This is a genomic window from Stutzerimonas balearica DSM 6083 (genome assembly GCF_000818015.1).
In the GTDB taxonomy this organism is placed as follows: domain Bacteria; phylum Pseudomonadota; class Gammaproteobacteria; order Pseudomonadales; family Pseudomonadaceae; genus Stutzerimonas; species Stutzerimonas balearica.
The window spans coordinates 3,814,728-3,928,665 of sequence record NZ_CP007511.1 but is presented as its reverse complement, the minus strand read 5'-3'; the positions used below and the strand labels follow the sequence as shown (position 1 = coordinate 3,928,665).

Here is a 113,938-nt window from a genome sequence, read left to right as displayed (position 1 = left end):
TGTTCAAGCGCCTGGGCATCCAGCCCGAGGAGCGCCATGAGCATGACGACGAGGTGCACCAGGCGGCGATCGAGCAGGCGCTGATCGAGCAGCGCGATTCCAAACTGTTCTACGACGCCACTGCCTGACCGGCCCTCTATGTAGGAGCGAGTTCGCGCGCGAAGCAGGTGCCAGACCTCGTCTGCGAGCAGACTCGCTCCTACGGTAACCGTACATGCCCTTCGATCTTCAAGCCCGCCTCGCCGCCCGCCGCGCGGAGCATCTGTATCGCCAGCGCCCGCTGCTTGCCAGCCCCCAGGGTCCCGAGGTGGTGGTCGATGGCCAGCGCCTGCTGAATTTCTGTTCCAACGACTACCTCGGGCTGGCCAACCATCCCGAGGTGATCCGAGCCATGCAGGACGGCGTGGCGAAGTGGGGCGTGGGTGGCGGCGCCTCGCATCTGGTGATCGGCCACAGTGGGCCGCATCACGAACTGGAGGAGGCGCTGGCCGAGTTCACCGGCCGGCCGCGCGCGCTGCTGTTCTCCACCGGCTACATGGCCAACCTGGCCGCGGTTACCGCGCTGGTGGGGCAGGGCGATACGGTGCTCGAGGACCGACTCAACCATGCCTCGCTGCTCGATGCCGGCCTGCTCTCCGGGGCACGCTTCTCGCGCTACCTGCACAACGACGCCGAGAGCCTCGGCAAGCGCCTGGGCAAGGCCGAAGGCAGCACGCTGGTGGTGACCGATGGCGTGTTCAGCATGGATGGCGACCTGGCCGAGCTCCCGGCGCTGTGCGCCCAGGCCAGGCGGCACGGTGCCTGGATGATGGTCGATGATGCCCATGGTTTCGGGGCTCTGGGGGCCAGCGGCGCTGGGGTCGTCGAGCATTTCGGCCTCGAGCTGGACGATGTGCCGGTACTGGTCGGCACGCTCGGCAAGGCGTTCGGAACCGCCGGCGCTTTCGTTGCCGGCAGCGACGAGCTGATCGAGACGCTGATCCAGTTCGCCCGGCCGTACATCTATACCACCAGCCAGCCGCCTGCCGTTGCCTGTGCCACACTCAAGAGCATGGAACTTCTGCGTAGCGAGGGCTGGCGGCGCGAGCATCTGCAGCGGCTGGTGGCGCGTCTGCGCGAAGGCGCAGCGCAGATCGGGCTGACCCTGATGGACAGCCCGACGCCCATCCAGCCTGTGTTGATCGGCGACAGCGCGCGCGCGCTGCGGCTGTCCGCCCTGCTGCGCGAGCGCGGCATCCTCGTAGGGGCGATTCGCCCGCCAACGGTTCCGGCCGGCAGTGCGCGCCTGCGCATCACGCTCAGCGCGGCGCACAGCGAAGCGCAGCTTGAGCGCCTGCTGCAGGCGCTGGCCGAGAGCTGGCGCCAACTCGTCAAGGAGGCTGAAGATGCGTGACCGACTGATGCTGTTGTCTGGCTGGGCGTTCGGCCCGGCCGCGCTGGAACCCCTGGCCGAGCTGCTGCTCGAACGGGGGCCGCATCTGCAGGTGGACATCGTCTCCTTGCCGACGCTGGGTGATCCCGATGCCTGGCTGGATGAGCTCGATGCCCGGCTGCCAGCCGACAGCTGGCTGGCCGGCTGGTCGCTGGGCGGCATGCTGGCCACACAGTTGGCGGCACGTCGAGGCGATGCCTGCAACGGGCTGATCACGCTGTGCAGCAACCCCTGCTTTCGCAGTCGGGACGATTGGCCCGCGGCGATGCCGGCGGAAGTGTTCGAGGCCTTTCATGCCGCATTTCGCCTGGGGCCTGAGGAGACACGAAAGCGCTTCAGCCTGCTGGCCAGTCGTGGCGGCTTCGATGCGCGCACCCTGGCCCGGCAGCTCGAGGTCAGTCGCCTGGAGTGTCCGGTCGCCGCGCTCGATGCCGGGCTGCAGCTGCTGGCTGCGCTCGACGGGCGCGAGGCGCTGCGCCGCTTCGTCGGCCCGCAGCTGCATCTGTTCGCCGGCAATGATGCGCTGGTGCCAGCCGCCGCTGCGCAGGCGCTGCTCGACTGGCTACCGGATGTGGAGGTCGATGTGATCGAAAACGCCAGCCACGCGCTGCCACTCGAGCGTGCCGAGGACATCGCAACGGCGATGCTGGCTTTCATGCAGCGCGGCGAGGAGGACTGACTTGGCCGAGCTGTCGTCCCACGCGTTGCCCGACAAGCGCCAGGTCGCTGCATCCTTTTCCCGCGCCGCCAGCAGCTACGATGCCGTCGCCGAGCTGCAGCGACGGGTTGGCGAGACGCTGCTGGCCGACCTACCGCGTGACTGGCAACCGTCCAGTTGGCTCGACCTGGGCTGTGGCACCGGGCACTTCTCCCGCGCGCTGCACTCGCGCTTTGCCGAGGCCCGGGGCGTCGCCCTGGACATCGCCGAGGGCATGCTGCGCTATGCACGACCGCGTGGCGGCGCGACGCATTTCGTGGCCGGCGATGCCGAAGCGCTGCCGATGCGCGCGGATAGCACCGATCTGATCTTCAGCAGCCTGGCGCTGCAGTGGTGCGAGGATTTTTCCTCGGTGCTCGGCGAGGCACACCGGGTGCTGCGCAGCAACGGAGTGTTTGCCTTCAGCAGCCTGTGCAGCGGGACACTGGCTGAGCTGCGTGACAGCTGGCAGCGCGTCGATGGCTTTACCCACGTCAACCGTTTCCGTAGCGAGGCGGTGTACCGCGCACTCTGCGAGGCCAGCGGTCTGCAACTGGTCAGTCTGCAGGTTCGCCCCGAGGTCCTCTATTTCGATGACCTGCGTCAGCTGACCCAGGAACTCAAGGCGCTCGGTGCGCACAATCTGAACCCAGGCCGCCCGGGTGGCCTCACCGGGCGCGCCCGCGTTCGCGCGCTGGTTGCCGCCTATGAGTCGTTCCGGTGTGCCAGCGGGCTGCCGGCGACCTATCAGGCGATCTATGGCGTGCTGCGCAAGCGCCAGTGAGCGGCATCTTTTTCGTACGGGATAAGTGCATGAAAGCCTTTTTCGTCGCCGGCACGGATACCGATGTCGGCAAGACCACCATCGCCGCAGGCCTGCTCTGCGCCGCGCGTCTGGCCGGGCTGTCCACGGCGGCGGTCAAGCCTGTCGCTTCGGGTTCCTGGTACACCGTCGCGGGCCTGCGCAACGACGATGCGCTGGCGCTGCAGGCGCAATGCAATCCGCCGCTGGACTATTCGGCGGTGAACCCACTGGCTTTCGAGCCCGCCATCGCTCCCCACATCGCCGCCCGAGAGGCAGGAGTCGAACTGAGCGTTGCGACCCTGCGACCGGGCATCGAGCGCGTGCTGGCGCGCGGGGCCGATTTCACCCTCGTCGAAGGTGCCGGTGGCTGGCGCGTACCGCTGAGCGGTCGGGAAACCCTGGCCGACCTTGCGGTCGCGTCGCAGTTGCCTGTGCTGCTGGTCGTCGGGGTGCGGCTGGGGTGCATCAACCACGCCTTGCTCACGGCCGAGGCGATCCACCGCGACGGCCTTGCCCTTGCTGGGTGGATCGCCAATGTGGTCGATCCGCATACCTCACGATTGGCGGAGAATCTCGCCACGCTCGGCGAGCTGATGCCCGCACCCTGCCTGGGTACGGTGCCGTGGCTGGAAGACCCGGATGCCTCGACGGTGGCGAAACACGTGACGCTGGCGCCGTTGGGCATCGCGATATCGGCGGAATCGTGAGCCGCATCCGGCACGCCGGGTTGCGGGGCGTGCCAATGCCTGCTTGAATGCTGGCAGAACGACTTCACGAGCATGGCCATGCAGATCAACAGCTTTCTTGGTTCGGCGCTGGCGGCCTATCAGGCCGGGCAGCGGCGTATCGACGACGCCGGTGCAGCCATCGCCACTTCCGCTGTGCCAGCTGTGAGCAATTCCCTGGCACTGACCGACCTCGGCGAGCAGATGCTCGAGTTGCGCGGCGGTCAATACGATGCCATGGCTGCGGTGCGCATGATCCGCAGCGCCGATGAAGTGCTCGGTACGCTGATCGACACTCAGGCCTGAGCCGCCTCGCCTCCCGAGGCGTTTTTCCCTCCCATTTCTCTCTGAAAGGCGATGAACGGCGTCATGGCCCCTGCTTGACATTCGCTCTGCCATAAACGTATGTTTCAAACACCTGTTTGATGATGGTCGCTCCGTTGGAGCACCTCCATACGCCATGACCGCTTGCCGGTCAGCAGACTAGAACCAACCGCTGAGGTTTACGCTATGCCCGACTACAAGGCCCCCTTGCGCGATATTCGTTTCGTACGCGACGAGCTGCTCGGTTACGAGGCGCACTATCAGAGCCTGCCGGGTTGTGAAGACGCCACCCCGGACATGGTCAACGCCATCCTCGAAGAAGGCGCCAAGTTCTGCGAGCAGGTCCTGGCACCGCTGAATCGCGTCGGCGACACCGAAGGCTGCACCTGGACCGAGACCGGGGTGAAGACGCCGACCGGCTTCAAGGAGGCTTACCAGCAGTTCGTCGAAGGCGGCTGGCCGAGCCTGGCGCATGATGTCGAGCATGGTGGCCAGGGGCTGCCGGAGTCGCTCGGCATGGCCATGAGCGAAATGATCGGCGAAGCCAACTGGTCCTGGGGCATGTACCCGGGGCTGTCGCACGGCGCGATGAACACCCTGCACGAGCATGGCACCCCCGAGCAGCAGCAGACCTACCTGACCAAGCTGGTCTCCGGCCAGTGGACCGGCACCATGTGCCTGACCGAGCCGCATTGCGGCACCGACCTGGGCATGCTGCGCACCAAGGCTGAGCCTCAGGCTGATGGCAGCTACAAGGTCACCGGCACCAAGATCTTCATTTCCGCTGGTGAGCATGACATGGCCGAGAACATCGTCCACATCGTGCTGGCTCGCCTGCCCGATGCGCCGGAAGGTACCAAGGGCATCTCGCTGTTCATCGTGCCGAAGTTCCTGCCCAACGCGGCAGGCGAGGTTGGCGAGCGCAACGGCGTGAGCTGCGGTTCGATCGAACACAAGATGGGCATCCACGGCAACGCTACCTGCGTCATGAACTTCGACGGCGCTACCGGCTTCCTGATCGGCCCGCCGAACAAGGGCCTGAACTGCATGTTCACCTTCATGAACACCGCCCGCCTGGGTACTGCCCTGCAGGGCCTGGCGCACGCTGAAGTCGCCTTCCAGGGCGGAATTACCTATGCCCGTGAGCGTCTGCAGATGCGCTCGCTGACCGGGCCGAAGGCGCCGGAGAAGGCAGCCGACCCGATCATCGTGCATCCTGATGTGCGCCGCATGTTGCTGACCATGAAGGCTTTCGCCGAAGGTAACCGCGCGATGCTGTACTTCGCGGCCAAGCAGGTCGACGTCATGCAGCGCAGCGCCGACGAAGAGCAGCGCAAGGCGGCCGACGCGATGCTGGCGTTCCTGACTCCGATTGCCAAGGCATTCATGACCGAAGTCGGCTTCGAGGCAGCCAACCACGGCGTGCAGATTTACGGCGGCCACGGCTTCATTGCCGAGTGGGGCATGGAGCAGAACGTGCGCGACAGCCGCATCTCCTGTCTGTACGAAGGCACCACCGGGATCCAGGCGCTCGATCTGCTGGGCCGCAAGGTGCTGATGACCCAGGGCGAGGCGCTCAAGGGCTTCACCAAGATCGTTCACAAGTTCTGCCAGGCCAATGAAGGCAACGAAGCCGTCCAGGAATTCGTCGGCCCGCTGGCGCAGCTGAACAAGGAGTGGGGCGAGCTGACCATGAAGATCGGCATGGCGGCGATGAAGAACCGTGAGGAAGTAGGCGCTGCCTCGGTGGATTACCTGATGTTCTCCGGCTACGCCTGCCTGGCCTACTTCTGGGCCGACATGGCGCGTGTCGCGGCCGAGAAACTCGCCGCCGGCACCGAGGAGGAGGGCTTCTACAAGGCCAAGCTGCAGACCGCGCGCTTCTATTACGGGCGCATCCTGCCGCGCACCCGTGCGCATGTGGCGGCGATCCTTTCCGGCGCGGACAACCTGATGGATATGGCTGAAGAGGACTTCGCCCTCGGTTTCTGAGGACGAAGGCGTCGAGCAAAGGCCGCTGCATTGCAGCGGCCTTTTTCATTTCATCTGGTTTTTTGCCAAGGCGTCACGTGCCTTGCCAGTCGGGTGAGGGCAAAATGCCAGCCTCCACAACCTGACGGTCAGCTTGTGTCACGCCCGCACGCGTTTCGCCCATCCCATTTCGCGGCTCCCGCGGCCCTGCTCGTCACCGGGCTGGTGATGGCGCGCCAGCCCGCCCTGAGCGAATTCTTCGCGTCGCTGTACAACGTGCTGCCGACTCTGCTCCTGCTGCTCGGTACCGCCCTTTGCCTGAGCTACGGGCGGATCCGCGAAGGCTTCATGCTGGCGGTGATCTACCTCGCCTATTTCCTGCTCGACAACCAGGTCGACCATTACCGGGCCAGTGGACAGTTACGGCCCGATGCGGCGCTGACCTTTCATCTCTGCAGCCTGCTGCTGCCATTGCTATATGGTCTGTTCGGCGCCTGGCGCGAGCGCACTCATTTGTTGCAGGAGGCACTTGCCCGAACTGCGGTGCTGTTCATCGTAACGGTGATGGCGGCTGCGCTGGCGCAGCGCTTCCCGCTCGCCATGCACGATTGGCTGGTGGAGATCCGCTGGCCGATGCTGCAGCTCCCCTGGCTGACGCTGATCCAGCTGGCGTATCCGGCGTTTCTGCTGGCCTGGGTCGTGCTGCTGGTTCAGTACCTGCGTCAACCACGCCCGACGCATGCGGCCGGCCTGGTCGCGCTGGGTACGCTGTTGTTCATGCTGCCGCAGACTTTTGCCTGGCCCTTCGCGCTGAATGTACTGGCGAGCCACGCGATGCTGATGCTCGTGGAAGCTATAGCGCACGAAGCCTACCTGATGGCATTTCGCGACGAACTGACCGGCCTGCCCGGGCGTCGGGCACTGAACGAGCGACTGCAGCGGCTGGGGCGCAGCTATGTGGTCGCGATGGCCGATGTCGATCATTTCAAGGCCTTCAACGATACGCACGGACATGATGTCGGTGACCAGGTGCTGCGCCTGGTTGCCAGCCGGCTGAGCAAGGTCGGGGGCGGTGGCCGAGCCTATCGCTATGGCGGTGAGGAGTTCACCCTGCTGTTTCCCGGGCGCTGTATAGAGCAATGCCTGCCTTACCTGGAGAGCGTACGCCAGGCCATCGAGGAGTATCCGTTGCAGTTGCGCGATCGTGGCAAGCGCCCAAGCGACGATCGGCTGGGCCGGCAAGCCCGTGGCCGAGCGGCGGCAGCGAGCGTGTCGGTGACCATCAGTATCGGAGTGGCGGCGGGCCTCGGCGAGCAGCGCAGCGCCGAGGGCGTGATCAAGGCGGCCGATCAGGCGCTGTACGCCGCCAAGAAGGCCGGTCGCAACTGCGTTCGCGTCCACGGCGCCGGCCGTGGCGCAGTGCGTACGGGCGAGCGGCCGCTGTTCGACCGCTAGGGCTATTCGGTGACCATACAAAACCATGCGGTCACAAAAAGACGCTTAATTCGGTATTGGTTGTTCAGTTAGACTCCGGAGACCGGCCTGTTCAAGGCTGTCGATAAGCGTCTTGCGAGGATTTCCCATGGCTGATTACAAAGCGCCGCTGCGCGACATGCGTTTCGTGCTCAACGAGGTTTTCGACCTTCCCCGCCTCTGGCAGAGCCTGCCAGCACTCGCCGACGTGGTGGATGCCGAAACCGCCGACGCCATCCTCGAGGAGGCCGGCAAGATCACTGCCGGTACCATTGCCCCGCTCAACCGCAGCGGTGACGAGGAGGGTTGTCGGTGGCAGGACGGCAAGGTCAGTACACCGACCGGGTATCCCGAGGCCTACCGACTCTATGCCGAGGGTGGCTGGGTCGGTGTGGGCGGTGACCCAGCCTACGGTGGCATGGGCATGCCGAAAGCGATCTCGGCGCAGGTCGAGGAAATGATGAACTCGGCGAGCCTGGCCTTCGGCCTGTATCCGATGCTCACCTCGGGCGCCTGCCTGTCGATCTACGCCCACGCCAGCGAAGCGCTCAAGCAGAAATATCTGCCGAACATGTACGCCGGCGTCTGGGCCGGCTCGATGTGCCTGACCGAGCCGCACGCCGGCACCGACCTGGGGATGATCCGGACCCGCGCCGAGCCGCAAGCCGATGGCAGCTACAAGGTCAGTGGCACCAAGATCTTCATTACCGGGGGCGAGCACGACCTGACCGAGAACATCATCCATCTGGTGCTGGCCAAGCTGCCGGATGCGCCGGCCGGCTCGCGCGGTATTTCGCTGTTCCTCGTGCCGAAGGTGCTGGTCAACGAAGATGGCTCGCTGGGTGAGCGCAATGCGCTGTCGTGTGGCTCGATCGAGCACAAGATGGGTATCCAGGCCTCGGCTACCTGCGTGATGAACTTCGACGGCGCCACCGGCTGGATGGTTGGCGAGCCGAACAAGGGGCTGGCGGCGATGTTCACCATGATGAACTACGAGCGCCTGGGCGTAGGCATCCAGGGTCTGGCGACCGGCGAGCGCTCCTACCAGAGCGCCATCGAGTACGCCCGCGAACGTATCCAGAGCCGTGCGCCGACCGGCCCGGTGGCGCAGGACAAGGCGGCCGATCCGATCATCGTGCATCCGGATGTGCGTCGCATGCTGCTGACCATGAAGGCGCTGAACGAAGGCGGTCGCGCATTCTCCACCTACGTGGCGATGCAGCTGGATATCGCCAAGTTCAGCGAAGACACCGAGGCCCGCCAGCGTGCCGATGCGCTGGTCGCTCTGCTTACGCCAGTGGCCAAGGCCTTCCTGACCGATCTGGGGCTGGAAACGACCGTGCATGGCCAGCAGGTGTTTGGCGGTCACGGTTTCATTCGCGAATGGGGGCAGGAGCAGCTGGTGCGCGACTGCCGCATCACGCAGATCTACGAGGGCACCAACGGCATCCAGGCGCTCGATCTGCTGGGGCGCAAGGTGGTGGGTAGCGGCGGCGAGCTCTACCGGCCGTTCGTTGAGGACATTCGGGCGTTCATCGGTTCGGCGGGTGCCGAGATGGCCGAATTCACCGCGCCACTCGAGGCCGCGTTGAACAACCTCGATGAGCTGACCGGCTGGCTGCTCGAGGAAGCCAAGCGTTCGCCAAACGAGATCGGCGCCGCGTCTGTCGAGTACTTGCACGTGTTCGGCTACACCGCCTATGCCTTCATGTGGGCGCTGATGGCCAAGGCCGCAATGGGGCGAGACGGCGACGACTTCTATCAGGGCAAGCTGGCCACCGCGCGCTTCTACTTTGCCCGTCTGCTGCCAAGGATTCACTCGCTCACGGCGAGCGTGCGCGCCGGCAGCGAGTCGCTCTATCTCCTGGAGGCAGGGCAGTTCTGAGACTTAATCTGAAGGCATCCTGAAATTATTTCGCCAGCCTGTGGAACGATATCGCCATCAGTCGAGTCTTAACCCGAGTGCATGTAAGCCATCGCCTATAGCCTTCGCTACGGACGGCGAGCTTGTAGGTGATGGCTTACATCGCGCGATGCAAGATGGCGACTGTTGGCTCACAAGGCCGCCGGGTTAGGCTACTTGCACATGGACGTTGCGCAGGGAAACGCGCCTAGCACAACAAGGAAACCAGAAGGAAAGCGCCATGGAGGCGCAGATCACGGATGTCGGAATTCAGTCTGCAAAGGCCCCGCTAACGCGGGGTTTTCTTTTTCCGCCGCGTTAATCCCGGCCTTCTCAGGGCAGGCAGACGCCCGTGCCCCCTAGTCCACAATAGCCACCGGGATTCTTTGCCAGGTATTGCTGGTGGTAGGCCTCGGCGTAGTAGAACGTCGGGGCGTCGGCGATTTCCGTGGTGATGGGCCCGAAGCCGGCGCGGTCCAGCTGCTGCTGGAAGCGTTGGCGGCTATCGAGCGCCTGGGCAAGTTGCGCGGCGTCGGTACAGTAGATCGCCGAACGATACTGGCTTCCCATGTCGTTGCCCTGGCGCATGCCCTGGGTGGGGTCGTGCGATTCCCAGAACAGCTTGAGCAGCTGGCCGTACTCGATGACGCCGGGATCGAACACCACCAGCACCGCCTCGGTATGGCCGGTCAGACCGGAACAGACTTCTTCATAGGTGGGGTTGGGCGTAATTCCTCCCGCGTAGCCGACCGCAGTGACCCACACGCCCGGCTGTTCCCAGAAGCGCCGTTCGGCACCCCAGAAGCAACCCATGGCGAATAGCGCCCGACCATAGCCGTCCGGAAACGGGCCGGTGAGCGGATGGCCGTTGACCTGATGGCTGCCAGGCACCGGCATGGGCGTCGAACGTCCGGGCAGGGCCTGCTCCGCGGTTGGCAACGCCTGACGGTGAACGAGAATCTGCGAGCGCAGTGTCATGTCGGTGGCCTCGGTATCGGTCGATCGCTCAAGGCTACCCAAGCTGGCGCGACGGTGAAAGCCGAATGCGGACCGGCGGATGTCGCGCGGTGTTACAACCAGTTCGGATAGCGGCGCAGATGTTCGGCGAGCAGCTTGCCGGCGATCGGGGGGTCGAACAGATAGCCCTGACCAATGTCGCAGCGCTGGCTGCGCAGGTAGCGCAGCTGCGCGGCCGTTTCCACGCCCTCGGCCACGACTTTCAGACGCAGATTGTGGGCCATGGCGATCACCGCCGAAGTGATCTCCATGTCGTCTTGGCTGTCCGGAATGTCCTTGATGAAGCTGCGGTCGATCTTGATGACATCGATCGGGAATTTCTTCAGGTAGCTCAGCGACGAGTAGCCGGTCCCGAAATCATCCATGGCAAGCGTCAGGCCCAGTGCCTTCAGGCCGATGAGCTGTTGCCGTGTTTCCTGGGTGGCGGCCAGCAGCAGCCCTTCGGTGAGTTCGAGCTCGAGCTGGCTGGGCGGCAGCTTTTCCTCGCGCAGGATGGTCGCGATGGAAGCGACCAGATCGGGGTCGGAGAACTGCTTGGGCGAGAGGTTGATCGCGATCTGCGGCGCCCCATGGCCGCTGGAAGCCAGCCATACACCCATGCGACAGGCCTCGCGCACGACCCATTTGCCGATCGGGATGATCAAGCCGGTTTCTTCGGCGACGCTGATGAACTGATCCGGACGGATCATGCCCTTCTCCGGATGATTCCAGCGCAGCAGGGCTTCCAGTCCTTGCAGGCGGCCGCTGCGCAGGCACAGCTTCGGCTGGTAGAACACTTCCAGCTCGTTCTGGTTCAACGCGCGGCGAAGGTTGTTTTCCACGAACAGCTTGTAGTTGGCCTCGGCATGCAGCGCCTCGGTGAAGATCTGGACCTGGTTCTTGCCGTTGGCTTTCGCCTTGTGCAGCGCCTGCCCGGCATGCTTCATCAGGGTTTCCGGATCGCGTCCGTGCAACGGGGCGCAGGCCAGGCCCAGCGAGGCACTGACGCTGATCAGCTGCTTGTCGACGAACAGCGGCCGGTCGAGGGTATGCAGAACCTGATCAGCCAAGCGAAGGGCGTCGTCGACCTCCTGGTCGTCCAGCAGGATGGCGAACTCGTTGCTGGCGAAGCGTGCCAGCACCGTGCCGCTCGCCAGGCTGTTGCGCAGCCGGCGGGCGAGATTCGACAGCAACTTGTCGCCCGTCTGATGGCCGAGGCTGTCGTTGATCCGCTTGAAGTTATCGATGTCGACCAAGAGCAGGCAGAGCCTGGGCTCGCGGTTACCGGCAAAGCGCTCCTCCAGGCTGCGGATGAAAAACGGCCGGTTGCTGAGGCTGGTGAGGTTATCGGTATAGGCCAGTCGCTCGATATGCTGTTGCGCCAGTTTGCTGTGGGTGACGTCTTCGTAGATGCCGATGTAGTGCGTCAGCTCGCCATCCTCACCTAATACTTTGGAGATCGACAGCTGGCCCCAGTAGGGCTCCAGGTTCTTGCGCCGGCTGCGGAATTCGCCTTGCCAGCTGTTGCCATGGCTGAGTGTCGAAGAGGTGTCGAACAGCAGTTCGCTGAGGTTCTCCATGGCCGACAGCTCGGTCAGGCGTCGGCCGCACACCTCGTCCGCAGAGAACTGCGTGATGCCGGTGAAGCTAGGGTTGACGTACTCGACCCTGCCGTCGCGATCGACAAGGATGAAGGCGCTGGCGCTCTGTTCGATGGCGCGGCGAAACAGCTGCAAGCGGTGGGTCGCGCTGACCCGCTGTTGGTTGGCCAGCACCTGGGCGTATTGATCGGCCAGCTCGCCGGCGAAGGTGATCTCGTCGGGTTGCCAGTTGCGCGGTGCGCCGTTGTGCTGAAGACACAGGATGCCGGCGACCTCGCCGCCGACCCGGATGGCTGCGTGAAGGATCGAACGAATGCCGCGCGGGGCGAAAAAAGTTCGATTCAGTTCTTCGAGGCGGGGGTCGTCGGCGACATCGCTGGCTTCGAGCGTGCGGCTGTTATGCAGTGCGTCGAGATAACCGGGGCTGGGCGACAGATCGACATGGGCGGGGTATTCGAAACTGTCATCCTCGCGCAGGAAGGACGCAACGGCTTCGGCCCGGCTGCCGTCGAGATGCCAGATCGCCGCTCGCCCCACGTCGAAGGCTTCGACGGCGGCCTGGGTGATCAGTTGCGCGGCCTCGAGCTGTGGGTTCGACGAGCAGTAACGGTGCCGCGCCAGCCGCACGATCAGCGCCTGTTGAGCGCGCGAACGCAACAGTTGGTCCAGCTCGGGTGTGGCCAGCGACTCGTCGAGCGAGGCGGGCTGGCCCGCCGATTCCGCTTCGATCGCCAGCTGCAAATCTGCCTGGCGACCGGCGATGAGATAACCGACCAGCAGTTCTCGGCCATATCGGTGGCTCTGCTCGCCGACTTCGATGACCTCCAGGGTGCCCGTGGGGCAATGCAGGCAGTAGCTGACCCGGTAGTGGTTTTCATGAACCAGCTGCTGTTGGATCTGCTCGTGCAGTCGATGACGGACCGAGGGCTCCATCAGGCTGGCATACGGCGATTCGGTCAGCGAGCAGAGCTCGCTGGCGGCGACACCCATCTGCTGTTCGCATGCCGGATCGAGATAGAGCAGTGCCCAGCTGGCCTCGTTCAGCCGCTCGAAACGCAGCAAGCCAAGGCGCGAGGGCACTGGCAACTGCGTCACAACCTCGGTCGCCAGGCGGCTGGCGGCATCGGTATGTATTTTCATCGAGCGGTTCGCTTCCAGTATGCTGACCGAGTTGGCCAAATGGCCTCTAGCATCTGACGATAGCCAATTGATACTAACCAGAGGCAAGGGTGCATTATGCGACAGGGACTGACAAGTCGGCTGGCAAGGATATTCACGGCAGCGATTGCGGGTTCTGTGATGCTCTGCGCTTCGGCTGCCGAACCGCTTCAGTTGAGCTCCGAAGAGTCGGCACGTTACCTGGCCGAGCTACGCAGGCTGTACCTCACCACCAGTGATCGCCAGGCCCTGCTGGCGCACGGCAACGGCCTGTTGGAAACCTATGCGCTGCGTGCCGGTTACCAGGTTGGCCAGGCTGATGCCCAGGATGTGCTCTATCGGCTCGATCTCGGCTCGCCCGGCCAGTTGCGCGTGCGCGAAGAGCGCCGCGGCCCGGGTAGCGAGGTCGCCGTGCGCAATCGCAGCCTGTCGGTGTTCGGCCTCGATCCTTATCTGGAATATCGCTGCCTGGAGCAGGAACCCTCCTGCACCGTGAGCAGCCCCGCCGACGGCGAGCCGCTGGTACGCATCATGCGCGACCAACAGGGCGCTGCGGAGTTGGCCAAGGCGCTGTCGTTCCTGATTCGCAACCTGCAAAAGGGCTGACAGCGGTTCGGCGCTGACCCGCGAGCAAAAAAAGACCCGCCAGTTGGCGGGTCTTCTTTTTGCGCGAGCCTGCCTCAGAGCAGCATCGTACGGATGTCCGCGAGCAGCTCCGACAGACGCTTGGTGAAGCGCGCTGCAGCGGCGCCGTTGATCACGCGGTGATCGTAGGACAGCGACAGCGGCAACATCAGGCGCGGCTGGAACGCCGAGCCATCCCATACCGGCTGCATGGTGGCCTTGCTGACACCGAGGATCGCCACCTCCGGCGCATTGACGATCGGCGTGAAACCGGTCCCGCCAATGTGTCCGAGGCTGGAGATGGTGAAGCAGGCGCCCTGCATGGCATCCGGCGAGAGCTTCTTGCTGCGCGCCTTTTCTGCCAGCTCAGCGGCTTCGCCAGCCAGTTGCAGCAGGCTCTTCTGGTCGACGTTGCGAATCACCGGGACCATCAGGCCATCGGGAGTATCCACCGCGAAGCCCAGGTGCACGTACTTCTTGCGGATCAGCGCCTTTCCGCTCGGAGCCAGCGAGCTGTTGAAGTCCGGCAACTCCTTGAGCAGGTGCGCGCAGGCCTTGAGCAAGAGCGGCAGTACGGTGAGCTTGACGCCGGCCTTTTCGGCGACCGCCTTCTGCGCCACACGGAAGGCTTCCAGTTCGGTGATGTCGGCGGACTCGAACTGAGTCACGTGCGGCACGTTGAGCCAGCTGCGGTGCAGGTTCGCCGCACCGATCTGCATCAGGCGGCTCATCTCGACTTCTTCGATCTCGCCGAACTTGCTGAAATCCACTGCCGGAATCGGCGGAATGGCGGCGCCGCTGGCGGCAGCCGTGCTCGGCGCGCCCTGCTGCAGCATGCTCTTGACGTACTGCTGCACGTCTTCCTTGAGAATGCGGCCCTTCGGACCGCTACCGTTCACGGCTGCCAGCTCGACACCGAACTCGCGCGCCAGTTGGCGCACTGCCGGGCCCGCATGGACCTTCGCGCCGTCGCGGCTGGGTGCGGCAGCCGGCTGCGCCGGTGCCGCGGCACTAGCTGCCTGTGCCGGCGGCTCGGCTGGCTTCTGCTGCGGCGCCGCAGGCGCCTGGGCCGGTGCGGCGGCCGGTTGCTCGGCCGCAGCCGGCGCGCTGCCTTTGACCTTCAGCGTGAGGATGGCGTCGCCGGTGCCGACCTCGTCGTTGAGCTTGACCGTCAGGCTTTCCACCACGCCGGGAGCCGGCGAGGGGATCTCCATGCTGGCCTTGTCCGACTCGAGGGTGATCAGCGACTGGTCGGCTTCGACCTGGTCGCCGACCTGCACCAGAACCTCGATGACCTTGGCCTTGCCGGACGAACCGATGTCCGGCACCTTGATCTCCTGGCTCTGCTCGGTGCCTGCCGCAGCGGCGGCCGGAGCCTGCGCCTCGGCGGCGGGGGCCGGCGCTTCCTCTTCGGCCGGCTTGGCCGGCTCGCTGGCTGCAGCTGCTGGTGGCTCGGCGGCGCTGCCGTCCTCGCTGTCCAGTTCCAGCAGCTCGTCACCTTCCTTGAGCTTGTCGCCAAGCTTGACCTTCAGGCTCTTGATCACCCCGGCCTTCGGCGCGGGGATCTCCATGCTGGCCTTGTCCGACTCCAGGGTCAGGATGCTCTGATCGGCCTCGATGCGGTCGCCGACCTTGACGAACAGCTCGATGACTTCACCCTCACCGCTGCCGATGTCGGGTACGCGAATCAACTCACTCATTTGTTCGCTCCTCAGCAGTCCAGGGGATTGGTCTTTTCAGGGTCGATGCCGAACTTGGCGATGGCATCGGCCAGTACCTTGGCTTCCATATCGCCGCGGGCGACCAGTTGTTCCAGGGCTGCCAGCACGACCCAGTTGCGGTCGACCTCGAAGAAGTGACGCAGCTTCTTGCGGCTGTCGCTGCGACCGAAGCCGTCGGTACCCAGGACACGGTATTCCTTTGTCGGCACCCACTGGCGAATCTGGTCGGCGAACAGCTTCATGTAGTCGGTTGAGGCCACTACCGGGCCCTTGCGGCCTTCCAGGCACTGCTCGACGTAGGACTTGCGGCGCGTCTCGGTCGGGTGCAGCAGGTTCCAGCGGTCCACCGCCAGGCCGTCGCGGCGCAGCTCGTTGAAGCTTGGAACGCTCCAGACGTCGGCGGCGACGCCGAAGTCGTCGCGCAGGATCTTCGCCGCTTCGCGCACCTCGCGCAGGATCGTGCCCGAGCCCATCAGCTGCACACGCAGCGGCTTGTCGTTGCCATCTTCCTCGAGCAGGTACATGCCGCGGATGATGCCTTCTTCGACGCCTTCGGGCATGGCTGGCTGCTGGTAGGCCTCGTTCATCACCGTCAGGTAGTAGAAGACGCTTTCCTGCTGCTCGACCATCCGACGGATACCTTCGCGGATGATCACCGCCAGCTCGTAGCCGTAGGTCGGGTCATAGCTGTGGCAGTTCGGAATGGTCGAGGCGAGGATGTGGCTGTGGCCATCCTCGTGCTGCAGGCCTTCGCCATTGAGCGTGGTACGCCCCGAGGTGCCGCCGACGAGGAAGCCGCGCGCCCGGCTGTCGCCAGCCGCCCAGGCCAGGTCGCCGATGCGCTGGAAGCCGAACATCGAATAGAACACGTAGAACGGCAGCATCGGCTGGTTGTGGTTGCTGTAGGCGGTCGCCGCGGCAATCCAGCTGGACATGGCGCCGGCCTCGTTGATGCCTTCCTCGAGGATCTGGCCCTTCTTGTCCTCGCGGTAGAACATCACCTGGTCCTTGTCCACCGGCTGGTACAGCTGGCCGACCGAGGAGTAGATGCCGAGCTGGCGGAACATGCCCTCCATGCCGAAGGTACGTGCCTCGTCCGGAATGATCGGCACGATGCGCGAGCCCAGGTCCTTGTCCTTGACCAGCTGCGCCAGGATGCGCACGAAGGCCATGGTGGTGGAGATTTCGCGGTCGCCGGAGCCATCGAGGATGGCCTTGAGCGTCTCCAGCGGCGGCGTCGGGATGCTGAAGCTCTTGGCGCGGCGCTGTGGCATGAAGCCACCGAGCTTCTCGCGGCTCTTGAGCAGATACTTCATCTCCGGGCTGTCGGCTTCGGGCTTGTAGAAAGGCAGCGCCTCGAGCTGGTCGTCCGGGATCGGGATGCCGAAGCTGTCGCGGAAGGCCTTCAGGCTTTCCAGGTCGACCTTCTTCACGTTGTGGGTGATGTTCTGCGCCTGGCCGGAGCCGGTGCCATAGCCCTTGATGGTCTTGGCCAGGATGACGGTCGGCTGGCCCTGGTGGTTGACCGCGTTGTGGTAGGCCGCATAGACCTTGAACGGGTCATGACCGCCACGGTTGAGCTTCCAGATTTCCTCGTCGGAAAGGTCCTTGACCATTTCCTTGAGCTCCGGGGTGGCGAAGAAGTGCTCGCGCACGAAGGCGCCATTGTTCGCCTTGTAGTTCTGGTAGTCGCCGTCGACCACCTCGTCCATCCGGCGCTGCAGGGCGCCGTTGTCGTCCTTGGCGAACAGCGGGTCCCACAGGCGGCCCCAGATCACCTTGATCACGTTCCAGTTGGCGCCACGGAAGTTGCCTTCCAGTTCCTGGATGATCTTGCCGTTGCCGCGCACCGGGCCGTCGAGGCGCTGCAGGTTGCAGTTGACCACGAAGATCAGGTTGTCGAGCTTCTCGCGACCGGCCAGGGCGATGGCGCCGAGCGATTCCGGCTCGTCGGTCTCGCCGTCGCCGAGGAAGCACCAGACCTTCTGCTTGCCCGCCGGGATGAAGCCGCGGTGCTCCAGGTACTTCATGAAGCGCGCCTGGTAGATCGCCTGGATCGGGCCCAGGCCCATGGATACGGTCGGGAATTGCCAGAACTCCGGCATCAGCCAGGGGTGCGGGTAGGAGGACAGGCCATTGCCGTCCACTTCCTGGCGGAAGTTGTTCAGCTGATCTTCGCTGATGCGGCCTTCGAGAAAGGCGCGGGCGTAGACGCCGGGCGAAGCGTGGCCCTGGAAATACACCAGGTCGCCGCCATGTTCTTCGGTCGGCGCCTTGAAGAAATAGTTGAAGCCGATGTCATAGAGCGTCGCGCTGGAGGCGAAGGTGGAGATGTGGCCACCCAGGTCCGGGTCCTGCTTGTTCGCGCGCATGACCATGGCCAGGGCGTTCCAGCGGACCAGCGAACGGATGCGTCGCTCCATGAACAGGTCGCCGGGCATGCGGGCCTCATGGGCGACTGGAATGGTGTTGCGATATGGCGTGGTGATCGCATAGGGCAGCTGCGTGCCGCTGCGACTGGCCAGTTCACCCATCCGGGTCATCAGATAATGAGCGCGTTCCTCACCCTCGCGGTCGAGGACGGACTCAAGGGCGTCCAGCCATTCCTGGGTTTCGATGGGATCGAGATCTTGCATGGCTTGCTCCATGGCGGAAAGGCTTCCAGAATCGGTTGCCTGCTTCGCATCCCGCTTTGTGGGCGGGTGCGTTATATGTTCTTGGATGCTGCCCGGGGGTAGGACCAGGCGTATGTAGTTTTACTACAAAACGCCGCCCGTGTTCAGCCCCCTCAGGGATTCTTTAGTAGCAAAACTACAACCGCAGCGACGCCGCCGGCCCTGGCTCAGGCGCTTGCGAGGCTCTGGCCCGCGCTGTTGGCTTTTCCCGCCCGGAGAAAGGAAGTACCCCATGAGCCTGCCTTCGCTGATCGCCGTTCCTGCTGCGCTCCAGTCCTTTGTCCGTCGTGCCGAGGAGTCGTTCCTCGCGGCGGCCGGCGCCCTCGATGACCTGCAGGCGCCGCCCTTCGAGAGCTGGCCGCAGGCCCGTCGCGAGGCCTTCGCCCGGGCATGCGCTGCCAGCGATTTCGTCAGCCAACAGGTTAGCCGAGAACCGCGGCAGCTGCTGCAGCTGGTCGCCGACGGTCTGCTCGAGCGCCCACTCGGCAAGGACGAAATGCGCACGCTGCTCGAAACGGAGCTCGCCGGGTGCGAGAGCGAGGAGTCGCTGGCGGTCGCGCTGCGCCGTTTCCGCAACCGCCATCAGGTGCGCATCATCTGGCGCGACCTCAACCGCCTGGCCGATCTGGCGGAAACCTGCCGCGACCTCTCGGCCATGGCCGATGCCTGCATCGACCTGGCCTATCGCTGGCTCTACGAGCGCCACTGCCAGCAGTTCGGCGTGCCCACTGGCGCACGCTCCGGCGAGCCGCAGCACATGGTGATTCTCGGCATGGGCAAGCTCGGTGCCTGCGAGCTGAACCTCTCTTCGGACATCGACCTGATCTTCGGCTACCCGGAAGGGGGCGAGACGGTTGGTGCCAAGCGCTCGCTGGACAACCAGGAATTCTTCGTGCGCCTGGGGCAGAAGCTGATCAAGGCGCTGGATGCCATCACCGTCGACGGCTTCGTCTTTCGCGTCGACATGCGGTTGCGCCCCTACGGTTCCTCCGGCGCGTTGGTGCTGAGCTTCAATGCACTGGAGCAGTACTACCAGGATCAGGGGCGCGACTGGGAGCGCTACGCGATGATCAAGGCGCGCGTGGTCGGCGGTGACCAGCAGGCCGGTCGCGAACTGCTGGAGATGTTGCGGCCCTTCGTCTATCGCCGGTACCTGGACTTTTCCGCGATCGAAGCGCTGCGCAGCATGAAGCAACTGATCCAGCAGGAAGTGCGGCGCAAGGGCATGGCGGCGAACATCAAGCTTGGCGCTGGCGGCATCCGCGAAGTCGAATTCATCGCTCAGGCGTTCCAGCTGATCCATGGCGGGCGCGATCTCAGCCTGCAGGAACGTTCGCTGCTCAAGGTGCTGGCCACCCTGGCCGGGCAGGGCTACCTGCCCGCCGCGGCCGTGGACGAGCTGCGCGAGGGTTACTGCTTCCTGCGTTACGTCGAACATGCGTTGCAGGCGATCGCCGACCGGCAGACGCAGATGCTGCCCGACAACCAGACCGACTGCGATCGTCTGGCCTTCATGCTCGGCTTCGAGCACTGGGATGCCTTCCACGAACGTTTGCTGCACTGGCGCGGACGCATCGACTGGCATTTCCGCCAGGTCATCGCCGATCCGAACGAGGACGAGGAGAGCGAAGGCGACGTACTGGCCGTCGACGAATGGATGCCGCTCTGGCAGCAGGAGTGGGACGAGGAGTACGCCTGCCGGCAGCTCGGCGAGGCGGGCTTTCGCGATGGCGCCCTGGCCTGCCAGCGCCTGGTCGCGCTGCGCCATGGCAGCCAGGTGCGCACCATGCAGCGGCTGGGACGTGAGCGTCTGGATGCCTTCATTCCACGGCTGCTGGCTCAGGCAGTCGAACAGGATGACCCGGATCTGGTACTCGAACGCGTCCTGCCGCTGGTCGAGGCGGTGGCCCGCCGCTCGGCCTATCTGGTGCTGTTGACGGAAAATCCCGGCGCGCTGCAGCGCCTGCTCGAGCTTTGCGCCGCGAGCCCCTGGGTTGCCGAACAGATTACCCGTTTCCCGCTGCTGCTCGACGAGCTGCTCAATGCCGGACGCCTCTACAACCCGCCGCAGGCGCCGGAGCTGGTGGCCGAGCTGCGCGAACGGCTGATGCGCATCCCCGAAGAAGATCTCGAGCAGCAGATGGAGGCGCTGCGGCATTTCAAGCTGGCGCACCGCCTGCGCGTCGCTGCCTCGGAAATTGCCGGCACGCTGCCGTTGATGAAGGTCAGCGATTATCTGACCTGGCTGGCCGAGGCGATCCTCAACGAGGTGCTGACCCTGGCCTGGCGCCACATGGTGGCGCGCCATGGGCAGCCGCGGCGCAGCGACGGCTCGCCCTGCGATCCGGCATTCGTCATCGTGGGTTATGGCAAGGTCGGCGGTATCGAACTCGGCCACGGCTCGGATCTTGACCTGGTGTTCATCCATGACGGCGATCCCACCGCCGAAACCGATGGCACCAAGCCCATCGACGGCGCGCAGTTCTACACCCGCCTAGGCCAGCGCATCATCCACCTGCTCACCACTCAGACCACCTCCGGCCAGCTCTACGAGGTGGACATGCGCCTGCGACCGTCCGGTGCCTCGGGGTTGCTGGTCAGCTCGCTCGGCGCTTTCGAGCGCTACCAGCAGCAGGAGGCCTGGACCTGGGAACATCAGGCGCTGGTCCGCGCCCGCGTGCTGGTCGGCTGCGAGCGCCTGCGCAACGACTTCGAGCGCGTGCGGGCGGCGGTGCTCGGGCGGCCTCGCGATCTGGACATGCTGCGCCAGGAGGTCAGCGAGATGCGCGCGAAGATGCGCGACAGCCTCGGTACCTCGGCTACGCTCGGGGGCACCAGCGAGTCTGCCTTCGAGGCGGCCTCGCCGTTCAATCTCAAGCAGGACGCCGGTGGTATCGTCGATATCGAATTTATGGTGCAATACGCGGCTTTGGCGTGGTCGCATGAGCATCCTGAGCTGCTGCGCTACACCGATAACATCCGCATTCTCGATGGGTTGGAGCAGGCCGGGTTGATGACCGGCGATGAGGTCCGGCTGCTGCAGGACGCCTACAAGGCCTACCGCGCGGCGGCGCACCGACAGTCACTGCAGAAGCTGCCCGGAGTGGTGAGTGGGGATCAATTCCACGACGAGCGCCGCGCCGTCACGCGCATCTGGCGCGAACTGGGGCTCGGCTGAGCCCTCGTCGGGCAACCTGCAAGTATCGAATTCTGAAGGAGTTGGCAACCATGTCCATGGCCGATCGTGATGGCGTGATCTGGTACGACGGCGAGCTGGTGCAGTGGCGCGATGCGACCACCCACGTGCTCACCCACACCCTGCACTACGGCATGGGCGTGTTCGAGGGCGTGCGGGCCTACAACACGCCGGCCGGCACGGCGATCTTCCGCCTGCAGGCGCACACCGACCGCCTGTTCGACTCCGCTCACATCATGAACATGAAGATCCCGTACAGCCGTGACGAGATCAACGAAGCGACCCGCGCTGCGGTGCGCGAGAACAACCTGGAAAGCGCCTACATCCGCCCGATGGTGTTCTACGGAAGCGAAGGCATGGGCCTGCGCGCCAGCGGCCTGAAAGTGCACGTGATCGTCGCCGCCTGGCACTGGGGTGCGTACATGGGCGACGAGGCGCTGGAGCTGGGCATCAAGGTGCGCACCAGCTCCTTCACCCGTCACCACGTCAACATCACCATGACGCGCGCCAAATCCAACGGTGCCTACATCAACTCGATGCTGGCCCTGCAGGAAGCGATTTCCGGCGGCGCCGACGAGGCGCTGATGCTGGACCCCGAAGGCTACGTGGCCGAGGGTTCTGGCGAGAACATCTTCATCATCAAGGATGGCGTGATCTACACCCCGGAAGTCACCGCCTGCCTGAACGGCATCACCCGCGGTACCGTGCTGACCCTGGCCGCCGAACACGGCCTGAAGGTGGTCGAAAAGCGCATCACCCGCGACGAGGTGTACATCGCCGACGAAGCCTTCTTCACCGGTACCGCTGCCGAAGTCACGCCGATTCGCGAAGTCGATGGCCGCCAGATCGGTGCCGGCCGCCGTGGCCCGATCACCGAGACCCTGCAGAAGGCCTACTTCGACCTGGTCACCGGCAAGACCGCCACGCATGCCGAATGGCGGACGCTGGTCAAGTAAGCGGCGAGCGCCAGGCGGCAGGCCGAGCAGCCAGTGGCTGCGTTTCGGCTTGCGGCCCGACGCCAGAGGCCTGAAGCTGCCCCTATGAACATCCTGATCATCGGCCCCAGTTGGGTGGGCGACATGGTGATGGCGCAGACGCTGTTCATCTGCCTCAAGCACCAGCACCCGTCCTGCAACATCGATGTCCTGGCCCCGGAGTGGAGTCGGCCGATTCTTGAGCGCATGCCCGAGGTCCGCCAGGCGCTGAGCTTTCCGGTCGGCCACGGCGTGCTCGATCTGGCGACCCGTCGCCGGGTCGCCCAGGGTCTGCGCGGTCAGTACCAGCAGGCCATCCTGCTGCCCAACTCGCTGAAGTCGGCCCTGGTGCCGTTCCTGGCGGGCATTCCCAAGCGCACCGGCTGGAAAGGCGAGATGCGCTACGGCCTGCTGAATGACCTGCGCAAGCTGGACAAGGCGCGTTATCCGCTGATGATCGAGCGCTTCATGGCGCTGGCCTTCGAGCCGGATGCGGCCTTGCCGCAACCCTATCCGCACCCGCAGTTGCGAATCGAGACGCACAGCCGCGATCAGGCATTGGCCCGGTTCGGCCTGAGCCTCGATCGGCCGGTGCTGGCGTTGTGCCCGGGGGCCGAGTTCGGCGAGTCCAAGCGTTGGCCGGCGGCGCACTTCGCCGAGGTGGCCGAACGCAAGATTCGCGAGGGCTGGCAGGTCTGGCTGTTCGGCTCGAAAAATGATCATCTGGTAGGCCAGGACATCGTTCAGCGACTGATTCCGGGGCTGCGCGAAGAAGTGGTCAACCTGGCCGGCGAGACTTCGCTGGCCGAGGCGATCGATCTCCTGTCGTGCGCTGACGCGGTGGTATCGAACGACTCCGGGCTGATGCATGTCTCCGCTGCTCTGGGGCGGCCGCTCGTCGCGGTGTACGGTTCGACTTCGCCGGCCTTCACGCCGCCGCTGTCCGATCGCGTCGAAACGGTACGGCTGGGGCTCGAATGCAGCCCGTGCTTCGATCGCACCTGTCGTTTCGGTCACAACAATTGCATGCGCGAACTGCTGCCCGAGCAGGTGGTCGAGGCGCTCGAGCGCCTCGTGCCGCAGCCGGTCGAGGTGCGCTAGGTGCGGGTGTTGCTGATCAAGACTTCGTCGCTCGGCGATGTCATCCATACCTTGCCGGCGTTGACCGATGCGCAGCGGGCGCTGCCCGGCATCCGCTTCGATTGGGTGGTGGAGGAGGGCTTCGCCGAGATTCCGGCCTGGCATCCGGCGGTGGCGCAGGTGATCCCGGTGGCCATCCGCCGCTGGCGCAAGCACCCGCTGCAGACCTGGCGCTCCGGCGAATTCCGACGCTTCAAGGCGCGCCTGCGCGAGACGCACTACGACCTGGTAATCGATGCCCAGGGCCTGTTGAAGAGCGCCTGGTTGACCCGTTACGTGAAGGCGCCGGTGGCCGGGCTGGATCGTGATTCGGCGCGTGAGCCGTTGGCCACGCGGTTCTACGACCGCGCTTATGCGGTGCCGCGCGAGCAACATGCACTGGAGCGCGTGCGCCAGCTGTTTGCCCAGGCGCTTGGATATCCGCTGCCGGTCGGTACCGGCGACTATGGGCTGGAGCGCTCGCGCCTGGCCAGCGGCAGCGAAGAGCCCTATCTGCTGTTCCTGCACGGCACTACCTGGCCAAGCAAGCACTGGCCGGAGGCCAACTGGCGCGAACTGGCCGAGCGCATGTGCGCGTTTGGCTGGGCGATCCGTCTGCCGTGGGGCAATGCGGAGGAGAAAGCTCGTGCCGAACGCATCGCCAGCGGCCTGCCGCAGGTGGCGGTGCTGCCGAAGCTGAACCTGGCCGGCGTGGCTGGCGTGATTGCCGGCGCGCGCGCCTGCGTGGCGGTGGACACCGGCCTCGGTCACCTGGCTGCGGCGCTGGATGTGCCCTGCATTTCGCTCTATGGCCCGACACGGCCTGGCCGCGTCGGTGCCTACGGCCGCTCGCAGGTCCACCTCTGTGCCGGTGGGCCGAATGCCGGTAGCGGCGATCGCCACAAGCCCTGTTTCGATGATCTGCCCGCCGAGCGCGTGGCCGCCGAACTCAAAGCCCTGCTGCGGGCGGAGCCCGTCTGATGCAACTGGCCTTCATCCTGTACAAATACTTTCCCTTCGGTGGGCTGCAGCGCGACTTCATGCGCATCGCGCTGGAGTGCCAGCGGCGCGGCCATGCCATTCGCGTCTACACGATGATCTGGGAGGGCGAGGTGCCGGCCGGCTTCGAGGTGCTGGTGGCGCCGGTCAAGGCGCTGTTCAACCACACGCGTAACGAGCGCTTCACCGCCTGGCTCGAGCGCGACCTGGCGGCGCGCCCGGTCGACCGCGTGGTGGGCTTCAACAAGATGCCCGGGCTGGACGTGTACTACGCGGCAGACCCCTGCTTCGAGGACAAGGCGCAAACGCTGCGCAACCCGCTCTATCGGCGCTGGGGCCGCTACAAGCACTTTGCCGAGTACGAGCGAGCGGTGTTCGCTCCGGAGGCGAAGACCGAGATCCTGATGATCTCCGAGGTGCAGCAGCCACTGTTCGTCAAGCATTACGGCACGCCGGCCAGGCGTTTTCACCTGTTGCCGCCCGGCATTGCGCAGGACCGTCGGGCGCCGGCGAACGCCGATGAAGTGCGCCGCGAGTTCCGCGAAGAGTTCGACCTGAACGAAGACGATCTGCTGCTCGTGCAGATCGGTTCAGGCTTCAAGACCAAGGGCGTCGACCGCAGCCTGAAGGCCGTCGCGGCGCTACCCCGCGAGCTGAAGAAGCGCACCCGGTTGTTTGTCATCGGCCAGGATGATCCCAAGCCGTTCCAGCTGCAGGCCAAGGCGCTGGGCATTTCCGACCAGGTCGCCTTTCTCAAGGGGCGCAGCGACGTGCCGCGTTTTCTGCTCGGCGCCGACCTGCTGATCCACCCGGCCTACAACGAGAACACCGGCACGGTGCTGCTCGAGGCGCTGGTCGCCGGGTTGCCGGTGCTGGTTACCGATGTCTGCGGCTACGCGCACTACATTGCCGAGGCCGATTGCGGGCGCGTCGTACCGAGCCCCTTCACCCAGGGTGCGTTGGACCGCGCGCTGGCCGAGATGCTTGCTGACCCGGCGCAGCGGGCGACCTGGAGCCGCAACGGGCTGGCCTTCGCCGACACCGCCGATCTGTACTCCATGCCGCAGAGAGCGGCCGACGTGATTCTCGGGGAAGCGGCATGAGCCGGGTTCGAGCTCTACTGTGCCGGGTGGGAAGCGGCGTGGTCATGTCCAGCCGCACGCGTGGCCGCCATCACCGCTGCAAAGGCACGGCGGATGTCCGCCGTCCGCAGGCGCCGTCTCGGGGCAGGTCATGCAACTGATCCTCTCTGAACCCTTCAAGTCGCTCTGGCAGGGACGTGATGCCTTTGCCGAGGTGGAGACGCTTCAGGGCCAGGTCTATCGCGAGCTGGAAGGGCGGCGCACGCTGCGTACCGAGGTCGACGGGCGTGGCTACTTCGTCAAGATCCACCGTGGCATTGGCTGGGGTGAAATCGCCAAGAACCTGTTCAGTGCCAAGGCACCGGTACTCGGTGCCGGGCAGGAATGGCGCGCCATCGAGCGGCTGAAACAGGCAGGCATCCCGACGATGACGGCCGTTGCCTATGGTGAGCGTGGCGCCAACCCGGCGACCCAGCACTCGTTCATCATTACCGAGGAATTGGCGCCGACCATCAGTCTCGAGGACTACAGCCTCGGCTGGGGCGAGACGCCGCCAGCGCCGCCGCTCAAGCGCGCGTTGATCCACCGTGTCGCCGAGATGGTCGGTGGCATGCATCGCGCCGGGGTCAATCACCGCGACTGCTACATCTGCCACTTCCTGCTGCACACCGATCGTGCGGTGACGCCCGAGGATTTCCGCCTCTCGGTGATCGATCTGCACCGCGCCCAGACCCGTCGTCGCACGCCGCGCCGCTGGCGCGACAAGGACCTGGCTGCCCTGTATTTTTCCGCGCTCGATGTCGGCCTGACCCGTCGCGACAAGCTGCGCTTCCTGCGCGTCTACTTCCGGCAACCGCTGCGCCAGGTGCTTAGCGACGAAGCTGTGCTGCTTGGCTGGCTGGAGCGCAAGGCGGAGAAGCTCTATCGGCGCAAGCTGCGCTATGGAGACGCGCTCTGATGGCCGGCTGGACCCTGGCGCCGGCTTACGCCGAGCGCTCGGTGGAGTTCGGCAGCCTGGAGGCGGTCTTCGCCTTGCAAGGCGAGCGCCTGACCCGAGACCCGCTGTCGGAAGTGATCCGGATCGAGCGCGACGGCGTGCGCTACTACGTCAAGCGCTACGTCGGGGCGGGCAAGGGCGCGAGGCAATACCTGGGCCGGCCGCGGGTCAAGGCCGAGTGGCAGAACCTGCGGCTGTTCGAGCGCTGGGGCATTCCCACGGCCCCTCTCGTGGCCTATGGCCTGGAGCGTCGCGCGGGGCAGTTCGTGCGCGGCGCGCTGATCACCCGCGAGATCCTGCACTCCGAAGATCTTGCGCAGCTGGCGAGCGGCCGTGACCCGCGCCTGGCGGATCGGCACTGGGTACAGCGGGTGAGCCTGCAGCTGGCACAGGCGACCCGTACGATGCACAAGCACTGCTTTGCCCACAACGATCTGAAATGGCGCAATCTGCTGGTCAACCGGGACGCCGAGCTGTACTTCATCGACTGCCCGACCGGCGCGTTCTGGTGGGGGCCGTTCCTGCAGCGGCGCATCATCAAGGACCTCGCCTGCCTGGACAAGGTCGCCAAGTATCAGCTGAGCCGGACCCAGCGCCTGCGTTTCTACCTGCAATATCGCCGACGCGCGCGCCTGGGCGCGGCGGACAAGCGGCGCATCCGGCAGATTCTCCAGTACTTCCAAGGGCGCGAATGACGTGAAGGACTACATCGCAGCGGGTGACGCCGCCCTGCTCGAACGCAACGGACTGGCCGGTTTCGATGCATTGTGGAGCCTGCAGCTGCAGGCCGTGGACGAGCCGAACGTAGAGCGTGGCGGCTGGAGCAGCGTGTTTCGCCTGGAGCTCGAGGGGACGGGGTTCTTCCTCAAGCGGCAGAGCAACCATTTGACGCGCACCCTGAGCCATCCCTTGGGGGAGCCCACCTTTGCCCGCGAATTTCGCAACATTCTGCGCTATCAGCGGCGCGGAATTCCGGCGCTGCAGGCCAGTTTCTACGGTGCTCGGCGGGTCGGCGCGGAACGCCGTGCGGTGCTGCTGACCCGCGCGCTGGACGGCTGGAACGACCTGGACAGCTGGCTGGCTCGCTGGCAGAGCCTGGCCGAGGCGGAGCGCCTGGCGATCACCGAGGCCGTAGGCGGTCTGGCGCGCCAACTGCACGAGGCCGGGCAGATGCACGGCTGCTTCTACCCCAAACACATCTTCCTGCGCCCGGCTGCCGATCGGTGGCAGGCTTGCCTCATCGATCTGGAAAAAACCCGTCCGCTCCTGTTCGGTCGTCGCGATCGCATCAAGGATCTCGAACCGCTGTTCCGGCGTGCCAACCCCTGGCACGAGGCTGAGGTGCGGCAGGTATTGAGCGCCTATCTGGGCTCTGAGTCACTCGTCGCCAGCTGGCTGGCGCAGCTGATTGAACGGCGGCGCGACAAGGAGCGGCGATGAACCTGTCGCAGCTCGCCGATGCCGGGCGCTGCCCGACGCTGCCCTGCCGTATCGAACTGGCGGACGGCGACGCGCTGACCATCGAGGCCTGGCTGCGCACCTTGCCCGGTCAACGCTATGTCGGGCGCGCACGCTGGAACGACCGGCAGGTGCTTGCCAAGCTCATGGTTGGCGACAAGGCGCGGCGGCACTTCGAGCGGGAGCGTGACGGTGCGCGGCTGCTTGTCGGGCAGGGCCTGCCGACGCCGCGCGTACTCGCCGAGGGTTGGCAGGAGGAAGAGGGCGGCTGGCTGCTGTTCGAATACCTGGAAAATGCTTGCAGCCTCTGGGACGCCTGGCGTGAAGTCGAGCGCGAGGTGCCGCTTTGCCCGGCACAGCAAGCGATACTCGCCGAAGCGCTGACCCTGATCGGCCGAATGCATGCCTGCGGGCTCTGGCAGAGTGATCTGCACCTGGACAACCTGTTGCGCCAGCATGATCGCCTATTCATCGTCGACGGCGGCGGCGTGCGGGCCGAGACGCCTGGCCGGCCGCTGTCCGCGGGCCAGGCCCTGCAGAACCTGGGCGTATTCTTCGCCCAGCTGCCGGCCGAGCTGGAACCCTTCATCGAGAGCCTGCTGGCCCATTACCTGCTCGCCAATGCCGAGCATGCGCTGTCGCTCGATGCGTTGCTCGACCAGGTGCATGAGGTACGCCGCTGGCGGGTGCGCGATTACATGAAAAAGCTCGCGCGCGATTGCTCGCTGTTCAAGGCGGAGATCGGTCCCTTTGGCGCTCAGGTGGTGCGCCGCGACGAGGCCTCTGGTCTGGCGGAACTCCTGGCCGACCCGGACCGCTTCATTGCGCAGGGGCAGATCTTCAAGACCGGCGGTGCGGCCACGGTGGCGCGAGTGGCGCTGGCCGGCCGGCCGCTGCTGATCAAGCGCTACAACATCAAGAACCCGCTGCACTGGCTCAAGCGCTTCTGGCGCCCCAGTCGCGCCTGGCACAGCTGGCTGCAGGGCAATCGGCTGGACCTGCTCGGCATTGCCACGCCCCGCCTGCTGGCTGTCAAGGAGCAGCGCTGGCTGTGGGCGCGCGGGCCGGCCTGGCTCGTGACCGAGCTGCTCGAGGGCGAGGATCTCATCGCGCGCTGGCGGCCCTATGTCGAGGATCACCCGCCGGAAGCAGAGCTGCGTGCCCTGGAACGCCTGCTGCTGGCGCTGATCCGGGAACAGGTCAGCCATGGTGATCTGAAGGGGCACAACCTGTTCTGGGAAGACGGGCGCTGGGCGCTGATCGACCTCGATGCGGTACAGCAACACCACAGCCGCGCCGGCTTCGCCCGCGCTTTCGCCCGGGATCGGGCGCGGCTGCTGCGCAACTGGCCCGTCGAGTCGAAGCTGTATCGCCTGCTCGATCAGCGCTTGCCGCGGCTTTGACGATCCTCTGCCCATCGGGGTGGATCGCTTTGGCGCAGTTACGTTCGTCGTGATGTCTCGCGGCTGCCGGTGCCGTTATAATTCGCCACTTTCTTTGCGGTCGCTGAGTCGGCTGCGTCCGATCTGTTTCGCGACAGCCTTTGGCTGTCGCACGTAAAAGAGGCTATACCGTGGCACTGACGATTCTCGGTTTGTCCGGCGCTCTCAGTCATGACCCTTCCGCTGCGCTCTATATCGACGGCAAGCTCATAGCCGCGGTCGAAGAGGAGCGCTTCGTGCGTGACAAGCATGCCAAGAACCGCATGCCCTACGAGTCGGCCAAGTTCTGCCTGGAGCAGGCGGGCATCAAACCGGGCGACGTCGATGTCGTCGCGATTCCGTTTGCGCCCATCAGCATCTTCGAGAAGGCCCGCTGGCACTACGCCAAGCGTTATTGGTACGCGCCGGACCGCGCGCTAGACGCGATTCTCATGGGCAACCGCCGCTACCATCGCTACAAGAAGCGCATCCAGTGGTGCCTGCAGCAGCTCGGTTTCGATCTGAAGAAGGTCCGTATCGAGCCCGTCGAGCACCATCTGGCCCATGCCTCCAGCGCCTACCACTGCTCCGGCTTCAGCGAGAAGACCGCGATCATGGGTATCGACGGCAAGGGCGAGTACGCCACCACCTTCTTCGGCTGGGGCGAGAACGGCAGAATCCACAAGATCAAGGAATTCTACGACCCGGATTCGCTGGGCGGGCTGTACGGCGCGATCACCGAATACCTCGGCTTCGAGATGCTCGACGGCGAGTTCAAGGTGATGGGCATGGCGCCCTACGGCGATGCCGCCAAGTACGATTTCTCGCGCCTGGCCAAGTTCGAGAATGGCGAGCTGGTGATCAACACCGACTACGCCAACGTCATTGGCTTCCGCCGCTATAAAGAGAAGGGCAAGGGCTACTACTTCTCGCCCAAGCTGATCGAGTGGCTCGGCCCGAAGCGCGAGGGCGACATCGCCGACGACCCCTACATTCACTACGCCGCCAGCATGCAGGCGCTGTTCGAGAAGCTGGCGCTGGAGATGATGGACTACTACCTGGGTGACATCATCCGTGAAACCGGCAAGATCGCCTTCGCCGGTGGCTGCGCGCTGAACGTCAAGCTGAACCAGAAGATCATCGCGCGCGATGAGGTCAAGGAGCTGTTCGTTCAGCCGGCTTCCGGCGACGCCGGCACCGCAGTAGGCGCTGCGGCCTATGTCTCCGTCGCGCGCGGCGTGCCGGTGGAAAAGATGGAGCACGTCTACCTCGGGCCGTCCTACTCCAACGAGGACGTCATTGCAGCCTGCGCGCGCCACCCCAACAAGCCGGTGTGGAAGAAGATCGACGACACCCCTGCGCGCATCGCCAGGATCATGGTCGATGGCAATCCGGTTGCCTGGTTCCAGGGCCGTATGGAGTTCGGCCCTCGCGCGCTTGGCGGCCGTTCGATCATCGGCTGCCCGAGCGTGCCGGGCGTGGCCGACCGCATCAACGAGCAGATCAAGTTCCGCGAGCGCTGGAGACCCTTCTGCCCGTCGATGCTCGACACCGTGGCGCCGCAGATGCTCAAGGTCGACCACCCGAGCCCCTTCATGACCTTCACTTTCGAGGTCAATGAAGAGTGGAAAAATCGTGTTGGCGAGGTGGTCCACGAGGACGGCACCTCCCGCGCCCAGGTGCTGGAGCGCCGCCACAACCCGCGCTGGTACGACCTGATGCTGGAACTGGAAAAGCTCACCGGCAATGGAGTCTCGCTCAACACGTCGCTCAACCGCCGCGGCGAGCCGATGATCTGCTCGCCGACCGATGCGCTGAACATGTTCTATGGCTCCGACCTGCAGTACCTGATCATGGAGGATGTGCTGGTCGTGAAGGATGGGATGGATTGGTATGAGCACGCCTGACTTGTTGATCAGCGTGGTCATACCGGCCTACAACTACGCGAAGACCCTGCCGCGCGCAGTCGAGTCGGTAATAAGTCAGCTAAGCGAAGACAGCGAGCTGTTGGTGATTGATGACGGCTCTACCGATGAAACACCTGCTGTGCTTGCCGAGCTACAGGGCCGATACCCAGGACGCTTTCGCGCGATCCGCAAGCCTAACGGAGGTCTTTCCTCCGTGCGTAATCGCGGCATTTCAGAGGCCGCCGGGACCTATCTGGTATTTCTGGACGCTGACGACGAGTTGGCGCCGGACGCCATGAGGCTGCTGAGCGAGCATCTCAAGCAATATCCGAATACACGCATGGTGATCGGCGGCCATTGGGCGGTATGGCCCGACGGAAAGCGCCGCAAGCATTTGCCAGCGTCGCTACCGGAAAATCGTCTGGAGCGGTTGCGAGGGTATTTGTTGGACAAGACCATCGGGCTCGCCAATGGCGCGTCCGCTATCCATCGCGAAGTATTCCGGCTCGGGACCTATCCCGAGAGTTTTCGTAACGCCGAGGACATTCCGGTCTTCAGCCAAGCGCTGGCAAACTTCGACTGCACGATTCTTGCCGCACCGATGGCATTGATCTACAAGCACGACGACAGCATGCGGCACGACATCAAGCAGGACTGTGCAGTTGGGCTTGCCGTCGTCGAGGAGGTATTCGACAAAGGGCGAGTGCCTGCGTCCATGGCATCGTTGCGTAGACCCTTCAAGGCTCAGCGCTGCCTCTCGCTGTTCCGCGGTCTGTTGAGCGCCGGGCGGTTTTCCGAAGCGCGCGACATGTATCGCCAGGCGATCGGCACTGACTGGCGGGTGATATTCAAGACGTCCTATACACGCAAAGCGCTACGGCTTTGGCTGAGCGGAAAGCGCTGAGCGTGAAAAGCTCCGTGGAGCTGACGTTGCGCCAACTGCGTGACTTCGTGCTGAACGAGCCGGTGCGTCGCGGAAAGGGGCGAGTGGCGGCCTGGCGGCTACGCTTCCGATTGGCAGGCAAGAGCCTGCTGGTTCTCTTGTTGTCACTTGGCCGCCGGGTCCCGGTAGCGTCATGCGATGTCCTGCTGATTCATCCTTCACGTAAGTCCTATGAGCAAGGTCGGAAAGCCGCCCTTCTGCAGGCGTTGAGGTCCAGCGGACTCCACGTCGAGGAGTTTATCGAAGAGTCAGATGATGTTCTGATTCGTGCCCGGCAATTCGCCAGGCCCGCCAAGTCAGTCCCGTTCCTGTTGTATTGGCACGCTGCGCACGCTGCGTTTCTGTTGCGACGTTATCGGGCCAAGGTGGTGCTGACCGAGCGAAACGGGTGGATAGTACCAAGCTTCATCAAGGCCTTACGCACCGAGGGTATGCGAGTGATGCATATGGCACATTCGGTGCCCTCCGGGCAGTCTAGTCGTTATGCCTATTTTGACTACGACTACTACCTGATGTTTGGCAGAAGTTCCTACGACTATCTTTCTTCGCTTGGCGAGGCTTTTGGTGAATGCTGCGCTGTCTTTGCGGGGCCGTACTATCTGACCGATCAAAAAAAAACCGTGTTAGTCGATAGAGGCAGTCAACGGACGCCACGTTTGCTGTTCCTCGGCTCGGGGCCCGATTACGAACCTACTGAGTCCTATCAGCAATATTGCAACTGGGTGTTGAGGTGGCTCGAGCAGCATCGAGATGCAGCGCTTTCGGTAAAGCTTCACCCTCGCGGACATGGCAAACCCTGGTTGGATTATGCAGCTCGTTCCGAGCGAATCACGATTCTGGGTACAGACGAGACGCTTGAGCAGTGCGCTGGGCGCTTCGATCTTGTGCTGTGCGGCTATACCAACGCCGTCCTGGATGTGGCTCGGGCCGGAGTGCCTTTTGTGCTGCTTGGGCAGGGCGAGGATTATTTTTCGGTTGCGCGATACGGGCTTCCCGTAAGCGTTGACGAGGCCCATTTGGCACCATGCGTCGAAAGCGTTCTTTCTCAGCCGGAAAAGGCGAGAGGGCGATTGTTCGAGTTCTTGAACTATCACATAGGCCATGCCGACAAGCCGCTTGATTCGCTAGTGCATAGCGTGCGACTGGCGGCAAATGGCTCGGAGCTGCCTGGTTTGCGTTTGTCTGCTCCGCCCCCGGATATCAATACTTAAATTTATGAAAGTTGTTTTTCTCGGCTTGGCTAAGCACCAGATTAAGTACTTTAGCGCCGTTCTTGAAAACTCCGATTTGTCTGGAAGGGTTGTCACGCCTTCGACATTGCCCTTCCCATCGATCTTCGATCTGCGTCGGGCGTTCTATCAGGTGGAGTGGAGTCGGCTAGTTCTCGAGAAGTGTGCCGAGCGGGCGAAGAAAGGGCGTTATCGCGGTGCTGTATATCGGCTTCTGCTTAGGTTGGAGTTGCTGGTAATGGCGCTCCGTTTCGGACGTCTATTGCGCAAGGAACGGCCTGACGCGGTGGCGGTGTGGAACGGCAGCCACCGCTATTGTGCGCTCTTCACGAGCATGTGCGAGGCGGGCGTGCTGAAACTGTATTTCGAGAATGGTCTACTTCCGGGCACCACAACCCTCGATCCACGTGGTGTGAATTATCGCAATTCTGTACCTAGAGATCCTGAGTTCTATCGAAGCTATGCAAGGCGACACCCCGATCGACTTCGCGGTGTCCAAGCGGTAACCCTGGTACCGCGGCAAGCAAAGCGTCAAAGCCAGTCTGTCGAGCTGCCGGGCAGTTATATCTTCATCCCGTTTCAAGACGACTGGGATACGCAGATCAGGCTGTTCTCGCCTTGGATAAGCGACATGCGCGAGCTGTTCTCCTTTGCCCAGTTGGTGGCGCAGCGCAGCGGAAGAGTGGTGGTTCTAAAGGAACATCCGTCGAGCCGTGTGAAATACCCTGACCTTGTCATGCGGGCTTCAGAAAAGGTCATCTTCGCCAACGGCAACTCGACGCAGGAGCTGATCGAAAATGCCGATTGCGTCGTTACGATCAATTCGACGGTAGGCCTTGAAAGCATTCTCTTGGCGAAACCCGTGCTGGTATTGGGGGAGGCTTTCTATGCGATCGACGGTATTGCGGCCAGTGCGCGAAGTGCCGAGGAAGGCCTCGCGTTGCTGGAAACGCTGCCGTCTTGGGGGGTAAGCGAGGAGCTGCGGCAGGCATTCATCAGCTATCTGCGTGATGAGTATTGCGTGCCGGGCCGTTGGCAAGACGGCGGGGCGGAGCACTTCGCGGCAGTAGCGAGGAGAATTGAGGCTCTAAAAGCATGACTCTATCTGCGTCGCTCCCTGCCCCCCTGCGGATGTTGATCGCGGTCGGGTTGTATTTGCAGCTCGCGGGAGTTTGCTTCATTCCCGACGGCAGTCGTTACGCCACTATCACGAACATAGCCTTATTTGCACCCGCGCTCATGGCAGTCGCGTTCTTCCGGCGATCATGGCCGCCTTTTAGTAGAAAGGCGTTTGTCCTGCTGGTCGCCCTGAGCGTTTGGGTGGCCTTCGTTGCCGTATTCAACGAGGGGAGCGTAGGCACGCCCTGGCGATGGCTGCGGTTGCTCTTTTACGTGGGGCTCTATGTACTTGCTATCGGCCTGGTCATGCAAAGCAGAAATCTCTGGCGGTTTCTGCTTATGGCAGTAGTCGTTACGGCGGGCATTTTTGCATGGCTCAGTCTGAACCAGGCGCTGCTCATCGACGATCGCGGGTTCGGCTTCAGGGCCTTCAGGCTGGATTCCTGGTCTGGTCATGAAATGGCAGATTTCGAAAATCCTATCGTGTCCGCCCTGTACTTCGGAGTGGTTGCGACTGTGGCTCTTTTTTTGTCACTGCGCGAGAAGGGTGGAACCAGGCTATTGTCCGTGGTTGCATTTATCGGTGCAGCGGCATATTGCTATTTCACCTATTCGCGGGGAGTCTGGCTTGGTCTCTTGGCTGCGGTTATGACTTTACTTGCAGTGTCGCTTTCCGCGCGACAGTTTCGCGTGTTGCTGTGTGTCGTTATTCCTCTGGCCGTTCTCGGGCTGTTTTTTCTTGCGAAAGCGGGTGGGATAGACGCAAGTTATAGAGACCAAATATTCTGGCAGTGGTGGTCGAAGATCGATAGCTTCTGGTTGTGGGGAGCTGGCGCCGGAGCCGATCCGAATATCTGCATCGAAGGAATTAAGCGCTGTTTCAACCAAGCCCACAGCCTTTATCTTCAGATATTCTACGAGTACGGATTTCCCGGCCTGGTATTGCTTCTTGGTTTGATGGCTGCTCTTCTGCTAGGCGGGTGGCGCTATCGTTCCGAGAAAAATTTCGCCTCGCTCGGCCTGGCGCTGATGGCGTTCGTTATCGTTGTTTCCGTTGCAAACTTTTATGTGATTTTTCTGCGCCCTGGAGTGTACTGGATTGTGTTTTGGCTGCCGGTGGCAATCCTCATGTGCGCAGGAGCGGGGCGCACGAGGTCCGAGGTTCAATGATGTCGATGTTGAATAGCATGAAGCGATACTGGTGCCTGGAAATCTTGGGCGGCGAACAAGAACAGTTTTCGTGGCGTCGTATCAGGCAAAAATGCAAAAGAAGCAATCGCTATGCTTATTTGTTCTGGTTTCGCGTCGCCTATGTGCTTCACGCAGAGGGTGGCCGTTTCTTGAAACGGCGCGCCAAGATGCTGAACGAGCGAATTAGCCGGAAGTACAACGTAGAGATCATGCTGGGTGCAGCGGTTGGTGAAGGCTTATGGATTGCCCATACCTCAGGTATCGTAATTAGCGCCTATTCTAAAATTGGTAGGAATTTCAAGGTTTGGCAAGGGTGTACAGTTGGAATAAAAGGTGGCGCGGGGGAGAAGTCGATAGTTATTGGGGATAATGTCAGTCTTTGCGTTAATTCATGTGTCATTGGCGATGTTATTTCCATTGCCGATAATGTGGTAATCGGCGCGATGACCTTGGTGAACAAGGATATTTCCTGCCCCGGCACCTACGTAAACAAGAGGGTTCTAGAGCGTTTCGGTTGTGATGCTGTGGTTGACCTGCCCGGCGCATGATCGGCTTCTTGTCTTTTCGCTAAGCGCTCCTATAAAGCTTGAGAAGCTGTTCAAAGGGGAACTGCTCAAGCTTTTTTCTTTTTAGATGATTGCGTAAGTGACAAAAGTTTCGTCTTGTGAGGCTTTCGTTTAGAGGTCTACGCTTCTTGTGCAAGTCAAGGACGTCGATCAGGCCAAATGAACCGTTCGGGAGCAGGATGATATTGCCGATGTGCAATGACCGGAAATAGATGCCTTTGCTATGCAGTCTTCTGATGAACGCGGCTAAATCAGGCAAGTGCTGATCGATTCGTTCCGGTTCGGCGCGAAAGAGGGTTTCTATCGAGACACCAGGCAGAGGTTGATATAGGCAGCCGCTTAGGCCTGCATGCTTGTCAAGCCAGAACGTTTCCAGAATTTCAGGAGCACTGAAGCCAGCGTCGTGAAGCACGGCAAGATTTCTGGCGAACCGCTGTGCCGAGGGGAAAAGGCGAGCCAGAAAAGGGTGTCGGCGAGTATGGAAGATCTTTAGAAAGCTTCCGTCTTCCAACGCCAGAACTTTGGGACCCCGCGCGTCCCTTTCGAGTACCTTGCCTTCCGCCAGCCAGTTTTCCAACTCCTGCGCTGTTACAATCCGCATCTTGTTCCTCTAGCCAGTCGTATGGGGCTGCCGAATGGCCAATTCTACCCAGCAATCGAGCGTGAAGGTCTATTTGCGGTTGCTGCGCTATGTGGTCCCTTACTGGGGGCTGTTCGCGATGAGCCTGCTTGGCTTCCTGCTTTTCGCCTCCACCCAGCCGATGCTCGGCTACATGCTGAAGTTTTTTGTCGACGGGCTGAACAATCCGGACGCCAGTCTGTTCGCCCGCGTTCCGCATCTGCAGGAGGTGCAGTGGCTGGCTGAGCTGAAGCTACTGCAGGCGGTGCCACTGCTGATCATCCTGATCGCGCTGTTGCAGGGGGTCGGATCGTTCCTCGGCAATTTCTTTCTGGCGAAGGTATCGCTGGGATTGGTGCATGATCTGCGCGTCGCGCTGTTCAACAACCTGCTGACATTGCCCAATCGTTACTTCGACAGCCACAACTCCGGTCACCTGATTTCGCGCATTACCTACAACGTGACGATGGTCACGGGGGCGGCGACCGATGCGATCAAGGTCGTGGTGCGCGAGGGCATGACGGTGATCTTCCTGTTCGCCACGCTGCTGTGGATGAACTGGAAGCTGACTCTGGTGATGGTCGCGATCCTGCCGGTGATCGGGGTGATGGTCTCCAGCGCGAGCCGCAAGTTTCGCAAGCAGAGCAAGAAGATCCAGACGGCCATGGGCGACGTCACGCATGTCGCTTCCGAGACGATCCAGGGTTATCGGGTGGTGCGCAGCTTCGGTGGGGAAACCTACGAGCAGAGCCGTTTTCTTGCCGCCAGCAGTGAGAACACGGCCAAGCAATTGCGCATGGTCAAGACCAACGCGGTCTACACGCCGTCGCTGCAATTGGTGATCTACAGCGCCATGGCCATGCTGATGTTCCTGGTGCTGCTGCTGCGCGGCGATGCCTCGGCGGGCGATCTGGTGGCCTACATCACGCTGGCGGGCCTCTTGCCCAAGCCGATTCGCCAGCTATCGGAGGTCAGCTCCACCATTCAGAAGGGGGTCGCCGGAGCCGAGAGCATCTTCGAGCAGCTCGACGAAGTCCCCGAGGTCGATACGGGCACGCTCGAGCGCGAGCGGGTCAGCGGCCGTCTGGAGGTGCGGGATTTGAGCTTCGTCTACCCGCAGACCGACAAGCAGGTGCTCAAGGGCATCAGCTTTACCGCCGAACCGGGGCAAATGGTGGCGCTGGTCGGGCGTTCGGGCAGTGGCAAGTCGACGCTGGCGAACCTGATCCCTCGCTTCTACCACCACGAGGCCGGGCAAATCCTGCTCGATGGCGAGGACGTCGAGACCTACACGCTGCGCAACCTGCGCCGGCACATTGCGCTGGTGACGCAGCAGGTGACCCTGTTCAACGATACGGTGGCCAACAACATCGCCTATGGCGACCTCGCTGGCGCGCCGCTCGAGGACATTCGCGAGGCCGCGCGTGCGGCCTATGCCGACGAGTTCATCGAACAGATGCCGCAGGGCTACGACACGCTCGTCGGCGAGAACGGCGTGTTGCTCTCGGGCGGCCAGCGCCAGCGCCTGGCGATTGCGCGCGCGCTGCTGAAGAACGCACCGGTGCTGATCCTCGACGAGGCGACCTCGGCGCTCGATACCGAGTCCGAGCGGCATATCCAGGCGGCGCTCGATGAGGTCATGAAAGGCCGGACCACGTTGGTGATCGCGCACCGGCTGTCGACCATCGAGAAGGCCGATCTGATCCTGGTGATGGAGCAGGGCCGCATCGTCGAGCGTGGTAGTCATGCCGAGTTGCTGGCGGCCAACGGCGCCTATGCGCGCTTGCATGCCACCCAGTTCAAGGACGAGCCACCCGTGGTGGAGACTGGCGTGTGATGCTTGGGTTTCTGCGGAGCTGGCGCGAGCGCGGCTGGCAGGTGATCGATGCGCCGACCTACCGTTCCATCTGGCAGCGCTTTGGCGGCAGCGTGGCCACCCATCCGGACGTCATCGAACGATTGGCCGCTCTGGCCGGTATTCCGGTGCGTTATCTGGGCTGGGAGCAGGGCGGCGAGCTGGTGGCTGCCGTACCCTGCTGGGGCCGGCACTTGGCGCTGGCCAAGGATGTGCTGAAAAAGAGCGGCAAGCGCGGGCTGTTCGACCTGGGCAACGCCGAAGTCATTCTGCCGATCGCGGACACGGCCTGCGTGCCGGTGCGCCAGCGCCTGCGCTATGTGTCTTCGCTCAACGTCGGGCGCATCGCCGCACTGCACGAGCAGCCCGAAGGCCTCGCCCTGGCCCGGGAGCCAGAGGAATACTCCAAGAAGTTCCGCTACAACCAGCGCCGCGAGCAGCGCCTGCTGGAGGAGGCCGGCGGCGTGCTGCGGCCGATGCAGGCGTTCAGCCCTGCCGAGCAGGCGAGCATCTATGCCGATCTGTTTCAGCGCCGCTGGAACTTCGAGGCGCCCGGCAAGGGGCATCTGGAAATGGTTTTCGAGCTGCTGCGTGAATTCATGGTGGGCTCGGTGGTGTTGCTCGAGGATCAGCCGATCGCCATTCAGATCCTTTACCGCGTCGAGTCGCCGAACTGGGTGTCGATCGAGTACATCAACGGTGGCGTCGATCCGGGGCAGCGCGATTTCAGCCCCGGCAGCGTGCTCAGCTTCGTCAATACGCAAGAGGCCTGGGCTGAGGCGCGGGCCTTGGGCAAGCCCTTGCGCTATTCCTTCGGCCGTGCCGATCGCGAATACAAGGACCGCTGGTGCAACCGCGTGCCGGTTTATCAGGTGTAAGCATGGTGTCACGCAAACAGCAACTGCTCAGGCAGCATCGGCGCAACAAGCGCATCACCTTGCTGGCCGCACTCGCGGGGCTGCTGATGGTCGGGGTGGCGGTCAGCGTCTGGTTGGTGCCCGTGCTGCTGGTGCTGCTCTGGGTCGCGCACGAAGCCTGGTTTGCCGACCACCTGTTCTATCGGCCCTGCGATGATTATCGCTATGCGTTTCCCGCGGGCACCCCGCAGCTCTCCGGCCGGATCGAGCAGGGCCGCCTGCGGCTGGGCGAGGCGCTGCCCGAGGCCGATACCCTGGTGCTGGAGGTGCGGTTGCGCTCGAGCTGGCTTGGGCGTCTGCGCGACCCTTACGTGCTGGTCGGCGACGATCGCCAGGACTTCGAGCGCGGCGTGCGCGGCCGGCGTTACCTGAACCTGTCCGGCCAGCAGCAGGCCCTGCGCGACGGCAGCCTGCCCATCGGCACTCGTCATTGCCGCATCGAGCCCGAGGTGATCCTGCATGCGATGACCAACCCGGACTATGCCGCACGTCGGCTGCTGATCGTCGCGCCGCACGCCGATGATGCCGAACTGGCGGCGTTCGGGCTCTACAGCAGGGCCAGCGAGGTGGCGATCGTTACCCTGACCCAAGGGGAGATCGAGGCCGGTCGGTACCGTCGTCTCGGGCTCGATGCGGCGGCTGCGGCACGCCTCAAGGGCCGCCTGCGCAGCTGGGACAGCCTGGCCGTACCGCTTTGGGGCGGCGTGGCGCAGCAGCGCTGCGTGCAGCTTGGCTACTACTGCCTGCAGTTGCCGGCCATGGCGGCCGAGCCGGAGCGCGCCATCGGTTCGCGAGAATCGGGCGAGACCGACATCCGCAGCGTGCGCCAAGCCAATCCGTTGCGCCTGCCCGGCGACGAGGACGGCCAGCCGACCTGGCGGAACCTGCAGGCTGACCTGCGAACGCTGCTGGCCCACTTCCGCCCGGAAGTGGTCATCACACCGCACCCCGAACTCGACCCGCACGCCGATCATGTCGCGGCAACCCAGGCCGTCTGCCAGGCGATCGAGGAGGGCGAGTGGATGCCCGAGACCTTGCTGCTCTACGCCAATCATCTGCATGACAACGACCGCTGGCCGATGGGGCCGGCCGAAGGCGGGGTCGCCCTGCCTCCGGCCATCGAGGCGCTGCCGGCCGACCGCCTGTGGAGCCCGACGCTGGACTCCGCGGCGCGGCTGGACAAGGCCATGGCCCTGGCGATGCAGCATGATCTGCAGGGGCCGCTACCCTTCAAGAAGCGGCTGCGTCGCCTGATCCAGCATGTGCTGGCTGGCCGTCGCTGGCCCGCGACCGGCGATGACGAATTCTTCCGCAAGGGCGTGCGCCGGCATGAGCTGTTCTGGGTGCGCGACCTGTAGCCGGGTCGCCGCTCGGTCGCGTGCTATGATCCCGCCGTTTTTTCCTGCCCGCCGGAGCCCTTCATGAAGTTGTCCATGCCCCGTTTCGACCAAGCCCCCGTTCTGGTGGTGGGGGACGTCATGCTCGATCGTTACTGGCATGGCGCGACCTCGCGGATTTCACCGGAGGCACCGGTGCCGGTGGTCAAGGTCGAGCAGATCGAGGATCGCCCAGGCGGCGCGGCCAACGTGGCGTTGAACATCGCGGCCCTCGGTGCCCCGGTGGCGCTGGTCGGCGTGACGGGCGAGGACGAGGCGCGGCAGAGCCTGGCCGACAGCCTGGCGGCGGCCGGCGTGCAGGCGCATTTCCAGCGCATCGAACATCAGCCGACCATCGTCAAGCTCCGGGTCATGAGCCGTCACCAGCAACTGCTGCGCATGGACTTCGAGGAGCCCTTCGAGACCGACGCGGCGGCGATCCTGGCTGAAGTCGAGACACTGCTCGACGGCGTGAAGGTGCTGGTGCTCTCCGACTACGGCAAGGGTGCGCTGAAGAATCACCAGGCGCTGATCCAGGCCGCGCGCAAGCGCAACATCCCGGTGCTGGCCGACCCCAAAGGCAAGGACTTCGAGATCTATCGGGGGGCCTCGCTGATCACCCCCAACCTTGGCGAGTTCGAGGCGATCGTCGGCCCCTGTGCCGACGAGGCCGAGTTGGTGGCCAGGGGTGGCGCGCTGATGCGCGAACTCGACCTCGGCGCGCTGCTGGTGACCCGTGGCGAACATGGCATGACCCTGCTGCGCCCCGAGCATTCGCCGCTGCACCTGCCGGCGCGTGCCCGCGAGGTATTCGATGTCACCGGCGCCGGCGACACCGTCATCTCCACCCTGGCGGCCGCGCTGGCCGCCGGTGAGGCGTTGCCGCGCGCCGTCGCGCTGTCGAACCTGGCCGCAGGCATCGTCGTCGGCAAGCTGGGGACCGCCTGCATCAGCGCGCCGGAGCTGCGCCGCGCCGTGCAGCGCGAGGAAGGCTCCGAGCGCGGCGTGATGAGCGTCGAACAGCTGCTGACGGCGGTCGAGGACGCGCGCGCGCAAGGCGAGAAGATCGTGTTCACCAACGGTTGCTTCGACATTCTGCATGCCGGCCATGTGACCTACCTCGAGCAGGCGCGCGCGCAGGGCGACCGGCTGGTCGTGGCGGTCAACGACGACGCCTCGGTGAGCCGGCTCAAGGGCCCCGGTCGGCCGATCAACTCGGTGGATCGGCGCATGGCGGTGCTGGCCGGTCTCGGCGCGGTGGACTGGGTGGTCTGTTTCGCCGAAGACACCCCGGAGCGGCTGCTCGGCCAGGTCCGCCCCGATGTGCTGGTCAAAGGTGGTGACTATGGCGTCGACCAGGTAGTCGGTGCCGAGCTCGTCAAGGCCTATGGCGGCGAAGTGCGCGTGCTCGGCCTGGTCGAGAACAGCTCGACCACCGCCATCGTCGACAAGATCCGCAAGGCTTGAGGCCGCACCGGGTCGTCAGGCCGTCGCGTCGACGGGCTTGGCGGCCCACCAGTCTTCCCAGCGAATCCGCTCTTCGCGCACCAGCCAGCCATCCGGCCTGGCGAAACTTTCCGAAAGCCAGAGTTCGCGCGTGTCGACCGGCAGCAGCTGGCCGCCTTGCAGCTGCAGCAAGCGCCGCTGCGGCTGCCCCTGCTGCAGCGGCAGCAGATAGAGGTCCGGTTGCTGGCGATCCAGGCGGGCGACCAGCTGTCCCTCCTCGAGGCGTTCGTCGACGTGGTAGAGACTCAGCTGCGCGGCACTGTCGGGGATGTCCAGGCACATGTCGTAGACCAGCTGCAGCGAAGCGGTCGGCAGGTGCACATAGGCGCGCGGCCTCTCCACCAGCGGCTGGTTGCCGCAGCGCACCGGGCGCGCGGCGCCCGTAAGCGGGGCGAGCCGAAAGTGCTCGCTGTCGAGGTAGTCCAGCGCCGTATCGTAGGGGGTCGGCAGCCAGGTATCGGCGAAGCGCCCGGCGAGCCAGCCGGACGGCGTCTCCAGCAGGCATTCCTCGGCGATCTCCTGCACGGCGGTCAGCAGCGGCAGATTCACCTCGTGTGCCGGTACGTAGCCGGAAATCAGCTTGAGGACCACGTCGCCGCGGTCCTCGCGCCGTTGCCGCACCAGCACCCAGAACGCCTGGCCCTGCCAGCGCAGCGTCAGGCGCACCGACACGCCGAGGTTGGCCAGTTCGCCGGCAAAATGCAGCGGATCGGCAATTTCGATCGGGCGCCTGCGCTGCAGCACTTCGCTGAAATTGAGCGCCCGGCCGATGCTCTGGTAGCTCAGCCCTTCGGGGCCGGCTTCGACGAACAGTGGCAGCGTCTTGAAGGTGGTGGGGTTCTTGCGGACCAGGGTCTGCGGCATCGGCGATTACCTCGTCGCGGGCGGCCGCAAGGCGGCGTCAGTTCTTGCTTTGAGCCAGCACCGCGGCGGCGGTGCGGACGTTATGTGCCAGGTGCACGGGATTGATCGTGCCGATGATGGCGCTGGTCGTGCCAGGGTGGCCGAAAATCAGCTCGAAACTCTTGCGCACCGGGTCTTCGCCCGGTGCCAGGCAGGCATGCCCGCTGGCCAGCGCCTTCTTGATCAGAATGCCCTTGCCGTGCGCCGCAGCATAGTCCAGTACCGGACGCTCGCTTTGCTCGTTGAGGTTGTAGGTGACCATGGCGCAGTCGCCGGCGGCCAAGGCGAGCAGGCCACCCTCGACCGTTTTGCCGGACAGGCCGAAGGCGAGAATCTTGCCCTCGCGCTTGAGTTCGGCAAGGGTCTCGTAGACGCCGCTGTCGCGCAGGACCTCGACGTCGTGGCCATCGGAATGCACCAGTACCAGTTCCAGGCGATCGGTCTGCAGGCGTTGCAGGCTGCGCTCTACCGAGCGTCGCGTATGGGCGGGGGAAAAATCGAAGCGGGACTGACCATCCTCGAATTCTTCACCGACCTTGCTGACGATGACCCAGGCGTCACGCTGCCCGGCGAGCAGCGGGCCGAGACGCTCCTCGCTGCGACCGTAGGCCGGTGCGGTGTCGATCAGGTTGATGCCGAGCGCCCGGGCCTGGTCGAGCAGCGCGGCCGCCTCGGTATCGTCCGGAATGCGGAAGCCGCTGGGGTACTTCACGCCCTGATCGCGGCCGAGCTTGACGGTGCCGAGGCCGAGTGGCGATACCAGCAGGCCGGTGCTGCCCAGCGGCCGGAGCAGCCCATGCAGGCTTGGCATCGTCACAGCAAACCCTCCCAGAACGGCCCGGTGATCGGCGGACGGGGCAGGGCCGGCAGTGCGGCATGCGCGGTGGGGCGGATGCCGTCACGGGCCAGCGCCGCCTCGACGCGATCGGCGAAGTCCGGCGAGAGGGCGAGCTTGGTCGGCCAGCCCACCAGCAGGCGACCCTGTTCGGCGAGAAAGGCGTTGTCCGGTCGCGCCTGGCTGGATTGTGCCGGTTCCGCGCGGTCGATGCGCAGGGTCGCCCACTGCGCCTCGGAGAGGTCGAGCCAGGGCACCAGCTCGGCGAGTTCCTTCTTCGCCACGGCGATCTGGCTCGCCTCGTCGCGTGCAACGCCCGCCGCTTCGGCAAGTTCGCCGCCCAGGTACCACAGCCACTGACCGTCCTCGGTGGGATGGCTGGTGACGGTAATGCGCGGCTTCGGCCCACCGCCCAGGCAGTGGGCATAGAGCGGCTTGAGGGTCGGCGCCTTGACCAGCACCATGTGCAGCGGCCGGCGCTGCATCGCCGGTTGCTGCAGGCCGAGCGCACCGAGCAGCTCGGCCGTGCCGCCGCCGGCGCTGAAGACGATGCGCTGCGCGCGGATGTCACGGCCATCGACTCGCAGACCGACCAGTTCGTCGCCCTCGCGCAGCGGTTCGATCCGCTCGGCAGCCAGCAGGCTGGGCCCGGCGAGTTCGGCCAGGCGGGCGATCAGGCTGGGAACGTCGAGAACCAGCTCGGCAAGGCGGTAGACCTTGCCCTTGAAGCGCGGATGCTGCAGCGCAGGCGGCAGCTCGTCCCCCTTGACCTGGCCGACCCGCGAGCGCACGGCCTTGCTGGCGAAGAAGCTGGTGAGGTTGCCGGCCAGGGTGCCTGGCGACCACAGGTAATGCGCGTCGGACAGCAGGCGCACGCCGGAGAGGTCCAGCTCGCCGGTGCCGTCGAGCGCTTCGCGCCAGCGCCGCGGCATATCGGCAATGGCTTCCGAGGCGCCGGTCAGCGCTCCGTGCAGTGCGTATTTGGTGCCGCCGTGAATGATGCCCTGGGATTTCACGCTCTGCCCGCCGCCCAGCGTTCCCTTGTCGACCAGCAGCGTCGCGAAGCCCTGCCGGCGCAGGCGTGCGTTGAGCCAGAGGCCGGCGACGCCGCCGCCAACGATCAGGACGTCGGTGCTGAGGGATTCGGGCATGTGCAGACCTCATCTGGAGGAAACGGTCGCGCAGTATAACTGCAGTCCGCCAGCAGCTTAGTGGCCGGTGCTGCCGGAGAACAACTGGATGACCACCACGCCGGCGATGATCAGCGCCATGCCCAGCACGGCCGGCAGGTCCAGGTGCTGGCGATAGAGGATCGCCGCCGCGATGCTGACCAGTACGATGCCGAGCCCGGCCCAGATGGCATAGGCGATGCCCACCGGGATGGTGCGAACCACCAGGGCAAGCATCCAGAACGACAGGCCGTAGCCGGTGACCACCAGCAGCAAGGGCAGAGGGCGGCTGAAGCCAGCCAGAGCTTTCATCGAGGTGGTGGCGACAACTTCGGCGCAGATGGCGATAGCCAGGTAGAGGTAGCCGGACATGACGCAATCCTGTTGGTGACGAGGGCATATCGTTCGGTCGTGCTCCCGCTGACAAGTTCGCCCGGCAGCGGCTGTGGCTCGCGGCCAGGCAGCTTGTTAAGCTCCGCGCCCATGAATCGCACCCTCTATACGCTGTTGTTCCACCTCGGCTTGCCCCTGATCCTGCTGCGTCTGTTCTGGCGCGGACGCCGTGCGCCGGCCTATCGGCAGCGCATCGGTGAACGCTTTGCGCTCGGGCTGCCGGCGTTGCGTCCCGGCGGCATCTGGGTGCATGCCGTGTCGGTGGGCGAGAGCATTGCCGCGGCACCGATGATTCGCCAGCTGATGGCGCGCCATCCGCAACTGCCGATCACCGTCACCTGCATGACGCCGACCGGTTCCGAGCGCATCCGTGCGCTGTTTGGCGACAGCGTGCAGCATTGCTATCTGCCCTACGACTTGCCCTGGGCCGCGGCGCGGTTCATCGAGCGGGCCCGTCCGCGGCTCGCGGTGGTGATGGAAACCGAACTTTGGCCGAACCACATTCATCAGTGTGCGCAGCGCGGTATTCCAGTGGCGCTGGCCAACGCCCGCTTGTCCGAACGTTCTGCGCGCGGTTATGCACGCTTTTCCGGGCTGACCGCGCCAATGCTCGGTGAACTGGCGCTGATCGCGGTGCAGACCGAAGCCGAGGCCGAGCGCTTTCGCCGGCTTGGCGCCCGCAGCGCATGTGTGCAGGTCACCGGCTCGATCAAATTCGACCTGAGCATCGACCCGGCGCTGCCGCAGCGGGCCGAGCAACTGCGTGGGCAATGGCAGGCGCAGCATCGCCCGGTCTGGATAGCGGCGAGCACTCACCAGGGCGAGGACGAAATCGTGCTCGCCGCGCATCGCACCCTGCTCGCTGCGCACCCTGACGCCTTGCTGATCCTGGTGCCGCGGCATCCGGAGCGCTTCGCCTCGGTGTTCGAACTCTGCCGCCGCGAAGGCCTGAGCGCGGTTCGGCGCTCGACCGGCGAAGCGGTTCAGAGCGAAACGCAGGTACTGGTCGGTGACACCATGGGCGAGCTGCTGTTTCTGTTTGCGCTTGCCGACGTGGCGTTCGTCGGTGGCAGCCTGGTGCCCAACGGGGGGCACAACCTGCTGGAACCGGCGGCGCTGGGCAAGCCAGTGCTCAGCGGGCCGCACCTGTTCAACTTCCTCGAGATCGCAGCGCAACTGCGCGAGGCCGGTGCGCTGCGCGAAGTGGCGGATGCCGAGCAGCTGGCGAGGGCGGTTGGCGAGCTCTGGTGCGATACGGCCGTCGCGCAAGGCATGCGTGACGCCGGGTTGCGCGTGCTCAAGGCCAACCAGGGCGCGCTGCAACGGCTGTTGGCGGGACTCGAGCGCTTGCTTGGCCGGTAGCGGCCTGGCGGGTGAACGCGCCTGTGAGCGGCGGGGTGCTCGGAGAGGTCGGGTGAGCTGAAGCCCACCCGATCATGGCTCAAGCGAGCCTTCGCAGACCCTGTCTCAATAATCGACCCGCACCGGCTGGCCGACGCTCTGCGACAGATCCGGGGGCAGGAAGTCCTGATCCGGGTCGTAGTCCGCCTTGAGGTAGCCCGACAGCTCGGCGAGGTCGTCCGGGCTGAGGGTGCCGGCGGCCTGCTTCAGGCGAAGCGTATCGAGAATGTAGTCGTAACGCGCGTCGTTGTAGTTGCGTACCGCCGCATACAGGCGGCGCTGGGTGTCGAGCACATCGACGATGTTACGGGTGCCGACCTGGTAGCCGATCTCCGTTGCCTCCAGCGCGCTCTGGTTGGAGATGATCGACTGCCGCCGTGCCTGGACCTGCTCGATATCGGTGTTCACCGCCCGGTGCAGGTTGCGCGTGGCCTCGACCACCTGGCGGCGCAGGCTTTCGCGCTGTTGTTCGGTCTGGTCGAGCCGGTAGTAGGCCTCGCGGGTCTGGGAGCTGGTCAGGCCGCCAGTATAGAGCGGTATGTTCAGCTGCAGGCCGATGCTGCGCTGTTCGACGTCGCCGTTGTAGCGGGGGAAATCGGGCAGTGCGTCGGCCATCCCGCTGTTGGCGAACCCGAGGGCGTCGTTGTCACCCTTGCGATAGGAGGCCACGGCATCCAGCGTGGGCGCATGACCGGCGCGACGCTGGCGGAGCGTCTGCTCGGAGGCGTCGACGGCATGGTTGGCGGCCAGCAGGTTGAGGTTCTGCCGGGTGGCGGTATCGACCCAGGCGCGGGCGTCGTTCGGCACCGGCGGCAGCACGGGCAGGCCATGCTCGATGCCTTCGAGTGCCAGGTATTCGCGGTTGGTCAGGGTGAACAGCGCCTGGAAGGCATCGTCGACCTGGCGCTGGGCGATCATCCGGTTGGCGCGCGCGGTGTCGTAGCCGGCCTGGGCTTCGAGGACATCCGTGCGGTCCGACAGGCCGACGTCGAAACGCTCATTGGCCTGGTCCAGCTGGCGCTTGAAGGCGGCCTCCTCGGCCTTGATCGCCGCCAGGTTGTCCTGCGCGCGCAGCACCGAAAAATAGGCCTGGGCGCTCTGCAGCACCAAATCCTGCTCGGCCACCGAGTACTGCAGGGCGGCCTGCTCGCTCAGCGCCTGCGCCGCTTGCAGCTGGAACCAGCGGTCGGCGCGGAACAGCGGCTGGCTGAGCACAGCCTGGTAGGTCGTGCCACTGCGCGAGAGGTTGCGGTTGCCCAGGCTGGTGTCCACGTCCGTTTCGGTATCGCTCAGCTCGGCGCCGGCGCTCAGGTTCGGCAGGAGGCCGGCGCGCGCCTGCGGAACGACTTCCTGAGTGGCGCGGAACTGCGCGCGGGCCGCGGCGAGATCGGCATTGTTGTTGACCGCCTGCTGGTAGACGCTGATCAGGTCCGTCCGGCTGGCCAGGGGCGCCTCGGGCGCGGCCAGAGCCGCTCCGCTGGTCAATGCGGCCAGGGCGAGGGCCAGGGGAAGTTTGCGGAACATGGGTCCATCCTCGGGTGGGCGTAGCGCTGAAGGCTAAGCGGCAGGTGTTGGAGGGTCAAGGCGCGTGCAACAGGCGTCGTTGCGGGGCTGGCAAGCGGTCATCGCGGAGGTTCGTCGGACTGATTGTGACCCGCTGGTCGGACGCCTGGCCGGTTGCCGATGGCATTCGCCAACGCTCTCCTCTAGACTCGGGTTCGTTCTTGTCGGGGTGCCTAGAGCCATGGGCTGAGATCGGACAGTTCCGGATCCCGTTGAACCTGATCAGGTTAAGGCCTGCGTAGGGAACAAGATGTCCTCGCCCGCGGTACCGGCGAGCCTCTCGCCGCCACTGCGGCCCCCTGTGCCCTTGATCCGCCGTGTTGCTCAGGTTCGCTCCGACATTTCCCAGGAGAAGCCGATGAGCGTGCAAAGCAACAAGAATCTGAGCGAAAGCGCCCAGGTCGACCAGCAATCCATTCAACCCTTCCCGCGTTCGCAGAAGGTCTACGTGCAGGGTTCGCGGCCCGATATCCGCGTGCCGATGCGCGAGATCAGCCTGGACGTGACCCCCACCGCCTTTGGTGGCGAGATCAACGCGCCGGTCACTGTCTACGACACCTCCGGCCCCTACACCGACCCGAACGTCACGATCGATGTGCGCAAGGGCCTGGCCGACGTGCGCAGCGCCTGGATCGAAGAGCGCGGCGACACCGAGAAGCTGCCGGGCCTGTCCTCCGAATTCGGCAACCGCCGGCTGAACGACGCCGAACTGGCCGCCATGCGCTTCGCCCACGTCCGCAATCCGCGCCGCGCCAAGGCCGGGCACAACGTCAGCCAGATGCACTACGCGAAGAAGGGCATCATCACGCCGGAGATGGAGTACGTCGCCATCCGCGAGAACATGAAGCTCGCCGAAGCCCGCGAGGCCGGCCTGCTGAGTGTCCAGCATCAGGGCCAAAGCTTTGGTGCGTCGATTCCCAAGGAAATCACCCCGGAGTTCGTCCGCAGCGAAGTCGCCCGCGGCCGCGCCATCATCCCGGCCAACATCAACCACGTGGAGCTGGAGCCGATGATCATCGGCCGCAACTTCCTGGTGAAGATCAACGGCAACATCGGCAACTCGGCGCTGGGCTCCTCCATCGAGGAAGAAGTGGCCAAGCTGACCTGGGGCATCCGCTGGGGTTCGGACACCGTGATGGACCTGTCCACCGGCAAACACATCCACGAAACCCGCGAGTGGATCATCCGCAACTCGCCGGTACCGATCGGCACCGTGCCGATCTACCAGGCACTGGAAAAGGTCGGCGGCATCGCCGAGGACCTGACCTGGGAGCTGTTCCGCGACACCCTGATCGAGCAGGCCGAACAGGGCGTGGACTACTTCACCATCCATGCCGGCGTCTTGCTGCGCTATGTGCCGCTGACCGCCAAGCGCGTCACCGGGATCGTCTCGCGCGGCGGCTCGATCATGGCCAAATGGTGCCTGGCGCACCACCAGGAGAATTTCCTCTACACCCACTTCGAGGAAATCTGCGAAATCATGAAGGCCTACGACGTCAGCTTCTCGCTGGGTGATGGCCTGCGTCCGGGATCGATCGCCGACGCCAACGACGCCGCGCAGTTCGGCGAATTGGAAACCCTGGGCGAGCTGACCAAGATCGCCTGGAAGCACGACGTCCAGTGCATGATCGAGGGCCCCGGCCACGTCCCGATGCAGATGATCAAGGAGAACATGGACAAGCAGCTGGAATGCTGCGACGAGGCACCGTTCTACACCCTCGGCCCGCTGACCACCGATATCGCGCCCGGTTACGACCACATCACCAGTGGCATCGGCGCCGCCATGATCGGCTGGTTCGGCTGCGCCATGCTCTGCTACGTCACGCCGAAGGAGCACCTCGGTCTGCCGAACAAGGATGACGTCAAGACCGGCATCATCACCTACAAGATCGCCGCGCACGCTGCTGATCTGGCCAAGGGCCATCCGGGCGCGCAGATCCGCGACAACGCCCTGTCCAAGGCGCGCTTCGAGTTCCGCTGGGAAGACCAGTTCAACCTGGGCCTTGACCCGGACACCGCGCGGGCCTTCCACGACGAGACCCTGCCCAAGGAGTCGGCGAAGGTCGCACACTTCTGCTCCATGTGCGGGCCGAAGTTCTGCTCGATGAAGATCACCCAGGAAGTGCGCGACTACGCCGCCGAGAACGGGCTGACCGAGGAGCAGAAGGCCATCGAGGCGGGCTTCAAGGAGCAGGCCGAGCGCTTCCGCGAGGAAGGCTCGGTGATCTACAAGCAGGTGTGATCGCCTGGAGGTGGCGGGCGGTTGCGGCCGCCGGCGCGCCGGGCGCCTTGCTGCGCATGGCGGCTCCGCCACCGCCATGCGCAGTGGGGGTCAGGGCAGAAACCGCTCGCGCAGGATGCCCTTGAGCTGGTCGTAGTCGATCAGCAGCTCGGGATGTCCGAAGGAGTAGGGCGCAAGGCTGTAGACGTCGTACTTGAGCAGCACGCCGTCTTTCAGCAGCGCGATGTGGCTTGTTTCGCGGAACGGCCAGTTCTGCTGGAACTGCGTGTCGCCGGCCAGGTCGTTTTCCGCCAGCCAGCGCTGATGGGCCTGCTCGGCGAGCCGCCAGAAGGCCCCTTCCGTGCCCGGTACGAGCATGTCCTGCAGGCCGACGGCGCGATTCGTCTCGCGGTCGAAATTGATGAAGCCCCGCCCCGGCATGCCGTGGGCGCCGCCGGTGTAGAGATAGCTGGACAGCTCGACCACCAGCAACCCATCGTGCTGCTCGCGCAGCTTGGCCTGCAGGTAGCTTGCCCAGCCGGGTTCGGCGCGGGCCAGGAAGTCCGCCTGGTAGGCTTCGAGCGTGGCCGGCAGCCGGTCGTCCGGCGCGTTGAGGGTCATCTGCCGCAGGCGCTGGTCGACCAGACGGTCCAGCTCGGGCAGATCGAAACGCTGCAGGTCGATGTTCACCAGTGGGCAGTCTTCATTGTTGCAGCCGGTGGGCTTGACCTCGGTGACCTTGCGGGTCGGTTCGATCGCTGGAGCCAGCAGGCCATGCTGGCAGCCGGTAAGCAGCAGGGGTACCAGCAGCAGGGAGGCGAGAGTCAGGGAACGCTTCATCGGATTGCCTATCGATACGAGTGCCGTTTCGAGTGTCGTCGGCGGGTGAAGTTCGTCAGGCGTCATGCGGCCATCGGGCGACCGCCTGGTCGGCCCGAGGCTGCGCCGTTGCCGCTGTCGCGCTAGCATGGCAGCGGAGCTTCTCATTCGCCCCAGGTGCCGGCGCTGCTGCGCTGGTGCAACCGAAGTCAAAAGTGAGCAGTAATGACCGAAACCTTCGAACCGGGTCCGGATGATGTCCAGATCCTCCGACGTGAGCAATGCTTCAGCGGCTTCTACCGGCTGGAAAGGTTGCATTTGCGCCATCGCCTGTTCGCCGGCGGCATGGGCGCCGAATTGAGCCGTGAGCTCTTCGTGCGCCACGATGCCGTCTGCGTGCTCCCCTACGATCCTCGGACCGATCAGGTGGTACTGATCGAACAGTTCCGTGTCGGCGCCTATGGCAAGGTCAGCAACCCCTGGCTCATCGAGCTGGTGGCTGGGTTGATCGACAAGGAGGAGCAACCGGAGGAGGTGGCTCGCCGCGAGGCCATGGAAGAGGCGGGCGTGACGCTGGGCGAACTCTGGCCGGTGACGCGCTACTTCCCGTCGCCCGGCGGCAGCGATGAGCAGGTGCACCTGTACGTGGCACGCTGCGACAGCACCACTGCCGGCGGCGTCTTCGGGTTGGCCGAAGAGGGCGAGGACATTCGCGTGCATGTCTGGCCGCTCGCGCAGGCACTGCAGGCGGTTCGTGACGGGCGCATCGACAACGCGGCCAGCATCATCGCCCTGCAATGGTTGGCGCTCAATCGTGACGATGTGAGGGGAGCATGGCGATGAGGCTGGCGCGTGAGCGCTACCGCGTCGACCTGCGCGAATTGCAGGCCGCCTGCGAGGCCAATTATCTGCGGCTGACGCGCCTGCTGCCCGAGATGCGCGAAGTCGGTGCGACCCGCCGCATCGCCCTCAGCCAGGGCGATCTGGCCCTCGGCGTGCTGACGCTCGAGGTGCTCGAGAGCTGCCCCTATACCAGTACCGTGCAGGTCAGTCAGGCGCAATGCCTGAGCTGGCTGCCGGTGCCGAAGATGGAGGTGCGCGTGTACCACGACGCGCGCATGGCCGAGGTGGTGCGGGCGGAAAACGCCCGGCGCCTGCGCAGCATCTATGCCTATCCCAACGCGCAGATGCACCAGCCCGACGAGAAGAGCCAGCTCAATCTCTTCCTTGGTGAGTGGCTGAGCCATTGCCTGGCCTGCGGGCATGAACTGGCTCCGGTGCTCTGACGGCTGCGGCGGTCAGGTGAGCGGGCCGGCGTACAGGGTGAACGGCCGGTTATGTGACCGAGGCACCAAACCCGTGGTTTACCCCTCACGGGGCTGGCCACCATAATTTCAGGCGATTCCGTTCGAGGAGAAGGGTCTTGCCGGGCGCCCCCCTTACCACCGCTGAAGATTCCGTACTGCTGGTGCAGATCACCGACAGTCATCTGTTCGCCGAGGCGGACGGGCGACTGCTTGGGCTCGATACCCATGACAGCCTGGGCAAGGTCGTCGATCTGGTGCTGGCCGAACAGCCGGTGATCGATCTGGCGCTGGCGACCGGCGATCTTTCGCAGGATGGTTCGGTTGCCTCCTATCAGCGCTTTCGCGAGCAGTCGTCGCGTCTTCGTGCGCCGATTCGCTGGTGCCCGGGCAACCACGACGAACTGACCGCCATGCGCGCGGTGGCCGATCCGGAACGCCTGCTGGAGCCGGTCGCCGAAGTTGGCGCCTGGCGGGTCGTGTTGCTCGATACCCTGGTGCCGGGCGCAGTGTTCGGCCGCCTGGCCGAGGAGCAGCTGACCTTTCTCGAGCGTACGCTGCGCCAGGCGCCGGATCGCCATCATCTGATCTGCCTGCACCACCATCCGGTTGCGATCGGCAGCCGCTGGATGGACCGCATCGGGCTGCACGATGCCGAGGCGCTGTTCGAGGTGCTCGACCGGCACAGCAACGTGCGTGCTTTGCTGTGGGGGCACATTCACCAGGAGTTCGACGGCTGGCGTGACGGCGTGCGCCTGCTGGCGTCGCCGTCGACCGGCGTGCAGTTCGCACCCGGCAGCGAGGACTTCCAGGTTGACACCCGCGCACCCGGCTACCGCTGGCTGAGGCTGCATGCCGACGGCCGGATCGAAACCGGCGTTTCCCGCGTCAGCGGCATCGCCTTCGAGGTCGACTACAGCGTCCGGGGATATTGAGCGGGCCCAGTCGTGAGGGCCGTCGGGGCGCTCGGCTTGCGGTGGGTCGCTCGGGCCTTGTAGCCTTTCCTGTCCTTTTCGGCCTGCATTCCAATGACCCTCGCTCAACCCGCCATTCTCTACATTCACGGTTTCAACAGTTCGCCGCTGTCACAGAAAGCGAGCCAGCTCAGCGCAGCGATGCAGCGGGTCGGCCTGGCCGAGCGACTACGCGTCCCCGAGCTGCATCATCATCCGCGTCGGGCGATCGCTCAGCTCGAGCAATGCATCGACGAGCTCGGGCGCCCGCTGCTGGTCGGCAGCTCCCTGGGCGGCTACTATGCGACGCACCTGGCCGAGCGCCATGGCCTCAAGGCCCTGCTGATCAATCCGGCAGTGCTGCCGCATCGCCTGTTCGATGGCTACCTGGGCGCGCAGACCAACCTCTACACCGGCGAAGTCTGGGAGCTGACCCACGACCACGTCGCGGCGCTGGCCGAGCTGGAAACACCGCCGCCAGTGGATCCGGCGCGCTATCAGGTCTGGCTGCAAACCGGCGATGAAACCCTCGACTATCGTCGCGCTGCCGATTTCTACAAGGGCTGTGCCTTGCGTATCCAGGCCGGTGGCGACCATGGTTTCCAGGGCTTCGCCGAACGCCTGCCCGCGCTGCTGGCGTTCGCCGGCGTGGCCCCGGCGCGCTGGCTAGACATCGACTTTTCCGTTCTCTAAGGGAGCTCCATGTCCTATACCGCAGAAGCCATCGAGGTTCTTTCCGGGCTCGATCCGGTGCGCAAGCGCCCCGGCATGTATACCGACACTGCGCGCCCCAACCACCTGGCGCAGGAGGTCATCGACAACAGCGTCGACGAGGCGCTGGCCGGCCATGCGCGCGCGGTGCAGGTGATCCTGCACGCCGACAACTCGCTGGAGGTCATCGACGACGGCCGTGGCATGCCGGTGGACATCCACCCGGAGGAGGGCGTCTCCGGGGTCGAGCTGATCCTCACCAAGCTGCATGCCGGCGGCAAGTTCTCGAACAAGAACTACCAGTTTTCCGGCGGCCTTCACGGCGTGGGTATCTCGGTGGTCAATGCGCTCTCGACGCGGGTGCTGGTGACGGTCAAGCGTGACGGCAACGAGTACCGCATGAGCTTCGCCGACGGCTTCAAGGCCAGCGAGCTGGAAATCGTCGGCAGCGTGGGCCGGCGCAACACCGGGACCAGTGTGCATTTCTGGCCCGACCCGAAGTATTTCGACTCGCCGAAGTTTTCCATCAGCCGCCTCAAGCACGTGCTCAAGGCCAAGGCCGTGCTCTGTCCGGGCCTGGCGGTGTCGTTCGAGGATCGCGCCAGCGGCGAGAAGGCCGAGTGGCATTACGAAGACGGACTGCGCTCCTACCTCACCGATGCGGTAAGCGAGTTCCAGCGCCTGCCCGACGAGCCCTTCACCGGCAGCCTGGCGGGCAATACCGAGGCGGTCGACTGGGCACTGTTGTGGCTGCCCGAAGGCGGCGACGCGGTGCAGGAAAGCTATGTCAACCTGATCCCCACCGCGCAGGGCGGCACGCACGTCAACGGCCTGCGCCAGGGCCTGCTCGACGCGATGCGTGAGTTCTGCGAGTTCCGCAGCCTGCTGCCGCGCGGGGTCAAGCTGGCGCCCGAGGACATCTGGGAGCGCATCGCCTTCGTCCTCTCGATGAAGATGCAAGAGCCGCAGTTCTCCGGGCAGACCAAGGAGCGCCTGTCCTCGCGCGAGGCGGCTGCGTTCGTCTCTGGTGTGGTCAAGGACGCGTTCAGCCTCTGGCTCAATGCCAACCCCGACCTCGGCCTGCAGCTCGCCGAGTTGGCCATCAGCAACGCGGGTCGACGGTTGAAGGCCGGCAAGAAGGTCGAGCGCAAGAAAATCACCCAGGGGCCGGCGCTGCCCGGCAAGCTCGCCGACTGTGCCGGGCAGGACCCGATGCGCGCCGAGCTGTTCCTGGTCGAAGGCGACTCGGCCGGCGGTTCGGCCAAACAGGCGCGGGACAAGGAGTTCCAGGCGATCATGCCGTTGCGAGGCAAGATCCTGAACACCTGGGAGGTCGATGGCGGCGAGGTGCTGGCCAGTCAGGAAGTCCACGATATCGCCGTGGCCATCGGTGTCGATCCCGGCGCCCATGACCTCGGCCAGCTGCGCTACGGCAAGATCTGCATTCTCGCCGACGCCGACTCCGACGGCCTGCACATCGCCACGCTGCTCTGCGCGCTGTTCGTACGGCATTTCCGCCCGCTGGTCGAGGCGGGGCATGTGTACGTCGCCATGCCGCCGCTGTACCGCATCGATCTGGCCAAGGAGATCTACTACGCGCTCGACGAAGCCGAGCGCGACGGCATCCTCGAGCGTCTCGCCGCGGAAAAGAAACGCGGCAAGCCACAGGTCACCCGCTTCAAGGGCCTTGGTGAGATGAACCCGCTGCAGCTGCGTGAGACCACCATGGACCCGAATACCCGGCGCCTGGTACAGCTGACGCTCGAAGATTTCGAGGGCACGCGCGAGATCATGGACATGTTGCTGGCCAAGAAACGCGCCGGTGACCGCAAATCCTGGCTCGAATCCAAGGGCAATCTGGCCGAGGTGCTGGTCTGATGCGGCGCTGGATGGCGGCGCTGGGCCTGGTCTGTGCGCCGTGGCTGGCGCTGGCTCAGGTGGCAGAGCTGCAGCTGATCGAGGAGCAGGTCGTCGATGGCATGCCTGCCGGCAACCTGTCGGGGCTGGCCTGGTGTGGCGACGCCCTGTGGGCGGTGTCCGACCGTGAGGACGACCGGCTCTATCGGCTCGATGCAAGCGCCTCGCCATGGCGTGCCGACGCCGAGCCGTTCGAGCTGCCGCCGGTGCCGGACAGCGGGCTGCCTTGGGGCATGCGCATGCGTGTCCTGGCGAGCGCGGCGGTGCGCGGCGGCGAGATGGATTTCGAGGGGCTGACCTGCGATGCGCTCGGCAATCGCTACCTGGTCAGCGAAGCCCATGCCGGCGTGCTGCAGGTAAGCCCGGCCGGTTCGGCGCAATGGTTGACGCTACCCGACTCGCTGGTACGCCAGGCGCGTGTCAGCGGCATGCTGCTGAACTTCAACGCCATGCTCGAAGGCATCGCCGTCGACCCGCAAGCCGCCCGCCTGTGGCTGGCGGCCGAGCGTGAGCGCCGTGGCGTACTGGTGCTGCATCGCCAGCAGAGCAGTTTTCAGTGCACGGGCGGTTGCGTGCTGTTTGCCGAAGGCGGCAGCGAGCCACCGCCGCAAGCCCTGGGCGCTGATCCGCTGCCGCTCGGCTTCACCGATCTGGCCTACCACGAAGGCGCGCTGTACAGCCTCGAGCCTAACGCCCACCGCGTATGCCGGCGTGCCGCCACGACCGGCGATGTCGAGCGCTGCTGGTCCTATGCCGACACGGCGCTGGCCGAGTCGCGTCGCTATCCCAGTGCATTCGGTAATGCCGAAGCGCTCTGGGTGGATGCCGAAGGCGCCTGGATCGGCGTGGACAACAACGGCCAGGCGCGCGCCGATGGCGAACGCCGGCCGGTGATCTGGCGCTTCGCCGCTCCGGCCGGCGGCTGGGGCGCGCGGCCGTGACCCAGACTGCGGGGCGACGGGCCGGGCGGGTCATGCTGGTGCTCGCCTGGGGCGCGGGCCTGCTGCTGGCCACGCGCTTTTTCGCCGACTGGGAAGACAACCGCTTCAACCCCAACCGCGAGCCGGTTTCGCGCATCGAAGGCGGCCAGGTCGAGGTCCAGCTGGCCGGCAATGCCAGCGGCCACTTCGTCGCGGATGGACGCATCAACGGCGAGCGCGTGACCTTTCTGCTCGACACAGGCGCGACCGATGTCGCGGTGCCGATCGAACTGGCCAAGCGCCTGGGCCTCGAGCGCGGCGCACCGGTCATGCTGCAGACGGCCAATGGCCCGAGCACCGGTTACCGTACGCGCCTGGCCCGGCTGGAACTCGGCGACATCGTGCTGCATGACGTGCGCGCCATCGTCGCCCCCGGCTTTCTCAGCGAGCAGGTCCTGCTCGGCATGAGCGCCCTGAAACAACTCGAATTCACCCAGCGCGCCGGCACCCTGGTGCTGCGCCAATCTGCCACGGATCGACCATGAGCGAATCCCTCTTGAGCCTGGAAGGCGTGGAGCGCCGCTCCCTCGCCGAGTTCACCGAACAGGCCTATCTCAACTATTCCATGTACGTGATCATGGATCGCGCGTTGCCGCACATCGGCGACGGTCTGAAGCCCGTCCAGCGGCGAATCGTCTACGCCATGAGCGAGCTCGGGCTCTCGGCCGATGCCAAGCACAAGAAGTCGGCGCGCACCGTCGGCGACGTGCTCGGCAAGTTCCACCCGCATGGCGACTCGGCCTGCTACGAAGCCATGGTGCTGATGGCCCAGCCGTTCTCCTACCGCTACACGCTGGTCGATGGCCAGGGCAACTGGGGCGCGCCCGACGATCCCAAGTCGTTTGCCGCGATGCGCTACACCGAGGCGCGCCTGTCGCGCTATTCCGAGGTGCTGCTGTCGGAACTCGGGCAGGGCACGGTCGACTGGGTGCCGAACTTCGATGGCACGCTGGAGGAGCCCGCCACGTTGCCGGCGCGGCTGCCCAACCTGTTGCTGAATGGCACCACCGGCATCGCCGTGGGCATGGCCACCGACGTGCCGCCGCACAACCTGCGCGAAGTGGCCGCCGCCTGCGTGCGCCTGCTCGACGAGCCGAACGCCACCGTCGAGCAGCTTTGCGAGCATATCCTCGGCCCGGATTTCCCCACCGAGGCGGAAGTCGTCACGCCGCGCGCCGACCTGCTGAAGATGTACGAGAGCGGCCGTGGCTCGGTGCGCATGCGCGCGGTCTATCGCGTCGAGGATGGCGACGTGGTGGTTACCGCGCTGCCGCACCAGGTTTCGGGCGCCAAGGTGCTCGAACAGATCGCCGCGCAGATGCAGGCCAAGAAATTGCCGATGGTCGCCGACCTGCGTGATGAGTCGGACCACGAGAACCCCTGCCGCATCGTGATTATTCCGCGCTCGAACCGGGTCAACGCCGACGAGCTGATGCAGCACCTGTTCGCCACCACCGACCTGGAGTCCAGCTACCGCGTCAATACCAACGTCATCGGCCTCGATGGTCGGCCGCAGGTGAAGAATCTCAAGGTCCTGCTCGGCGAATGGCTGACCTACCGCATCGGCACCGTGCGTCGTCGCCTGCAGTATCGACTGGACAAGGTGGAGAGGCGCCTGCACCTGTTGGAAGGCCTGCTGGTGGCCTTCCTCAACCTCGACGAGGTGATTCACATCATCCGTACCGAGGACCAGCCCAAGCCGGTGCTGATGGCGCGCTTCGAGCTCTCCGAGCTGCAGGCCGACTACATTCTCGACACCCGCCTGCGCCAGCTGGCGCGGCTGGAGGAAATGAAAATCCGTGGTGAGCAGGACGAGCTGGCCAAGGAGCGCGAGCGCCTGCTGGCCCTGCTCTCCAGCGACGCCAAGCTGAAAAGGCTGGTGCGCAAGGAACTGCTCGAGGATGCCGAGACCTATGGCGATGCACGGCGTTCGCCGATCGTCGAGCGCGCCGAGGCGCGTGCCCTGTCGGAGAACGAGCTGCTGCCGTCCGAACCGGTCACCGTGGTGATCTCCGAGAAGGGTTGGGCGCGCTGCGCCAAGGGTCACGATATCGATGCCGCGGGGCTTTCCTACAAGGCCGGGGACGGCTTCAAGGCGGCCGCCGCCGGGCGCTCGAATCAGTTCGCCGTGTTCATCGACTCGACCGGGCGCAGCTACTCGCTGGCGGCGCACTCGCTGCCTTCGGCGCGGGGCCAGGGCGAGCCGCTCACCGGCCGGCTGACCCCGCCGCCGGGGGCGAGCTTCGAGTGCGTGCTGCTGCCCGAGGATGAGGCGCTCTACGTGATTGCTTCCGACGCGGGCTATGGCTTCGTGGTCAAGGGCGACGATCTGCAGGCCAAGAACAAGGCCGGCAAGGCGCTGCTGTCCTTGCCGAACGGCGCTCGGGTCGTCGCGCCGCGCCCATTGGGTAGCCTCGACCAGGACTGGCTGGCGGCGGTCACCACCGAAGGGCGTCTGCTGGTGTTCCCGGTGCGGGATCTGCCGCAGCTGGCCAAGGGCAAGGGCAACAAGATCATCGGCATCCCCGGCGATCGCGTGGCCAGTCGCGAGGAATATCTGGTCGATCTGGCAGTGCTGCCTGACGGCGCGACCCTGGTGCTGCAGGCCGGCAAGCGCACCCTGTCGCTGCGGGCCGAAGACCTGGAACATTACAAGGGCGAGCGCGGCCGGCGCGGCAACAAGCTGCCACGCGGCTTCCAGCGGGTCGATGGGCTGCGTGTGGAAAGCTGACACAGGTCGAGCCAAATTCACGCTGGAACCCGGGCGCCGATTAACGGAAGATACCCGCCTTTCCAACGTTGCGACCGGCCACGGCGCCTGGTCGCTGCGTGCTGAACGACTCAGACAGGCGTGGCCCTGAACGTCATGAAGGTAATGAACAACGTGCTGCGTTTCCCCCTCGTTCTGCTGCTGGCCAGCACCGCACTGGTCGGTTGTGTCGCCCAGCAGCCGCTGCCGCTGTACCGGCTCGACAATGGTGTGGCCGAGATGCCCGAACAGGAGGGCGGTGTGGCCGTGCTGCTCGGGCCGGTCAGCGTGGCCGACTACCTGCAGCGCGATGCGCTGCTGCAGCGCCTGCCCGATGGCAGCATCGCCGCCGACCCGCAGCAAGCCCGTTGGGCCGGCAGCCTCAAGGAAGACGTCGACCAACTGCTGATGCGGCAGCTGGCTACCCAGCTGAAGACCCAGAAGATCGAGTCTGCACCAGCCAGCGAAGGCTTCGTTGCCGATGTACAGATCGAGCTGGCCATCACGCGCCTGGACTCCGGCCCGCAGCATCCTGCGGTGCTGGAGGCGCAATGGCGGCTGCTCGATGAGCACGGCAAGCGCCAGGGCAGTCGCCTGGTGCGCTTGCAGGAAGCACATCAGGGCAGCATCACCGATCAGGTGCAGGCGCAGAGCCGGTTGCTACAGCGCCTGAGCGTCATGCTCGCCGAGGCGATCGAGCCGGTGCTCGTCGCACGCAACGCCGCCAAGACGACGGTGAAGGCGCCCAAGCGCAGCGAGCCGGAGGCGCCACGACTAAAGGCGCTGGAGCCGCTGCGTACCGATATGGAAGTGTTCCGCTTCTAAGCCCGCCGCCCGATGATCACCAGGGCGGCGCAAAACCGTTTGCGCGGCTCGCTGCCCCGTCACTCTCAGGCGTGACGGTTGCGCAGCTCGTGCATGCGCGCCAGTTGGCGCTCCAGCAGCGAGGGGTAGGGGTCGAGCAGGCGCTCGACGCAGCAGGCCCCTTCCGGGCTGGCAATCGGGCGGATCCGCGCCCGCTGGCGAATCAGTGAATCGTCGCCGATCGAGCGCTCGACCAGCACCAGATTGCGGCTGTGCTGCGCCAGGTCCAGCGCGGCCTGCGCCGCCTCGCTGAGTAGCAGTTCGCCCTGGCCCAGGTCGACCAGTCCTTCACCGGTTGTCAGGCCCAGGTGCAGCTGCAGCGTCATGCCGCTATCGGCGACCTCGATCTGCAGCGCATGTCCCAGCGCGCGCATCAGCTCGCCGCAGCAAACCGCGTGCGTCAGGTAATTCTGCTCGTCGTCCTGGCTGTGGAACAGCATCAGGCTGCTGCCGTCGTTCAGTGTGTGCAGCTCGGCCTGGTAGAGCGTGGCGGCTTGCTGCAGGCAGTCGCGGTAGCGCTGCAGAAGGTCGGTCAGACGTTCGCGCGGCAGGCGGCGCAACTGCTCCTGGGCGCCGAGCTGAATGGCCAGCACGGCGCTGCGGGCCGGCGTTGCAGCGACCGCAGGCGGCACCGACGCAGGTGCCGGCGCACTGGGGGTTTGCTCGGCGAACGGATCGAAGTCGTCCTCCTCGTCGGCACTGAAACGATCGCGCGCGGACAGCGGCGGCTCGTCGTCCTCGTCGAGGTCCGCAAACGCCTGGCGGGATGCGCTGGCCGGTGCAGCTGCCGTCGACTGCTGGACTGGCGGTTCGGCGTCGAACTCCTCGAGCATGTCGCCCAGGTCGATTTCCGGCTCGGGTTCCGGCTTTTCCGGTACCAGGCGTGCCTGCAGCTGGCGCGCCAGGTCGCCGATCTCGTCCTGGCGGCCGGCCCCCGGCGCGGGATCGTCGGGATCACGCAGCCAAAGGCGCAGCTGCATCAGAGGCATCGACAGCTGGCGCCCCAGGCGCATGCTCAGGCTCAGCGCCAAGGCCAGCAGGATCAGGCTGAGCAACCCCATGCTCTGCAGGCTGATCGTCATCGGCTGTTGGAACTGGGTCATGTCCAGGCTGATGCGCAGGTGCCCGGCGATCACCTCCTGAAAGCTGATCGGAGTCGAATAGAGGCCGCGGTCCTCGCCGAGCAGGTTGTGCTGCGGCCGCGAGCCGGACTCGGCCAGCACACGGTTGTCCACGCTGTAGATCGCTGCATGCGCGACCAGCGGGTTTTTCACCAGGTTGCTGAGCAGCACATTGAGGCTGAGGATGTCGTTGGCCACCAGCAGGTCGGTGGCCGATGCCGCGGTCTGGGTCACCAGGCTCTGGCCGAGGGCATCGGCCTGCTGCTCCATGGCGTGCTTGAACTGCATGCCGATGACCCAGGAATAGATGACCAGCGCCAGAACAACGAGCAGCAGCGTGTGCGCGGCAATGCGCAGCACCAGCGGCACACGGTGCTGGCGGATGGCGCGGTAGAGCAGCAGGAAGAAATTGTCAGGCTTGACGGACGCGGGCCGGTTCACAGGGGCGCGGCTCTTCTCGAAGGGAAATTGCCGCGCAGTATAGGGAAAGCCTGCAGGGCGTTGAAGGTCTGGCGTCGGCGGCTGACGAAAAGTCTGTTCGCTGGCGTCGGCATTGCGCGGGCAGGGCGCGTCGGTGCGAGGCCTTGATGTAGAATGCCGGCCTAATTTGCTAGGGGAGCTGCGCCTTGCGCGATATCGTCCTGATCAACATCACCGGCGAGGACCGTCCGGGCCTGACCGCCGCCATCACCGGCGTGCTGGCGCAGGATGGGGTGAACATTCTCGACATCGGCCAGGCCGTGATCCACGACACCCTGTCTTTCGGCATTCTGGTCGAGATTCCCGCCACCGAAGCCGCCTCCGGGGTGCTCAAGGACGTGTTGTTCACCGCCTACAAGCATGACCAGCAGGTGCGCTTCACGCCGGTTGCCGAAGCCGACTACGAGCAGTGGGTCGCCGGTCAGGGCAAGCCGCGGCATATCGTGACGCTGCTGACGCGCAAGGTCACGGCCGAGCAGCTGCACCGTGTCAGCACCATTACCGCCAAGTACGGGTTGAACATCGACCATATCGACCGCCTCTCCGGACGGCGCCCCCTGGGGCTTCCCGACGAGAGCGGCAAGGGCTGCATCGAGTTCTCCGTGCGCGGCGAGCCGGAGGACACCGCGGCGCTGCGCGCCGAATTCCTCAGCGTCGCGCAGGAGCTGAACGTCGACATCGCCTTCCAGCGCGACTCGGTGTATCGACGCAATCGGCGTCTGGCCGTGTTCGACATGGATTCGACGCTGATCGAGGCCGAGGTGATCGACGAGCTGGCCAAGGCCGCCGGCGTCGGCGACAAGGTCTCGGAGATCACCGAGCGCGCGATGCGTGGCGAACTGGACTTCCGTGCCAGCTTCAAGGAGCGCCTGGCGCTGCTCGAAGGGCTGTCCGAAACGGTGCTGGCCGAGATCGGTGCGAGCCTGCGGCTGACCGAAGGCGCCGAGGTGCTGTTCGCCGAACTCAAGCGTCTGGGCTACAAGACCGCGATCCTTTCCGGTGGCTTCAGCTATTTCGCCCGACAGCTGCAGGCGCGGCTCGGTATCGACTACGTGTTCGCCAATGAGCTGCAGATCGAGAACGGAAAGCTTACCGGCGTTGCCGTCGAGCCGATCGTCGATGCCCAGCGCAAGGCCGACCTGCTGCGCGAGTTGGCCGAGCGGGAAGGCTTGTGCCTGGAGCAGACGATCGCTGTCGGCGATGGCGCCAACGACCTGCCGATGCTCGGGCTCGCCGGGCTCGGCGTCGCGTTCCGTGCCAAGCCACTGGTCAAGCAGTCGGCCAAGCAGGCGATTTCCACGCTCGGCCTGGACGGCATTCTCTACCTGCTCGGCTTTCGCGACCGCGAAGGCCTGGAGTGAAGGCCGGGCAGCCCGGCTCCTCGCCGACCGGGCTGTCCGTGTTCAGGGTTTGATCGCGACCTTGAGTACCCCGTCGCGCTGATGGGCGAACAGGTCGTAGGCCTGCTCGATATCGTTCAGCGCATAGTGATGCGTCACCAGCGGGCTGAGGTCGACCCGGCCGGACTCGACCACGTTGATCAGCCGGCGCATCCGCTCCTTGCCGCCGGGGCACAGCGAGGTGACGATCCGATGGTCGCCAAGGCCGGCATGGAACGCGCCCAACGGGATCGTCAGGTCGCTGGAATACACGCCCAGGCTCGACAGGGTGCCGCCCGGCTTGAGCACCCGCAGCGCGCTTTCGAAGGTGCTCTGCAGGCCGAGGGCCTCGATCGAAGCATCCACCCCGCGGCCGCCGGTCAGCTTCATGACCTCGTCCACCACGTCGACGTTGCGGAAGTTCAGGGTGACATCGGCGCCCATCTGGCGGGCGATGTCCAGTCGCGCATCGACGCCGTCGACGGCGATGATGGTGCTCGCACCGCGCAGCTTTGCGCCCGCGGTGGCGCAGAGCCCGATCGGGCCCTGCGCGAAGATCACCACGATGTCGCCGATCCTGATGTTCGCGGCTTCCGCCCCGGCGAAACCGGTGGACATGATGTCCGGACACATCAGCACCTGCTCGTCGCTCAGACCATCCGGCACCGGTGCCAGGTTGGCCTGGGCATCGGGCACAAGCACGTATTCGGCCTGGGTGCCATCGATGGTATTGCCGAAGCGCCAGCCGCCCATCGGCTTGTAGCCGTGGCAGCTGCAGCCGCCGTCCTGCGAGGGCACGCCGTCCTGGCAGGCGTAGGAGGTGAAGCTCGGGCAGATGGCGCCGGCAATGACTCGCTGGCCTTCGCGATAGCCCTGCACGTTGGCGCCGATTTTTTCGATGATGCCCACGGGCTCGTGGCCGATCGTGAGCCCCGGGGCGACGGGATATTCGCCCTTGAGGATGTGCACGTCGGTGCCGCAGATGGTGGTGGTGGTGATGCGCAGCAGCGCATCGTTGGGTCCGATCTCGGGGATCGGCTTGTCCTGCAGTTCGATACGACCCGGCTCGACGAAGACGGCGGCTCTCATCATGACCACGGCGGTTTCCTCCAGAGTGCGGCGAAGCTCTGCACACTCTAGTCGAGCCAGATGACGGTTGGCTGATCCCGGTCAACGTTGCCGGAACGGCTCAGCTTTCGTCGGAGGAGAAGTCGTAGTCCATCGACTGGCTCGGGCCCTGCAGGTAGTGGCCCTGGATGTAACTGACGCCGGCCTGCCACAGTGTGGCCAGCACGGTGGCGCTCTCGACGAAGGGGACAATGCTCAGGCGCTTCTGCTCGTGCAGTTCGGCCAGCAGCGTCCGGAGCGCTTCCTGGTTTTCCTGGCGGCTGAGGTCCTGGGTATAGGAACCGTCGACCTTGACGTACTCTGCGGCCAGATGCTTCAGCGTGTTGAACGGGTTGAGCGCACAGCCGAAATTGGCGATGGCCAGCTTGCAGCCGAGCTCGGCCAGCCCCTGGTTGAGCGCTTTTGCGGTGCTCAGGTAGGCAATGGCGTCCGGCTCGGAAAGCTCGAATACCAGCGCGTCGGCCGGCAGGCGTGCGGCCTTTAGCACCACGCCGAGCCAAGGCAGTAGTCCGGCGTCCTGCAGGCTGGCACTGGTCAGGTGGAGGAACAGCCGGGTGCGATGGCCCTTGGCCCGATGTTCGGCGAGCAGCTTGATCGAATTGAGGATCACCCAGCGGTCGATCCGCGTGGCCAGGCCGGCTTCGCTGGCGGCCTTGAGGAATTCGGCGGCCGGCACCTCCTGCTGGTGCGGATCGAGCAGGCGCAGGAGTACCTCGTAATGCTCGTGGCTGTCGCCGCGCAGGCTGATGATCGGTTGGAACAGCAGGCGGAAACCATTGGTTTCCAGTGCATGGCGAACCATCGCCAGCAGGTTGCCGCGGCTGGCTTCGGCCGCGAGTTCATCGGCCGGATCGTAGAGCTTCAGCGAATTGCCATTGAGTTCGTCAGCGCAGCGGTGGGCACGTTCGATGGCGTCCTGAGCACGAGCGGTCTTCTCATCGAGCGCGGCGACGCCGATGCTCAGCGAGGTCTGCACGGTGCGGCCGGAGATTTCGAATAACTGACTCTCGACCCGCGCGAGCAGCTGGCGCAGCAGCGGTTCGACCTGCTGCGGCGTGCGCTGATCGAGCAGGGCGGTGAACACGTCGTCGGCGAAGCGCGCCAGCTGGGTTTCGGCGCCGAAGTGACGACGCAGCGACTCGGCAAGCTCGCGTAGCAACAGGTCGGCATCGGCCAGGCCGATTTCGGCCTGTAGCGCAGCGAAGCGATCGACACGGATATAGGCCAGGCTGGCGCCACGACCTTCCTTGACGGCGCGTTCGACCGCGCCATCGAGCAATTCGAGGAAGTGGTTGCGGTTGTGCAGGCCGGTGACCGGATCCTGGTTGCTGGCCTCGCGCAGTTTCTGCAGCTCGGCGCTGTCCTGCTCGGCGCGGATGACTACCTGGATGCAGGGCTCGCCATCGTAGCTGGCTGGCGAAAAGTGCATGCGGGCCTTGAACGTCTCGCCACTGAGCTTGGTGCCGCTGCAGGTCAGCTCTGCGCTGCCCTCGAGGCTCTGGTAGTTCTTCAGAAAAGTCTTGAACTGGACCTGATCACAGGAGGTGACCAGGTCGATCATCGGCATGCCTTCCAGCTCTTCGCTATCGTCGTAGCCAAACAGCTCCAGGTAGGCGCGGTTGGCATAGATATGCATGCCGTCGTGGACGTAGGCGATCGCATCTACCGAGCTGTCGAGCAGTAGCTGGCAGCGCTTTTCCGCTTCGCGCAGCGCCAGTTCGGCAGCCCGCCGCGCACGGCGCTCTTCCAGGTTGGCGAGTTCGCGGTTGGCGGCCAGCAACAGCCATTCGTCTTCGCCCTTGGGTAGAGCGTCCTGGGCGCCGATCAGCAGGGCTTCGGTGATCGCCTCGGCATCGTTGCCTTCGGTGAGCTGGACAATCGGAATGTCCTTGGCCTGCCGGCGAATTGCGGCGATCGCTTCACTCGGCTCCAGGCCTTCGCTCTGCGGGGCGCAGATGAGCAGGTCCCAGGTCTGCTGCAATGCTTCGGCGAGATCGTCGCTGGACGTCAGGCGGTGCACGCGCGTGGCTTGGCCGGCGTTGCGGAACAGGCTGACCAGGCGCTCGGCCTCATTCTGCGAGTCTTCGAGAATCAGCAGGCGGATGGTTTTCTTCTGCAGGGCCATGGCGACAGCTTAAAAGCACACCGAAGCGGTGCGGGGCGGGAAAAAGACGCGAACCGGCAATCTACAGCGACTTCCAGAGCGAGTCAAAATCTGCCTCGGCGCTGCCCTGGGCGGAGCTCCAGGGTGTGATCGAGGTCTCCCGCGCAACGGTCGCATCGCCGATCAGGCGAAATTCGAACTGATTGTAGTTGCCGGTGTGCGCCTGCCGGCTGCCGAGGATCGCCCGGCATTCCTCACCCTTCTGGTTCAGGCTGACCTTGTGCCCTTCCTGAAACGGCAGCAACGGGACGATCAGGGTCGGCGCGCGGGCGATGGCCGAAACTTGCGGGACCAGGAGCGCGCGCAGGTATTCACTGCCCTGATCGAGCTTGCGCAGCAGGCGCACGCCGCAGGGTTGAGCGTTCGGTGCGATGAGTTCGACGCCCATCTGAGTGCCGCCGCCGCGTACCTGGCGTACCCAGCGCACCGTGGCCACCCGCCAGGGGCCATTGGCGTCCTCGCGCAAGCCGAGCAGCTCGCCGGCCTGCAACTGGGCAGGCACCTCGGCCGGCCAGGCCAGGCAGTAGCCGCCGGGGCTCTGGTTGACCAGATCGACGGCGAAGCACGGGTAGGCGGGCTCGCGTGCGCTGCCGGGTTCCTGTCTGGTTGCCTGGGCCGGCTTGGCCGGCCGCACGAACTCGATGTGGTCGTCGGCCAGGGTAGGTTCGGTTTCCGCATTCTGCGCGTCGAACGCTTTCGCCCAGACGTCCGCAGCGCCGTTGTTGAGCTTGAAGACGGCGCGGCTGGAACTGTCGTGACGCTCTAGCACCTCGTTGAACGGGCGCTCGCCAGCCAGCTGATAGTGCAGGGCGGTCATGCCCAGGCAGGCTTCGAGCCGCCCGCTGCCGGGGCGGCGCTGGAAGCTGCGGTCGGCGACCACGCCCCAGGCGGCGGCAAGATGGCGCAGCAGGTCGTCGCCGAGCGCGCTGCGCCCTGGCAGGCGCGAACCCTGGCGTTGTTCGGCGGGGAGCTGCAGGTGCACCTCGATCGCCGCGACCAGCTGGCTGGGGTCGAGCCCGAGCATATTCGGCAGGCGGTCGGCGGCGAACAGTGAACGGTAGCGCGGCGGGCCGTCGACTTGCGGCGAAAAAACGAACAGGCTGGCCGGGTGCGTGGCCGGTCGCAGGCAGGCCAGGGACCCCCAGGCCTGCAGTGCAGCGGCCAGCGGCGCGATGTGCTGCTGGCGGATCTGGTTGCAGCGGGCACTACCGAATAGCAGTGTGCTGAGGTAGCACTGTTCAGCGCTGAGTGCCTCACCTTCATGAGCCAGCGCATCGCGTACCGGGGTGTGCTGCAGCCCGTTTTCACTGGCCAGGCGGTAGAGCTGGTGTAGCTCGAGCCAGAGCCCCTCGCTGGCCGGGCTATACAGTTGCGTAGAGCGTACCAGCAGTGCGCCGAGTGCATGCAGGGCGCGCTGCAGCGCGGCGGTGAGCAACTGTGGGCGCTCGATCTGAGGGCGCGAGACGATGCGGCTGACGATCAGTTTGTAGCCCGCCGCCAGGTGGTTCTGCAGCGCCTGGCAGAGGCCGGCGACCTTGCGCGGCCGTTCACTGAGTACGATTGGCTGGTTGAGGTAATGGCGTTCCAGATGGCTGCAGACGAAATGGACATCCGGGCGCAGCAGCTCCAGCAATTGCAGGCGCAGCTCAGAGGACACGCGCAGCTGGTTGAGCTCGGTCAACGCCTGGTAGAGCTGGCGGGCGGTCTCGCCAAGGTTGGCCTTGGGCAGGCCGGCCAGCCAGTCACGCAGCGCGCGCGGGCTCGCCTCGCAGAAGGACAACGTCTCCCGGCTCGGTGTGGGAACACGTAACTGTATATGCAGGCTCTTGCTTTCCAACCGGCAACTCCACGGCGCTGGACGGATGCATCTACCGTCACTCTAACAGCTAAGGCCGGGTATCGCAGGGCGAAGTAATGGCTTTGTGCTGGTAGGCGATGATCGGTGGAGGCCTCGGGTTCCGCGCCGCGGAACCCGAATGGTCACTCGGCGGCGAAGGCCTGGCCGAGCGACTCGCCCATGCAGACCGGGCTCAGCGGGCCGAGTTGCTCGGCCCAGCGGACCTGCTCGGGGCCGAACAGCAGGATTACCGTGGAGCCCAACTTGAAGCGGCCCATCTCGGCACCCTTGTCCAGATGGATCGGCGCACGCGCGGCCTCGTCGTAGCGCACTGCCTTCAGCGTACGCTTGGGCGGCGTGACCAAGCCGGCCCAGACCGTCTCGATGCTGGCGACGATCATCGCGCCGACGAGCACCATGGCCATCGGGCCGCGCTCGGTATCGAAGATGCAGACGACCCGTTCGTTGCGTGCGAACAGCTCCGGCACGCCCTGCGCGGTAACCGTGTTGACCGAGAAGATCCGCCCCGGCACGTAGACCATTTCGCGAAGGGTGCCGGCCAGCGGCATGTGCACGCGGTGGTAGTCCTTGGGCGACAGGTAGACGGTGGCGAAATCGCCGCCCATGAAGGGCGCGGCGCGCTCATGGTCGCCGCCGAGCAGTTCGGTGACGCTGTAGTTGTGGCCCTTGGCCTGGAAGATCCGCCCCTGTTCGATGCGCCCGAGCTGGCTGATGGCCCCGTCGCAGGGGTTGAGGATTGCGCCGGGCGTCGGGTCGAGCGGTCGCGCGCCGTCCTTCAGTGCGCGGGTAAAGAACGCATTGAAATGTTCGTAGGCGGTGGGTTCCTCGATCGCGGCCTCACGCATGTCGACCTGGAAGTGGCCGATGAACCACTTGATGAAGGTGTTCTTCACCCAGGGCAGACGGCACTCGGCGAGGCAGCCAGCCAGCCGCGAGATCAGATGGTGCGGCAGCACGTACTGGCTGAGGACGAACAGGCGATCTTTCATTGAGGACCTTTTCATGACTGGATCGGGGTGTCGGGCAGGTTGCCCCATTCGCTCCAGGAGCCGGCATAGCCTTTGACCCGCGGATAACCCAGCGCCTTGGCGATGAGGTAGGTCAGGCCGGAGCGATGGTGCGTCTGGCAGTGGGTGATGATTTCCTTCTCCGGCACGATGCCCAGCGCGTGCAGTTGCTCGGCGATGTCCTGGCGAATGCGTAGCGCACGTGCCGGGTCCATGGCGGCCGTCCATTCGAAATTCACCGCGCCGGGAATGTGTCCGCCTCGGGCGGCCAGCACCTTCTCGCCGCGGTATTCGGCCGGCGAACGGGCGTCCCAGACGACCAGATCCTCGGCGCCCAGACGGCTTTCCAGGTATTCGCGGGTCGCGGTGGGTGCCGGGTCGAGCTGCAGCGCAACCGGACCGCCCACGTCGGCTACGGGCTCGCGCGAAAGCGGCAGCTGTTCGGCCAGCCAGGCATGCAGGCCGCCGTTCAGATAGTGGTAGCGAGGATGACCGATGACATCGAGCAGCCAGATGAATCGCCCGGCCCAGCCACCTCCTTCGTCGTCATACACCACATAGACCGCGTCGCGGCGATGGCCAAGGCGACCGAACAGCGCTTCGAGCTGCGCCTTTGGCGGCAGCAGGCCGGGGGCGGGTGGCTGGGCCAGCTGGGTCAGTTTCGGGTCGACGAAATGCGCGCCCGGCACATGGCCCTGCGCGTAACGCGCCGCGCTGGTGAGGTCGACAATGATCAGCTCCGGCGCGTTGATGCGCTGCGCCAGGTCGATGGGCTCGATCACCAGGGGCAGATTGGAAAAGGCAGGCACGATGAGCCTCTGCGGAACGAATGAAGGCGCAGTCTAGCGAAAAACGTCAGGCACTGCGCTTGGCGAAATTGACCATCGCCCGCTCTATGCACTGCGCGGTCTTTTCGAACGCCTGCAGCGACAGCTCGCTGATCGGCGCGCCCGCCTGATCGGCGGCCAGGAGCATGGCCGGGCGGCCGGCGCCGACCGAGCGCAGCAGCAGATGGCCGCCGGCGAACAGGGCCTTGAGCGAGCCCGGCAGCAGTGCCGAGTAGGTTGCCCGATTGTCCGGCGTGAGGTTCAGCAGCGCAGGCTTTTCCAGCAGTTTGCGCAGCACCTGGCTCTGCTCCGGCACGAGGACCAGGCGGCCGGCCGAGTCCGGCAGGCCGACGGTCTGCTGGGCGACCAGCCGCTGCTGACGGCGATCGACGAGCATCACCAGCACGCGCTGCATGCCGAGGCTGTCGAGCGCCGAGCGGACGGCCTGCGTCAACTGCAGGACGTTGGCGAACGGCGAGGGCTCGGCAAGCAGCAGGCGGCACTGTTCGCGCCAGCGAGCCAGCGCTTCGGCACTGGGCGGCGCGGCCGGTTTGTCCTGCTGCCGCTGGAAGCGACTTTTCCAGGGCCAGAGCAGCGCTTGCGCCGGATGCCAGAGATCGGTCGGGCCGATGGCCTGGGCGCTGGCGACGGCCTGTTGATGGACCAGCTGCTGCAGCTCGCCCAGCGGTACCTGCAGATAAAGGCCGGCCAGCCGCTGCCAGCGCAGGGCATGGACGTCACCCCAGCTATGATGGGCTGACAGCGCCAGGCCATTGGCGAGCACGATGGTGTTGGACGGTAGCGTCAACCAGCGTCGCAGGTCCGGGTCGGCATCGAGCATCTGCTGCTGGTGCAGCGGGTGCTCGTTGTCCCGCGCGATATGCAGCGCCTTGACCAGCAGGCGGCGGTTGCCGCCCAGCAGCCGATAGCCCTGAACGATCCATTCCGGCAGGTGCCAGTGGCGGGCGAGCGCCAGGCAAAGTTCCTGCAGGGGCACGCCGAGCAGCTCGATCTCCAGGCGTCGTGCCGGCTCACGACGCACGAGCAGGCGCTGTTCCCACTGTTCGAGCAGCTGCGGATAGGCCGCCACCAGCGTCCACGCCGGTGCCAGAAACAGCAGGCTGCCCCAGTGAATCTCCTGCCACAGCCGCGCCAGGCGCGCGGCGAACAGGCCGTTGGCCTGTTGGCTGGCGTGGCGGCTGATCAGCACCATCTGCCGCAGCGGCTGGGGGATTTCATGCGCCTCGCGGGCCGGGATGCGCGCCAGCAGTTCCTCGGCGCGTTGCAGGCCGATGCGGCTCAGGGCGCTCTCCAGGCTGTCGACCGGATTGGCTCCGGCGCTGCTGCGATTGGCCTCGCGGATGAAGTTCAGCGCCAGTACCGGGCTGGCGTGAATCTCGTCGGCGATCTGTCGCATCGACAGCTCGCCGTTGCGCAACGCCGCCCGCACCTTGGCATGCGGGCCGGCGAAGGCGGGCAGCTGGACATCGTCGAGAGCCTTGATCCAGGCGGGGATGCTGCGCGGAAGCGAAGGAGCTGTGGTCATGGTGCCAGGCTGGCTTTTTGTCGGGGTGGTCTTTAGTCTCGCGCAAAATTTCCGATAACCCGAACAATTCTTTGGCAACCCCGCGGCGTCGGGGCACTGCCGACGTCCGACGGGCCGCCTTGCCGCGGCTTCGCTGTCATTCAACTGGGTTCGTATGGTCAAGATTCTCGGTATTTTCGTGGTCCTCGGCAGTGTGCTCGGCGGCTTTTTGCTGTCCGGCGGCAAGCTCGCCGCGCTGGTGCATCCCTTCGAGCTGATGATCATCGGCGGCGCCGCGCTGGGTGGCTTCCTGCAGGCCAACCCGGCGTCCACCACCAAGGTCGTCTTCCAGAAGTCGCTGAAGATGTTCGGCAACCGCTTCACCCAGGCCTACTACCTGGAAGTGCTCGGGCTGCTCTACGCGGTGCTCAACAAGAGCCGTCGCGAAGGCATGATGGCCATCGAGGCCGATCTCGAGGATCCGGCGGCCAGCGCGGTGTTCTCCCGCTACCCGGGCGTGCTCAAGGACGAGCGCATGACCGCTTTCATCTGCGATTACCTGCGCATCATGTCGTCGGGCAACATGGCGCCCCACGAGCTCGAGGGGCTGTTCGACATGGAACTGGCGAGCCTCAAGGAGGAGCTCGAGCACCCCGCGCACGCGGTGGGCAAGGTCGCCGACGGACTGCCGGCGATGGGTATCGTCGCCGCGGTGCTGGGCATCGTGATCACCATGTCGATCCTCGCCGACGCCACCAACGCCGAGATCGGTGAAAAGGTCGCGACGGCGCTGGTCGGCACCTTTCTCGGCATCCTCGCCTCGTACGGCTTTTTCGGTCCGCTGTCCGGGGCGCTGGAACATGACGCCAAGGAAGAACTCAACCTGTACGAAGCGATCAAGGCGACGCTGGTGGCCTCGGCCTCGGGCATGCCGCCCTCGCTGGCTGCAGAATTCGGCCGCAAGGTGCTGTTCCAGGCGCATCGCCCGAGCTTCTCCGAGCTCGAGCAGGCCATGCGCGGCAGCTAAGGCCCGGTCATGGACAACAACCAGCCGATAATCGTCAAGCGGGTCAAGAAAACCGCGGGCGGGCACCATGGCGGCGCCTGGAAGATCGCCTTTGCCGACTTCGCCACCGCGATGATGGCGTTCTTTCTGGTGATGTGGCTGATGAGTTCGGCCACGCCGGAGCAGAAGCGTGCGATCTCCGGCTATTTCCAGGATCCGATCGGCTTCACCGAGAGCGCCAGCCCGCACGTGATCGATCTGGGCGGCACGCCGACGCCTTCGCCGGACCGCACCCTCAACCCCGAGGTCGAACCGGATGTGAAGCAGGCCAAGGCCGAGCTCGACGCGGAGCAGGCCGAAGGCCTGGCCGAGCAGGTCGAGCGCGAGCGCCTCGAGTTGCTGCTGCAGGAGCTGCAGAACAAGGTCGACGAGAACCCCGAGCTCGAGCGCTTCAAGGACCAGATCCTGTTCGAGATCACCCGTGACGGTTTGCGCATCCAGATCATGGATGCCGAGAACCGGCCGATGTTCGAGCTCGGCAGCGCCGAACTGCAGCCCTATTTCGAAGACATCCTGTTGGCGATGGCCGAGACCATTGCCGCCGTGCCGAACAAGATCAGCATCAGCGGGCACACCGACGCCAAGCCGTACTCTGGGCGCAGCGGCATCGGTAACTGGGAGCTGTCGGCCAGCCGTGCCAACGCGGCGCGGCGCGTGCTGGTGGCCGGCGGCTATCCGGATGAGCAGATCGCGCGGGTGGTCGGCTATGCCTCGTCGGCATTGTTCGATCGCAAGGACCCGTTCAACCCGATCAATCGCCGCATCGACATCCTGGTGCTCACGCGCAAGGCGCAGCGCAACATCGAGGGCGAACAGGCCTCCGGTGGCGAGGAGGGGGGGGCGCCGGCACCGGACGGCCCCGCGCCCGCCGGTGGGGCCGCTGCGCCGCCGGCCGAACCGCTGCAGGCGCCTCAGCTGCGAGAGCGACTGAACATCTTCGAGGACGGCGCGCTGCGCTTCGATCAGCCTCCGGCCGATTGAAGACGTGCCGCGGTGATCAGTATTCCGGCTCCGGCAGGCTGCTGAGGATGTGCCGATAGCTGGCCATGCGTTGCGGCTGGATGCGGCCATCGTCCAGGGCCTTGAGCAGGGCGCAGCCCGGCTCGCGGTCGTGGCGGCAGTCGCGGAAGCGGCAGGTGCCCAGCAGGTCGCGAAACTCGATGAAGCCAGCCTCCACGTCGGCACGGCTGACATGGCCCAGCCCGAACTCGCGGATTCCGGGCGAGTCGATCAGGTCGCCGCCGCCAGGAAAATGGAACAGCCGTGCCGTGGTGGTGGTGTGGGTGCCCTTGCCGGTCTGCTCGGACAGCGCGCCGACGCGTGTATCGACGTCAGGCAGCAGGCTGTTGACCAGTGAGCTCTTGCCCACTCCGGACTGGCCGACAAACACGCTGATGCGTCCGTCCAGGCGCTCGCGCAGTGCGCTCATGCCGGCGCCATCGTGCGCCGACACCTCCAGCAGCGGGTAATCGAGCTGCCGATAGACGCCAAGCAGCGACTCGAGCGCGGCCCGGTTGCCTTCGTCGATCAGGTCGGCCTTGTTCAGCAGCAACAGCGGCGCGATGCCGGCATGCTCGGCGGCGATCAGGTAGCGGTCGATCAGGTTGGCGTGCGGTTCGGGTATCGGCGCGAAGACGACGATGATCTGGTCGACATTGGCCGCCACCGGCTTGAGCTGGCCACGCATGTCCGGGCGGCAGAGTTCGGAGTGCCGGGGCAGCTGCGCGACGATCACCCCGATGCCCTGGTTGCCCGGGCGCCAGACGACGCGGTCGCCGGTGACCAGGGTCGGCAGGTTGGCACGCAGGTGGCAGCGGAACACCTGCCCGGCGTCGTCACCGTCCTGTGCCTCGACTTCCACCTGCACGCCGAAGTGGGCGATCACCAGGCCGACCTGCTCGGCGCCCAGCTCCCCCCCTTCGAGCTCTTCCTGGGCGCGGGATTCGCGGCGGGCCGCACGCGCGGCGCGCTCTTCCTGAATCTTCTCGATACGCCAGCTTTGCCGGCGATTGAGTTGGCGTTTGGCCATCGATGTTGCACTGCGCTTGAGTGGATAGGTGGGCCGGGAGTCTAGCACGCCGGCTTCCGCCTGCCTGTGCAATGGCGACTGGGATAGACTGGGTCGCTCCCCATGCCGAGGTCGCCCATGCTCGCCGGATTGCGCCGTCGTCTGCCCGTGCTCGTCGCCTTGTTCGCCCAGGTCATCGCCGTGGCGATCGTCTGGCTGTTGCTCTACACCCTGGCGCTGGCGTTCGGCCTGCGCCTCGGGGGTATTCCGGCCGCGCTGTTGCAGGGTGCGGTCGCGGCTGCGGTCGGCCAGTGCCTCGGCCTGTCGAAGTGGTGGCTGCCGATCAACCTGGGCTTCGTGCCCGGGCTGCTGCTGGTGCAGGAACAGGCGTTGCCGCCCTCGCTGCTGCTGGCCGGTTTCGGCCTGCTGCTGGCGCTGAACTGGAATGCCATCGGCGAGCGGGTGCCGCTGTATCTCACCGGCCGCGCGGCAGAGCAGCGGCTGCTACAGCATCTCGAGCAGCGGCCGGCAGGCTTTACCTTCATTGATCTGGGCTGTGGCCTGGGCGGAACTCTGGCCCGGCTGGCACGCGCCTGCCCCGAAGGATGCTTCGTCGGCGTCGAGACCGCGCCGCTGAGCTTTCTTCTCGCCTGGTTGCGCTGCCTGCCGCGGCGCAACTGCCGGGTGCGTCTGCGCAGCCTCTGGCGTGAGGACCTCGGTCGTTACGATGTGGTCTACTGTTTCCTCTCGCCAGCGCCGATGCCGGCGCTCTGGGACAAGGCCCGGCGCGAGATGCGGTGTGATGCGCAGTTGATCAGCAACAGTTTCGCCGTGCCCGGCAAGACGCCCGAAGAGCAGTGGCCGATCGACGATTGGCGGCAATCGAGCCTCCTGCTCTACCGTCCGGCTGCGCACCCGCCTGACGGGCCCCGCGCAACTGGCTAAACTGCGCGCCACAGTCAAGGAGTCCCTCATGCAGAACCCGCAGAACCTGATCTGGATCGACCTCGAGATGACCGGGCTGGACCCGGATACCGACGTGATCATCGAGATGGCCACCATCGTCACCGACAGTCAGCTCAACGTGCTGGCCGAGGGCCCGGTGATCGCCGTGCACCAGAGCGACGAGGTGCTCGCGCGCATGGATGAGTGGAATACCCGCCAGCACGGCGGGTCCGGCCTGACGCAACGCGTTCGTGAGAGCCGCATCGGCACGGCCGAGGCCGAAGCACAGACGCTGGCGTTTCTCGAGCAGTGGGTGCCGAAGGGCAAGTCGCCGATCTGCGGCAACAGCATCTGCCAGGATCGGCGCTTCCTCTACCGGCAGATGCCCCGGCTGGAGGCGTACTTCCATTACCGCAACCTGGACGTCTCGACGCTCAAGGAACTGGCGGCACGCTGGGCGCCGCAGATCATGGAAGGTTTCAAAAAGAGCAGCACGCATCTGGCGCTGGATGACATCCGCGACTCCATCGCCGAGTTGCGCCACTATCGCGAGCACTTCATCAAGGTGTGAGCGAGCCGGCCCGGAGACGCTGCGCGCCCGGGCCGACACAGCCGCTACTTGCCGAGCCGGCGCAGCTCGTCGGACTCGACGATTCGCACGCCTTCACCATCCTCCAGTGCCAGGCGCCAGAGCGCCCGCGCCAGGCTGCAGGCCTCGATGCCGTGGTATTTGCCCGGCAGCAGCTGTGACAGCGGCGCTGTCAGGCGCTCGCCCAGGCGAGGTTCCAGGCGCTGGCCCAGCAGTTGTGCAGGGCGGGCGATGGTCAGCTGTGGCCAGCCTTGCCCCTCGAGTGCTGCCTCCATCTCGCCTTTGACCCGGCAGTAGAGAAACGAGCTGTCCGCACCGGCGCCCAGTGAGCTGATCACCAGCAGGTGACGTGCACCCAGCTCCCGCGCGCGCTGCGCGAAGGCGATCACCAGGTCGCGGTCCACGGCGCGGAATGCCTCCTCGCTGCCGGCCTGCTTGAGTGTGGTGCCCAGGCAGCAGAAGGCGGTGTCCACCGGACCTTGCAGCCGTGGCAGCAGCTCGGTGAGTTCGCCAACCGGGTTGTCGAGCCGCGGGTGTGCGGCAAGCGGCTTGCGTGACGGCGCCAGGACACGTGCCACAGTGGGCTCGTCGAGCAGGCGATCGAGCAGGTGTTCGCCGGTCAGTCCCGTGGCGCCGGCAAGCAGTACGTGCTGGGGCGTCAACTGCATGGTTATTGCTCCTTGTGGCGATCGGTCATCGATCGGGCCTGGCCGGCCCTTAACGCCAGCCACTGTTCAAGCACCTGCGGTGGTGCCCAGAGTTGCGGCTGCGAAGGTTCATAGTCGTCGGCCGCTTCCCATTCGGCAACCTGGCTTTGCGCCAGTGCGAAGGCCTCGGCAAGATCGTCGGTTTGTTGCAGGGCCTGCTCGAACAGGGCGCGGCCGAAGTAGGTGAAATCGTTCTGCTCCGAGCAGCCAAACGAAACCCGATCGGCGCTGGCGGCGGTCATGACCAACCGCTGCGGGCTTTTCAGTGGTTCGATGAAGCCGCCCGAATAGCAGGCCGAGATCACCACGACGCTGCGCCGCTTGCCCAGCGGCTGCATCAGTTCGGCCAGTTCGTCCGCGCCGAGGTCGCTCAGCGCCAGGCGCGGCTGTGCCAGCACCAGGCGATGATCCGCCGTGCCGTGGCTGGTGAGGTAGATGAACACCAGATCTTCGGGGCCGCTGCGTTCGGCGATCGCACGCAGGGCGCGCGCGAGATTCTCGCGCGTGGCCAGCGGGCGCTCGGCGAGCTGGTCGCGATGATTGACCAGGCTGATCCGGCCGCGCGCGGCAAAACGTTCACCCAGCAGTTGGTCGACATAATCGGCCTCGCGCATGAATACGCTCTGCCGACCATCGCCAGCCAGCGTCAGGGCGTAGAGCTCCGGCGCCGGCGTAGAGGCGGGCAACTGGTCAATGGCGCGCTGCAGCAGGGCGCCCTGTTCGAGCAGGGCGAGTTCCAGCGGGTCCGGCAGGCGCCTACCCTGCTCGTCGCGCACGCGCAGGCCCTTGCGCCAGAGGCCGACCTGCCGGGTCCCGTCGGCCAGGCTCAGCTCGCCGCGCCCGGCGAACCGGCCATGGCTGAACTCGCCGAGATAGACGCTGCCGTCCGGGCGCTCCAGACGTCCGCGGCCGTCGTACTGCCAGGCGCGGAATTCGCCGCTGTAGCGGCTGCCGTCGGCGGCCAGGTGCTCGCCCTGGCCGCTCAACTCGCCATTGACGAAGGTGCCGATCCAGACGTCGCCGGCTTCTTCGTAGCGGCCCTGACCGTGGAACTGGTCATCGGCGAACTCGCCGCTGTAGCGCGCGCCCGAGGCATCGACATAGCTACCGGGCCCGGCGAGCACGCCATCGCGAAACTGCCCGCTGAAGGTACCCTGGGCATCCTGGCGGGTACCCAGGCCATGCGGGTGTCCGGCAACGAACTGCCCCTCGTAGCGGCTGCCGTCGGCATATTCGAGCACGCCCTGGCCGTGGTAGAGGTCGGCGTGGAACTCGCCCTGGTAGCTGGCCTCGCCTTGGCGAAACCGCCCCTTGCCCTGCATGTGGCCACGATGGAAGTCCCCTTCGTAGACCCCGCCGCTGGCGAAGCTGAAGCGGCCCTGGCCGTCGAAAAGGCCGTCGTGGAAGGTGCCTTCGTAACGGTCACCGTTGGCGGCCTGCCAGAGGCCCTCGCCATGCCGGCGCCCGTTGCGGAACGGGCCCTGGTAGAAGCTGCCATCGGGATAGTCGATGCGCCCGTCGCCCTGCATCAGGCCGTCGACCAGGGTGCCCCGGTAGCGCCCGCCATCGGGCAGCACGCCATCGGCGGGCAGGATCGGCTCGCCCTCGCCGCAGGCGGCGAGCAGCAGGGTAACGGTGGCAAGCAAGAGATGGCGCATGGCGGGTCCGGACTGCAGGATGCCCTGAGTATGCCGCAAAGCGCAGGACGCGCCAGCGCCATGGGTGACGCTCAGAGAATGCAGAGCGCCAGGGTCTCGGCGACGTAGGCCGGCTTCTCCGCGCCCTCGATCTCCATCACCGCGCGGCCCTTGAGCAACCACTGGCCGGGATTCTTTTCGTAGGCGTCGAGCAGCGTCAGCGCCAGGCGAACCCGCGAGCCGACGCGCACCGGCTGGATGAACCGCAGGCTGTCGAGCCCGTAGTTGACGCCCATCCGGGTGCCGGCGGGCGTGACCATCAGGCCTTCCATCAGCATCGGCATCAGCGACAGCGAGAGGAAACCGTGGGCGATGGTGCCGCCGAACGGGGTTTCGCGCGCGCGCTCCGGATCGACGTGGATGAACTGATGATCGCCGGTGCAGTCGGCGAAACGGTCGACTCGATCCTGGTCGACGGTCAGCCAGTCGGAGTGGCCGAGTTCCTTGCCGATGTAATCCTTGAGTTGTTCGATCGGTACCTGCGGCATGTGACCTCCTGAGACTTGTTGTTGTCCGGCTAGATCAGCACGCCATCGTGTGGGCGACAACTCGCATGACCTGCACGAATGCCCGGGCATAGCTCGCATGCGGGCCGATATTCCTGCCGCCTGGCACGGGCGGCTTATACTCGCTGCATTTCAACGGGAGGCTTTTCTATGCTGCTTCGCGGCCTGACCTGGCTGGTGCTGTTCCAGCTGCTCGGCACCGTCGTGAACGTGCTCGTGCTGCCGATGCTGCCGGGGCCGATCATTGGCATGGTGCTGTTGTTTCTCGCGCTGTTGCTCCGAGGTAGCGCCAGCGACTCCATCCAGCTGGCGGCCAGCAGTCTGCTGCGCTATCTGCCGCTGCTGCTGGTGCCACCGGCGGTGGGCGTGATGGTCTATACCGAGGCGATTCTCGAAGACTTCTGGGCCATCGTCGGCACCCTGGTGATTTCGCTGCTGCTGTCGCTGGTGCTGACCGGGCGGCTGATGCAGGCGCTGATTCGTCGGCAGCAGCGCCAGAGGGAACAGGCATGACGGCCCTGCAATGGCACGCCGCCTGGCAGGCGCTGATCCACCATCCGCTGTTCGGCGTCGGCATCACGCTGGCCGCCTTCCAGCTGGCCTTTGCCGCCTATGAGAAGACGCGCTGGGTGTTCCTGCAGCCGGTGCTGGTCTCGGCGCTGATGATCATCGCCATCCTGCTGCTGTGTGGCCTGGCCTATGAGGATTACGCCGGCAGTTCGCGCCTGCTCACGCTCATGCTCGGCCCGGCGACCGTCGCGCTGGCGGTACCGCTGTACCTGAACATGCGGCGTATCCGTGAACTCTTCGTGCCGATCGTGGTGACCCTGCTGGTGGCCGGGTCGGCGGCTACGGCGCTGGGCATGGGCCTGGCCTGGCTGTTCGGTGCCGACCAGATGATTCTCATGACGTTGGCGCCGAAGTCGGTGACCTCGCCGATCGCCATGCTGGTGGCCGAGCAGATCGGCGGCGTGGTCGCGCTGGCGGCGGTGTTCGTCATGCTGACTGGCGTGCTCGGCGCAATCCTGGGGCCGGAACTGTTGCGCCGCTGCGGGGTTCTCCATCCTGCGGCCCGCGGCATGGCGCTCGGCCTGACCGCACACGCGGTCGGCACCGCCCAGGCACTGCAGGAGGGTGACGAGTGCGGTGCATTCGCCGCGCTGGCGATGAGCCTGATGGGCGTGATGACCGCCGTGCTGCTGCCGCTGGTGGTATCCCTGTTGCTGTGATGGAGCCGTTATGAATCTGCCGCTGTTCCCGCTCGATACCGTGCTGTTTCCCGGTTGCGTACTGGATCTGCAGCTGTTCGAGCCGCGCTATCTGGACATGGTCAGCGCCTGCCTGAAGGCCGGCCACGGCTTTGGCGTGGTGCGCATTCTCGAGGGTCACGAAGTGGGCCCGGCGCCGAGCGCCCATGCCATGGTCGGCTGCGAGGCCCTGATTCGCGACTGGCAGCAGCGCCCCAATGGCCTGTTGGGAATTCGCGTCGAGGGGGCCCGGCGTTTCGATGTGCAGTCGACCGAGGTGCAGCGCGATCAGTTGCTGGTCGCCGAGGTGAGCTGGCGCGACGAGGTCTGCGACCGGGCGCTCGATGCCCAGTACGAGGACTTGCTGGTGCTGCTGCAGGCGCTCGGGCAGCACCCGATGGTGCGAACGCTGGGCATGCCGGGCGAAATCCGCGGGCAGGCCGAGCTGGCGAGCAAACTGGCCTACCTGCTGCCGTTCGAAACCGCACAGAAGCTCCAGTTGCTCGCAACCGACGAGCCCGCCGAGCGCCTGCAACTCATCCAACAGTGGCTGGAACGGTTGCAGGGCGATGCGCCCGATTAGCGCAGGTCAGCCGGCCACGTAGTGGTAGAGCTGCAGCGCATCCGGCAGGCGCCAGGCGGCGAAGGCGCCGAGCAACCCCAGGCAGGCCGGCAGTAGCAGCCACCAGACACGCGCGCTGAGCGCCGGTAGCGGGCGGTGCCACTGCACCAGGGTCAGGCTGGTCGCGCACAGGGTGGCGGCCAGCAGGGCGCCGGCCAGTACGTCGGTGGCCCAGTGCACACCCAGGTACATGCGTGAAAGGGCGATCGCCGTGGCCGGCAGACAGGCCAGCAGCAGCCAGGTCAGCCGCATGCGTGGTGGCTGCTCGCGACCGGCCAGCACACCGAGCACGAGAAAGAAGGCGAACGCCGCCGAACTGTGGCCACTGGGAAAGCTGTAGCTGGTCAGAGGCTCGCTGAGTACCTCCGGACGCAGGCGCGCGAACGTCGCCTTCAGCGCGCCATTGGCCAGTGCGGTGCCGAGCAGGGTGCTGACGGCGAAGGTCGCCGCGCGCCACTGACGCATCGTCAGCAGCAGCAGGCTGAGCAGGGTGGCGGCCCAGAGCTGGGTGTGGAAGTCGCCCAGGCGGGTGATCAGCACCATCGCCTGGTCCATGGCCGCACTGCGTTCGCCCTGGATGACGGCCAGCAGGCCTTCGTCGAATATCTTCAGGTATGGCCAGCCGAAGAACAGGCCGGCCAGTAGCGCCAGGGACGCGCTGGCGGCCAGCAGGGTGATCCAGCGAAACTGCCGCAGGCTGCCGTGGACGATCAGACCGATCACCAGCAAGGTGCCGCCGGCAACGATCGCGGCTTCGCCCCAGAAGCCCTCGGCCAGAGGCAGGCGCATCGCGGCGCCGGCCGTCCATCCGGGCATCAGGTAGGCCATCGACCAGCCGGCCGCCGCGACCAGGCTGACCAGCAGGAAGCGGCCGAACGGCATGTCCAGCATGCCGGCGGTCATCGGCAGCATCGGCCGTAGCGGCCCGATGAAACGGCCGACGAGCAGGCTGGCGACGCCATAACGGGCGAAGTAGGCCTCCGCGCCTTCCAGCCATTCGGGGTGCTGGCGCAGACCGGGCAGGCCGCGAATGCCGCGGTGATAGCGCCGGCCCAGGGCATAGGACAGGAGGTCGCCGAGCAGCCCGCCGACATAGCCCAGCAGCAGCGTCTCGCCCAGGCTCAGCACGCCGTTGCCGGCGAGCACGGCAAGGGCCAGAACCAGCGCCGTGCCGGGCACCAGCAGGCCGACGACCGCCAGGCATTCCAGGCAGGCGACAATGACGAGGGTCAGCCCGAGCCACTGCGGGTTGGCAGCCAGCCAGGCGGTGAGCGAGTCGAGCCAATGGCCCATGCAGGACTTCCTTTGCTACGGAACGATTTCGACCACCGATGCGATGAGCGGTTGCGTGCCGCGATGATAGCCGCGCCGTGGCGGCCTCGGCCGGCGAATTCTTTACCCGCTGCAACAACCGGGCCTTCGGTCGACGCCGCTGGGCGCGGGCGACGCGCCTGGCTATAATCAGCCGCTTTCCCTCCAGATCAGGCCAGCCATACCATGACCGAGTCCGTACTCGACTACATGACCCGTCTGGGCCGCTCCGCACGAGAGGCTTCGCGGGTGCTTGCCCGTGCCAGCACGGCACAGAAGAACCGCGCCCTGCAGGCCGCTGCTCGCGCGCTGGACGCCGCCCGCGACGAACTGGTCGCCGCCAACGAGCAGGATCTGGCCCAGGGCCGGGCCAACGGCCTGGACGCGGCGATGCTCGATCGCCTGGCGCTGACGCCCAAGGTCATCGACAGCATGATCGAAGGCCTGCGCCAGGTCGCGGCGCTGCCCGATCCGATCGGCGAGATCCGCGACATGCGCTACATGCCGTCGGGCATTCAGGTCGGCAAGATGCGAGTGCCGCTGGGCGTGGTCGGGATCATCTACGAGTCGCGGCCGAACGTGACCATCGACGCCGCCAGCCTGTGCCTGAAGTCCGGCAACGCGACCATCCTTCGCGGCGGTTCCGAGGCGATCCATTCCAATCGAGCCATCGCCCGCTGCATCGCTCAGGGCCTGCTCGAGGCCGAGCTGCCGGCAGCCAGCGTGCAGGTGGTCGAGACCACCGACCGCGCGGCTGTCGGTGCGCTGATCGCCATGCCCGAATACGTCGACGTGATCGTGCCGCGCGGCGGCAAGGGGCTGATCGAGCGCATCAGCCGTGATGCGCGAGTGCCGGTGATCAAGCATCTGGACGGCATCTGCCATGTCTACATCGACGTGGCGGCCGATCCGCAGAAGGCCATCCGCATCGCCGACAACGCCAAGACCCAGCGTTTCGCGCCCTGCAACACCATGGAAACCCTGCTGGTGCACCAGGCGATCGCCGCTGAGGTGCTGCCGCCGCTGGCCGCGATCTATCGCGACAAGGGCGTCGAGCTGCGTGGCTGCGCCGGAACGCGGGCGCTGCTGGGGGCCGATGTGCTGGAAGCCACGGAGCAGGACTGGGCGACCGAGTACAACGCGCCGATCCTGTCGATCCGCCTGGTCGATTCGCTCGACGCGGCGATCGAGCACATCAACCGTTACGGCTCGCAGCACACCGACGCGATCGTCACCGAGAACTTTACCGATGCGCGGCGCTTCCTCACCGAGGTGGATTCCAGTTCGGTGATGGTCAACGCCTCGACCCGCTTCGCCGACGGCTTCGAGTACGGCCTGGGGGCGGAGATCGGCATTTCCACGGACAAGCTGCATGCACGCGGGCCGGTCGGCCTGGAAGGGCTGACCAGCGAGAAATACGTGGTGCTCGGCGACGGGCATATTCGCACCTGATGGTTCGGCGCATCGGCATCCTTGGCGGAACCTTCGATCCGGTGCACATCGGCCACCTGCGCGGCGCGCTGGAGGTGGCCGAAATGTTCGATCTGGACGAGCTGCGGCTGATTCCCAACGCGCGTCCGCCCCACCGGGAGACGCCCAGTTGCTCGGCCGAGGACCGCTTGGCCATGGTCCGGCTGGCGGTGGCGGACCTGCCGCCGCTGGCGGTCGATGCGCGCGAACTGGAGCGCGACCGGCCGTCCTATACGCTCGATACGCTGATCTCACTGCGCGCCGAACTGGCAGCCGAGGATCAGCTGCTGCTCATCGTGGGCTGGGATGCCTTCTGCGGGTTGCCGACCTGGCATCGCTGGGAAGAACTGCTCGACTACTGCCATATCCTGGTCCTGCAGCGGCCGGATGCCGGCAGCGAGGCGCCGCAGGCGCTGCAGGACCTGGTGGCGGCGCGCAGCGTGCCCGATCCACAGGCACTCGCCGGCGCGGCCGGGCAGATCGCCTTTGTCTGGCAGACACCACTGGAGGTGTCGGCCACGCAGATTCGTCAATTGCTGGCCAGTGGCAAGTCGGTGCGCTTCCTGGTGCCCGATGCGGTCCTGGCCTATATCAACGCGCACGGGCTGTACCGGGCGTCGAACTGAGGTTGTTTTCCCTTATGCAAAATGAAGCACTGGTCCAGCTGGCGGTTGCCGCGCTGGAAGATCTGAAAGGCCAGGACATCGTGGTCATCGATGTACGGGGCAAGACCAGCGTTACCGATTACATGGTGATTGCCAGCGGTACCTCCAGCCGCCAGGTCAAGGCGCTGGCCGAGAACGTCCTGGAGAAGGTCAAGGAGCAGGGCGTGCGCCCGCTCGGCAGCGAAGGGCTGGACGGCGGCGAATGGGCCCTGCTGGACCTCGGCGATGTGGTCGTTCACGTCATGCAGGTGCCGACCCGGCAGTTCTATGACCTCGAGCGCCTCTGGCAGGGCGCCGAACAGAGTCGCGCCCAGCACGGTCAGTCCGCGGAGTAGGTGTGCGCGTCCGCCTGATCGCCGTCGGCTCGAAGATGCCGCGCTGGGTGGAGGAGGGCTGGCAGGAATATGCCCGCCGGCTGCCCGGCGAGCTGCCACTCGAGCTCGCCGAGATCCCGCTCAACACGCGTGGCAAGAATGCCGACGTCGCGCGCTTGATTCGCCAGGAAGGTGAGGCCATGCTGGCGCGCGTCCAGCCTGGCGAGCGAATCGTCACGCTGGAGGTGCATGGCAAACCCTGGAGCACCGAACAGCTGGCCGCCGAGCTCGACCGTTGGCGGCTGGACGCACGTAACGTCAACCTCATGGTTGGCGGCCCGGAAGGGCTGGCACCGGAGGTCTGTGCCCGCAGCGAGCAGCGTTGGTCGCTGTCACCGCTGACCCTGCCGCATCCGTTGGTGCGCGTGCTGGTTGCCGAGCAGATCTATCGCGCCTGGACGCTTCTGTCCGGTCACCCCTATCACAAGTAGTTCGCCGAAGCGCTCGACATGCCGCAGCCGATTCAGCTCAAGGATCACGAAAAAGACGCACTGCTGGTCCGCCGCCGGATCATCGTCGGCGCGCTCGTCGTGCTGCTGCTGTCCGGTGTGCTGGTGGCACGGATGTACTTTCTTCAGGTCATCCAGTTCGACTACCACTCCACGCTGTCGGAAAACAACCGCGTCCATGTGCAGCCGATTCCGCCGAGCCGTGGGCTGATCTACGATCGCAACGGGCGGGTGATCGCCGACAACCGGCCGAGCTTCAGCCTGACTGTCACCCGCGAGCGCGCCGGCGAATGGCGGGAAGTCCTCGACCGCGTGGTAGAGGTGCTCGAGCTCGGCGCCGAAGAGCGTGAGCTGTTCGAGAAGCGTGTCCTGCAGGGGCGGCGGCCGTTCGAGCCGGTGCCGATCATGTACGAGCTGAGCGAGGAACAGATCGCGCGGATCGCGGTGAATCAGTTCCGCCTGCCGGGCATCGAGGTCGCCGCCCAGCTCGTCCGCCACTACCCGCAGGGTGCGCATTTCGCGCACTCGGTGGGCTATGTCGGGCGAATCAACGAAAAGGAACTGCAGAGCCTGGATCCGGTGAACTACGCCGGCACCCATCACATCGGCAAGACCGGCATCGAGAAATTCTACGAGGACGTGCTGCACGGCCAGGTTGGCTACGAAGAGGTGGAGACCAACGCGCGCGGTCGCGTGCTGCGCGTGCTCAAGCGCACCGACCCGGTGCCCGGCAAGGACATCACGCTGACCCTCGACCTGAAACTGCAGGAGGCTGCCGAGGCGGCACTGGCCGGGCGTCGCGGTGCGATCGTGGCGCTGCTGCCGAAGACCGGCGAGGTGGTTGCGATGGTCAGCCAGCCGAGCTTCGATCCCAACCTCTTTGTCACCGGCATCAGCTTCAAGGACTACGGTGCGCTGCGCGACTCGATCGACCGCCCGCTGTACAACCGCGTGCTGCGCGGGCTCTATCCGCCGGGTTCGACGATCAAGCCGATGATGGCGATCGCCGGGCTGGATGCCGGGGTGATCACGCCGACCAGCCGCGTCTACGACCCGGGCTACTACCAGTTGCCGAACGTCAAGCACAAGTACCGCAACTGGAACCGCGGCGGCGACGGCTCGGTGGACCTGGAGCTGGCGATCATGCGTTCCAACGACACCTACTTCTACGACATGGCGCATAAGCTTGGGGTCGATCGCATGCATGATTACATGTCGCGCTTCGGCCTGGGGCAGCGCGTGGCGCTGGACATGTACGAGGAAACCGCCGGCCTGATGCCTTCGCGCGAGTGGAAGCGCAGCCGTTACCGGCAGCCGTGGTACCCAGGCGAAACGGTCATTCTCGGCATCGGCCAGGGCTACATGCAGGCCACGCCGTTGCAACTGGCCCAGGCCACGGCGCTGATGGCTACCCGCGGCAAGTGGATTCGTCCGCATCTGGCCCGGCGCATTGGTGGCGAGCCGCCAGTGGATCCGGATCCGATGCCGGATATCGAGCTGCGCGATCCGAAGTTCTGGGACTACTCGATCCACGGCATGGAGCAGGTGCTGCACGGCCCGCGTGGTACCGCGAAGAAGGTTGGCGATAGCGCTGCCTACCGCATTGCCGGCAAGAGTGGCACGGCGCAGGTGGTGGCGATCAAGCAGGGCGAGAAGTACGACAGCTCGCGGCTGGCCGAGCGGCATCGCGACCATGCGCTGTTCGTTGCCTTCGCCCCGGTCCAGGACCCCGAGATCGCCGTGGCGGTGATGGTCGAGAATGGCGAATCCGGCTCGGGCGTGGCCGCCCCGGTCGCCAAGGCGGTGCTCGACGCCTGGCTGCTCGACGACAGTGGTCAGCTGAAGGCGGAATACGCGCCTGCGGCCAAGGCAGAAGGCGAAAAATCATGAGCGGTACCTTCGATCGCACGCTTTCGCGCGAGGACGTGATGCGTCGCCGGGCCACGCTTCTGCAGCGCCTGCACATCGACGGGCTGTTGCTGCTGCTGTTGCTGACGCTGGCGGCGGCCAGCCTGTTCATCCTTTACTCGGCCAGCGGCAAGAACCTCGACCTGCTGATGAAGCAGGCCAGTTCCTTTGGCCTCGGCCTCGGCGCGATGCTGGTAATCGCACAGTTCGAGCCGCGCTTCATGGCACGCTGGGTGCCGCTGGGCTATCTGGTGGTGGTCGGGCTGCTGCTGGTCGTCGAGTTTCTCGGGCACACCGCGATGGGGGCGACGCGCTGGATCAACATTCCGGGCGTGATCCGCTTCCAGCCGTCCGAGTTCATGAAAATCATCATGCCGATGACCATCGCCTGGTATCTGTCGTCGCGCCCCCTGCCGCCACGGCTGAAGCACACGCTGGTCAGCCTGGCGTTGATCGTCGTGCCGTTCGTGCTGATTCTCAAGCAGCCTGATCTGGGGACCTCGCTGCTGATCCTCGCGTCCGGCGCCTTCGTCCTGTTCATTGCCGGGCTGCCCTGGCGCTGGATTCTCGGTGCGGTGACCGCATTGGTGCCGGTCGCCGTCGGCATGTGGTACTTCGTCATGCACGATTATCAGAAGCAGCGCGTGCTGACCTTTCTCGATCCGGAAAGCGATCCGCTCGGTACCGGCTGGAACATCATCCAGTCAAAGGCGGCGATCGGCTCGGGCGGCGTATTCGGCAAGGGTTGGCTGCTCGGCACCCAGTCGCACCTGGATTTTTTGCCGGAAAGCCATACCGACTTTATCATTGCCGTTCTGGCCGAAGAGTTCGGGCTGGTTGGCGTTTGCCTGTTGCTGGTGCTCTACCTGCTGCTGATCGCGCGGGGGCTGACCATCACCGTGCAGGCACAGACGCTGTTTGGCAAACTGCTCGCCGGTGCGTTGACCATGACGTTCTTCGTCTATGTCTTCGTCAACATCGGCATGGTCAGCGGCTTGCTGCCCGTGGTGGGGGTGCCGCTTCCCTTTATCAGCTACGGTGGAACTTCGCTGGTGACCCTGCTGTCGGGGTTCGGGGTTTTGATGTCGATCCACACCCATCGCAAGTGGATCGCCCAGGTTTGATGAGAGTGAATTCCTTGATTCCTACAACGCGTGTCTGGATGACGCGAACGCTCCGCATGCTGGGGCTGGTCGGCGTCTTCGCCGGCGCGCAGTCGGCCATTGCCGGCGACTACCAGAGCCCAGCGGTGGACCAGTTCATCGACGAAATGACCCAGGAATACGGCTTCGCGGCCGAGCAGCTGCACGAGCTGTTCGGCCAGGCGCAGCGCAAGCAGGCGATCCTCGACGCGATTTCGCGGCCGGCCGAGCGGGTCAAGCCGTGGAAGGAGTATCGTCCGATCTTCATCACCGACTCGCGCATCGCCCAGGGGGTGGACTTCTGGCGGCAGAACGAGGCGGCCCTGGCGCGCGCCGAGGCCGAGTTCGGTGTTCCGGCGCAGGTGATTGTCGCAATCATCGGCGTCGAAACCTTCTACGGGCGCAATACTGGCAACTACCGGGTGATCGATGCCTTGTCGACGCTGGGCTTCGATTATCCGCCGCGCCAGCCGTTCTTCCGCCAGCAGCTCAAGGAATTCCTCCTGCTTGCCCGTGAGGAGCAGGTCGATCCGCTGACGCTCAAGGGGTCCTACGCCGGCGCGATGGGGCTGCCACAGTTCATGCCGAGCAGCTTCCGCGCCTATGCGGTGGATTTCGACGGCGACGGCCACATCGACATCTGGAGCAATCCGGTCGATGCGATCGGCAGCGCCGCGAGCTATTTCAAGCAGCATGGCTGGGTGGCTGGCGAGCCGGTGGTCGCACGTGCCGAGGTCGACGGCCCGGAATACGAGAAGGGGCTGACAGTCGGTCTCGAGCCGGTGCTCGATGCCGCCGCGCTGCGTGGCCTGGGCTGGCGTACCGATACGCCGGTGGCCGATGGCACAGCGGTAACCGCCTTTCGCCTGGAAGGCGCCGAGGGTGACGAATACTGGGTCGGCCTGCCGAATTTCTACGTGATCACGCGCTACAACCGCAGCGTGATGTACGCCATGGCAGTGCATCAGCTGTCCGAGAAGCTCGCGCAAGCCAAGGGAGCGACGCTATGAAGGCACGTCGCGGGCTGTCGGCGCTGACGCTTGCCTGTGTGGTCGTGGCCGGCTGCTCGTCCGCTCCGGGGCCGCGCGATACGAGCGGCGGCCAGGCCGGCGCCGCTGGGAGCTACGCCAGGCCCCACAAGGATGGCGCGCCCTGGTGGGACGTCGATGTCTCGCAGATCCCCGATGCCACGCCGATGCCTCATTACGGCCCGGTCAAGGCCAATCCCTACACGGTGCTCGGCAAGACCTATTACCCGATGAACGATGGCCGGCGCTATGCGGAGGTCGGCACAGCGTCCTGGTATGGCACCAAGTTTCATGGCCAGGCCACGGCCAACGGCGAAACCTACGACCTGTATGGGATGAGCGCGGCGCACAAGACTCTGCCGTTGCCGAGCTACGTCAAGGTGACCAACCTGGACAACGGCCGCAGCGTCACGCTCAGGGTCAATGATCGCGGGCCCTTCTATTCCGATCGCATCATCGATCTGTCCTTTGCCGCGGCGAAGAAGCTCGGTTACGCCGAAAGCGGCACGGCACGGGTCAAGGTCGAGGGCATCGACCCGGAGCAGTGGTGGGCGGCGCGCGGCAAGGCCGTGCCAATGGTGCTGGCCCAGCCCGCGGCCGCCAAGCCGGCGGCTGGCTCCATCGCTCAGCCGGTCGAGCGCTATACACCGCCGCCGCAGCAACACGCCGCGGCCGTGCTGCCGGTCGAGGTCGAGCCCGCCTCGCAGCGTGCGAACGGTAACGAGGGGCTGTATCTGCAGGTCGGCGCCTTTGCCAATCCGGACGCCGCCGAACTGCTCAAGGACAAGTTGGCGGGCGTGGTCACCGCGCCGGTGTTCGTCAGCTCGGTCGTGCACAACCAGCAGATTCTGCATCGTGTGAGGCTTGGGCCGATCAAGACGCAGAGTGAGGCCACACAGCTCGAGCAGAGCGTGCGGCTTGCCAATCTCGGTCAGCCCCGGCGAGTCAAGGCTGACTGAGTCCGCGCCATTTCGTGGCACCCGATACACCAACCCATCGAGAACCGGATGAACATCACCATTTACCTGAAACGCTTCATGGTCCTGGCCCTGCTGACGATCGCGCCGGCGGTCTGGGCGGCACCGATCATCCCCTCACCACCGCAGCTGGCCGCCAAGTCCTATCTGCTGATGGATGCCTCCAGCGGCAACGTGCTGGTGGAAAACAATGGCGACGAGCGCCTGCCGCCGGCGAGCCTGACGAAGCTGATGACCGCCTACATCGCCACCCTGGAAATCAAGAAGGGGCAGATCAGCGACAGCGACATGGTCACGGTGAGCGAAAAGGCCTGGCGCACGGGCGGCTCGCGCATGTTCATCCAGGTCAACAGCCAGGTCTCGGTGGGCGACCTGCTGCATGGCGTGATCATCCAGTCCGGCAACGATGCCAGCGTAGCGCTGGCCGAGCATATCGCCGGCAGCGAGGAGGCCTTTGCGGACCTGATGAACGCGACTGCCCAGCGCCTGGGCATGAACAACACCCATTTCATGAATGCCACCGGGTTGCCGCATCCCGAGCACTACTCTTCGGCCGCCGACATGGCCAAGCTGGCGCGCGCGATCATTCACGAGGACCCGGCGCACTATGCGATCTATGCGCAGAAGGAGTTCCTCTGGAACAACATCAAGCAGCCGAACCGCAACCTGCTGCTGTGGCGCGACAAGACCGTCGATGGCCTGAAAACCGGTCACACCGAAGAGGCCGGCTACTGCCTGGTCGCTTCGGCCGTGCGTGACGGCATGCGTCTGATCGCGGTGGTGTTCGGCACCAACAGCGAGCAGGCCCGCGCGGCCGAGACGCAGAAGCTGCTGACCTACGGCTTCCGCTTCTTCGAAACCCGGACCTTCTACCAGAAGGGTGTGGAGCTGGCGCAGCAGCAGGTCTGGAAAGGTGAGCAGGACAAGGTCAAGGCCGGCCTGGCCGAAGATCTGACGCTGACTCTGCAGCGCGGCCAGCTGGACAAGCTGCAGGCCTCGATGAGCTTCGCCGATACGCTGATCGCACCGATCGCGCAGGGCCAGGTGATTGGCAAGGTCGAGGTCAAGCAGGGTGAGCAGGTGCTGCACACCAGCGATCTGATCGCGCTGGAAGCCGTGGAGGAGGGTGGGCTGTTCCGTCGTCTGTGGGATAGTATTCGCCTGTTCTTCTTCAGCCTGTTCAACTGACGCGTTCGCGCACCGGTGCTCACCAGGCCGCCGGTGCGCCTTGCGGATCACGGGTCCGTCTCATGACCGATACCTCTAACGACGCCCAGGCGCCGAAAATCGAATTTCCCTGCGAGCGCTACCCGATCAAGGTGATCGGTGATGCCGGTGACGGCTTCCGTGAGTTGATCATCGAAGTCATTCAGCGGCATGCGCCCGGACTGGACGAGTCCAGCGTGGTGTTGCGCGACAGTCGCAACGGGCGTTTCCTCTCCGTCCAGGTGCTGATCACCGCGACCGGCGTCGAGCAGTTGCAGGCCATCCACACGGACCTGCGGGCGACCGGCCGCGTGCATATGGTCCTGTAATGGCGTCTGGCGAGCTTGTCGTGCGCGAGTGCGGTCTGGTCGAGTACCAGACCGCCTGGCGCGCGATGCAGCGTTTCACCAACGAGCGTGGGCCGCAGACGCCGGACGAACTCTGGCTGCTGCAGCATCCCCCGGTATTCACCCAGGGCCAGGCCGGCAAGGCCGAGCACCTGCTGTTCCCCGGCGAGATCCCGGTAGTGCAGGCTGATCGCGGAGGGCAGGTGACCTACCACGGTCCCGGCCAGCTGATCTGCTACCTGCTGCTGGATGTGAGGCGGCTGGGCATTGGCGTTCGCCAGCTGGTCTCGCTGATCGAGCAGAGCATCGTCGAAGTGCTCGCCGAGCGGGGCGTGACCGCGGCGGCCAAGGCCGATGCCCCGGGCGTCTACGTCGATGGCGCCAAGATCGCCTCCCTCGGCCTGCGCATTCGCAACGGACGCTCCTTCCACGGCCTGGCGCTTAACGTGGACATGGATCTGCAGCCCTTCCGGCGAATCAACCCCTGCGGTTATGCGGGGCTGGCCATGACCCAACTGCGTGACCTCATCGCCGGGCCGGTCGAACTGGAAGAGGTCGCGCACAGCTTGCGCGATCGTCTCGCCGACCACCTTGGCTATACGCAACAGAAGACCCTTGCGGGCGGAATCGAAAGCTATGAGTACTGTTGAAACGACGGACAAGCGACCGGCGAAAGTCGAGGCGGGGGTCAAGCTGCGTGGCGCCGAGAAGGTGGCGCGCATCCCGGTGAAGATCATTCCCACCGACGAGTTGCCGAAGAAGCCCGACTGGATTCGGGTACGTATCCCGGTTTCGCCGGAGGTCGAGAACATCAAGCAGACCTTGCGCAAGCACAGGCTGCACAGCGTCTGCGAGGAAGCCTCCTGCCCGAACCTGGGCGAATGCTTCTCCAGCGGGACCGCCACCTTCATGATCATGGGCGACATCTGTACGCGTCGCTGCCCGTTCTGCGATGTGGGGCATGGCCGGCCGAAGCCGCTCGATCCGGACGAGCCGAAGAACCTGGCCCAGGCCATCGCCGACATGCGTCTGAAGTACGTGGTGATCACATCGGTGGATCGCGACGACCTGCGCGACGGTGGCGCCCAGCATTTCGCCGACTGCCTGCGGGAGATCCGCAAGCTGTCGCCATCGATCCAGCTCGAAACTCTGGTGCCCGATTATCGCGGGCGCATGGACATCGCTCTGGAGATCACCGCCAGCGAGCCGCCGGATGTCTTCAATCACAACCTGGAAACGGTGCCGCGGCTGTACCGCTCCTCGCGTCCGGGGTCTGACTTCGAGTGGTCGCTGGACCTGTTGCAGAAGTTCAAGGAGCGCGTGCCCGGTATCCCCACCAAGTCCGGCCTCATGCTCGGCCTCGGCGAGACGGACGAGGAGGTCATCGAGGTGATGCAGCGCATGCGCGAGCATGACATCGACATGCTCACGCTCGGCCAGTACCTGCAGCCCTCGCGCAACCACCTGCCGGTGCAGCGCTTCGTCCATCCGGACACTTTTGTCTGGTTCGCCGACGAAGCCGAGAAGATGGGTTTCAAAAACGTCGCCTCGGGCCCGTTGGTGCGCTCCTCCTATCACGCCGACCAACAGGCGCATGCCGCCAAAGGCGAGTGACCTAGAAAGGCCCGGCAATCGCCGGACCTTTTTCCATGTAGTGGCTTTTCCTCTTGACCTGATGTACCGGGATGCTGACGGCTGCCTGAAAAAACCACAGGATCGTTAGTTAGCTTGGCAAGTAAATTGCGTCATTCCGCCGCATTAGACTTTGGTCTATAGTGTCGGCCGTCAACATCAGGCCGAGGGCCATAGCTCATGAACCACCCCCAGTTGAAGAATCTGCTCGATGATCTGGATACCGCCAAGGTCGAATGCGACGCGATGAGTCGCTTGGTGGTGACGCGCCTGGCCAAGCAGCACATTCCCTATCGCGCCATGCTGGGGCAGGTCGAGCTCGACGGAAAAGTGGTCAAGCCGCATTTCTGGGTCGAGGCCGATGGTTGCGTCATCGACTACCGTGCTCGGCAGCGCCTCGATGGCGATGAGCGGGTCCCGCACGGCGTCGTGCCGCGGGAGTCGGTTCGCGCCCACTATCAAGGCCAGCAGATCGTCATCGATCCACTGCCGGATTATCTCTACGAAGTGGCCGTGAAGCACTGAGCGGACCGCAGCGTCAAATGAAAAGCCCCGGATTCCGGGGCTTTTTCGTTGCCGTGATCGCTCAGGGACGCGCGCGCAGACGGCCCAGCAGCTCCTGGGTGGGGTGCCCGTCGGCCGGCCAGCCGAGGGTTTGCTGAAAACCGCGTATCGCCTTGCGCGTATTGGCGCCGATGATGCCGTCGGCCGTGCCGGGGTCGTAACCCTGGCGCGCAAGGCGCTCCTGCAGTTCCAGCCGCTCGGAGCGGCTCAACGGTTGTTCGTCGCGCGGCCATTCGCCGGCGACCTCGCCACGGCCGCGAAAACGATCGGCCAGCAGGCCGATCGCCAGCGCGTACGAAGACGAGTTGTTATAGCGAAGGATGCTACGGAAGTTATCCAGCACCAGGAACGCGGGGCCGCGGTGCCCGGCCGGCAACAGCAAGCTGGCCTGCGCGCTGTCGTCGCCGTCCGGAATGCCGGCGATGCCCAGCGCACGCCAGTCCCCGAGCGGCTTGCGGATGCTGGCATCGGCCAGGGCGTAGTCGAACCCCGAGGGCAGGCGCACTTCCGTACCCCAGGGTTGATGGAGGCTCCAACCCGAGGCTTGCAGGTAGTGGGCAGCCGATGCCAGTGCGTCAGCCGCGCTGCCCCAGATGTCGCGGCGACCGTCGCCGTCGAAGTCGACCGCGTGGGTGTTGTAGGTGGTGGGAATGAACTGGGTTTGGCCCATGGCGCCGGCCCAGGAGCCGCGCATCCGCTCGGGGCGGACGTCGCCGCTCTGGAGGATCTGCAAGGCGGCGAGTAGCTGGGTGCGAGCGAACTCCGGCCGCCGGCCTTCGTGAGCGAGGGTGGCCAGCGAGCGAATGACCGACTTGTCGCCCATGATCTGGCCAAAGCTGCTTTCCAGACCCCACACGGCGACAAGCACCTGGCGATCCACACCGTAGCGGTCTTCGATGCGGGCCAGCGTGTCGGCATGTTCGGTCAATAGCCTTTTGCCGCGCTCGACGCGTTGCGTCGAAAGCGCCCCGTCGAGATATGCCCAGACTGGGCGAGTGAATTCCGGCTGGCTGCGGTCGGCAGTGATGACGGTCGGGTCCGGAGTCACGCCAGCGAAGGCTTCGTCGAATACGCGGGGACTGATGCCCGCGGCCAGCGCCTGCTGCCGAAACTGATCGCGCCATTCAGCAAAACCCGGCAATGGCAGTGCCGCGGGGGCGCCGGCCGTCGGCGCCTCTGCGGTGCTCTGACTTGCCGATGAAGCGGGCTGGGGCGCATAGCTCTCGGCGAGCGGCTTGGCGGCGCAGGCCACCAGCCCTAGCGCCGTGCCGGCGACCAGCGTGCGTAGCAACAGCACGGGAACGAAGGGGTAGAACATCACCACTCTCGATGGGGAAATCGGCTGAGAACATTATCACGCTTTGTGCGGCTTGCGCGGGGCAGGCGACCGCCTGTGCCACGCTTGGCTCAGCGGTTCAGGATGCGCGTGCCAGCCAACTGCAGGCACAGATCAGCCAGCCCGGTCCAGGGATTGCCTTCGGCCTGGCCCTTGATCTGGGCATCGATGCGCTGGGCGTCCATCAGCAGCTGGTTCCAGCGTTGCGCGCTGTGCCGCTGCAAGGCCTTGGAAACGAGCGGCCTGCGTTTGTCCCACACCGGAGGCCGCGCCTGGGCGAAGGCCTTCTCGAGTGGCAGGCCCTGGGCGTATTGCTGTGCAATGCCGGCCAGCAGGCGCAGCTCGCGGGCCAGGGCCCAGAGGATCACGGGCGGCTCGATGCCTTCGCCACGCAGGCCTTCGAGCATGTGCAGGGCATGGCTGGCGTGGCCGTGCAGGCAGGCGTCGATCAGGCCGAATACGTCGTAGCGGGCGCTGTCGGCTACCGCGGCTTGGACCGTCTCGGCGTTGATCTGCCCGCCTTCGGCCAGCAGCTTGAGCTTTTCGATCTCCTGGGCAGCGGCGAGGAGGTTGCCCTCGACGCGCGCCGCGATCATTTCCACCGCTTCCTGGTCAGCGGCCAGGCCGGCCTGCGCCAGGCGCTGACGGATCCACTGGGGCAGCTGCGCGGCGTCGACCGGCCAGATCTGCACGAACTGCACATCCTTGCCGTCGATCAGCGCCTTGGCCCACTTGGTCTTTTGCGTGCTGCCGTCGAGCTTCGGCAGGCTGATCAACAGCACGGTGTCTTCGGCCGGGCGCGCCAGATAATCGAGCAGGGCCGCGGCACCCTTGTCGCCGGGCTTGCCGTTGGGGATGCGCAGTTCGATCAGGCGCTTCTCGGCGAACAGTGACAGGCTGGCGCCAGCCTCGATCAGCTGACCCCAGTCGAAGCCGGTCTCGACATTGAACACCTGACGTTCGCTGAAACCCTGGCCACGCGTCGCCTGGCGGATCGCGTCACAGGCTTCCTGGCAGAGCAGATGCTCGTCGCCGCAGACCACGTAAACCGGGGCCAGCGAACCCTGCAGGTGCTTGGCGAGTTGGGCGGGGGAGAGTTTCATTGACGGCAAACGAGAGGAGCCGCGGCGGCGGCTCCTCCGGCTTCACTGCAGCGGCAGCTGGATCGGCGACTGCAGGGGCTGCGCGCCCTGCTCGCGCCGAGCGGCTTCGAGCGCCTCGGCCTCGGCGCGAGCCCTGGCCTCCGCCTCTTGCTGCAGCTGGTCGAGCTGGGCCGGGGTAATGCGCTGGATGCGCATGACCACTTGCTGAATCAGCTCGCGGCGCATTTCCTGGCGCAGCTGCTCGGCTTCCTGGTCGGAACCGATCAGGTTGTTCTCGTCGTGTACGTAGACCTTCTGCACTTCGACGTTGTCCTCGAGCAGCAACCGATCCTGCGGGCCGCGGAACTGATAGGTCAGCTCGCTGGTGAGCTCGTACTCGGCACTGCGCGCCGCGCTGGTGTAGCTGGCGACGCGCTGGCGGGTGCTCTCTTTGACCAGATCCAGGCGGTAGCGGGCGCCGGGATGGACGCGCACATCGTTGCGCTCGAGTACATCCTCGAGCTGCTGGCGGGTTTCGCCATAGCTGTTGCGCGCCTGCAGATCGAGCTCCTTGAGGCCGAACTGCACATCGCCGGTGCCGCGCAGCTGGAAGCCGCAGCCACCGAGGAGGGCGGCCAGGCCCAGCACAGCCAGATTCCGTTTGATCATCTGTATATCCCTCGTGGGCTCCTCCGCCTGCAGCGTCGGAGCCGAATCAGTTAGCGACGATGTTGACCAGCTTGCCCGGAACCACGATGACCTTGCGGATGGTCAGGCCTTCGGTGAAGCGCAGCACGTTCTCATTGCCGCGCGCGGCGGTCTCCACCTCTTCCCGGCTGGCGCTGGCCGGCACTTCGATCTGGCCACGCAGCTTGCCGTTGACCTGAACCACCAGAGTCAGGCTGTCCTGCACCAGGGCCGATTCGTCGACCTTCGGCCATTGCGCATCGATGATCGCGCCGCTCTTGCCCAGCTGCTGCCAGAGTTCGTGGCAGATATGCGGGGTGATCGGGGCCAGCAGCAGGGCGACCGTTTCCAGGCCTTCCTGCCGCAGGGCACGGTCCTGCTCGCTGGCAGTCGGCGCCTTCTCCAGCACGTTCATCAGCGTCATCACCTGGGCAATGGCGGTGTTGAACTTGTGGTGCTGGCCGACATCGGTGCTGGCCTGCTTGATCGCCAGGTGAATCGCGCGGCGCACGGCCTTCTGCTCGTCGTTCAGTGCGGCCAGATCGAGCGTACCCGGCAGCCCGGCGCTGACGTGCGCGTGGGCCAGACGCCAGACGCGGCGCAGGAAGCGGCTGGCGCCCTCGACGCCGGAGTCGGACCATTCCAGGCTCATGTCCGGCGGCGAGGCGAACATCATGAACAGGCGGCAGGTGTCGGCGCCGTAGGCATCGATCATCGCCTGCGGGTCGACGCCGTTGTTCTTCGACTTGGACATCTTCTCGGTGCCGCCGATTTCCACCGGCTGCCCGTCGGTCTTCAGCCTGGCGCCGATGACCTTGGCCTTGGCATCACGCTCGACCTCGACGTCGGCCGGGTTGAACCAGTCCTTGCCGCCGTTTTCCAGGGTGCGGTAGTAGGTTTCGGCGACCACCATGCCCTGGGTCAGCAGGTTCTTGAACGGCTCGTTGGAACTGACCAGGCCCTCGTCGCGCATCAGCTTGTGGAAAAAGCGCGCGTAGAGCAGGTGGAGGATGGCGTGTTCGATACCGCCGATGTACTGATCCACCGGCAACCAGTGGTTGGCCGCCTGCGGGTCGACCATGCCCTGGTCGTAGTTCGGGCTGGCGTAGCGGGCGAAGTACCAGGACGACTCGACGAAGGTGTCCATGGTGTCGGTTTCGCGCTTGGCCGGGGCGCCGCACTTCGGGCAGCTGCACTCGTAGAACTCGGGCATCTTCGCCAGCGGCGAGCCGGCGCCATCCGGCACCACGTCTTCGGGCAGCACCACCGGCAGCTGGTCTTCCGGCACCGGCACGTCGCCACAGCTGTCGCAATGGATGATCGGGATCGGGCAGCCCCAGTAGCGCTGGCGGCTGATGCCCCAGTCGCGCAGGCGAAACTGGGTGCGCGCCTGGCCGAGGCCCTTCTTCTGCAGCGCCACTTCGATGGCGTCGAAGGCGCCTTCGAAATCCAGGCCGTCATAGATGCCGGAGTTGATCAGCTGGCCGTGCTCGCCGTAGGCGTCCTGCCAGGGCGCGGGCGTCTCGTCGCCGGCGCTGGTGCGCACCACCGGCTTGATCGGCAGGTCGTACTTGCTGGCGAATTCGAAGTCGCGCTCGTCATGCGCCGGCACGGCCATGACCGCGCCTTCGCCGTAGTTCATCAGTACGTAGTTGGCGACCCATACCGGCAGCAACTCCCCGGTCAGCGGATGCTGCACGCGCAGGGAGGTGGCCAGGCCTTTCTTTTCCTGGGTGGCGATGTCGGCTTCGGCGACGCCGCCGCGCTTGCATTCGTCGATGAAGGCCTGCAGCTCGGAGTTGTTCTGCGCGGCGAGAGTGGCCAGCGGATGTTCCGCTGCAACGGCCACGTAGGTCGCACCCATCAGCGTATCGGGGCGGGTGGTGAAGACCTTCATCACGCCTTCGCTGCCGATGCTGGCGACGTCGTAGGGGAAGCTGATCTCCATGCCGCGCGACTTGCCGATCCAGTTGCGCTGCATGGTCTTGACCTGCTCGGGCCAGCCGTCCAGCTCGTCCAGACTCTCCAGCAGCTCATCCGCGTAGGCGGTGATCTTGAAGTAGTACATCGGGATTTCGCGCTTCTCGATCAGCGCGCCCGAACGCCAGCCGCGGCCATCGATGACCTGCTCGTTGGCCAGCACGGTCTGGTCCACCGGGTCCCAGTTCACGGTGCCGTTCTTGCGGTAGATCACGCCCTTCTCGAACAGGCGGGTGAACAGCCACTGCTCCCAGCGGTAGTAGTCCGGCTTGCAGGTAGTGACTTCCCGCGACCAGTCGATGGCCAGACCCAGCGATTTCAGCTGGGCCTTCATGTAGGCGATGTTCTCGTAAGTCCACTTCGCCGGCGCCACCTGATTTTTCATCGCGGCGTTCTCGGCCGGCATGCCGAAGGCGTCCCAGCCCATGGGCTGCAGGACGTTCTTGCCCTGCATGCGCTGATAGCGCGCGATCACGTCGCCGATGGTGTAGTTGCGCACGTGCCCCATATGCAGCTTGCCGCTGGGGTAGGGGAACATCGACAGGCAATAGAAGGTGTCCTTGCCGGGTTCCTCGCTGACTTCAAAGGACTTGTTCGCTTCCCACTGGGCTTGGGCGGCGGCTTCGATTTCGCGGGGCAGATACTGTTCGTGCATGGCTACTGGCGTTGAGGAGAGGGCGGGCGCTCCGCCGCGGCGAGTCAGACGACGGCTCGGAAGACCGATCCGTGGGCGCGCGAGGCTGCGGGCAGAGGCATGGAAGCGCCGTAGCATACATGACCCTTTGCAGCCTAGGGAAACCTGATTTGCCGTCCGAGTCGCTTTGCCATCCGTCGTGTTGGGGGTGGCCAGCCAGGGCTGAGCTACGCTTTGTGCAAGGGGAAGCGAGGTAGCTAGAGATGATCAAAGAGCCACCGGATCGGGGCAACCTGTACGGGCGTGTGCTGCGGCGCCTGTCCCTGGCGTTGGAGCAGGCCGAGCGTGATGGATCGGCCGGCGTCGGCGAGGCGGGCGAGCTCGAGGTCGACGGCCTGACACCTGCCGAATGCGAGCTGATCAGGGCCTACCTGAGCGGTGACGAACGCTGGCTGTCGGGCTGGCATGCCGCCGCTCAGGAGCATGCCCGCCTGTCTCGCCCGCGCCCTAAGACCGTGGTGCGTGGCGCACCGGAAAAACGCTCGGCACCGCGCGAGGCACAGAACCGCTTTGCCCTGCGCCAGTCGCTCAATTGTGCGCTGTGCCAGGCCGAGGTGCATTGGCCGGAAGGTGCCGGACCTGCCTGCTGCGAGGCCTGCGGGTCGCAGCTGTTGCGCGCTAGGCGCTTGCGTCGGCATGAGCGGCACTGATGCAGCGCCGTAAGGCTAGCGGTTAGAGTGGCGGGCACCTGCTGAGAGACAAGGGGTTGCCGGGTGCCGATTCGCTATTTCTTCAAACAGCTGCTACTTCCTCCGGGCGGCTTTGTGCTGCTGCTGGCCTGTGCCTGGCTCCTGCGGCGCCGTCGGCCGCGGTTCGCCGCGCTGTGCTTCGCCATCGGTCTTGGCGGCCTGACGGCAATGAGCCTGCCGGTGTTCGTCGAGTGGGGTGCCAGACTGCTCGAGCGTGAGCCGGCGCTGGCCGAGGCGCGCTGGGGCGGGCTGGCAGCCGAGGCGGGAGCCATCGTCGTGCTCGGCGCCGGGCGTGAGCTCGCCGATCCGGCCTGGGGCGGCGACCAGCCGGGCCATCTGGCGCTCGAGCGGCTGCGCTATGCGGCACGTCTGGCGCGTGCCAGCGGGCTGCCGATCCTCACCAGCGGCGGGCTGCACTTCGGCCAGCCGCCGAGCGAGGCATACATCGGTGCCGAGGTATTGCAGCGCGACTTCCAGGTGCCGACCCGCTGGCTGGAGGAGCGCAGCCGTACGACCTGGGAGAATGCTGTCTACAGTGCGCAGATGCTCAAGGCGGCGGGCATCGATCGGGTCGTGCTGGTGACCTCTGCGGTGCACATGCCGCGCTCGCGCTGGTGCTTCGAGCAGAACGGCATCGAGGTCGTCGCCGCACCGGTGGGGTTCATGGGCGTGCCCAACGGGCGCCCGCTGGGTGGTTGGCTCCCGGAAGCCAAAGCGGTGTGGCAGACCAGCCTGCTGATCAACGAGGCCGCCGGAATGCTCCTTTATCCGCTGCTGTACCGCCCAGCGGTGGGCGTATCACCCGCGCCCCCGGTTGCGGCCGATCAAGGCCCAGCCCAGCAGTAACGAACAGACCAGCACCAGCGGCCAGGAGCGCCAGCGCAGGTAGGGCGTCAGCCCTTGCATGGCGCTGACTTCTCCGTAAAGCACGGCCTCTTCGAACTGCGGCACCCCTTCGGTAACGCGGCCGAACGGGTCGATCAGCACGGTGATGCCGTTGTTCGTCGCGCGGATCATCCAGCGGCCGGCTTCCAGCGCGCGCATCTGGGCCATCTGCAGGTGCTGCAGCGGGCCGATGGAGCGGCCGAACCAGGCGTCGTTGCTCACCGTCAGCAGCAGGTCGCTGTCGGCGGCGAGTGCGGCGGCGAATTCCGGGTAGACCACCTCGTAGCAGATATAGGGAGCGATCTGCAGCCCCTTGGCCTGCAGCAGTGGTTGGCCAGGCTGGCCGCGGGCGAAGTCGGACATGGGCAGGTCGAAGAAGGCGATCAGTCCGCGCAGCAGGTCCTGCAGCGGAACGTACTCGCCGAAGGGGACGAGTTTCTGCTTGAGGTAGGTGCCGCTGCCTTCGCCGGTGACCGTCAGGCCGTTGTAATAGCGCAGTTCGCCGGCATCGTTGGGCTGGCGTACCGGCACCCCGGTGATCAGCGCCGAATCGCGCTGTCGGGCGAAGCCGGCCATCATCGACAGGTAGCCTTCGGCATGTTCCTTGAGGATCGGTACGGCGGTTTCCGGCCAGACGATGAGGTCGGCGGGTCGGCTGCGGAAGGTCATGTCGCGGTACAGCACCAGCTGCATTTCCAGCTGCTTGGGATCCCACTTGAGGCTCTGGTGGACATTGCCCTGCACCGCCACGACGCTCAGCGGGTCGCCCTTGGGTTGCGTCCAGGCATACTCGTCGAGCAGCGCTCCGGTCAGCCAGGGCGCAACCAGCAGTAGGGCCGCGGCGGCCAGCTGCGAGGGCCGACCGCGCATGCGCGGCAGGTTTACCAGCAGTGCCGCGCTGAGGCTGATGGCAAAGGTCAGGAGCCAGACGCCGCCTAGCGGCGCGAGCCCGGCGAGCGGCCCATCCAGCTGACTGTAGCCGGCATAGAGCCACGGAAAGCCGGTCAGCAGCCAGCCGCGCAGGGCGTCCAGCGCGAGCCACAGGGCGGCGAAGCCAAGTGCGTCGCGCAGGGGTGTCTGCTGTCCACGCAGCCAGCGCGCCCAGAGCCAGCCGAAGAGCATGAAGAACAGCGCCAGCCCGGCGACGAAGCCAAGCGTCAGCAGGCCGGCCAGCGCCGGCGAGGCCGCGCCGAAGTCGTGGATGCTGACGTAGACCCAGCTCACGCCGGAAGCGAACAGGCCGAAACCGTAGCACCAGCCGCGTCGCGCAGCCTGGCCCGGGGCGAGTTCGCGCAGACCGAGGAACAGGAGGGCGATAGAGACGAGCGCCAGCGGCCAAAGGTCGAACGGCGCCAGCGCCAGCGTGGTAAGCGTGCCTGCGACAAGCGCCAGCAGATTGCCGAGCCAGCCGGGACGGGTGATCCAGGACATCGATTTTCCTTGCGGGACAAATGCAGGCGAGGCTACGGCCATGCTCGGCCTGCCGCAAGCGAAGCGCGTTTATGTGGCGGGGCGCAGGCCGCGTGGCGGTAGAAACCCGCCACGGCCCGCGGTCGCTCAGTGTGCCTCGCGCTCCAGGCGCGACAGGCGCAGCATGTGGACGCGGCGGCTGTCGGCATTGAGCACGCGCACACGGAAACCGTCGATCTCGATCACTTCGTTGCGCTTGGGCAGATGGCCGAAGGCATTCATCACCAGGCCGGCGACGGTGTCGAACTCGTCGTCGGGGAAGGCGACCTCGAAGTAGTCGTTGAACTCGTCGATCGGCGTCAGCGCCTTGACCAGGAAATCGCCGGAGGGCAGCGGGCGGATATAGCTGTCTTCCTCGACGTCGTGCTCGTCCTCGATGTCGCCGACGATCTGCTCCAGCACGTCCTCGATGGTGACCAGGCCGGCGACGCCGCCATATTCATCGATGACCACGGCCATGTGGTTGTGGTTGGCGCGAAACTCGCGCAGCAATACGTTCAGGCGCTTGGATTCGGGCACGAAGGTGGCCGGGCGCAGCAGATCCTTGATGTTGAAGCTCTGCTGTTCGCCTTGCAGGACCAGCGGCAGCAGATCCTTGGCCAGCAGGATGCCGATCACCTCGTCGAGGCTCTCGCCGACTACCGGGTAGCGCGAATGCGCGGCTTCGATGATTGCCGGAAGGAACTCTCGCGGCGACTGGTCGGCGCGAATGCTGATGACCTGCGAGCGCGGCACCATGATGTCGCGCACCTGCAGGTCGGCGACCTGGATGGCGCCCTCGACGATGGCCAGGGCCTCGCTGTCGAGCAGCTTGTTGTCGTGGGCCTCGCGCAGGATTTCCAGCAGCTCCTGGCGGTTCTTGGGTTCGTGGGCAAAAGCCTGGGTGATTTTCTCCAGCCAGGACTTCTGCCCGCTGATCGATCGGTCTTCGCTCATGTCGTGTGGCTCAGTGGTCCATGCGGTGGCCCGTTTCGGGCTGTTGTTCGGCATAGGGGTCGGGGTGGCCGAGTTCGGCCAGAAGCTCGCGTTCCAGCGCTTCCATTTCCTCGGCCTCGTCGTCCTCGATATGGTCGTAACCCAGCAGATGCAGGCAACCGTGGATGACCAGGTGGGCCCAGTGCGCCTGGCTCGGCTTGCCCTGCTCGGCGGCTTCGCGCTCGACCACTGGCGCGCAGATCACCAGGTCGCCGAGCAGCGGAATGTCGAGGATGCCGTCTGGCACATCGGCCGGAAACGACAGCACGTTGGTGGCGTAGTCCTTGTGCCGCCAGGTGCGGTTGAGCTCGCGCCCTTCGGCTTCGTCGACCACCCGAATGGTCAGCTCGGAATCGGCGCTGCGTTGCCGCAGGGCCAGCTCGCACCAGCGTTGGAAATCGGCCTGCGACGGCGCTTGCGCCTCCGAGGCCAGCTGCAGATCGAGTTCGATCACGACGGCGATTCCTGATTCGCCCGTCGGGCCGGCATCGGCTGCGGGTCTTCGAAGGCGTCGTAGGCCTCGACGATGCGCTGCACCAGGGGGTGGCGCACCACGTCCTTGGGCTGGAAATGGGTGAAGCTGATGCCCTTGACGTCGCGCAGCACGTCGATCACGTGCGCCAGGCCGCTCTTGGTGCCGCGCGGCAGGTCGACCTGGGTGATGTCGCCGGTGATCACCGCGGTGGAGCCGAAGCCGATACGCGTCAGGAACATCTTCATCTGCTCCTGGGTGGTGTTCTGGCTCTCGTCGAGGATGATGAAGCTGTTGTTCAGCGTGCGGCCGCGCATGTAGGCCAGCGGTGCAATCTCGATCACCTGCTTCTCGATCAGCCGCGCCACGTGCTCGAAGCCGAGCATTTCGTAGAGTGCGTCGTACAGCGGACGCAGATAAGGATCGATCTTCTGCGCCAGGTCGCCGGGCAGGAAGCCGAGTTTCTCGCCGGCTTCGACCGCCGGGCGGACCAGCAGGATGCGCCGTACCTGTTCGCGCTCCAGTGCATCCACCGCACAGGCGACCGCCAGATAGGTCTTGCCGGTGCCTGCCGGGCCGATGCCGAAATTGATGTCGTTGTCGAGGATGGCCTTGACGTAGCGCTGCTGATTGGCCCCGCGCGGGCGGATGTTGCCCTTGCGCGTGCGCAGGCTCACGCCCTGGTTGGCGCTGGGGTTGGCCAGCTCCTCCATGCCCGACTCCTGCAGGAACAGGTGGACCATGTCCGGCGACAGCTCGGTGGTCTTGGTTTCGCGGTAGAGGCGGCGCAGCAGGTTTTCCGCGGACTTGGCAGCGTCCTGCGGGCCGACCAGTTCGAACTGGTTGCCGCGGTTGCGGATTTCCAGGGCCAGGCGCTGTTCGATCAGTCGCAGGTGCTCGTCGAACTGGCCGCAGAGGTTGGCGAAGCGGCGTGCTTCAAAGGGTTCGAGGGTGAAGCGATGAGGTTCTATGGGTGCGTTCAAGGGCTTTCGATATGGCCGTAGGCGGCGAATTGGTGAAAAGAGAATAGCGCCGCCGCGGCAAAGCCGAAAGCTGGCGCTTGTTCGGTCCCCGGGCCGGTTGGCGTCGGTCAGTCCGGCCGGGCACCGAGGCGCGGGCCTGCTCAGCCGAGCAGACTGCCACGCAGCGAGTGCGGCAGGGCGTCGTCGATGTGGACTTCGACGAACTGGCCGATCAGTCGCGGGTTGTCGCAGCGGAAATTGACGATGCGGTTGTGCTCCGTGCGGCCCTGCAGCATGCCCGGGTCCTTCTTGGAGTAGTCGGTCACCAGAATGCGCTGCGTCGTGCCGACCATTCGTCGGCTGTTCTCGAAGCCCTGCTCGTTGAGCCGGTGCTGCAACACGGCGAGGCGCTGCTTCTTGACCTCCTCGGGCGTGTCGTCGTTCAGGTCCGCGGCCGGCGTGCCGGGGCGGGCGCTGTAGACGAACGAGTAGGAAAAGTCGAAGCCGACGTCTTCGATCAGCTTCATGGTCTGCTCGAAATCCTTCTCGGTCTCGCCGGGAAAACCGACGATGAAGTCCGAACTGATCAGGATGTCGGGCACCGCGGCCTTGAGCTTGCGGATGCGCGACTTGTATTCGAGCGCCGTGTGGTTGCGTTTCATTGCCGCCAGCACCCGGTCCGAGCCCGACTGCACAGGCAGGTGCAGGTACTTCACCAGCTGCGGAATCTCGGCATGTGCCTGGATGATCGCATCGGAGAATTCCAGCGGGTGGCTGGTGGTGTAGCGAATGCGCTCGATGCCCTCGATCGCCGCGACGGCGTGCAGCAGATCGGCAAAATCGCTGCCGTCATGGCGGTAGCCGTTGACGTTTTGGCCGAGCAGCGTCACTTCCTTCACACCGTTTTCGGCCAGGTGGAGGATTTCCCCAAGCACGTCCGGTAACGGCCGGCTGACTTCCTCGCCGCGGGTGTAGGGCACCACGCAGAAGGTGCAGTACTTGCTGCAGCCTTCCATGACCGAGACGAAGGCGCTCGGGCCGTCGACCCGGGGCTCGGGCAGGCGGTCGAACTTTTCGATCTCGGGGAAGGAAATGTCCACCTGCGGCGTGCGGGTGCTGCGCGCCGCATCGATCATCTCCGGCAGGCGGTGTAGCGTCTGCGGGCCGAACACGACGTCCACGTAGGGTGCACGATCGCGGATGGCTGCGCCTTCCTGGCTGGCCACGCAACCGCCGACGCCGATCACCAGTTGCGGGTTCTCCTGCTTCAGCTCGCGCCAGCGGCCGAGCTGGGAAAAGACCTTTTCCTGGGCCTTCTCGCGGATCGAGCAGGTGTTGAGGAGGATCACGTCGGCATCGGCCGGGTTCTCGGTGATCTCCATGGCCTGGTGTTCGCCCAGCAGGTCAGCCATGCGCGAGCTGTCGTACTCGTTCATCTGGCAGCCGTGGGTTTCGATGAAAAGCTTGCGGGACATGTTACGGGCCGGCGTTGTTCAAAAAATGACCGGCGATTATAAGCGTCCGCAGGGGAGGGGGAAAGCGCGCGATCGTCGCCTGGCCGTCAGGGCGCGAACGGCGAGTCGGCGGCCTGCAGTTCCAGCAGGTACTCGCGGAAGATCTGCCCGAGCACCTGGGTGGCGATCTCCAGCTCGTCACGGCGCATCTGCGTCGAGACGCGGTCGGCGGTGTCCAGCGCATCCTCGTCGCCGTTGACCGCCGCCATCTTCAGCACGATGTAGGCCTGCACGTTGTTGGCCGGTACGCCCTCGCCGCGAAAGAACATGATGCCCAGGCGATGCTGCGCGGTGGCATGGCCCTTGAGCGAGGCTTGCTCGAACCAGTACAGCGCCTTGTTCAGGTCGCGTGGGGCACGCTTGCCGTCATGGTAGAACTCGCCCAGTTCGAAGGCCGCCTGGGCGTCGCCTTCGCTAGCCGCCTGCTGGCAGGCGCGCAGCGCCGTCGGCAGTTCCTCGGGCAACGCATTGAGCGCACAGCGTGCCGTCGCGGGCACCAGCAGCGAATTGCCACCGGCCATCGTCATCGTCGGTAACGCGAGGAGCAGACAGCCCAAAGACAGGATGCGGCCGGTGCGGGTCATCAATTGGAGCGCCTCGAGGATCAGGGCGTTTTAACGAACTGCCGGGCAAACGCGTCGGCTGTCACATTATGGATAAGCTGCCGACAGCTTACAAAGCCTTTCGGGCAGTCGTTCAGCCATTTGCCAGCGGCTCCGCCGACCGGCCGAGGCGGCGTAGCAGCAGTGCCAACAGTGGGGCCGCCAGCGCCAGCGCAAAAGTCGCCGCGACGTCCCCGTGCGGGCCGGCCCACGCCGCCGCCAGTAGAAGCAGCCCGCCCAGCGCGCCCGCCAGGGCCGCATGCCGATCCGGCCAGCGGACGAGGCCGGCGTAGGTCACCAGCAGTGCGCTGAGCAGGCTCAGGCCAAGTGCGTATGGTTCGCTGGCGCCGAACTGGCGCGCCAGCTCGAAGAACGCGCACAGCCCCAGCAGCAGGCGGCCCCAGGTCGGCCCGCTCCAATGCCAGCCGCGTGCGCTGGCAAGGCAGGCCAGCGCAATCAGCGGTACGCCGAGCTGCAGCGTGGCCTGCTCGAACCAGACCTGCACCGCCCCGGTGGCTATGCCGATGCTGCTGGCCAGGCGGCAGGCGCCGAGCGCGGTTGCCAGCCCGAGGCCGAGCAGGGCGCAGAACAGCGCCGGCCGCTCGGCCTCGCCCGCCTGACGGCGCAGGCAGCCGACCGCCAATGTCGAGGCGCCAGCGGTGAGCGCCAGGGCGGCGGCCGCGAGCACCTGCGGCAACGCGCTCATTTCAGCTTGGCGAACGCACGCTCGGCGGCATCGAGGGTGATTTCCAGCTCTGCCGCGCCATGCGCGATCGAGGTGAAGCCCGCCTCGAAGGCGCTCGGGGCGAGATAGACGCCACCTTCGAGCATCAGGTGGAAGAACTGCTTGAAGCGCTCCACATCACTGGCCATGACGTCGGCGAAGGTAACGATCTCGCTCGCCTCGCTGAAATAGAGGCCGAACATGCCACCGACCTGGGTGGTGACAAAGGCGACGCCCGCCGCGTCGGCGCGTGCCTTGAGGCCATCGAGCATGCGCGTGGTGTAGTCACTCAGTTCGGCGTGGAAGCCGGGGCGGCTGATCAGCTCCAGCGTGGTCAGGCCGGCGGCCATCGCCAGCGGATTGCCTGACAGCGTACCGGCCTGGTAGACCGGGCCGAGCGGGGCGATCTTTTCCATGATGGCGCGCTTGCCGCCAAAACAGCCGACCGGCATGCCGCCGCCGATGATCTTGCCGAAGGTCGACAGGTCCGGTGTCACGCCGTAATAGGCCTGGGCACCACCGAGGGCGACGCGAAAGCCGGTCATCACCTCGTCGAAGATCAATACCACGCCATGCGCGTCGCACAGGCGGCGCAGGCCCTGGAGGAAGCCCGGCGCCGGCGGCACGCAGTTCATGTTGCCAGCCACGGGCTCGACGATGATGCAGGCGACCTGCTCGCCCTTCTCCTCGAGCGTGGCCTGGACTTCGGCCAGATCGTTGTAGGCCAGGGTCAGGGTGTGCTTGGCGAAGTCCGCCGGCACGCCGGCCGAGCTCGGCACGCCCTGGGTCAGGGCACCGGAGCCAGCCTTGACCAGCAGGCTGTCGGAGTGGCCGTGGTAGCAGCCTTCGAACTTGATGATCGCGTCGCGCCCGGTGTAGCCACGGGCCAGGCGGATGGCGCTCATGGTCGCCTCGGTGCCGGAGCTGACCATGCGCACCATCTCCATCGACGGCACCAGCGCGCAAACGCGCTCGGCCATCGCCGTTTCCATCGCAGTCGGCGCGCCATAGGACAGGCCGTGGTCAAGTTGCCGGCGTACGGCATCGAGGACCTGTGGGTGGCTGTGACCGAGGATCGCCGGCCCCCAGGAACCGACGTAATCCACATAGCGCTTGTCGTCCTCGTCGATGACATAGGCGCCCTCGGCATGCTTGAGGAACAGCGGCGTGCCGCCAACGCTGCGGAAAGCACGAACCGGCGAGTTCACGCCGCCGGGGATGTGGGTCTGGGCCTGGTTGAAAAGCGCTTCGGAACGGGACATGCGGGGCCTCGCGGAAAACAGCGGCGGTGACGACCGCCGCGGATGGTCAGATGGGTTCGAACAACTGGCTGAACGCGCGCGCGCGGCGCTCGACCTCGGCGGCCGAGTCGGCGGCGAACAGCGCATGGATGACCGCCACCAGGCTGGCGCCGGCAGCGATGAGGGATGTGGCGTTATCCAGGGTGACGCCGCCGATGGCGACGATCGGCAGGTGCAGCCGGCGGCGAGCCTGCTCGAGCAGGGCGAGATCGGCGCCAGGCGCACCCGGCTTTGTGCGTGAGTCGAAGAAGCGGCCGAAGGCGACATAGCTGGCGCCTTCGCTGGCCGCCTGCTCGGCGAGTTCCAGGCGCGCATGGCAGGTCGCGCCGATGACCGCCTGGCGGCCGAGCAGGGCTCGTGCTGCCGACAGCGAGCCGTCGTCCTGGCCCAGGTGCAGGCCGACGCCCAGGCGTGCGGCAAGCTCGGCGTCATCGTTGATGATCAGCTCGGCGCCGTAGCGTTCGCAGAGCGCCTGCAGCGCCTGAGCCTCGCGCAAACGGCGCTGTTCTTCAGGCGACTTGTCGCGGTACTGCAGCAGCCGTGCGCCGCCGCGCAGCGCCGCCTCGGCGTAGGGCAGCAGGCGACCGTCGGCAAGCAGATGGCTGTCGGTGATGGCATAGAGGCCACGAAGCGTTTTCATTACGGGCTGCCTCACTCCAGATCCAGCGGCAGGCGCCGCGGGATGTACTGCCCACGTCCCGGCGCTTCGGCATCGCGCAGCGTGCGCCAGGTGTAGTCGAGCGCGCTGCGCACGGCTCCGGCGACGTCCTGGCCGAGCGCCAGGCGGCCGGCCAGGGCGCTGGCCAGTGTGCAGCCGGAGCCGTGATAGCTGCCCGGCAGGCGCGCGCAGGTGAAGTCGTGACGGCTGCCATCACGACTGTAGAGCCGGTTGTGCACTTCATGCTCGTCGCCATGGCCGCCAGTGATCAGCAGGTGCTCGATGTGCGGCAACAGCCGCTCGGCGCATTCGTCTGCCGTGCCCTCGGGCAGCTCGGCGAGGATGCGCGCTTCGGGCAGGTTTGGTGTGGCAATGGTCGACGCCGGGAACAGCCGCTCGCGCAGGGCATAGCCGACTTCGTCCTTGCCCAGCGAGCCGCCGCCGCCGGCGCGCAGCACCGGGTCGCAGACCAGTGGCACGCCAGGCAGGCGGCGCATGATCTCGAGCACCGTCTCGACCATTTCCACCGAACCGAGCATGCCGAGCTTGACCGCCGCGACCGGCAGGTCGGCGATGATCGCCTCGGCCTGGGCCAGCACCCAGGCGCGATCCAGTACGCGAAAATCGGAAACGTCGACGGTGTCCTGCACGGTCAGCGCGGTGACCGCCGGTGCAGCGTGGCACTGCTGCGCCAGCAGCGCCTCGATGTCGGCCTGCAGGCCGGCGCCGCCGACCGGGTCATGGCCGGACAGGCAGAGAACGACGGGGCGCGACGTGGGGGTGGTCATGCGGCTGTTTTCCTGCGCTGGGCCGCGCCGCACCGGCAAAGCATGCCTGCGCTGGCGGGCGGGGACTGACATGGCGCGAGAGCTTATCATCAAACCCCGCTGGCCGGTCGCGGGCTGGCGATGTGCCGCAACACCGGCGGCGGTAGTCTGAGCCTACCTGGTGGCGAAAAGCGTCCGTCCGTCCCGACGGGTTTTTCGTGATTCCACTTTGATAACTGCGGCGCTAATGTCACACCCTGTTGTTCGACCAGCCCGCCGAGAGGCCTCATGGGACGTCTGTTGTTCATCTTCCTGCTCGGCTTGCTGTCGACGCCCGCCGTGGCGGTCGAATTCGACGAGCATGTCGGTCGTCTGCCGCTCGGCCACCATCTGCAGGTGTTCGAGGACCCCAGCGGAAAGGCCGACATCACCGAGGTGAGCGCCCTGCCTGACGAACGGTTCACGGCCAACGAGCGGCCGGTGCTCAATGCCGGCTACTCGCGCTCGGCCTTCTGGCTGCGGCTGGACCTGACCTACCGTCCCGAGGTGGCCGACAGCGCGCGGCGCTGGCTGCTGGAACTGGCCTATCCGCCGCTGGATGACATCCAGCTCTTCGTCCCGGCGGCCGAGGGCGGCTATCGCCTGGCCTGGCGAACCGGCGACACCCACCCGTTCGACAGTCGGCAGTTCCGCCAGGCCGACTACCTGTTCGCACTCGATCTGCAGCCGGCGCAGCCGCAGCGCGTCTACCTGCGCGTGCAAAGCCAGGGATCGGTGCAGGTGCCGCTGACCCTCTGGACCGAAAACGCCTATCTCGAACAGCAGCCAGGCCGGATCTATGTGCTCGGGCTGATCTACGGCGTGCTGCTGGTGATGCTGGTGTACAACCTGTTCGTCTACCTCAGCATCCGCGACATCAGCTACCTCTATTACATCGCCTACATCGCTGCCTTTGGTCTCTATCAGGTGTCAGTCAACGGCGCCGGCGTACAGTACTTCTGGCCCGACAACCCGCACTGGGCGAACCTCGCCACACCCCTGCTGATCGGCGCCGCGGGCTTGTTCGGCTGCCAGTTCACCCGCAGCTTCCTGCAGACCGATCGGCACAGCCCGTGGATCGATCGCCTGCTGATCCTGATGATGGCCATGGCGGCGGTGGTCATGGCGCTGGCGGTGTGGGTCGACTACAGCCTGTCGCTGCGTGCGGCGACATTGCTGGCCCTGCTGTTCACGCTCGTGGTATTCGCCGCGGGCATCGCCGCCTGGGTCCGCGGCATGCGCATGGCACGCTATTTCGTCATCGCCTGGAGTGCGCTGCTCGTCGGCGGGCAGATCAACACCCTGATGGTGCTGGGCTACCTGCCGCACAGCTTCTTCACCATGTACGCCAGCCAGATCGGCTCGGCGATCGAAGTGGCGCTGCTTTCCCTCGCCCTGGCCGACCGTATCAATACGCTGCGCGATGAGCGCACGGCGATCCTCGAGGCGACCGGCGCCGAGCTGGCCTCGCTCAACCGCCAGCTGGCCGAAAGCAACCGCCTCAAGGACGAGTTCCTCTCGACCGTCAGCCATGAGCTGCGCACGCCGATGATGGGCGTGACCGGGGCCCTGCAGCTGCTGCCCGAAGCCGATAGCGCCGAGGAGCGCGAGCAGTTCCAGGGCATTGCCGAAGGCTCGGCCGCCACCATGCTGGGCATGATCGACGACCTGCTGCTGCTCTGCGAGCTGCGCGCCAACCGGGTATCGCCACGGCCGATGGTGTTCTCCCTGCGTGCGCTCGGCGACGGGCTGCGCCAGCGATTCGAGGGCTTGGCCCAGGCCAAGGGGCTG

The 113,938-nt window shown here is 65.6% G+C and carries 101 protein-coding genes and 1 riboswitch (2 of these 102 only partly in view); of the genes, 64 read left to right on the top strand and 37 right to left on the bottom strand.

Annotation, left to right across the window (positions count from 1 at the left end; genetic code table 11):
• From bioB to CL52_RS18235, 9 genes are all read left to right on the top strand, one after another.
• On the top strand, positions 1–128 hold the end of the coding sequence (gene bioB, locus CL52_RS18275) for a biotin synthase BioB (RefSeq protein ID WP_041108240.1). It extends 928 nt beyond the left edge of the window; 128 of the gene's 1,056 nt are visible here — the last part of the coding sequence; its start codon lies beyond the left edge, outside the window; its stop codon occupies positions 126–128.
• A gap of 86 nt (positions 129–214) precedes the next feature.
• Positions 215–1,393, top strand: a complete 1,179-nt coding sequence (gene bioF / locus CL52_RS18270) for an 8-amino-7-oxononanoate synthase (protein ID WP_043222277.1) — start codon at positions 215–217, stop codon at positions 1,391–1,393.
• Positions 1,386–2,111: an alpha/beta fold hydrolase gene (locus tag CL52_RS18265; protein ID WP_043222274.1), complete on the top strand. Its 726-nt coding sequence runs from the start codon at positions 1,386–1,388 to the stop codon at positions 2,109–2,111. The genes bioF and CL52_RS18265 overlap by 8 nt, the downstream gene beginning before the upstream one ends.
• A gap of 1 nt (position 2,112) precedes the next feature.
• Positions 2,113–2,913, top strand: a complete 801-nt coding sequence (gene bioC / locus CL52_RS18260; RefSeq protein ID WP_043222271.1) for a malonyl-ACP O-methyltransferase BioC — start codon at positions 2,113–2,115, stop codon at positions 2,911–2,913.
• 29 nt (positions 2,914–2,942) lie between these two features.
• Positions 2,943–3,641, top strand: a complete 699-nt coding sequence (gene bioD / locus CL52_RS18255; protein WP_043222267.1) for a dethiobiotin synthase — start codon at positions 2,943–2,945, stop codon at positions 3,639–3,641.
• Between the two features lie 78 nt (positions 3,642–3,719).
• Entirely contained in the window at positions 3,720–3,965 is a 246-nt protein-coding gene (locus CL52_RS18250; protein ID WP_041108231.1) for a hypothetical protein, read from the top strand.
• Between the two features lie 204 nt (positions 3,966–4,169).
• Positions 4,170–5,975: a phenylacyl-CoA dehydrogenase gene (locus CL52_RS18245; protein WP_041108230.1), complete on the top strand. Its 1,806-nt coding sequence runs from the start codon at positions 4,170–4,172 to the stop codon at positions 5,973–5,975.
• Positions 5,976–6,110: 135 nt separating this feature from the next.
• Positions 6,111–7,409 carry a GGDEF domain-containing protein gene (locus CL52_RS18240; RefSeq protein WP_043222265.1) on the top strand — a complete coding sequence of 433 codons (1,299 nt, stop codon included), beginning with the start codon at positions 6,111–6,113 and terminating at the stop codon, positions 7,407–7,409.
• 127 nt (positions 7,410–7,536) lie between these two features.
• Positions 7,537–9,312 (top strand): acyl-CoA dehydrogenase C-terminal domain-containing protein, encoded by a 1,776-nt coding sequence (locus CL52_RS18235; RefSeq protein ID WP_041108228.1) that lies wholly within the window; start codon positions 7,537–7,539, stop codon positions 9,310–9,312.
• Positions 9,313–9,663: 351 nt separating this feature from the next.
• On the opposite strand, the gene msrA is transcribed toward CL52_RS18235, so the two are convergent.
• Both msrA and CL52_RS18225 read right to left on the bottom strand, forming a co-directional pair.
• A complete protein-coding gene (msrA, locus tag CL52_RS18230) occupies positions 9,664–10,308 on the bottom strand; it encodes a peptide-methionine (S)-S-oxide reductase MsrA (RefSeq protein ID WP_043222263.1) in 645 nt (214 codons plus the stop codon).
• Between the two features lie 92 nt (positions 10,309–10,400).
• Positions 10,401–13,067 carry a putative bifunctional diguanylate cyclase/phosphodiesterase gene (locus tag CL52_RS18225; protein WP_043223320.1) on the bottom strand — a complete coding sequence of 889 codons (2,667 nt, stop codon included), beginning with the start codon at positions 13,065–13,067 and terminating at the stop codon, positions 10,401–10,403.
• A 159-nt stretch (positions 13,068–13,226) separates the two neighbouring features.
• Here CL52_RS18225 and CL52_RS18220 point away from each other — a divergent pair, with 159 nt between their 5' ends.
• Positions 13,227–13,691, top strand: a complete 465-nt coding sequence (locus tag CL52_RS18220; RefSeq protein WP_043222261.1) for a hypothetical protein — start codon at positions 13,227–13,229, stop codon at positions 13,689–13,691.
• A gap of 74 nt (positions 13,692–13,765) precedes the next feature.
• Here CL52_RS18220 and aceF read toward each other — a convergent pair whose 3' ends face one another.
• Positions 13,766–15,409 (bottom strand): dihydrolipoyllysine-residue acetyltransferase, encoded by a 1,644-nt coding sequence (aceF, locus tag CL52_RS18215; protein WP_043222258.1) that lies wholly within the window; start codon positions 15,407–15,409, stop codon positions 13,766–13,768.
• A gap of 11 nt (positions 15,410–15,420) precedes the next feature.
• A complete protein-coding gene (aceE, locus tag CL52_RS18210) occupies positions 15,421–18,066 on the bottom strand; it encodes a pyruvate dehydrogenase (acetyl-transferring), homodimeric type (protein ID WP_043222256.1) in 2,646 nt (881 codons plus the stop codon).
• Positions 18,067–18,337: 271 nt separating this feature from the next.
• Here aceE and glnE point away from each other — a divergent pair, with 271 nt between their 5' ends.
• The 15 genes from glnE to CL52_RS21555 all read left to right on the top strand — a co-directional run bounded on the left by glnE (position 18,338) and on the right by CL52_RS21555 (position 36,288).
• Positions 18,338–21,283, top strand: coding sequence for a bifunctional [glutamate--ammonia ligase]-adenylyl-L-tyrosine phosphorylase/[glutamate--ammonia-ligase] adenylyltransferase (gene glnE, locus CL52_RS18205; RefSeq protein WP_043222255.1), 2,946 nt, complete (start codon positions 18,338–18,340; stop codon positions 21,281–21,283).
• 50 nt (positions 21,284–21,333) lie between these two features.
• Entirely contained in the window at positions 21,334–22,257 is a 924-nt protein-coding gene (gene ilvE, locus CL52_RS18200; protein ID WP_043222252.1) for a branched-chain-amino-acid transaminase, read from the top strand.
• An 84-nt stretch (positions 22,258–22,341) separates the two neighbouring features.
• A complete protein-coding gene (waaF, locus tag CL52_RS18195) occupies positions 22,342–23,376 on the top strand; it encodes a lipopolysaccharide heptosyltransferase II (RefSeq protein WP_043222250.1) in 1,035 nt (344 codons plus the stop codon).
• A complete protein-coding gene (gene waaC / locus CL52_RS18190; protein ID WP_041108216.1) occupies positions 23,377–24,375 on the top strand; it encodes a lipopolysaccharide heptosyltransferase I in 999 nt (332 codons plus the stop codon).
• Positions 24,375–25,496: a glycosyltransferase family 4 protein gene (locus CL52_RS18185; RefSeq protein ID WP_043222249.1), complete on the top strand. Its 1,122-nt coding sequence runs from the start codon at positions 24,375–24,377 to the stop codon at positions 25,494–25,496. Before waaC ends, CL52_RS18185 begins: the two co-directional genes overlap by 1 nt.
• Before the next feature lie 130 nt (positions 25,497–25,626).
• Positions 25,627–26,433 carry a lipopolysaccharide core heptose(I) kinase RfaP gene (gene rfaP / locus CL52_RS18180; RefSeq protein WP_043222247.1) on the top strand — a complete coding sequence of 269 codons (807 nt, stop codon included), beginning with the start codon at positions 25,627–25,629 and terminating at the stop codon, positions 26,431–26,433.
• Complete coding sequence (locus tag CL52_RS18175) at positions 26,433–27,167, top strand: lipopolysaccharide kinase InaA family protein (RefSeq protein ID WP_043222245.1); 735 nt, start codon at positions 26,433–26,435, stop codon at positions 27,165–27,167. Before rfaP ends, CL52_RS18175 begins: the two co-directional genes overlap by 1 nt.
• A gap of 1 nt (position 27,168) precedes the next feature.
• Positions 27,169–27,912, top strand: a complete 744-nt coding sequence (locus tag CL52_RS18170) for a lipopolysaccharide kinase InaA family protein (RefSeq protein WP_043222243.1) — start codon at positions 27,169–27,171, stop codon at positions 27,910–27,912.
• The gene (locus tag CL52_RS18165) at positions 27,909–29,333 is read left to right on the top strand and encodes a lipopolysaccharide kinase InaA family protein (RefSeq protein ID WP_043222241.1); all 1,425 of its coding nucleotides are present in this window, start codon (positions 27,909–27,911) and stop codon (positions 29,331–29,333) included. Before CL52_RS18170 ends, CL52_RS18165 begins: the two co-directional genes overlap by 4 nt.
• Before the next feature lie 170 nt (positions 29,334–29,503).
• Positions 29,504–31,258, top strand: a complete 1,755-nt coding sequence (locus CL52_RS18160) for a carbamoyltransferase family protein (protein ID WP_043222237.1) — start codon at positions 29,504–29,506, stop codon at positions 31,256–31,258.
• A complete protein-coding gene (locus CL52_RS18155) occupies positions 31,245–32,162 on the top strand; it encodes a glycosyltransferase family 2 protein (protein WP_043222235.1) in 918 nt (305 codons plus the stop codon). The genes CL52_RS18160 and CL52_RS18155 overlap by 14 nt, the downstream gene beginning before the upstream one ends.
• 2 nt (positions 32,163–32,164) lie before the next feature.
• Positions 32,165–33,412 (top strand): hypothetical protein, encoded by a 1,248-nt coding sequence (locus tag CL52_RS18150; RefSeq protein ID WP_235366378.1) that lies wholly within the window; start codon positions 32,165–32,167, stop codon positions 33,410–33,412.
• A gap of 4 nt (positions 33,413–33,416) precedes the next feature.
• Positions 33,417–34,529 carry a capsular polysaccharide export protein, LipB/KpsS family gene (locus CL52_RS18145; RefSeq protein ID WP_043222232.1) on the top strand — a complete coding sequence of 371 codons (1,113 nt, stop codon included), beginning with the start codon at positions 33,417–33,419 and terminating at the stop codon, positions 34,527–34,529.
• Positions 34,526–35,719 (top strand): O-antigen ligase family protein, encoded by a 1,194-nt coding sequence (locus CL52_RS18140; RefSeq protein ID WP_043222230.1) that lies wholly within the window; start codon positions 34,526–34,528, stop codon positions 35,717–35,719. Before CL52_RS18145 ends, CL52_RS18140 begins: the two co-directional genes overlap by 4 nt.
• A 17-nt stretch (positions 35,720–35,736) precedes the next feature.
• Positions 35,737–36,288 carry an LbetaH domain-containing protein gene (locus CL52_RS21555; RefSeq protein ID WP_235366377.1) on the top strand — a complete coding sequence of 184 codons (552 nt, stop codon included), beginning with the start codon at positions 35,737–35,739 and terminating at the stop codon, positions 36,286–36,288.
• Between the two features lie 19 nt (positions 36,289–36,307).
• Here CL52_RS21555 and CL52_RS18130 read toward each other — a convergent pair whose 3' ends face one another.
• On the bottom strand, positions 36,308–36,907 hold the full coding sequence (locus CL52_RS18130) for a phosphotransferase (RefSeq protein ID WP_043222226.1): 600 nt from the start codon (positions 36,905–36,907) through the stop codon (positions 36,308–36,310).
• 34 nt (positions 36,908–36,941) lie between these two features.
• Between CL52_RS18130 and msbA the strand changes: the two genes are divergently transcribed.
• From msbA to hldE, 4 genes are all read left to right on the top strand, one after another.
• Positions 36,942–38,762, top strand: a complete 1,821-nt coding sequence (msbA, locus tag CL52_RS18125; RefSeq protein ID WP_043222225.1) for a lipid A export permease/ATP-binding protein MsbA — start codon at positions 36,942–36,944, stop codon at positions 38,760–38,762.
• Positions 38,762–39,658 carry a GNAT family N-acetyltransferase gene (locus tag CL52_RS18120; protein ID WP_043222224.1) on the top strand — a complete coding sequence of 299 codons (897 nt, stop codon included), beginning with the start codon at positions 38,762–38,764 and terminating at the stop codon, positions 39,656–39,658. The genes msbA and CL52_RS18120 overlap by 1 nt, the downstream gene beginning before the upstream one ends.
• A gap of 2 nt (positions 39,659–39,660) precedes the next feature.
• Positions 39,661–41,055, top strand: a complete 1,395-nt coding sequence (locus tag CL52_RS18115) for a PIG-L deacetylase family protein (RefSeq protein ID WP_043222223.1) — start codon at positions 39,661–39,663, stop codon at positions 41,053–41,055.
• A gap of 63 nt (positions 41,056–41,118) precedes the next feature.
• Entirely contained in the window at positions 41,119–42,540 is a 1,422-nt protein-coding gene (gene hldE / locus CL52_RS18110) for a bifunctional D-glycero-beta-D-manno-heptose-7-phosphate kinase/D-glycero-beta-D-manno-heptose 1-phosphate adenylyltransferase HldE (RefSeq protein ID WP_041108193.1), read from the top strand.
• A gap of 15 nt (positions 42,541–42,555) precedes the next feature.
• Here hldE and CL52_RS18105 read toward each other — a convergent pair whose 3' ends face one another.
• From CL52_RS18105 to CL52_RS18090, 4 genes are read right to left on the bottom strand one after another with little or no spacing between them, the layout of a single operon-like run.
• Positions 42,556–43,443, bottom strand: a complete 888-nt coding sequence (locus tag CL52_RS18105) for a hypothetical protein (protein ID WP_041108191.1) — start codon at positions 43,441–43,443, stop codon at positions 42,556–42,558.
• A gap of 37 nt (positions 43,444–43,480) precedes the next feature.
• Positions 43,481–44,293: an aldo/keto reductase gene (locus CL52_RS18100; RefSeq protein WP_041108189.1), complete on the bottom strand. Its 813-nt coding sequence runs from the start codon at positions 44,291–44,293 to the stop codon at positions 43,481–43,483.
• A gap of 2 nt (positions 44,294–44,295) precedes the next feature.
• Positions 44,296–45,468: an NAD(P)/FAD-dependent oxidoreductase gene (locus CL52_RS18095; protein WP_043222221.1), complete on the bottom strand. Its 1,173-nt coding sequence runs from the start codon at positions 45,466–45,468 to the stop codon at positions 44,296–44,298.
• Between the two features lie 57 nt (positions 45,469–45,525).
• Positions 45,526–45,858 carry a DMT family transporter gene (locus CL52_RS18090; protein WP_041108185.1) on the bottom strand — a complete coding sequence of 111 codons (333 nt, stop codon included), beginning with the start codon at positions 45,856–45,858 and terminating at the stop codon, positions 45,526–45,528.
• 111 nt (positions 45,859–45,969) lie between these two features.
• Here CL52_RS18090 and waaA point away from each other — a divergent pair, with 111 nt between their 5' ends.
• Positions 45,970–47,241: a lipid IV(A) 3-deoxy-D-manno-octulosonic acid transferase gene (gene waaA, locus CL52_RS18085; RefSeq protein WP_043222219.1), complete on the top strand. Its 1,272-nt coding sequence runs from the start codon at positions 45,970–45,972 to the stop codon at positions 47,239–47,241.
• Positions 47,242–47,346: 105 nt separating this feature from the next.
• Here the strand turns inward: waaA and CL52_RS18080 are convergent, their stop codons facing one another.
• The gene (locus CL52_RS18080) at positions 47,347–48,804 is read right to left on the bottom strand and encodes a TolC family outer membrane protein (RefSeq protein ID WP_043222217.1); all 1,458 of its coding nucleotides are present in this window, start codon (positions 48,802–48,804) and stop codon (positions 47,347–47,349) included.
• Positions 48,805–48,998: 194 nt separating this feature from the next.
• Positions 48,999–49,105: riboswitch (TPP riboswitch) on the top strand.
• Between the two features lie 96 nt (positions 49,106–49,201).
• Between CL52_RS18080 and thiC the strand changes: the two genes are divergently transcribed.
• A complete protein-coding gene (gene thiC, locus CL52_RS18075) occupies positions 49,202–51,085 on the top strand; it encodes a phosphomethylpyrimidine synthase ThiC (RefSeq protein WP_043222216.1) in 1,884 nt (627 codons plus the stop codon).
• A 90-nt stretch (positions 51,086–51,175) separates the two neighbouring features.
• On the opposite strand, the gene CL52_RS18070 is transcribed toward thiC, so the two are convergent.
• Positions 51,176–51,904: an RsiV family protein gene (locus tag CL52_RS18070; protein ID WP_043222214.1), complete on the bottom strand. Its 729-nt coding sequence runs from the start codon at positions 51,902–51,904 to the stop codon at positions 51,176–51,178.
• Positions 51,905–52,108: 204 nt separating this feature from the next.
• Here CL52_RS18070 and CL52_RS18065 point away from each other — a divergent pair, with 204 nt between their 5' ends.
• The 9 genes from CL52_RS18065 to CL52_RS18025 all read left to right on the top strand — a co-directional run bounded on the left by CL52_RS18065 (position 52,109) and on the right by CL52_RS18025 (position 61,322).
• Complete coding sequence (locus CL52_RS18065; RefSeq protein WP_041108175.1) at positions 52,109–52,726, top strand: NUDIX domain-containing protein; 618 nt, start codon at positions 52,109–52,111, stop codon at positions 52,724–52,726.
• On the top strand, positions 52,723–53,169 hold the full coding sequence (locus CL52_RS18060; protein ID WP_200889408.1) for a DUF1249 domain-containing protein: 447 nt from the start codon (positions 52,723–52,725) through the stop codon (positions 53,167–53,169). Before CL52_RS18065 ends, CL52_RS18060 begins: the two co-directional genes overlap by 4 nt.
• A gap of 137 nt (positions 53,170–53,306) precedes the next feature.
• On the top strand, positions 53,307–54,122 hold the full coding sequence (gene cpdA / locus CL52_RS18055; RefSeq protein ID WP_043222210.1) for a 3',5'-cyclic-AMP phosphodiesterase: 816 nt from the start codon (positions 53,307–53,309) through the stop codon (positions 54,120–54,122).
• Between the two features lie 93 nt (positions 54,123–54,215).
• Complete coding sequence (locus CL52_RS18050; protein WP_043222208.1) at positions 54,216–54,833, top strand: YqiA/YcfP family alpha/beta fold hydrolase; 618 nt, start codon at positions 54,216–54,218, stop codon at positions 54,831–54,833.
• Between the two features lie 9 nt (positions 54,834–54,842).
• Complete coding sequence (parE, locus tag CL52_RS18045; RefSeq protein WP_043222207.1) at positions 54,843–56,729, top strand: DNA topoisomerase IV subunit B; 1,887 nt, start codon at positions 54,843–54,845, stop codon at positions 56,727–56,729.
• The gene (locus tag CL52_RS18040) at positions 56,726–57,709 is read left to right on the top strand and encodes an esterase-like activity of phytase family protein (protein WP_043222204.1); all 984 of its coding nucleotides are present in this window, start codon (positions 56,726–56,728) and stop codon (positions 57,707–57,709) included. Before parE ends, CL52_RS18040 begins: the two co-directional genes overlap by 4 nt.
• Positions 57,706–58,233 carry a retropepsin-like aspartic protease family protein gene (locus CL52_RS18035; protein WP_041108164.1) on the top strand — a complete coding sequence of 176 codons (528 nt, stop codon included), beginning with the start codon at positions 57,706–57,708 and terminating at the stop codon, positions 58,231–58,233. Before CL52_RS18040 ends, CL52_RS18035 begins: the two co-directional genes overlap by 4 nt.
• Positions 58,230–60,479: a DNA topoisomerase IV subunit A gene (gene parC / locus CL52_RS18030; protein WP_041108163.1), complete on the top strand. Its 2,250-nt coding sequence runs from the start codon at positions 58,230–58,232 to the stop codon at positions 60,477–60,479. The genes CL52_RS18035 and parC overlap by 4 nt, the downstream gene beginning before the upstream one ends.
• Before the next feature lie 144 nt (positions 60,480–60,623).
• A complete protein-coding gene (locus CL52_RS18025) occupies positions 60,624–61,322 on the top strand; it encodes a PqiC family protein (protein WP_041108161.1) in 699 nt (232 codons plus the stop codon).
• Positions 61,323–61,387: 65 nt separating this feature from the next.
• Here the strand turns inward: CL52_RS18025 and CL52_RS18020 are convergent, their stop codons facing one another.
• A complete protein-coding gene (locus CL52_RS18020; protein ID WP_043222202.1) occupies positions 61,388–62,923 on the bottom strand; it encodes an AhpA/YtjB family protein in 1,536 nt (511 codons plus the stop codon).
• Between the two features lie 185 nt (positions 62,924–63,108).
• Between CL52_RS18020 and serB the strand changes: the two genes are divergently transcribed.
• Positions 63,109–64,323: a phosphoserine phosphatase SerB gene (gene serB, locus CL52_RS18015; RefSeq protein ID WP_041108157.1), complete on the top strand. Its 1,215-nt coding sequence runs from the start codon at positions 63,109–63,111 to the stop codon at positions 64,321–64,323.
• Positions 64,324–64,365: 42 nt separating this feature from the next.
• Here the strand turns inward: serB and CL52_RS18010 are convergent, their stop codons facing one another.
• The 6 genes from CL52_RS18010 to CL52_RS17985 form a co-directional block, all read right to left on the bottom strand.
• The gene (locus tag CL52_RS18010) at positions 64,366–65,433 is read right to left on the bottom strand and encodes an NAD(P)-dependent alcohol dehydrogenase (protein ID WP_167650316.1); all 1,068 of its coding nucleotides are present in this window, start codon (positions 65,431–65,433) and stop codon (positions 64,366–64,368) included.
• Between the two features lie 97 nt (positions 65,434–65,530).
• Positions 65,531–67,594: an EAL domain-containing protein gene (locus CL52_RS18005; RefSeq protein ID WP_043222198.1), complete on the bottom strand. Its 2,064-nt coding sequence runs from the start codon at positions 67,592–67,594 to the stop codon at positions 65,531–65,533.
• Between the two features lie 61 nt (positions 67,595–67,655).
• The gene (locus CL52_RS18000; protein WP_043222192.1) at positions 67,656–69,470 is read right to left on the bottom strand and encodes a cyclic-di-GMP receptor FimW-related protein; all 1,815 of its coding nucleotides are present in this window, start codon (positions 69,468–69,470) and stop codon (positions 67,656–67,658) included.
• 143 nt (positions 69,471–69,613) lie between these two features.
• Positions 69,614–70,480: an archaetidylserine decarboxylase gene (gene asd, locus CL52_RS17995; RefSeq protein ID WP_043222190.1), complete on the bottom strand. Its 867-nt coding sequence runs from the start codon at positions 70,478–70,480 to the stop codon at positions 69,614–69,616.
• 11 nt (positions 70,481–70,491) lie between these two features.
• The gene (locus CL52_RS17990; protein ID WP_041108148.1) at positions 70,492–71,307 is read right to left on the bottom strand and encodes a rhodanese-like domain-containing protein; all 816 of its coding nucleotides are present in this window, start codon (positions 71,305–71,307) and stop codon (positions 70,492–70,494) included.
• A 46-nt stretch (positions 71,308–71,353) separates the two neighbouring features.
• A complete protein-coding gene (locus tag CL52_RS17985; protein ID WP_043222186.1) occupies positions 71,354–72,871 on the bottom strand; it encodes an HDOD domain-containing protein in 1,518 nt (505 codons plus the stop codon).
• A gap of 154 nt (positions 72,872–73,025) precedes the next feature.
• Between CL52_RS17985 and motA the strand changes: the two genes are divergently transcribed.
• A complete protein-coding gene (gene motA, locus CL52_RS17980; protein WP_043222184.1) occupies positions 73,026–73,877 on the top strand; it encodes a flagellar motor stator protein MotA in 852 nt (283 codons plus the stop codon).
• A gap of 9 nt (positions 73,878–73,886) precedes the next feature.
• Positions 73,887–74,897, top strand: coding sequence for a flagellar motor protein MotB (gene motB / locus CL52_RS17975; RefSeq protein ID WP_043222182.1), 1,011 nt, complete (start codon positions 73,887–73,889; stop codon positions 74,895–74,897).
• Positions 74,898–74,913: 16 nt separating this feature from the next.
• On the opposite strand, the gene rsgA is transcribed toward motB, so the two are convergent.
• Positions 74,914–75,945 carry a small ribosomal subunit biogenesis GTPase RsgA gene (rsgA, locus tag CL52_RS17970; RefSeq protein WP_043222180.1) on the bottom strand — a complete coding sequence of 344 codons (1,032 nt, stop codon included), beginning with the start codon at positions 75,943–75,945 and terminating at the stop codon, positions 74,914–74,916.
• Positions 75,946–76,062: 117 nt separating this feature from the next.
• On the opposite strand from rsgA, the gene CL52_RS17965 reads away from it, so the two are divergent.
• Both CL52_RS17965 and orn read left to right on the top strand, forming a co-directional pair.
• Positions 76,063–76,869 (top strand): class I SAM-dependent methyltransferase, encoded by an 807-nt coding sequence (locus tag CL52_RS17965; protein ID WP_043222178.1) that lies wholly within the window; start codon positions 76,063–76,065, stop codon positions 76,867–76,869.
• A 28-nt stretch (positions 76,870–76,897) separates the two neighbouring features.
• Positions 76,898–77,440 carry an oligoribonuclease gene (gene orn / locus CL52_RS17960; protein ID WP_043222175.1) on the top strand — a complete coding sequence of 181 codons (543 nt, stop codon included), beginning with the start codon at positions 76,898–76,900 and terminating at the stop codon, positions 77,438–77,440.
• 44 nt (positions 77,441–77,484) lie between these two features.
• Here orn and CL52_RS17955 read toward each other — a convergent pair whose 3' ends face one another.
• The 3 genes from CL52_RS17955 to CL52_RS17945 form a co-directional block, all read right to left on the bottom strand.
• On the bottom strand, positions 77,485–78,126 hold the full coding sequence (locus tag CL52_RS17955; RefSeq protein ID WP_041108134.1) for an oxidoreductase: 642 nt from the start codon (positions 78,124–78,126) through the stop codon (positions 77,485–77,487).
• 2 nt (positions 78,127–78,128) lie between these two features.
• A complete protein-coding gene (locus CL52_RS17950) occupies positions 78,129–79,823 on the bottom strand; it encodes a C13 family peptidase (RefSeq protein ID WP_043222174.1) in 1,695 nt (564 codons plus the stop codon).
• A gap of 71 nt (positions 79,824–79,894) precedes the next feature.
• Positions 79,895–80,350 (bottom strand): MaoC family dehydratase, encoded by a 456-nt coding sequence (locus CL52_RS17945; RefSeq protein ID WP_043222172.1) that lies wholly within the window; start codon positions 80,348–80,350, stop codon positions 79,895–79,897.
• Positions 80,351–80,518: 168 nt separating this feature from the next.
• Between CL52_RS17945 and CL52_RS17940 the strand changes: the two genes are divergently transcribed.
• The 3 genes from CL52_RS17940 to CL52_RS17930 are packed head-to-tail and all read left to right on the top strand — an operon-like array spanning position 80,519 to position 82,198.
• Positions 80,519–80,881 (top strand): CidA/LrgA family protein, encoded by a 363-nt coding sequence (locus tag CL52_RS17940; protein WP_041108128.1) that lies wholly within the window; start codon positions 80,519–80,521, stop codon positions 80,879–80,881.
• Positions 80,878–81,597, top strand: coding sequence for an LrgB family protein (locus CL52_RS17935; RefSeq protein WP_041108126.1), 720 nt, complete (start codon positions 80,878–80,880; stop codon positions 81,595–81,597). The genes CL52_RS17940 and CL52_RS17935 overlap by 4 nt, the downstream gene beginning before the upstream one ends.
• 10 nt (positions 81,598–81,607) lie before the next feature.
• Positions 81,608–82,198 (top strand): LON peptidase substrate-binding domain-containing protein, encoded by a 591-nt coding sequence (locus tag CL52_RS17930; protein ID WP_043222170.1) that lies wholly within the window; start codon positions 81,608–81,610, stop codon positions 82,196–82,198.
• 6 nt (positions 82,199–82,204) lie between these two features.
• On the opposite strand, the gene CL52_RS17925 is transcribed toward CL52_RS17930, so the two are convergent.
• Complete coding sequence (locus tag CL52_RS17925) at positions 82,205–83,530, bottom strand: bifunctional DedA family/phosphatase PAP2 family protein (protein ID WP_043222167.1); 1,326 nt, start codon at positions 83,528–83,530, stop codon at positions 82,205–82,207.
• Between the two features lie 204 nt (positions 83,531–83,734).
• Between CL52_RS17925 and CL52_RS17920 the strand changes: the two genes are divergently transcribed.
• From CL52_RS17920 to CL52_RS17860, 13 genes are all read left to right on the top strand, one after another.
• The gene (locus tag CL52_RS17920) at positions 83,735–85,000 is read left to right on the top strand and encodes a glutamate-5-semialdehyde dehydrogenase (protein WP_043222165.1); all 1,266 of its coding nucleotides are present in this window, start codon (positions 83,735–83,737) and stop codon (positions 84,998–85,000) included.
• Positions 85,000–85,644 (top strand): nicotinate-nucleotide adenylyltransferase, encoded by a 645-nt coding sequence (nadD, locus tag CL52_RS17915; RefSeq protein ID WP_041108118.1) that lies wholly within the window; start codon positions 85,000–85,002, stop codon positions 85,642–85,644. Before CL52_RS17920 ends, nadD begins: the two co-directional genes overlap by 1 nt.
• Before the next feature lie 14 nt (positions 85,645–85,658).
• The gene (rsfS, locus tag CL52_RS17910; RefSeq protein WP_041108116.1) at positions 85,659–86,018 is read left to right on the top strand and encodes a ribosome silencing factor; all 360 of its coding nucleotides are present in this window, start codon (positions 85,659–85,661) and stop codon (positions 86,016–86,018) included.
• Positions 86,019–86,020: 2 nt separating this feature from the next.
• The gene (rlmH, locus tag CL52_RS17905) at positions 86,021–86,488 is read left to right on the top strand and encodes a 23S rRNA (pseudouridine(1915)-N(3))-methyltransferase RlmH (protein WP_041108114.1); all 468 of its coding nucleotides are present in this window, start codon (positions 86,021–86,023) and stop codon (positions 86,486–86,488) included.
• Between the two features lie 18 nt (positions 86,489–86,506).
• Positions 86,507–88,396, top strand: coding sequence for a penicillin-binding protein 2 (mrdA, locus tag CL52_RS17900; protein ID WP_043222163.1), 1,890 nt, complete (start codon positions 86,507–86,509; stop codon positions 88,394–88,396).
• Positions 88,393–89,538 carry a rod shape-determining protein RodA gene (gene rodA, locus CL52_RS17895; protein ID WP_041108110.1) on the top strand — a complete coding sequence of 382 codons (1,146 nt, stop codon included), beginning with the start codon at positions 88,393–88,395 and terminating at the stop codon, positions 89,536–89,538. The genes mrdA and rodA overlap by 4 nt, the downstream gene beginning before the upstream one ends.
• Positions 89,539–89,576: 38 nt before the next feature.
• Positions 89,577–90,566: a lytic murein transglycosylase B gene (mltB, locus tag CL52_RS17890; RefSeq protein ID WP_043222161.1), complete on the top strand. Its 990-nt coding sequence runs from the start codon at positions 89,577–89,579 to the stop codon at positions 90,564–90,566.
• Entirely contained in the window at positions 90,563–91,543 is a 981-nt protein-coding gene (locus tag CL52_RS17885) for a septal ring lytic transglycosylase RlpA family protein (protein WP_043222159.1), read from the top strand. The genes mltB and CL52_RS17885 overlap by 4 nt, the downstream gene beginning before the upstream one ends.
• 48 nt (positions 91,544–91,591) lie before the next feature.
• A complete protein-coding gene (locus tag CL52_RS17880) occupies positions 91,592–92,749 on the top strand; it encodes a D-alanyl-D-alanine carboxypeptidase family protein (RefSeq protein ID WP_043222157.1) in 1,158 nt (385 codons plus the stop codon).
• 62 nt (positions 92,750–92,811) lie between these two features.
• Positions 92,812–93,096 (top strand): DUF493 domain-containing protein, encoded by a 285-nt coding sequence (locus tag CL52_RS17875; protein ID WP_041108102.1) that lies wholly within the window; start codon positions 92,812–92,814, stop codon positions 93,094–93,096.
• Positions 93,096–93,764 (top strand): lipoyl(octanoyl) transferase LipB, encoded by a 669-nt coding sequence (lipB, locus tag CL52_RS17870; RefSeq protein WP_043222155.1) that lies wholly within the window; start codon positions 93,096–93,098, stop codon positions 93,762–93,764. The genes CL52_RS17875 and lipB overlap by 1 nt, the downstream gene beginning before the upstream one ends.
• Entirely contained in the window at positions 93,751–94,728 is a 978-nt protein-coding gene (gene lipA / locus CL52_RS17865) for a lipoyl synthase (RefSeq protein WP_043222153.1), read from the top strand. Before lipB ends, lipA begins: the two co-directional genes overlap by 14 nt.
• Before the next feature lie 198 nt (positions 94,729–94,926).
• Positions 94,927–95,271, top strand: a complete 345-nt coding sequence (locus CL52_RS17860) for a hypothetical protein (protein WP_043222151.1) — start codon at positions 94,927–94,929, stop codon at positions 95,269–95,271.
• Between the two features lie 61 nt (positions 95,272–95,332).
• Here CL52_RS17860 and CL52_RS17855 read toward each other — a convergent pair whose 3' ends face one another.
• The 4 genes from CL52_RS17855 to leuS all read right to left on the bottom strand — a co-directional run bounded on the left by CL52_RS17855 (position 95,333) and on the right by leuS (position 101,050).
• A complete protein-coding gene (locus CL52_RS17855) occupies positions 95,333–96,628 on the bottom strand; it encodes a lytic murein transglycosylase (RefSeq protein ID WP_043222149.1) in 1,296 nt (431 codons plus the stop codon).
• Positions 96,629–96,717: 89 nt separating this feature from the next.
• Positions 96,718–97,749, bottom strand: a complete 1,032-nt coding sequence (gene holA, locus CL52_RS17850) for a DNA polymerase III subunit delta (protein WP_043222147.1) — start codon at positions 97,747–97,749, stop codon at positions 96,718–96,720.
• 42 nt (positions 97,750–97,791) lie between these two features.
• Positions 97,792–98,397: an LPS-assembly lipoprotein LptE gene (locus CL52_RS17845; protein WP_041108090.1), complete on the bottom strand. Its 606-nt coding sequence runs from the start codon at positions 98,395–98,397 to the stop codon at positions 97,792–97,794.
• 46 nt (positions 98,398–98,443) lie between these two features.
• Positions 98,444–101,050, bottom strand: a complete 2,607-nt coding sequence (gene leuS, locus CL52_RS17840; RefSeq protein WP_041108088.1) for a leucine--tRNA ligase — start codon at positions 101,048–101,050, stop codon at positions 98,444–98,446.
• 242 nt (positions 101,051–101,292) lie between these two features.
• Here leuS and CL52_RS17835 point away from each other — a divergent pair, with 242 nt between their 5' ends.
• The gene (locus CL52_RS17835) at positions 101,293–101,739 is read left to right on the top strand and encodes a hypothetical protein (protein ID WP_061337568.1); all 447 of its coding nucleotides are present in this window, start codon (positions 101,293–101,295) and stop codon (positions 101,737–101,739) included.
• A gap of 63 nt (positions 101,740–101,802) precedes the next feature.
• On the top strand, positions 101,803–102,624 hold the full coding sequence (locus CL52_RS17830; RefSeq protein ID WP_052264594.1) for a YdcF family protein: 822 nt from the start codon (positions 101,803–101,805) through the stop codon (positions 102,622–102,624).
• On the opposite strand, the gene lnt is transcribed toward CL52_RS17830, so the two are convergent.
• The 10 genes from lnt to CL52_RS17780 form a co-directional block, all read right to left on the bottom strand.
• The gene (lnt, locus tag CL52_RS17825; protein ID WP_043222145.1) at positions 102,577–104,094 is read right to left on the bottom strand and encodes an apolipoprotein N-acyltransferase; all 1,518 of its coding nucleotides are present in this window, start codon (positions 104,092–104,094) and stop codon (positions 102,577–102,579) included. The genes CL52_RS17830 and lnt overlap by 48 nt on opposite strands.
• Before the next feature lie 126 nt (positions 104,095–104,220).
• A complete protein-coding gene (locus CL52_RS17820; protein ID WP_041108081.1) occupies positions 104,221–105,069 on the bottom strand; it encodes a CorC family transporter in 849 nt (282 codons plus the stop codon).
• Between the two features lie 10 nt (positions 105,070–105,079).
• A complete protein-coding gene (ybeY, locus tag CL52_RS17815; protein WP_041108079.1) occupies positions 105,080–105,562 on the bottom strand; it encodes an rRNA maturation RNase YbeY in 483 nt (160 codons plus the stop codon).
• On the bottom strand, positions 105,559–106,563 hold the full coding sequence (locus CL52_RS17810) for a PhoH family protein (protein WP_041108077.1): 1,005 nt from the start codon (positions 106,561–106,563) through the stop codon (positions 105,559–105,561). Before CL52_RS17810 ends, ybeY begins: the two co-directional genes overlap by 4 nt.
• A 140-nt stretch (positions 106,564–106,703) precedes the next feature.
• Positions 106,704–108,017 carry a tRNA (N6-isopentenyl adenosine(37)-C2)-methylthiotransferase MiaB gene (miaB, locus tag CL52_RS17805; protein ID WP_043222142.1) on the bottom strand — a complete coding sequence of 438 codons (1,314 nt, stop codon included), beginning with the start codon at positions 108,015–108,017 and terminating at the stop codon, positions 106,704–106,706.
• Positions 108,018–108,103: 86 nt separating this feature from the next.
• The gene (locus CL52_RS17800) at positions 108,104–108,640 is read right to left on the bottom strand and encodes a tetratricopeptide repeat protein (protein WP_043222140.1); all 537 of its coding nucleotides are present in this window, start codon (positions 108,638–108,640) and stop codon (positions 108,104–108,106) included.
• A gap of 112 nt (positions 108,641–108,752) precedes the next feature.
• Positions 108,753–109,364, bottom strand: a complete 612-nt coding sequence (locus tag CL52_RS17795; protein ID WP_041108071.1) for a hypothetical protein — start codon at positions 109,362–109,364, stop codon at positions 108,753–108,755.
• Positions 109,361–110,644 (bottom strand): glutamate-1-semialdehyde 2,1-aminomutase, encoded by a 1,284-nt coding sequence (gene hemL / locus CL52_RS17790; protein ID WP_043222137.1) that lies wholly within the window; start codon positions 110,642–110,644, stop codon positions 109,361–109,363. Before hemL ends, CL52_RS17795 begins: the two co-directional genes overlap by 4 nt.
• Positions 110,645–110,690: 46 nt before the next feature.
• A complete protein-coding gene (gene thiE, locus CL52_RS17785) occupies positions 110,691–111,323 on the bottom strand; it encodes a thiamine phosphate synthase (RefSeq protein WP_043222135.1) in 633 nt (210 codons plus the stop codon).
• An 11-nt stretch (positions 111,324–111,334) separates the two neighbouring features.
• Positions 111,335–112,129 carry a hydroxymethylpyrimidine/phosphomethylpyrimidine kinase gene (locus tag CL52_RS17780; RefSeq protein WP_041108065.1) on the bottom strand — a complete coding sequence of 265 codons (795 nt, stop codon included), beginning with the start codon at positions 112,127–112,129 and terminating at the stop codon, positions 111,335–111,337.
• 267 nt (positions 112,130–112,396) lie between these two features.
• Here CL52_RS17780 and CL52_RS17775 point away from each other — a divergent pair, with 267 nt between their 5' ends.
• Positions 112,397–113,938 carry the 5' portion of a sensor histidine kinase gene (locus CL52_RS17775; protein ID WP_043222132.1) on the top strand. It continues 447 nt past the right edge of the window, so only the first 1,542 of its 1,989 coding nucleotides appear in the window; it begins with the start codon at positions 112,397–112,399; its stop codon lies beyond the right edge, outside the window.

What these genes read in the sequence shown, in the direction of transcription:
- CL52_RS18235 (WP_041108228.1), top strand. Translation starts at nt 7,537, where the DNA reads ATGGCTGATTACAAAGCGCCGCTGCGCGACATGCGTTTCGTGCTCAAC.
- CL52_RS18050 (WP_043222208.1), top strand. Translation starts at nt 54,216, where the DNA reads ATGACCCTCGCTCAACCCGCCATTCTCTACATTCACGGTTTCAACAGT.
- aceE (WP_043222256.1), bottom strand. Translation starts at nt 18,066, where the DNA reads ATGCAAGATCTCGATCCCATCGAAACCCAGGAATGGCTGGACGCCCTT.
- CL52_RS18220 (WP_043222261.1), top strand. Translation starts at nt 13,227, where the DNA reads ATGCTCTGCGCTTCGGCTGCCGAACCGCTTCAGTTGAGCTCCGAAGAG.
- bioF (WP_043222277.1), top strand. Translation starts at nt 215, where the DNA reads ATGCCCTTCGATCTTCAAGCCCGCCTCGCCGCCCGCCGCGCGGAGCAT.
- thiE (WP_043222135.1), bottom strand. Translation starts at nt 111,323, where the DNA reads ATGAAAACGCTTCGTGGCCTCTATGCCATCACCGACAGCCATCTGCTT.
- CL52_RS18025 (WP_041108161.1), top strand. Translation starts at nt 60,624, where the DNA reads ATGAACAACGTGCTGCGTTTCCCCCTCGTTCTGCTGCTGGCCAGCACC.
- CL52_RS18265 (WP_043222274.1), top strand. Translation starts at nt 1,386, where the DNA reads ATGCGTGACCGACTGATGCTGTTGTCTGGCTGGGCGTTCGGCCCGGCC.
- parE (WP_043222207.1), top strand. Translation starts at nt 54,843, where the DNA reads ATGTCCTATACCGCAGAAGCCATCGAGGTTCTTTCCGGGCTCGATCCG.
- rodA (WP_041108110.1), top strand. Translation starts at nt 88,393, where the DNA reads ATGAGCGGTACCTTCGATCGCACGCTTTCGCGCGAGGACGTGATGCGT.
- holA (WP_043222147.1), bottom strand. Translation starts at nt 97,749, where the DNA reads ATGAAACTCTCCCCCGCCCAACTCGCCAAGCACCTGCAGGGTTCGCTG.
- motB (WP_043222182.1), top strand. Translation starts at nt 73,887, where the DNA reads ATGGACAACAACCAGCCGATAATCGTCAAGCGGGTCAAGAAAACCGCG.
- thiC (WP_043222216.1), top strand. Translation starts at nt 49,202, where the DNA reads ATGAGCGTGCAAAGCAACAAGAATCTGAGCGAAAGCGCCCAGGTCGAC.
- CL52_RS17795 (WP_041108071.1), bottom strand. Translation starts at nt 109,364, where the DNA reads ATGAGCGCGTTGCCGCAGGTGCTCGCGGCCGCCGCCCTGGCGCTCACC.
- hldE (WP_041108193.1), top strand. Translation starts at nt 41,119, where the DNA reads ATGAAGTTGTCCATGCCCCGTTTCGACCAAGCCCCCGTTCTGGTGGTG.
- CL52_RS17780 (WP_041108065.1), bottom strand. Translation starts at nt 112,129, where the DNA reads ATGACCACCCCCACGTCGCGCCCCGTCGTTCTCTGCCTGTCCGGCCAT.
- CL52_RS21555 (WP_235366377.1), top strand. Translation starts at nt 35,737, where the DNA reads ATGAAGCGATACTGGTGCCTGGAAATCTTGGGCGGCGAACAAGAACAG.
- msrA (WP_043222263.1), bottom strand. Translation starts at nt 10,308, where the DNA reads ATGACACTGCGCTCGCAGATTCTCGTTCACCGTCAGGCGTTGCCAACC.
- CL52_RS18005 (WP_043222198.1), bottom strand. Translation starts at nt 67,594, where the DNA reads ATGGCCCTGCAGAAGAAAACCATCCGCCTGCTGATTCTCGAAGACTCG.
- mltB (WP_043222161.1), top strand. Translation starts at nt 89,577, where the DNA reads ATGACGCGAACGCTCCGCATGCTGGGGCTGGTCGGCGTCTTCGCCGGC.
- CL52_RS17885 (WP_043222159.1), top strand. Translation starts at nt 90,563, where the DNA reads ATGAAGGCACGTCGCGGGCTGTCGGCGCTGACGCTTGCCTGTGTGGTC.
- CL52_RS18095 (WP_043222221.1), bottom strand. Translation starts at nt 45,468, where the DNA reads ATGCCCGAATCCCTCAGCACCGACGTCCTGATCGTTGGCGGCGGCGTC.
- waaF (WP_043222250.1), top strand. Translation starts at nt 22,342, where the DNA reads ATGAACATCCTGATCATCGGCCCCAGTTGGGTGGGCGACATGGTGATG.
- asd (WP_043222190.1), bottom strand. Translation starts at nt 70,480, where the DNA reads ATGAAAGATCGCCTGTTCGTCCTCAGCCAGTACGTGCTGCCGCACCAT.
- parC (WP_041108163.1), top strand. Translation starts at nt 58,230, where the DNA reads ATGAGCGAATCCCTCTTGAGCCTGGAAGGCGTGGAGCGCCGCTCCCTC.
- mrdA (WP_043222163.1), top strand. Translation starts at nt 86,507, where the DNA reads ATGCCGCAGCCGATTCAGCTCAAGGATCACGAAAAAGACGCACTGCTG.
- CL52_RS17945 (WP_043222172.1), bottom strand. Translation starts at nt 80,350, where the DNA reads ATGCCGCAGGTACCGATCGAACAACTCAAGGATTACATCGGCAAGGAA.
- CL52_RS17925 (WP_043222167.1), bottom strand. Translation starts at nt 83,530, where the DNA reads ATGGGCCATTGGCTCGACTCGCTCACCGCCTGGCTGGCTGCCAACCCG.
- CL52_RS18060 (WP_200889408.1), top strand. Translation starts at nt 52,723, where the DNA reads ATGAGGCTGGCGCGTGAGCGCTACCGCGTCGACCTGCGCGAATTGCAG.
- CL52_RS18165 (WP_043222241.1), top strand. Translation starts at nt 27,909, where the DNA reads ATGAACCTGTCGCAGCTCGCCGATGCCGGGCGCTGCCCGACGCTGCCC.
- CL52_RS17800 (WP_043222140.1), bottom strand. Translation starts at nt 108,640, where the DNA reads ATGACCCGCACCGGCCGCATCCTGTCTTTGGGCTGTCTGCTCCTCGCG.
- miaB (WP_043222142.1), bottom strand. Translation starts at nt 108,017, where the DNA reads ATGTCCCGCAAGCTTTTCATCGAAACCCACGGCTGCCAGATGAACGAG.
- CL52_RS17950 (WP_043222174.1), bottom strand. Translation starts at nt 79,823, where the DNA reads ATGCGCCATCTCTTGCTTGCCACCGTTACCCTGCTGCTCGCCGCCTGC.
- rsgA (WP_043222180.1), bottom strand. Translation starts at nt 75,945, where the DNA reads ATGGCCAAACGCCAACTCAATCGCCGGCAAAGCTGGCGTATCGAGAAG.
- waaA (WP_043222219.1), top strand. Translation starts at nt 45,970, where the DNA reads ATGAATCGCACCCTCTATACGCTGTTGTTCCACCTCGGCTTGCCCCTG.
- CL52_RS17940 (WP_041108128.1), top strand. Translation starts at nt 80,519, where the DNA reads ATGCTGCTTCGCGGCCTGACCTGGCTGGTGCTGTTCCAGCTGCTCGGC.
- CL52_RS17985 (WP_043222186.1), bottom strand. Translation starts at nt 72,871, where the DNA reads ATGACCACAGCTCCTTCGCTTCCGCGCAGCATCCCCGCCTGGATCAAG.
- CL52_RS18130 (WP_043222226.1), bottom strand. Translation starts at nt 36,907, where the DNA reads ATGCGGATTGTAACAGCGCAGGAGTTGGAAAACTGGCTGGCGGAAGGC.
- CL52_RS17880 (WP_043222157.1), top strand. Translation starts at nt 91,592, where the DNA reads ATGAACATCACCATTTACCTGAAACGCTTCATGGTCCTGGCCCTGCTG.
- CL52_RS18070 (WP_043222214.1), bottom strand. Translation starts at nt 51,904, where the DNA reads ATGAAGCGTTCCCTGACTCTCGCCTCCCTGCTGCTGGTACCCCTGCTG.
- CL52_RS18140 (WP_043222230.1), top strand. Translation starts at nt 34,526, where the DNA reads ATGACTCTATCTGCGTCGCTCCCTGCCCCCCTGCGGATGTTGATCGCG.
- nadD (WP_041108118.1), top strand. Translation starts at nt 85,000, where the DNA reads ATGGTTCGGCGCATCGGCATCCTTGGCGGAACCTTCGATCCGGTGCAC.
- CL52_RS18145 (WP_043222232.1), top strand. Translation starts at nt 33,417, where the DNA reads ATGAAAGTTGTTTTTCTCGGCTTGGCTAAGCACCAGATTAAGTACTTT.
- CL52_RS18100 (WP_041108189.1), bottom strand. Translation starts at nt 44,293, where the DNA reads ATGCCAAGCCTGCATGGGCTGCTCCGGCCGCTGGGCAGCACCGGCCTG.
- lnt (WP_043222145.1), bottom strand. Translation starts at nt 104,094, where the DNA reads ATGTCCTGGATCACCCGTCCCGGCTGGCTCGGCAATCTGCTGGCGCTT.
- hemL (WP_043222137.1), bottom strand. Translation starts at nt 110,644, where the DNA reads ATGTCCCGTTCCGAAGCGCTTTTCAACCAGGCCCAGACCCACATCCCC.
- CL52_RS18120 (WP_043222224.1), top strand. Translation starts at nt 38,762, where the DNA reads ATGCTTGGGTTTCTGCGGAGCTGGCGCGAGCGCGGCTGGCAGGTGATC.
- CL52_RS18010 (WP_167650316.1), bottom strand. Translation starts at nt 65,433, where the DNA reads ATGATGAGAGCCGCCGTCTTCGTCGAGCCGGGTCGTATCGAACTGCAG.
- CL52_RS17860 (WP_043222151.1), top strand. Translation starts at nt 94,927, where the DNA reads ATGAACCACCCCCAGTTGAAGAATCTGCTCGATGATCTGGATACCGCC.
- CL52_RS17855 (WP_043222149.1), bottom strand. Translation starts at nt 96,628, where the DNA reads ATGTTCTACCCCTTCGTTCCCGTGCTGTTGCTACGCACGCTGGTCGCC.
- leuS (WP_041108088.1), bottom strand. Translation starts at nt 101,050, where the DNA reads ATGCACGAACAGTATCTGCCCCGCGAAATCGAAGCCGCCGCCCAAGCC.
- bioD (WP_043222267.1), top strand. Translation starts at nt 2,943, where the DNA reads ATGAAAGCCTTTTTCGTCGCCGGCACGGATACCGATGTCGGCAAGACC.
- CL52_RS18080 (WP_043222217.1), bottom strand. Translation starts at nt 48,804, where the DNA reads ATGTTCCGCAAACTTCCCCTGGCCCTCGCCCTGGCCGCATTGACCAGC.
- CL52_RS18065 (WP_041108175.1), top strand. Translation starts at nt 52,109, where the DNA reads ATGACCGAAACCTTCGAACCGGGTCCGGATGATGTCCAGATCCTCCGA.
- CL52_RS17930 (WP_043222170.1), top strand. Translation starts at nt 81,608, where the DNA reads ATGAATCTGCCGCTGTTCCCGCTCGATACCGTGCTGTTTCCCGGTTGC.
- CL52_RS17920 (WP_043222165.1), top strand. Translation starts at nt 83,735, where the DNA reads ATGACCGAGTCCGTACTCGACTACATGACCCGTCTGGGCCGCTCCGCA.
- CL52_RS18090 (WP_041108185.1), bottom strand. Translation starts at nt 45,858, where the DNA reads ATGTCCGGCTACCTCTACCTGGCTATCGCCATCTGCGCCGAAGTTGTC.
- lipA (WP_043222153.1), top strand. Translation starts at nt 93,751, where the DNA reads ATGAGTACTGTTGAAACGACGGACAAGCGACCGGCGAAAGTCGAGGCG.
- motA (WP_043222184.1), top strand. Translation starts at nt 73,026, where the DNA reads ATGGTCAAGATTCTCGGTATTTTCGTGGTCCTCGGCAGTGTGCTCGGC.
- CL52_RS18185 (WP_043222249.1), top strand. Translation starts at nt 24,375, where the DNA reads ATGCAACTGGCCTTCATCCTGTACAAATACTTTCCCTTCGGTGGGCTG.
- CL52_RS17935 (WP_041108126.1), top strand. Translation starts at nt 80,878, where the DNA reads ATGACGGCCCTGCAATGGCACGCCGCCTGGCAGGCGCTGATCCACCAT.
- rfaP (WP_043222247.1), top strand. Translation starts at nt 25,627, where the DNA reads ATGCAACTGATCCTCTCTGAACCCTTCAAGTCGCTCTGGCAGGGACGT.
- CL52_RS18175 (WP_043222245.1), top strand. Translation starts at nt 26,433, where the DNA reads ATGGCCGGCTGGACCCTGGCGCCGGCTTACGCCGAGCGCTCGGTGGAG.
- rsfS (WP_041108116.1), top strand. Translation starts at nt 85,659, where the DNA reads ATGCAAAATGAAGCACTGGTCCAGCTGGCGGTTGCCGCGCTGGAAGAT.
- CL52_RS18105 (WP_041108191.1), bottom strand. Translation starts at nt 43,443, where the DNA reads ATGCCGCAGACCCTGGTCCGCAAGAACCCCACCACCTTCAAGACGCTG.
- CL52_RS17835 (WP_061337568.1), top strand. Translation starts at nt 101,293, where the DNA reads ATGATCAAAGAGCCACCGGATCGGGGCAACCTGTACGGGCGTGTGCTG.
- CL52_RS18245 (WP_041108230.1), top strand. Translation starts at nt 4,170, where the DNA reads ATGCCCGACTACAAGGCCCCCTTGCGCGATATTCGTTTCGTACGCGAC.
- CL52_RS17875 (WP_041108102.1), top strand. Translation starts at nt 92,812, where the DNA reads ATGACCGATACCTCTAACGACGCCCAGGCGCCGAAAATCGAATTTCCC.
- CL52_RS17965 (WP_043222178.1), top strand. Translation starts at nt 76,063, where the DNA reads ATGCTCGCCGGATTGCGCCGTCGTCTGCCCGTGCTCGTCGCCTTGTTC.
- lipB (WP_043222155.1), top strand. Translation starts at nt 93,096, where the DNA reads ATGGCGTCTGGCGAGCTTGTCGTGCGCGAGTGCGGTCTGGTCGAGTAC.
- msbA (WP_043222225.1), top strand. Translation starts at nt 36,942, where the DNA reads ATGGCCAATTCTACCCAGCAATCGAGCGTGAAGGTCTATTTGCGGTTG.
- CL52_RS18250 (WP_041108231.1), top strand. Translation starts at nt 3,720, where the DNA reads ATGCAGATCAACAGCTTTCTTGGTTCGGCGCTGGCGGCCTATCAGGCC.
- CL52_RS17845 (WP_041108090.1), bottom strand. Translation starts at nt 98,397, where the DNA reads ATGATCAAACGGAATCTGGCTGTGCTGGGCCTGGCCGCCCTCCTCGGT.
- glnE (WP_043222255.1), top strand. Translation starts at nt 18,338, where the DNA reads ATGAGCCTGCCTTCGCTGATCGCCGTTCCTGCTGCGCTCCAGTCCTTT.
- CL52_RS18155 (WP_043222235.1), top strand. Translation starts at nt 31,245, where the DNA reads ATGAGCACGCCTGACTTGTTGATCAGCGTGGTCATACCGGCCTACAAC.
- CL52_RS17820 (WP_041108081.1), bottom strand. Translation starts at nt 105,069, where the DNA reads ATGAGCGAAGACCGATCGATCAGCGGGCAGAAGTCCTGGCTGGAGAAA.
- CL52_RS18115 (WP_043222223.1), top strand. Translation starts at nt 39,661, where the DNA reads ATGGTGTCACGCAAACAGCAACTGCTCAGGCAGCATCGGCGCAACAAG.
- ilvE (WP_043222252.1), top strand. Translation starts at nt 21,334, where the DNA reads ATGTCCATGGCCGATCGTGATGGCGTGATCTGGTACGACGGCGAGCTG.
- CL52_RS18225 (WP_043223320.1), bottom strand. Translation starts at nt 13,067, where the DNA reads ATGAAAATACATACCGATGCCGCCAGCCGCCTGGCGACCGAGGTTGTG.
- CL52_RS17955 (WP_041108134.1), bottom strand. Translation starts at nt 78,126, where the DNA reads ATGCAGTTGACGCCCCAGCACGTACTGCTTGCCGGCGCCACGGGACTG.
- aceF (WP_043222258.1), bottom strand. Translation starts at nt 15,409, where the DNA reads ATGAGTGAGTTGATTCGCGTACCCGACATCGGCAGCGGTGAGGGTGAA.
- orn (WP_043222175.1), top strand. Translation starts at nt 76,898, where the DNA reads ATGCAGAACCCGCAGAACCTGATCTGGATCGACCTCGAGATGACCGGG.